Origin of the sequence: Sphingomonas hengshuiensis, assembly GCF_000935025.1 — a bacterium.
GTDB lineage: Bacteria > Pseudomonadota > Alphaproteobacteria > Sphingomonadales > Sphingomonadaceae > Sphingomonas > Sphingomonas hengshuiensis.
Window position 1 is genome coordinate 1311319 of the sequence record NZ_CP010836.1, and the last position, 114366, is coordinate 1425684.

107 protein-coding genes, 1 tRNA gene and 1 pseudogene (2 of these 109 cut by a window edge) are annotated in these 114366 nt (G+C 66.9%); 61 read left to right on the forward strand and 48 right to left on the reverse strand.

The features are described 5' to 3' along the window. The 7 genes in view from TS85_RS05740 to TS85_RS05770 are tightly spaced (at most 25 nt apart) and all read left to right on the forward strand, a layout consistent with a single transcriptional unit that may run on beyond the window. Positions 1-820, forward strand: the end of a protein-coding gene (locus TS85_RS05740; RefSeq protein ID WP_044330955.1) for a TonB-dependent siderophore receptor. 1679 nt of this gene lie to the left of the window's left edge; 820 of the gene's 2499 nt are visible here — the last part of the coding sequence; the start codon falls outside the window, past its left edge; the stop codon is at positions 818-820. Positions 821-845: 25 nt separating this feature from the next. Further along, a complete protein-coding gene (locus TS85_RS05745; protein WP_044330956.1) occupies positions 846-2414 on the forward strand; it encodes a PepSY-associated TM helix domain-containing protein in 1569 nt (522 codons plus the stop codon). Beyond that, the gene (locus tag TS85_RS05750; protein ID WP_044330958.1) at positions 2411-2701 is read left to right on the forward strand and encodes a DUF3325 domain-containing protein; all 291 of its coding nucleotides are present in this window, start codon (positions 2411-2413) and stop codon (positions 2699-2701) included. Before TS85_RS05745 ends, TS85_RS05750 begins: the two co-directional genes overlap by 4 nt. Then, positions 2623-3381, forward strand: coding sequence for a DUF4198 domain-containing protein (locus TS85_RS05755; RefSeq protein WP_227698691.1), 759 nt, complete (start codon positions 2623-2625; stop codon positions 3379-3381). The genes TS85_RS05750 and TS85_RS05755 overlap by 79 nt, the downstream gene beginning before the upstream one ends. Then, a complete protein-coding gene (locus TS85_RS05760) occupies positions 3381-3698 on the forward strand; it encodes a hypothetical protein (RefSeq protein WP_227698692.1) in 318 nt (105 codons plus the stop codon). The genes TS85_RS05755 and TS85_RS05760 overlap by 1 nt, the downstream gene beginning before the upstream one ends. Next, positions 3695-4507: an energy transducer TonB family protein gene (locus tag TS85_RS05765; protein ID WP_227698693.1), complete on the forward strand. Its 813-nt coding sequence runs from the start codon at positions 3695-3697 to the stop codon at positions 4505-4507. Before TS85_RS05760 ends, TS85_RS05765 begins: the two co-directional genes overlap by 4 nt. Continuing rightward, positions 4504-6564 (forward strand): TonB-dependent receptor domain-containing protein, encoded by a 2061-nt coding sequence (locus tag TS85_RS05770; RefSeq protein WP_044330959.1) that lies wholly within the window; start codon positions 4504-4506, stop codon positions 6562-6564. The genes TS85_RS05765 and TS85_RS05770 overlap by 4 nt, the downstream gene beginning before the upstream one ends. A gap of 178 nt (positions 6565-6742) precedes the next feature. On the opposite strand, the gene TS85_RS05775 is transcribed toward TS85_RS05770, so the two are convergent. The 5 genes from TS85_RS05775 to TS85_RS05795 all read right to left on the reverse strand — a co-directional run bounded on the left by TS85_RS05775 (position 6743) and on the right by TS85_RS05795 (position 14248). Then, entirely contained in the window at positions 6743-8353 is a 1611-nt protein-coding gene (locus TS85_RS05775; protein ID WP_044330961.1) for an alkaline phosphatase D family protein, read from the reverse strand. A 94-nt stretch (positions 8354-8447) separates the two neighbouring features. Continuing rightward, a complete protein-coding gene (locus TS85_RS05780) occupies positions 8448-11444 on the reverse strand; it encodes a TonB-dependent receptor (protein WP_227698694.1) in 2997 nt (998 codons plus the stop codon). 92 nt (positions 11445-11536) lie between these two features. Then, positions 11537-12508 (reverse strand): FecR family protein, encoded by a 972-nt coding sequence (locus TS85_RS05785; RefSeq protein ID WP_044330962.1) that lies wholly within the window; start codon positions 12506-12508, stop codon positions 11537-11539. Then, the gene (locus TS85_RS05790) at positions 12492-13076 is read right to left on the reverse strand and encodes an RNA polymerase sigma factor (RefSeq protein ID WP_052507776.1); all 585 of its coding nucleotides are present in this window, start codon (positions 13074-13076) and stop codon (positions 12492-12494) included. The genes TS85_RS05785 and TS85_RS05790 overlap by 17 nt, the downstream gene beginning before the upstream one ends. Before the next feature lie 209 nt (positions 13077-13285). Beyond that, positions 13286-14248, reverse strand: coding sequence for a hypothetical protein (locus tag TS85_RS05795; RefSeq protein WP_052507777.1), 963 nt, complete (start codon positions 14246-14248; stop codon positions 13286-13288). Positions 14249-14559: 311 nt separating this feature from the next. On the opposite strand from TS85_RS05795, the gene TS85_RS05800 reads away from it, so the two are divergent. From TS85_RS05800 to TS85_RS24010, 8 genes are all read left to right on the forward strand, one after another. Then, complete coding sequence (locus tag TS85_RS05800) at positions 14560-15633, forward strand: ferritin-like domain-containing protein (RefSeq protein ID WP_044330963.1); 1074 nt, start codon at positions 14560-14562, stop codon at positions 15631-15633. Continuing rightward, positions 15630-17498 (forward strand): hypothetical protein, encoded by a 1869-nt coding sequence (locus TS85_RS05805; protein ID WP_044330964.1) that lies wholly within the window; start codon positions 15630-15632, stop codon positions 17496-17498. The genes TS85_RS05800 and TS85_RS05805 overlap by 4 nt, the downstream gene beginning before the upstream one ends. Before the next feature lie 3 nt (positions 17499-17501). Next, positions 17502-19352: a TonB-dependent receptor plug domain-containing protein gene (locus tag TS85_RS05810; protein WP_044330965.1), complete on the forward strand. Its 1851-nt coding sequence runs from the start codon at positions 17502-17504 to the stop codon at positions 19350-19352. A gap of 51 nt (positions 19353-19403) precedes the next feature. Beyond that, the gene (locus TS85_RS05815) at positions 19404-20054 is read left to right on the forward strand and encodes a VTT domain-containing protein (RefSeq protein WP_044335954.1); all 651 of its coding nucleotides are present in this window, start codon (positions 19404-19406) and stop codon (positions 20052-20054) included. 426 nt (positions 20055-20480) lie between these two features. Further along, positions 20481-21065 (forward strand): RNA polymerase sigma factor, encoded by a 585-nt coding sequence (locus tag TS85_RS05820; RefSeq protein WP_044330966.1) that lies wholly within the window; start codon positions 20481-20483, stop codon positions 21063-21065. Continuing rightward, a complete protein-coding gene (locus tag TS85_RS05825; protein WP_162184703.1) occupies positions 21043-22074 on the forward strand; it encodes a FecR family protein in 1032 nt (343 codons plus the stop codon). The genes TS85_RS05820 and TS85_RS05825 overlap by 23 nt, the downstream gene beginning before the upstream one ends. Before the next feature lie 189 nt (positions 22075-22263). Beyond that, positions 22264-25182 carry a TonB-dependent receptor gene (locus tag TS85_RS05830; RefSeq protein WP_052507779.1) on the forward strand — a complete coding sequence of 973 codons (2919 nt, stop codon included), beginning with the start codon at positions 22264-22266 and terminating at the stop codon, positions 25180-25182. 28 nt (positions 25183-25210) lie between these two features. Next, on the forward strand, positions 25211-26497 hold the full coding sequence (locus TS85_RS24010) for an FG-GAP repeat domain-containing protein (RefSeq protein ID WP_052507780.1): 1287 nt from the start codon (positions 25211-25213) through the stop codon (positions 26495-26497). Between the two features lie 418 nt (positions 26498-26915). Here the strand turns inward: TS85_RS24010 and TS85_RS05840 are convergent. The 6 genes from TS85_RS05840 to TS85_RS05865 all read right to left on the reverse strand — a co-directional run bounded on the left by TS85_RS05840 (position 26916) and on the right by TS85_RS05865 (position 32704). Beyond that, positions 26916-26991 (reverse strand) — tRNA-Lys (locus TS85_RS05840). Positions 26992-27092: 101 nt separating this feature from the next. After that, positions 27093-28211: a rod shape-determining protein RodA gene (gene rodA / locus TS85_RS05845; protein ID WP_044330969.1), complete on the reverse strand. Its 1119-nt coding sequence runs from the start codon at positions 28209-28211 to the stop codon at positions 27093-27095. Next, the gene (gene mrdA, locus TS85_RS05850) at positions 28211-30244 is read right to left on the reverse strand and encodes a penicillin-binding protein 2 (RefSeq protein ID WP_044330971.1); all 2034 of its coding nucleotides are present in this window, start codon (positions 30242-30244) and stop codon (positions 28211-28213) included. The genes rodA and mrdA overlap by 1 nt, the downstream gene beginning before the upstream one ends. Then, a complete protein-coding gene (gene mreD, locus TS85_RS05855) occupies positions 30244-30753 on the reverse strand; it encodes a rod shape-determining protein MreD (RefSeq protein WP_044330973.1) in 510 nt (169 codons plus the stop codon). Before mreD ends, mrdA begins: the two co-directional genes overlap by 1 nt. Beyond that, positions 30753-31643 (reverse strand): rod shape-determining protein MreC, encoded by an 891-nt coding sequence (gene mreC, locus TS85_RS05860; RefSeq protein ID WP_044330975.1) that lies wholly within the window; start codon positions 31641-31643, stop codon positions 30753-30755. The genes mreD and mreC overlap by 1 nt, the downstream gene beginning before the upstream one ends. Before the next feature lie 20 nt (positions 31644-31663). Further along, the gene (locus tag TS85_RS05865) at positions 31664-32704 is read right to left on the reverse strand and encodes a rod shape-determining protein (RefSeq protein WP_044330978.1); all 1041 of its coding nucleotides are present in this window, start codon (positions 32702-32704) and stop codon (positions 31664-31666) included. A 149-nt stretch (positions 32705-32853) separates the two neighbouring features. Between TS85_RS05865 and mutL the strand changes: the two genes are divergently transcribed. Next, a complete protein-coding gene (gene mutL / locus TS85_RS05870; RefSeq protein ID WP_044330980.1) occupies positions 32854-34644 on the forward strand; it encodes a DNA mismatch repair endonuclease MutL in 1791 nt (596 codons plus the stop codon). A 234-nt stretch (positions 34645-34878) separates the two neighbouring features. Beyond that, entirely contained in the window at positions 34879-35415 is a 537-nt protein-coding gene (locus tag TS85_RS24015; protein ID WP_052507781.1) for a hypothetical protein, read from the forward strand. A 451-nt stretch (positions 35416-35866) separates the two neighbouring features. Here the strand turns inward: TS85_RS24015 and map are convergent, their stop codons facing one another. The 7 genes from map to TS85_RS05910 all read right to left on the reverse strand — a co-directional run bounded on the left by map (position 35867) and on the right by TS85_RS05910 (position 40511). Continuing rightward, positions 35867-36694: a type I methionyl aminopeptidase gene (gene map / locus TS85_RS05880; protein ID WP_044330983.1), complete on the reverse strand. Its 828-nt coding sequence runs from the start codon at positions 36692-36694 to the stop codon at positions 35867-35869. A gap of 53 nt (positions 36695-36747) precedes the next feature. After that, positions 36748-37398 (reverse strand): CAP domain-containing protein, encoded by a 651-nt coding sequence (locus TS85_RS05885; RefSeq protein WP_044330985.1) that lies wholly within the window; start codon positions 37396-37398, stop codon positions 36748-36750. A 293-nt stretch (positions 37399-37691) separates the two neighbouring features. Then, positions 37692-38291: a 50S ribosomal protein L9 gene (gene rplI / locus TS85_RS05890; RefSeq protein ID WP_044330987.1), complete on the reverse strand. Its 600-nt coding sequence runs from the start codon at positions 38289-38291 to the stop codon at positions 37692-37694. A 12-nt stretch (positions 38292-38303) separates the two neighbouring features. Beyond that, a complete protein-coding gene (gene rpsR / locus TS85_RS05895; protein WP_010543816.1) occupies positions 38304-38528 on the reverse strand; it encodes a 30S ribosomal protein S18 in 225 nt (74 codons plus the stop codon). A gap of 14 nt (positions 38529-38542) precedes the next feature. Then, positions 38543-38923, reverse strand: a complete 381-nt coding sequence (gene rpsF, locus TS85_RS05900; protein ID WP_044330993.1) for a 30S ribosomal protein S6 — start codon at positions 38921-38923, stop codon at positions 38543-38545. Between the two features lie 151 nt (positions 38924-39074). Continuing rightward, positions 39075-40013: a hypothetical protein gene (locus TS85_RS24020; protein WP_052507782.1), complete on the reverse strand. Its 939-nt coding sequence runs from the start codon at positions 40011-40013 to the stop codon at positions 39075-39077. A 129-nt stretch (positions 40014-40142) separates the two neighbouring features. Further along, entirely contained in the window at positions 40143-40511 is a 369-nt protein-coding gene (locus TS85_RS05910; RefSeq protein ID WP_044330994.1) for an RcnB family protein, read from the reverse strand. A gap of 192 nt (positions 40512-40703) precedes the next feature. Here TS85_RS05910 and fabD point away from each other — a divergent pair, with 192 nt between their 5' ends. The 7 genes from fabD to TS85_RS05945 all read left to right on the forward strand — a co-directional run bounded on the left by fabD (position 40704) and on the right by TS85_RS05945 (position 46088). After that, complete coding sequence (gene fabD / locus TS85_RS05915) at positions 40704-41639, forward strand: ACP S-malonyltransferase (protein WP_044330997.1); 936 nt, start codon at positions 40704-40706, stop codon at positions 41637-41639. Between the two features lie 53 nt (positions 41640-41692). After that, positions 41693-42430 carry a 3-oxoacyl-[acyl-carrier-protein] reductase gene (gene fabG, locus TS85_RS05920; RefSeq protein WP_044330999.1) on the forward strand — a complete coding sequence of 246 codons (738 nt, stop codon included), beginning with the start codon at positions 41693-41695 and terminating at the stop codon, positions 42428-42430. Positions 42431-42459: 29 nt separating this feature from the next. Beyond that, a complete protein-coding gene (locus TS85_RS05925; RefSeq protein WP_044331001.1) occupies positions 42460-42993 on the forward strand; it encodes a hypothetical protein in 534 nt (177 codons plus the stop codon). Positions 42994-43095: 102 nt separating this feature from the next. Further along, entirely contained in the window at positions 43096-43332 is a 237-nt protein-coding gene (locus TS85_RS05930) for an acyl carrier protein (protein ID WP_044331003.1), read from the forward strand. A 120-nt stretch (positions 43333-43452) separates the two neighbouring features. Then, the gene (gene fabF / locus TS85_RS05935) at positions 43453-44712 is read left to right on the forward strand and encodes a beta-ketoacyl-ACP synthase II (protein ID WP_044331005.1); all 1260 of its coding nucleotides are present in this window, start codon (positions 43453-43455) and stop codon (positions 44710-44712) included. A 64-nt stretch (positions 44713-44776) separates the two neighbouring features. Continuing rightward, positions 44777-45706 (forward strand): endolytic transglycosylase MltG, encoded by a 930-nt coding sequence (mltG, locus tag TS85_RS05940; RefSeq protein ID WP_407082113.1) that lies wholly within the window; start codon positions 44777-44779, stop codon positions 45704-45706. 94 nt (positions 45707-45800) lie between these two features. Then, the gene (locus TS85_RS05945) at positions 45801-46088 is read left to right on the forward strand and encodes a GIY-YIG nuclease family protein (RefSeq protein WP_044331007.1); all 288 of its coding nucleotides are present in this window, start codon (positions 45801-45803) and stop codon (positions 46086-46088) included. Between the two features lie 88 nt (positions 46089-46176). Here TS85_RS05945 and eda read toward each other — a convergent pair whose 3' ends face one another. The 8 genes from eda to TS85_RS24525 form a co-directional block, all read right to left on the reverse strand. Beyond that, positions 46177-46782 carry a bifunctional 4-hydroxy-2-oxoglutarate aldolase/2-dehydro-3-deoxy-phosphogluconate aldolase gene (eda, locus tag TS85_RS05950; RefSeq protein ID WP_155006320.1) on the reverse strand — a complete coding sequence of 202 codons (606 nt, stop codon included), beginning with the start codon at positions 46780-46782 and terminating at the stop codon, positions 46177-46179. Further along, positions 46783-47757 (reverse strand): glucokinase, encoded by a 975-nt coding sequence (gene glk, locus TS85_RS05955; RefSeq protein ID WP_044331008.1) that lies wholly within the window; start codon positions 47755-47757, stop codon positions 46783-46785. Positions 47758-47918: 161 nt separating this feature from the next. After that, positions 47919-49739, reverse strand: a complete 1821-nt coding sequence (gene edd / locus TS85_RS05960; protein WP_044331009.1) for a phosphogluconate dehydratase — start codon at positions 49737-49739, stop codon at positions 47919-47921. Between the two features lie 69 nt (positions 49740-49808). Then, positions 49809-50516: a 6-phosphogluconolactonase gene (pgl, locus tag TS85_RS05965; protein WP_044331010.1), complete on the reverse strand. Its 708-nt coding sequence runs from the start codon at positions 50514-50516 to the stop codon at positions 49809-49811. A gap of 54 nt (positions 50517-50570) precedes the next feature. Further along, positions 50571-52028, reverse strand: coding sequence for a glucose-6-phosphate dehydrogenase (zwf, locus tag TS85_RS05970; protein WP_044331011.1), 1458 nt, complete (start codon positions 52026-52028; stop codon positions 50571-50573). Between the two features lie 78 nt (positions 52029-52106). Beyond that, positions 52107-53048 carry an N-acetyl-gamma-glutamyl-phosphate reductase gene (gene argC / locus TS85_RS05975; RefSeq protein WP_044331012.1) on the reverse strand — a complete coding sequence of 314 codons (942 nt, stop codon included), beginning with the start codon at positions 53046-53048 and terminating at the stop codon, positions 52107-52109. Further along, the gene (locus tag TS85_RS05980; protein WP_320407147.1) at positions 53045-53326 is read right to left on the reverse strand and encodes an SH3 domain-containing protein; all 282 of its coding nucleotides are present in this window, start codon (positions 53324-53326) and stop codon (positions 53045-53047) included. The genes argC and TS85_RS05980 overlap by 4 nt, the downstream gene beginning before the upstream one ends. Before the next feature lie 28 nt (positions 53327-53354). Then, entirely contained in the window at positions 53355-53732 is a 378-nt protein-coding gene (locus tag TS85_RS24525; protein WP_077228493.1) for a MarR family transcriptional regulator, read from the reverse strand. 184 nt (positions 53733-53916) lie between these two features. Here TS85_RS24525 and secG point away from each other — a divergent pair, with 184 nt between their 5' ends. Together secG and TS85_RS05990 are read left to right on the forward strand one after the other, a co-directional pair. After that, entirely contained in the window at positions 53917-54309 is a 393-nt protein-coding gene (gene secG / locus TS85_RS05985; protein ID WP_044331016.1) for a preprotein translocase subunit SecG, read from the forward strand. A gap of 103 nt (positions 54310-54412) precedes the next feature. Further along, a complete protein-coding gene (locus TS85_RS05990) occupies positions 54413-56044 on the forward strand; it encodes a CTP synthase (RefSeq protein WP_044331018.1) in 1632 nt (543 codons plus the stop codon). Positions 56045-56254: 210 nt separating this feature from the next. Here TS85_RS05990 and TS85_RS05995 read toward each other — a convergent pair whose 3' ends face one another. Next, entirely contained in the window at positions 56255-56719 is a 465-nt protein-coding gene (locus TS85_RS05995) for an Hsp20 family protein (protein ID WP_044331021.1), read from the reverse strand. A gap of 248 nt (positions 56720-56967) precedes the next feature. Here TS85_RS05995 and TS85_RS06000 point away from each other — a divergent pair, with 248 nt between their 5' ends. From TS85_RS06000 to TS85_RS06015, 4 genes are all read left to right on the forward strand, one after another. After that, on the forward strand, positions 56968-59409 hold the full coding sequence (locus TS85_RS06000; RefSeq protein ID WP_044331023.1) for a TonB-dependent receptor: 2442 nt from the start codon (positions 56968-56970) through the stop codon (positions 59407-59409). Positions 59410-59902: 493 nt separating this feature from the next. Continuing rightward, on the forward strand, positions 59903-61153 hold the full coding sequence (locus tag TS85_RS06005; RefSeq protein WP_044331025.1) for a lipoprotein-releasing ABC transporter permease subunit: 1251 nt from the start codon (positions 59903-59905) through the stop codon (positions 61151-61153). Continuing rightward, positions 61146-61829, forward strand: a complete 684-nt coding sequence (locus TS85_RS06010) for an ABC transporter ATP-binding protein (RefSeq protein WP_044331027.1) — start codon at positions 61146-61148, stop codon at positions 61827-61829. Before TS85_RS06005 ends, TS85_RS06010 begins: the two co-directional genes overlap by 8 nt. Then, positions 61826-62305 (forward strand): glutathione peroxidase, encoded by a 480-nt coding sequence (locus TS85_RS06015; protein WP_044331029.1) that lies wholly within the window; start codon positions 61826-61828, stop codon positions 62303-62305. The genes TS85_RS06010 and TS85_RS06015 overlap by 4 nt, the downstream gene beginning before the upstream one ends. Before the next feature lie 190 nt (positions 62306-62495). Here the strand turns inward: TS85_RS06015 and TS85_RS06020 are convergent, their stop codons facing one another. Together TS85_RS06020 and TS85_RS06025 are read right to left on the reverse strand one after the other, a co-directional pair. Continuing rightward, the gene (locus TS85_RS06020; protein ID WP_044331031.1) at positions 62496-62927 is read right to left on the reverse strand and encodes a hypothetical protein; all 432 of its coding nucleotides are present in this window, start codon (positions 62925-62927) and stop codon (positions 62496-62498) included. Position 62928: 1 nt separating this feature from the next. Beyond that, positions 62929-63405, reverse strand: coding sequence for a division/cell wall cluster transcriptional repressor MraZ (locus TS85_RS06025; RefSeq protein ID WP_044331033.1), 477 nt, complete (start codon positions 63403-63405; stop codon positions 62929-62931). A 328-nt stretch (positions 63406-63733) separates the two neighbouring features. Between TS85_RS06025 and dnaE the strand changes: the two genes are divergently transcribed. The 3 genes from dnaE (at position 63734) to TS85_RS06040 (ending at position 70430) form a co-directional block, all read left to right on the forward strand. Further along, complete coding sequence (dnaE, locus tag TS85_RS06030; RefSeq protein WP_044331035.1) at positions 63734-67213, forward strand: DNA polymerase III subunit alpha; 3480 nt, start codon at positions 63734-63736, stop codon at positions 67211-67213. Between the two features lie 113 nt (positions 67214-67326). Beyond that, a complete protein-coding gene (locus TS85_RS06035; protein ID WP_044335964.1) occupies positions 67327-68919 on the forward strand; it encodes a long-chain fatty acid--CoA ligase in 1593 nt (530 codons plus the stop codon). A 107-nt stretch (positions 68920-69026) separates the two neighbouring features. Then, a complete protein-coding gene (locus TS85_RS06040) occupies positions 69027-70430 on the forward strand; it encodes a M1 aminopeptidase family protein (RefSeq protein WP_052507783.1) in 1404 nt (467 codons plus the stop codon). Between the two features lie 40 nt (positions 70431-70470). Here the strand turns inward: TS85_RS06040 and TS85_RS06045 are convergent, their stop codons facing one another. Together TS85_RS06045 and TS85_RS24025 are read right to left on the reverse strand one after the other, a co-directional pair. Continuing rightward, on the reverse strand, positions 70471-73095 hold the full coding sequence (locus TS85_RS06045; protein WP_044331038.1) for a M1 family metallopeptidase: 2625 nt from the start codon (positions 73093-73095) through the stop codon (positions 70471-70473). A 95-nt stretch (positions 73096-73190) separates the two neighbouring features. Further along, complete coding sequence (locus TS85_RS24025) at positions 73191-74390, reverse strand: GGDEF domain-containing protein (RefSeq protein WP_052507784.1); 1200 nt, start codon at positions 74388-74390, stop codon at positions 73191-73193. A 125-nt stretch (positions 74391-74515) separates the two neighbouring features. Between TS85_RS24025 and rutB the strand changes: the two genes are divergently transcribed. From rutB to TS85_RS06075, 5 genes are read left to right on the forward strand one after another with little or no spacing between them, the layout of a single operon-like run. Continuing rightward, entirely contained in the window at positions 74516-75244 is a 729-nt protein-coding gene (gene rutB, locus TS85_RS06055; RefSeq protein ID WP_044331040.1) for a pyrimidine utilization protein B, read from the forward strand. Between the two features lie 2 nt (positions 75245-75246). Further along, positions 75247-75630: a pyrimidine utilization protein C gene (rutC, locus tag TS85_RS06060; protein ID WP_044335968.1), complete on the forward strand. Its 384-nt coding sequence runs from the start codon at positions 75247-75249 to the stop codon at positions 75628-75630. Next, positions 75630-76412 carry a pyrimidine utilization protein D gene (gene rutD / locus TS85_RS06065; RefSeq protein WP_044331041.1) on the forward strand — a complete coding sequence of 261 codons (783 nt, stop codon included), beginning with the start codon at positions 75630-75632 and terminating at the stop codon, positions 76410-76412. The genes rutC and rutD overlap by 1 nt, the downstream gene beginning before the upstream one ends. Before the next feature lie 12 nt (positions 76413-76424). Beyond that, positions 76425-77489, forward strand: a complete 1065-nt coding sequence (gene rutA, locus TS85_RS06070; protein ID WP_044331043.1) for a pyrimidine utilization protein A — start codon at positions 76425-76427, stop codon at positions 77487-77489. Positions 77490-77545: 56 nt separating this feature from the next. Beyond that, on the forward strand, positions 77546-78784 hold the full coding sequence (locus tag TS85_RS06075; RefSeq protein WP_320407148.1) for an SGNH/GDSL hydrolase family protein: 1239 nt from the start codon (positions 77546-77548) through the stop codon (positions 78782-78784). A 63-nt stretch (positions 78785-78847) separates the two neighbouring features. Here the strand turns inward: TS85_RS06075 and TS85_RS06080 are convergent, their stop codons facing one another. After that, positions 78848-79918 (reverse strand): PA0069 family radical SAM protein, encoded by a 1071-nt coding sequence (locus TS85_RS06080; RefSeq protein ID WP_044331045.1) that lies wholly within the window; start codon positions 79916-79918, stop codon positions 78848-78850. A gap of 52 nt (positions 79919-79970) precedes the next feature. Here TS85_RS06080 and TS85_RS06085 point away from each other — a divergent pair, with 52 nt between their 5' ends. Continuing rightward, positions 79971-80312, forward strand: coding sequence for a VOC family protein (locus TS85_RS06085; protein WP_044335972.1), 342 nt, complete (start codon positions 79971-79973; stop codon positions 80310-80312). Between the two features lie 69 nt (positions 80313-80381). Then, positions 80382-80900 carry a YbjN domain-containing protein gene (locus tag TS85_RS06090; RefSeq protein WP_044331047.1) on the forward strand — a complete coding sequence of 173 codons (519 nt, stop codon included), beginning with the start codon at positions 80382-80384 and terminating at the stop codon, positions 80898-80900. Positions 80901-80906: 6 nt separating this feature from the next. Here the strand turns inward: TS85_RS06090 and moaB are convergent, their stop codons facing one another. Genes moaB through TS85_RS06105 form a run of 3 tightly spaced genes read right to left on the reverse strand, consistent with a single transcriptional unit; the run spans position 80907 to position 83948 of the window. Continuing rightward, entirely contained in the window at positions 80907-81434 is a 528-nt protein-coding gene (gene moaB / locus TS85_RS06095) for a molybdenum cofactor biosynthesis protein B (protein ID WP_044331049.1), read from the reverse strand. Beyond that, the gene (locus TS85_RS06100; RefSeq protein WP_044331051.1) at positions 81424-83220 is read right to left on the reverse strand and encodes a lytic transglycosylase domain-containing protein; all 1797 of its coding nucleotides are present in this window, start codon (positions 83218-83220) and stop codon (positions 81424-81426) included. The genes moaB and TS85_RS06100 overlap by 11 nt, the downstream gene beginning before the upstream one ends. 2 nt (positions 83221-83222) lie before the next feature. Next, positions 83223-83948: a uracil-DNA glycosylase family protein gene (locus tag TS85_RS06105; protein WP_044331052.1), complete on the reverse strand. Its 726-nt coding sequence runs from the start codon at positions 83946-83948 to the stop codon at positions 83223-83225. A gap of 128 nt (positions 83949-84076) precedes the next feature. Between TS85_RS06105 and TS85_RS06110 the strand changes: the two genes are divergently transcribed. The 9 genes from TS85_RS06110 (at position 84077) to TS85_RS06150 (ending at position 94695) form a co-directional block, all read left to right on the forward strand. After that, entirely contained in the window at positions 84077-85732 is a 1656-nt protein-coding gene (locus TS85_RS06110) for an electron transfer flavoprotein-ubiquinone oxidoreductase (RefSeq protein ID WP_044331053.1), read from the forward strand. A gap of 1 nt (position 85733) precedes the next feature. Further along, positions 85734-87320, forward strand: coding sequence for a tetratricopeptide repeat protein (locus TS85_RS06115; protein WP_227698695.1), 1587 nt, complete (start codon positions 85734-85736; stop codon positions 87318-87320). Beyond that, complete coding sequence (locus TS85_RS06120) at positions 87320-88141, forward strand: 4-(cytidine 5'-diphospho)-2-C-methyl-D-erythritol kinase (protein WP_044331054.1); 822 nt, start codon at positions 87320-87322, stop codon at positions 88139-88141. Before TS85_RS06115 ends, TS85_RS06120 begins: the two co-directional genes overlap by 1 nt. Positions 88142-88297: 156 nt before the next feature. After that, positions 88298-89023, forward strand: coding sequence for an enoyl-CoA hydratase/isomerase family protein (locus TS85_RS06125; RefSeq protein ID WP_044331055.1), 726 nt, complete (start codon positions 88298-88300; stop codon positions 89021-89023). Further along, positions 89020-89727 carry an N-formylglutamate amidohydrolase gene (locus tag TS85_RS06130; protein ID WP_044331056.1) on the forward strand — a complete coding sequence of 236 codons (708 nt, stop codon included), beginning with the start codon at positions 89020-89022 and terminating at the stop codon, positions 89725-89727. Before TS85_RS06125 ends, TS85_RS06130 begins: the two co-directional genes overlap by 4 nt. Positions 89728-89759: 32 nt before the next feature. Continuing rightward, positions 89760-91481 (forward strand): dihydroxy-acid dehydratase, encoded by a 1722-nt coding sequence (gene ilvD, locus TS85_RS06135; protein WP_044335974.1) that lies wholly within the window; start codon positions 89760-89762, stop codon positions 91479-91481. Between the two features lie 219 nt (positions 91482-91700). Beyond that, positions 91701-92108, forward strand: a complete 408-nt coding sequence (locus TS85_RS26325) for a hypothetical protein (RefSeq protein ID WP_077228494.1) — start codon at positions 91701-91703, stop codon at positions 92106-92108. Beyond that, a complete protein-coding gene (locus TS85_RS06145; RefSeq protein ID WP_044331058.1) occupies positions 92105-93508 on the forward strand; it encodes a bifunctional ADP-dependent NAD(P)H-hydrate dehydratase/NAD(P)H-hydrate epimerase in 1404 nt (467 codons plus the stop codon). Before TS85_RS26325 ends, TS85_RS06145 begins: the two co-directional genes overlap by 4 nt. Beyond that, complete coding sequence (locus TS85_RS06150; RefSeq protein ID WP_044331059.1) at positions 93499-94695, forward strand: class I SAM-dependent RNA methyltransferase; 1197 nt, start codon at positions 93499-93501, stop codon at positions 94693-94695. Before TS85_RS06145 ends, TS85_RS06150 begins: the two co-directional genes overlap by 10 nt. A gap of 67 nt (positions 94696-94762) precedes the next feature. Here TS85_RS06150 and TS85_RS06155 read toward each other — a convergent pair whose 3' ends face one another. From TS85_RS06155 to fmt, 4 genes are all read right to left on the reverse strand, one after another. After that, a complete protein-coding gene (locus TS85_RS06155; protein WP_044331060.1) occupies positions 94763-95098 on the reverse strand; it encodes an ArsR/SmtB family transcription factor in 336 nt (111 codons plus the stop codon). Between the two features lie 6 nt (positions 95099-95104). Beyond that, a complete protein-coding gene (locus TS85_RS06160) occupies positions 95105-95575 on the reverse strand; it encodes an SRPBCC domain-containing protein (protein ID WP_044335976.1) in 471 nt (156 codons plus the stop codon). A gap of 100 nt (positions 95576-95675) precedes the next feature. Beyond that, positions 95676-96416 (reverse strand): tRNA pseudouridine(38-40) synthase TruA, encoded by a 741-nt coding sequence (truA, locus tag TS85_RS06165; protein ID WP_044331061.1) that lies wholly within the window; start codon positions 96414-96416, stop codon positions 95676-95678. Then, the gene (gene fmt / locus TS85_RS06170; protein ID WP_044331063.1) at positions 96413-97369 is read right to left on the reverse strand and encodes a methionyl-tRNA formyltransferase; all 957 of its coding nucleotides are present in this window, start codon (positions 97367-97369) and stop codon (positions 96413-96415) included. Before fmt ends, truA begins: the two co-directional genes overlap by 4 nt. A gap of 53 nt (positions 97370-97422) precedes the next feature. Between fmt and recR the strand changes: the two genes are divergently transcribed. From recR to TS85_RS06185, 3 genes and pseudogenes are all read left to right on the forward strand, one after another. Further along, entirely contained in the window at positions 97423-98019 is a 597-nt protein-coding gene (gene recR, locus TS85_RS06175) for a recombination mediator RecR (protein ID WP_044331065.1), read from the forward strand. Positions 98020-98050: 31 nt separating this feature from the next. After that, the gene (gene def, locus TS85_RS06180) at positions 98051-98578 is read left to right on the forward strand and encodes a peptide deformylase (RefSeq protein ID WP_044331066.1); all 528 of its coding nucleotides are present in this window, start codon (positions 98051-98053) and stop codon (positions 98576-98578) included. A 79-nt stretch (positions 98579-98657) separates the two neighbouring features. Continuing rightward, a pseudogene (locus tag TS85_RS06185) lies at positions 98658-100051 on the forward strand (DNA recombination protein RmuC). 15 nt (positions 100052-100066) lie between these two features. Here the strand turns inward: TS85_RS06185 and TS85_RS06190 are convergent. From TS85_RS06190 to TS85_RS06225, 8 genes are all read right to left on the reverse strand, one after another. Then, positions 100067-100567, reverse strand: a complete 501-nt coding sequence (locus TS85_RS06190; RefSeq protein WP_044331069.1) for a ferritin-like domain-containing protein — start codon at positions 100565-100567, stop codon at positions 100067-100069. A gap of 28 nt (positions 100568-100595) precedes the next feature. Then, positions 100596-101522 (reverse strand): 2Fe-2S iron-sulfur cluster-binding protein, encoded by a 927-nt coding sequence (locus tag TS85_RS26330; RefSeq protein ID WP_320407149.1) that lies wholly within the window; start codon positions 101520-101522, stop codon positions 100596-100598. 383 nt (positions 101523-101905) lie between these two features. Continuing rightward, a complete protein-coding gene (locus TS85_RS06200) occupies positions 101906-102706 on the reverse strand; it encodes a TrmH family RNA methyltransferase (protein ID WP_044331072.1) in 801 nt (266 codons plus the stop codon). 43 nt (positions 102707-102749) lie between these two features. After that, a complete protein-coding gene (locus tag TS85_RS06205; protein WP_044331075.1) occupies positions 102750-103022 on the reverse strand; it encodes an HPr family phosphocarrier protein in 273 nt (90 codons plus the stop codon). Beyond that, entirely contained in the window at positions 103019-103426 is a 408-nt protein-coding gene (locus TS85_RS06210; RefSeq protein WP_044331077.1) for a PTS sugar transporter subunit IIA, read from the reverse strand. The genes TS85_RS06205 and TS85_RS06210 overlap by 4 nt, the downstream gene beginning before the upstream one ends. Position 103427: 1 nt before the next feature. Beyond that, positions 103428-104366 carry an RNase adapter RapZ gene (gene rapZ / locus TS85_RS06215; RefSeq protein WP_044331080.1) on the reverse strand — a complete coding sequence of 313 codons (939 nt, stop codon included), beginning with the start codon at positions 104364-104366 and terminating at the stop codon, positions 103428-103430. After that, complete coding sequence (locus tag TS85_RS06220) at positions 104363-105940, reverse strand: sensor histidine kinase (RefSeq protein ID WP_044331083.1); 1578 nt, start codon at positions 105938-105940, stop codon at positions 104363-104365. Before TS85_RS06220 ends, rapZ begins: the two co-directional genes overlap by 4 nt. Beyond that, positions 105909-106616, reverse strand: a complete 708-nt coding sequence (locus tag TS85_RS06225; RefSeq protein WP_044331086.1) for a response regulator transcription factor — start codon at positions 106614-106616, stop codon at positions 105909-105911. Before TS85_RS06225 ends, TS85_RS06220 begins: the two co-directional genes overlap by 32 nt. 157 nt (positions 106617-106773) lie before the next feature. Here TS85_RS06225 and TS85_RS06230 point away from each other — a divergent pair, with 157 nt between their 5' ends. Genes TS85_RS06230 through TS85_RS06245 form a run of 5 tightly spaced genes read left to right on the forward strand, consistent with a single transcriptional unit; the run spans position 106774 to position 109760 of the window. Further along, the gene (locus TS85_RS06230; protein WP_044331089.1) at positions 106774-108399 is read left to right on the forward strand and encodes a phosphoenolpyruvate carboxykinase; all 1626 of its coding nucleotides are present in this window, start codon (positions 106774-106776) and stop codon (positions 108397-108399) included. 42 nt (positions 108400-108441) lie between these two features. After that, on the forward strand, positions 108442-108945 hold the full coding sequence (locus tag TS85_RS06235) for a hypothetical protein (protein WP_044331092.1): 504 nt from the start codon (positions 108442-108444) through the stop codon (positions 108943-108945). Between the two features lie 54 nt (positions 108946-108999). Further along, a complete protein-coding gene (locus TS85_RS25835) occupies positions 109000-109173 on the forward strand; it encodes a hypothetical protein (protein WP_173426217.1) in 174 nt (57 codons plus the stop codon). A 3-nt stretch (positions 109174-109176) separates the two neighbouring features. After that, the gene (gene infA / locus TS85_RS06240; RefSeq protein ID WP_044331094.1) at positions 109177-109440 is read left to right on the forward strand and encodes a translation initiation factor IF-1; all 264 of its coding nucleotides are present in this window, start codon (positions 109177-109179) and stop codon (positions 109438-109440) included. After that, positions 109437-109760, forward strand: coding sequence for an antitoxin Xre/MbcA/ParS toxin-binding domain-containing protein (locus tag TS85_RS06245; RefSeq protein WP_227698697.1), 324 nt, complete (start codon positions 109437-109439; stop codon positions 109758-109760). The genes infA and TS85_RS06245 overlap by 4 nt, the downstream gene beginning before the upstream one ends. A 147-nt stretch (positions 109761-109907) precedes the next feature. On the opposite strand, the gene TS85_RS06250 is transcribed toward TS85_RS06245, so the two are convergent. Continuing rightward, complete coding sequence (locus TS85_RS06250; protein ID WP_044331096.1) at positions 109908-111095, reverse strand: acetyl-CoA C-acyltransferase; 1188 nt, start codon at positions 111093-111095, stop codon at positions 109908-109910. 152 nt (positions 111096-111247) lie between these two features. On the opposite strand from TS85_RS06250, the gene TS85_RS06255 reads away from it, so the two are divergent. The 4 genes from TS85_RS06255 to TS85_RS06270 all read left to right on the forward strand — a co-directional run. After that, a complete protein-coding gene (locus TS85_RS06255; protein ID WP_044331097.1) occupies positions 111248-112024 on the forward strand; it encodes a prepilin peptidase in 777 nt (258 codons plus the stop codon). Between the two features lie 30 nt (positions 112025-112054). Beyond that, complete coding sequence (locus TS85_RS06260; RefSeq protein WP_044331098.1) at positions 112055-113464, forward strand: coniferyl aldehyde dehydrogenase; 1410 nt, start codon at positions 112055-112057, stop codon at positions 113462-113464. 191 nt (positions 113465-113655) lie between these two features. Beyond that, positions 113656-114111: a MarR family winged helix-turn-helix transcriptional regulator gene (locus tag TS85_RS06265; protein ID WP_044331099.1), complete on the forward strand. Its 456-nt coding sequence runs from the start codon at positions 113656-113658 to the stop codon at positions 114109-114111. A gap of 71 nt (positions 114112-114182) precedes the next feature. Further along, positions 114183-114366, forward strand: partial view of a malate synthase G gene (locus TS85_RS06270; RefSeq protein WP_044331100.1) — the beginning only. The gene runs 1922 nt beyond the window's last position; 184 of the gene's 2106 nt are visible here — the first part of the coding sequence; the start codon lies at positions 114183-114185; its stop codon lies off the right edge, out of view.

Below are 114366 nucleotides of genomic sequence, written 5' to 3' on the forward strand. Positions count from 1 at the left end.
CATCGCGGGCGGGCGCCTGACCGACTGGCGCCGCGAATATTGGAACCAGCCGACGGGCGAAGATCGCACCGTCAGCCCGACATCGGTGAAGGGCGAGTTCACGCCCTATGCGGGCGTGATCCTGGACGTGACGTCCAATGTGTCGCTCTACGCCAGCTATACCAGCATCTTCTCGCCCCAATCCTATCGGGACGCCAATGGCGAGTATCTCGATCCGCTGACCGGCAAGAATTACGAGATCGGCGCCAAGGCGGAATTGATGGACGGGCGGCTCGCCCTGTCGGGGGCGTGGTTCAATATCCGGCAATCGAACTTCCCGGTCTATGTGCCCGATGCCGTGGGGCCGACGGGAGATTATGTCTATGAGGCTGTGGACGGCACCCGATCGGAAGGCTTTGAACTGGAGGCGACGGGCGAGCCGCTGCCGGGCTGGAAGATCAGTGGCGGGTTCAACCATGTGAAGGTCGAGGATCGCGACGGCGCGGCGCTCAATACGCAAGTGCCGCGCGACAGCCTGCGCTTCCTGACCAGCTATGACCTGACGGGCGCGGGCGTGCGCGGGCTCACGGTGGGCGGCAATGTGCTGTGGAACAGCCGGACCTATTCCGACATCAGCTATGTGGCCGATGGCCTGACCATCGCGGAGCAGAAGGCCTATGCGGTGGTGGACGCCTTCGCCCGCTACGCGCTGACGCCCAACCTGTCGCTGTCGGTCAATGCCAGCAACCTCTTGGACAAGCGCTATTATTCCAGCGTCGCCTATTTCGCGACGTTCGGGGAGGCGCGCCGCATCGTCGGCACCTTGCGCGCGAAGTTCTGAAGGTGGGTGTGACCGGAGCCGCGCTGTGAAGGAAACGCTTCGCCAGTCGATGGCATGGCTGCACACTTGGGCGGGGCTGCTGCCCGGGTGGCTGCTGTTCGTGATCTTTCTGTTCGGCACCACGGCCTTTTTCCAGATCGAGATCGACGGCTGGATGCATCCCGAATTGAAGCGGGCGCCGGTCACCGGACAGGCGCTCGACCGGGCGGATGCCCTGTTCCGCGCGCGTGCATCGGGTGCGGAAAGCTGGAGCGTGTCGCTGCCGAGCGGGCGGAGCAACGAGGCCCTGGTGCTGTCCTGGACGCCCAGCGGCGGCGGGTGGGAAGATCGCGCGGAAGTGAAGCTCGATCCCGCGACGGGCCGCGAGGTAGCCGTGCGCGAAAGCGCTGGCGGCTTCTTCCTCTACCGAATGCATTTCGACCTGCACTATTTGCCGGTGATATGGGCGCGCTACCTCGTCTGCATCGCCGCGCTCGCGATGCTGGTCGCGATCCTTTCGGGTATCGTGACGCACAAGAAGATCTTCGCGGACTTCTTCATGCTGCGCTTCGGCAAGGGGCAGCGAAGCTGGCTCGATGCGCACAATGTGACGGCGGTGCTCGCGCTGCCGTTCCATCTGATGATCACCTATACCGGGCTGGTCGCCTTGTTGTTCACGCTTATGCCCTGGGGCGCCAACGCCAGCTTCGGCAGCATGGAGGCCTTTTACGAGAAGGCCTTTCCGCCAGCGCCGACGATAGCGTCGACGCGCGCATCACCTCCCTCCGCGCCGCGGCAACTTCCACTCCGCGAGATCATCGCGCGCGCCGAGGCAAACTGGGCCGGGCAGAGGGCCAGTTACATCAGCATCGAACAGCCCGGCACGCCCGACATGGTTGCCGGCATCTGGCCGGGGCAGGAGATGCTGGGCGGTGGTCGCCAGCCTGTCTATCTGAATGCTGCCACCGGCGACATGCTCGGCACGGGCGATAAGCCCGGCGCTGCGCGCGCGACGCAGCGGGTCATGATCGACCTCCATGCGGGCCGCTTTTCCGGCGCGATGCTGCGCTGGCTCTATTTCCTGTCGGGCGCGGCCGGCACGATCATGGTGGCCAGCGGCCTCGTCCTGTGGACGGTCAAGCGCCGCGCCAAGCTGCCCGATCCATCCCGCCCGCATGTCGGTTTCCGGCTCGTGGAGCGCCTCAACATTGGCGTGATCGCCGGGTCGTTCGCGGGGATCGCGGTGTATTTCCTCGCGAACCGGTTGCTGCCCGTCGGGCTGCCGCATCGCGCCGACTGGGAAATCCACAGCCTGTTCATCGCCTGGGGCGCGATTTTCACCTGGAGCATCGCGCGCCCGGTCAAGCGGGCCTGGGTCGAGGCGCTGGCGGCCTGCGCAGTACTTTATGCTCTGGTGCCGATGGTGAACGCGCTCACCACGCAGCGCGGCCTGGTTCCCAGCCTGATCGCTGGCGACTGGATTTTCGCCGGCTTTGACCTCGCCATGCTGGCCACGGCTGCTGCCTGCGGCTTCACGGCGTGGAAGGTCGCCACGCGAAAGCCAAAGACTGCGCCCCGCCGCAAGACGCGCGAGCTGGAGGCGATGGCGGCATGATCCACGCGGCAATCTTCCTCCTGTCGCTGGCAGGCTTCGCCCTGCTGCTGCTCGCGATGGGCCGTCACCAGCAGGACTGGCTGCGCCGCAAGCTGCCAGCGGGCGGGAGCAGAGCCCTGCACCTGTCCGGCCTCCTGATGCTGGCACTCGCCTTCGTCATTGCCGGTGCCGGTCTTGGCTGGGGTTACGGCGCGGTTGCGTGGTTCGGTTGGATGACCGCCGCAGCAGCCCTGATCGTCGCCGCCAACCTCAATCGGGACCGCATCCTGCGCAGGGTGCGGCCCTGATGCCCGCCATTTCCACGCTGATGTTTTCGGAGATTGCCATGTTCAAGACGCTTATTGCCGCCGCACTCCTCGCTGGCACTGCCGCCAGTGCATCCGCGCATGAAATCTGGATCGAACGGGATGGCGCGACGGCACGGGTCCATGTCGGGGACGCGGCAGGCGAGCGCGACAAGGGCGAGGATATCGCCAAGCTGGTCGCAACCTCCCGCCTGTTTGAAACGCGGCCGGATCGGGCCTTCGCCATGACTGCGCAGCCCGATCATCTGGTGGCTGATGTCGGCGGCGCCGGGGATCTGCGTTATTATAACGATCAGGTCTGGGAGCCGTGGAAGACGGAGGAAGGCAGCTATCAGGCAGCCGCCTTCCAGGCGAAGGCAGGCCGCGACAGCACGCGGGCGGTCCATGCGTTCGAACTGGTGCCGGTCGCGCCGGGCAGCGACAGCTTCATCCTGACCTTCAAGGGGCAGCCGCTTGCCGACACCGGCATCACTGTCATCAATCCCGATCTTTGGGAAAAGACCTTCAAGACGGATGGGGAAGGGCGCTTCACCGTGCCGGTCGCCGCGAAAGGCCGCTATATCCTCGTCGCCCGCCACACCGCCCCCGCCGATGTCGAGATTGCCGGGCAGAGGGTTGCAAGCCTTCAGCACATCGCGTCGCTGAGCTTCGTCGCACACTGATGGCGAGCGCGATCGCCATGAGCAAGCGGGCGCGCAATCGCTGGTCGGTGGTTGCGCGCAGCCTTGCCGGAACGCTGGGCGCTTACGGCGTGACGTCGCTCTTCACGGCGGCACTTTCGCTGGTGCTGGCACGGATCGGCGTTGACCGGGTCGAGGCGGTGACGGCAGCCACCTTGCTGAGCTTCGCGGTCTTCGCCCCGATCGCCATGGCGGTGTTCCATGCCCGCAGCGCGGCGCGCGCATGGACATGGCTGATCATCGTGTCGGTTCCCCTGGGATTTGCCGTTCTCGCCTTGCTGCCCGGTGCGGAAGGATGATCGCCACCATGTTGGATGTAATGCAGGGCGAAGAGCCTATGGCGCAGGGAGGCGGGGAGGCCTTGGGGCACGCGATCGGGCCGGCAATGCCCTCCGGGACGATGGGCCGTTGGGAGCCGTCGACGCGCTACTCGGATCAACCGGTGAGCCTCACGACGCGCCTGTTCGGCATGGCCGGTACCGTGGGGGTCGCATTGCTGGTCGCCGGGGCCACCCTGTTCACCTGGACCACCTATCAGGCCGCTCAGAAGCCCGCGACGTTGAGCGTGTTCGATGTGGCACCTCCTGCCGCTCCGCCGGAGCCTGCGCGGGAAATCCCTCCCGGGCCGGAAGCGGTGGAGAAGGAAAAGGATCTGCCTGACGTCGTTCCTCCAGAGATCGAGGCGCCGGAAATCCGGATACCGAGCATCAATCCCTTGCCGCTTCCCGTCGCGAAGCCGGTCCCCGATCCGGGACCGCCGGCAAAGGAGACGACGGCGCCCGAGACACCGCCGGCGCCGCCTGCGCCGCAGGCGTCCAGCGGCAAGCCGACATGGGAGGGGCTCGTGCTGGGCGCGCTCAACAAGGTGAAGCGCTATCCCCGCGAAGCCTCTTTCCGCCGCCAGCAGGGCGTGCCCTATATCCGTTTCGTGATGAACCGGAATGGCGAGGTGCTCTCCGTTCGTCTTGAGCGGTCGTCCGGTGTCCGGGCGCTCGACAATGAAGCACTCGCTTTGCCCAAGCGCGCGGCCCCGCTGCCCACGCCACCCAAGGCGATGGCAGGCGATACCATTGAACTGGTCGTACCGGTCGAGTTCTTCATGCGATGAGCTCGCTTGCAACGCTGCTTGCCAGCCTCGCCGCCATGGCGGGGACGATGGAAGATTGCCCGGAGCAGTCCTCTCCCAAATGTGAAGAACCGCCCCGATCTGTGACGTCTGCCGGGTCCGACCCAGCCTATCCGGCGGAATTCTATACCCCGTTCCAGCCCCAGACCGCCTTGGAGATGCTGGAGCGCACGCCCGGTTTCCCCATTTCCGATGGGAGCGGTGTCCGCGGCTTTGGCGGGGCGGCGGGCAATGTGCTGATCGATGGCCAGCGTCCCACGGTCAAGGCTGGCGGCATCAGCGAAGTGCTGCGGCGCATTCCCTCCGCGCGGGTGGCGCGCATCGTGCTGCTGCGTGGATCGGATGCGGCCGAAGCGCAGGGGCAGACGCTGGTCGCCAATGTCATCCTCAAAACCGATGCACGCGGCGCAGGGACAGCGACGTTGACGCTGGCGCGTGCGGCCGATGGCGGGCTCTCACCCACTGCCAAGGCCAGCTATGCCAAGGCAATCGGCGCGTGGCAGACCAGTGTGGAACTGATGGCGGGCGAGGCACGCTACCCTTCCAACGCGCAATTCCACAATCTCGATGCGGCAGGCGCGTTGACGTTGGGGCGGCTTCAGGAATCGCTGGGCAAGGCGCCGGAATATGGGGTGGCAGCGTCTGCCTCCCGACCGCTGGGCGGCGGAACACTGACGGTGAACCTGCGGCTCAACCACGACATATACAGTTCCGCGACCGATATAGGCCTCTATGCCGGAGAGATAGCGGGTGCACCTTATGCCAACCGCTTTATCGCGTATCGCGAGGAGAGCAGCAGCGGCGAGCTCGGCCTCGACTGGACGCGCGGGCTGGGCACAGGCTGGACGCTCAAACTCGTCGGGCTGGGCCAGATGGCGACGAGCCGCGTCGGCGAGGAGTATCAGGAGCCGGCGTATCGCGGCGTTTCCGACCAGCGGCAAAAGCCGCTCGAACTGATCGGGCGCGTCACGCTCGCGCGCCAGGGCGATCATGCCATTCGCCCGGAACTGGGGGTGGAAATGGTCTATAACCGTCTGATCAGCCATCTGGATTATGCCGAGGACACCGGACAGGGCATGATGCCGGTCGCGTTGAGCAACGCGAATACGCGCGTCTCCGAACAGCGCGGCGAAGCCTTCGCGAATGTCGCGGTAAGGCTGGCACGCCGCCTCGAACTGGAAGCAGGCGGCGCGTTCGAACTCTCCCGCCTCACGGTGAAAGGCGACAGCGATCACGCGCAGAGCCTGTCCTATTTCAAGCCGTCCGCCGCGCTGGTCTGGTCGCCACGGGACAGTACGCAGCTTCGCCTAGCGATGCGACGCACGGTCGATCAGCTCGATTTCGGGGATTTCGCGGCCTCGGTCGATCAGGCCGACGGCCGGCCCATGGGCGGGAATTCCGGGCTGCGTCCGGCAAGGGTCACGCGCGTTTTCCTGCGCCTCGACCATCGCTGGGGCAAGGGCGCGGCGCTGGCGCTCGAGACCTACCACCAATGGCACAAGGGATTGCTCGGTTATCTCGTGCTCGACACGGGCGACGAGGCGCTCGGTACGATCGGCGATGCGCGGCAATGGGGCCTCACCGGCAATGCGACCCTTCCGTTGCACAGCCTGCTCAAGGGCGCACGGATCACCGTGTCAGGCACGCTTCGCGATTCGCGCTTCCGCGATCCCCTGACGGGCGAGTTCCGGGCGATGGACGATCTGCCCTCGACCAGTTTCGAGGCCGAGTTTCGCCATGACCTGCCGCGCCTGCGGTCGTCATGGGGCTTCAGCTATACGTCCGCGCAAGAGGCCGAGATCTTCTATACGGGCGAGCGCCTGTTCTGGCGCGAGAGACCAGTGTGGAATGCGTTTGTCGAGACGACGGCTGTGCCGGGGTTCAAGACGACCCTGCGCGCCAGCGCGATCACCGGGGAAGACAGCGATCGCTTGCGGCGCTTCTTCAGTCCGAACCGGGCCGGCGACTATTCAGGAAAGGAAACCCGCAAGCAGACCCAAGGCGCAACAATCTCGCTTACCTTGTCGCGGGCCTTGTAAGCGAGGAACTCGCGAATACAGAATCGGAGCCCGACGTTCAGGACCGCTAAAAAAATGTGCGGTCACCACGGTGCGGCACCTGATCGAATCGCGGTGCCGTACGCATCGCCAGCAAACGCTCGGCCTCGCGGCGCGTGCGATATCGCTTGCGAGCGATGCGTACGGTTCTGCCTGAGGCTCAGACAGGCTTCAGGCCCGGTTCGCCATGTTCGGCGACATAGCTGGCAAAGATCGTGGCGGGCAGATTGGGCTGCGTCACCTTGTCGATGATCTTCAGGTCGCCGCGCCACAAATCGCGCGTCACGTCGCACAGCAGATAGCCGCGCTTGTTGCACATCGTCTTGAGGTGCGGGTTCTGCGAGCGCAGCGCGTCGAGCGTCGGCGCATCGGGCAGTTCGCCGTCGCCGCCCGAGGTGATCGAGGTGGCGACGAATTCCGAGCTGATGATCTTGCCGTCGCCATTGTCCTGGATCAGATCGCCCGCGAAGTGGCGGTGGATATCGCCGCTGATCGTGATGACGTTGCCGGGCCGGTGCTTCTCGATATGCGACAAAAGCCGCCGGCGGCTGCCCATATAGCCCGACCACACGTCCATCCCCGCCATCGGCGCGGCCTCGGGCGTGTCGCGACGCAGCAGGTTGAGCAGCATCACCTGCTGCGCGATCAGGTTCCACCGCGTCGGCGATTGCTTGAGCCCGTCGAACAGCCACGCCTCCTGCTCGAAGCCGGTGATCGTGCGGTTGGGCGCGAACACTTCGGGCGTCTGGGGCGAGCGCAGGTCGAAATTGGCCTGGTTCGAGCGATATTGCCGCGTGTCGAGGACGAAGGTGTTGAGCAGGTCGCCATGCCGCGCGCTGCGGTACATCTGCATCGTGCCGTTCTTCGGGAAGGCGCTCAGCCGCAGCGGCATATTCTCGTAATAGGCCTGGAGCGCACCGGCGCGGCGCAGCGCGAAGATCTCCGGCGGCATCTCGTTCTCGTCGGTATAGCTCGCCCAGTTATTGTCGATCTCGTGATCGTCGAAGCTCATGAAGAACGGATGCGCGGCGTGCGCCGCCTGCAAGTCGGGGTCGCTCTTGTAGAGCGCGTAGCGGGCGCGATAATCGTCGATCGAATAGATTTCGGGGCCGTTGTGGAAGCGGAACCGCGTGCTCGGCACCGGCTTGCCGGGGTTCTGGATGCGCCAGTCGGGGCCCTCGTAGATATAGTCGCCATAATGGAAGACGAAGTCGATCTGCTCCTCGGCGATCCGGCGCCAGGCAGTGAAATGGCCTTCCTCATAATATTGGCAGCCGGCGGCGACGAAGCGCACCCGGTCGAGCGCAGTAGCAGCCAGCGGCAGTGTGCGGGAGCGGCCGACCATGCTCTGATGGCCGGCGATCTGGAAGCGGTACCAGTAATGGCGATCGGGCTGCAGCCCCTCCAGTTCGACGTGCACCGCATGGGCCAGTTCGGGCACCGCCATCTTCTGCCCCTTGCGCACCACGCGCTGGAAGCGTTCGTCCTCGGCGACTTCCCAGTTCACGCGCATCTGCTTGCGGATCACCCCGCCATGCGGATCGAGCGGCTGCGGCGCGAGCCGGGTCCAGATCACGAAGCCGTCGGGCGCCGGATCGCCCGATGCGACGCCCAGCGCGAACGGCGTGGTCGCGAATTTGGGATTCTCCTCGATATTGTACGGCGGCGGCACGTCCCAGGCGAAGGCGCTGGAGAGCAATGCGCCCGCGCCGAGGCAGGCGGTGGAGGAACCGAGCAGGAGCAGCAACTGGCGGCGATCGAAACCGGTCATAGGAAAAGCCCTTCGCAAAGAAATGGCCGTGCGGCAGGCGCACGAAGGAAGGCGCGGGGCACGGCGCGCGCGGCGCCGTGCCCCGGCCGATGCGTCAGAAGGAGAGATTCATCCCCAGGAACACCGTGGTCCCGCTGCGGGTGACGTTGTGCAGCCGATCATAGATGCTGTTGATCTGCACTTCGGGCTGGTTGGTGATGTTGATCGCGTCCAGCGTCAGCCGCAGCCCTTTGGCGACGTTCACGAACGCTGCGGCATCGACATAGATCGAGTCCTTGAACCCGTCCTCGCTGATCGCGCTCACGCCGTTGTAGCGCTGGCGCAGATAGCCCGAGCGATAGTTGGCCGAGCCGCGAATGCCCCACAGCTTGTTCTCATAATAAAGCGTGCCGTTGGCGTTGATGTCCGACAGGCCGGTGATCGGCCCGTCGAGGCCGTTCTCGCGGCTGTTCGAATCGATCAGCGTGACGTTGCCCAGCACGCCGAGTCCGTTGAAGGGCGCCGGCAGGAACGCGAAGTCGGTCTGCGCCGCCATTTCCACCCCCGTCAGACGTGCCTTGGCGAGGTTCACCGACTGGGTGAACTGCGCGATATTGGTGTCGGGCGTCAGCCCGGGCGCCAGGCTGGTGGGCAGGCCGGTGGCCGAAAACGGTATGTCGCGCAGCGTGACGGTGGTGATCAGGTCGTTGATATTCTTGTGGAACACCCCCACCGACACCATGCCGATCCGCCCGAAATACCATTCCGCGGCGATGTCCAGATCGGTGCTCTTGTACGGCTTCAGGTCCGGGTTGCCGTTGCTGATCGTGTAGACGCCGTTGTTCACCGTCACGCTGCCGGTGAGCTTCATCGATGCGAGCGCCGGGCGATTGATGTTCTGCGCCGCTGCCAGCCGGATCTGGAGCGAAGGCGTCAGTTCCAGCGTGGCGTTGAGCGCGGGGAGTACGCCCGAATAATCGGTCTTCACCGTGGTCGGCACGCGCGCGCCGGCCGCGTTGGCGACCAGCCCGTTGTTCACGACATTGGTGCGATAGGCGCGTCCGCCGACATTGCCGCGAAAGCCCATGCCGCCCAGTTCGCCGTTCCAGTTGAGCTGGAGAAAGCCGGCGTGCGTCGCTTCCGAGATATCGAAGCTGTTGAGCGTCCGGCTGGTCGGCCCGGTCAGCGTGTGGCTCTTGCCATAGGTGGCGAACATCTTGTCCCAGTCGCCGACGACGAACGACTGGTCCTTGTGCCCGTCATAGACGACGGCATAGGGCGTTACGGCATCATAGCCGGGCTTGCTGCGGAACTCGGCGGCGTACAGCCCGTCGTTGAACCAGTCCCATGCCTCGGTCGCGTATTTGCGATAGGCATAGCCGGTGTTCAGGCGAAACACCGGGCTCAACTGGTAGCGCGCGTTGAGAACGCCTTCGCGCAGGCTGGTCTCCTGGCCGTTCTCGCGGAAATACAGCTCGCGGATCGAATATTTGCTGGGGTCGGTGGTGTCCCACTTATAGCTGTTGTGCGCCGACCCGCCATCGGCCGCATAGCTGGTGACCATGCCGCCCTGCGCCTGCAGGTACAGCTTGTCGTCGATCGGCGTCTCATAGCTCGACTTCTCATAGCCGACATGCCCGTCGAGGGTCAGCGCGTCGCTGGGCTTCCACTCGCCGGTCAGCGCGATCTGGCGGAAGCGATTCTTGTTGATCTGGCGGCGATGCTCGCTGCCATAGGTGGAATTGTCGACATCGGCATAGTTCACGAAGTTGCTCGAATCCCAGCGGATCGCATTGATCTTCGATGCCGCGATCGGCTTGCCGAAATCGGTATAGGCGCCGTTGAAGATGATCTCCGATCCGGTCGGGCGGCTCGCGAGATGATATTCGTTACGATCGGTGCGGAATTCGCCGTAGAGGCCGTCGAGCGTCAGCTTGAGCGTGTCGCTGGGCTGCCACTGGGTCGCCAGCGTCGCGCCCAGCCGCTCCTGCTTGGCGTCCCACACCGACAGGCGGTTTCCCGACGCGAACACCAGATCGCCGGAGAGGAACTTCGCCTGGGTCGCCGTGTCGAGCGCGGAGATATCGACGCCGTTCTTCACATAGGTCTGCATCTGCGCGGCAGTGGGCTGGACGGGGTTGTAGGTGTCGTACCCCTGTTCCTGCGTCTTGCGCTTCGACCAGGCGACCGAGACGAGCACGCCCAGCCGGTTGTCATGGTTGTAGCCGAGCATCGCCGCCAGCCGCGGCTGGAAATCCTCGGAATAGGTGTTGGTGCCCGCCTTCGCCGACAGCGCGCCGCTCAGCCCCTGCTTGCGCTCCAGCGGCTTGGCGGTGAACAGGCCGATCGTGCCGGCCATGCCGCCTTCGTTCTGCGTCGCCTGAAAGCTTTTCTCGACTTCGACGCGCGAAAACAGCTCGGAGGCGAAGATGTTGAAATCGAACGCGCGGTCGCGCGAGCGCTGGCCACGACTGTCCATCGCCGAATCGACGTTGCCCAGCACTTCCATGCCGTTCAGCTGAACGCGGGTGAAATCGGGGCCGAGCCCGCGCAGCGTCACGCGCCGCCCTTCGCCCGCCTCGCGGTTGATCGCGACGCCCGGGATGCGCTGGAGCGATTCGGCGAGGTTCAGCTCGGGAAATTTGGCCATATCCTCCGCGACAATCACGTCGCGGATCGTGTCGGACTTTCGCTTCAGCGTGCGCGCGGCGCTGACGCTGCGCGCAAAGCCGGTTACGACGATCGTGTCACGATCCTCGGCGACGACGGTGTCGCCGCTCTGGTCCTGTGCCGAGGCATCGAGGCCGCGGCCGAGCGTGACGACATTGCCTTCCCAGCTCACGATGCGCAGCCCGGTGCCCCGCAGCAATTGATCGAGCGCCGCACGCGGTGCGAGCGTGCCCGTCACGCTGCTGGTCCGCACGCCACGCAGTGCTTCCGCCGAAACCAGGATCTGCAGATTGGTGCGGCGCGCGAAGAGCGGTATCGCGCTGCTCGCGGGCTGGGCAGGAATGGAAAAGACCTGCATCTGCATCGCAGCCGCAGCGGAAGGCGCGCAAAGACCAGCACCCAGGCCGATCATCGACCCGGTGAACAGCAATTTCCGAAACATTGGTACGACCCCCATTAGGTTTTCGACCTAAGGATGCGCCAGCTTCGAAAATCCCTCACGACACTTTAAATAAAGTTCCGTTTCAGTCGGAATTACTTTCCGATGAAGATTTCATTTCTATTTCGTGACACATGCGCGCCGGTGATCCGCGCCACCGCGTCGGCAAACTGCGCCGGCTTCGCCACTTCGAAATAGCCCGTGATTCGATAGCGGGCGATCGCCGGATCGGCGACGTGCAGCGTCACCTGGTTGTAGCGGTTCAGTTCGGCAGCGGCGTCCTCCACAGAGGTTTCGTTGAACGCTACGCCCCCTTCACGCCACGCCGGCGCCTCGCCCGCGGCGACCTGCTCGATTCGCGGCGGCGCGTTCGTGGCGGTGGCGGGCAGCGGCTGGCCGGGCGTTGCAACCGGCAGCGATGCCATGGTTCCCGCTCGAAGCGTCACACGGCGTCCGGCGCGATCACCGCGCCACACCTCCACGCTACCCTCGGTCACGGCGACCACCACCGCCCCCTCGCGCTCGCGAACCGAGAACGCGGTGCCGGTGGCGCGGACCAGCACGCCGTCCGCCTCGACGATGAACGGGCGGGCGGCGTTGTGCGCGACCTTGAACCACGCCTCGCCGCGTCCCAGCGCGATTCGGCGCGTGGCGATGCCGTAGTCGACCTCGACGCGGCTGTCGGTGTTGAGCACCGCGATCGATCCGTCGCTGAGCGCGACTTCGCGAATCTGCCCCTTCACGGTTTGATAGGCGGAGGGCGTCGTTAGCAGCCATGGCAGCGCGAGCACCGCCGCGCACGCCGCGGCGACCCCGGCCAGCACAGGTGCGCGCCGCCGCTGCGGGGCCGCCGAAACCTTGGCAGTCGCGGATGGGATCGCGTCCTGCGCCGTATCGTCGCCATTCTCCAGCAGGGTCAGCGCGGCGCGGGCGCGAAACAGCGCGCCGCGGTGCCGGGGATCGCGCGCGAGCCATGCATCCATCGCGCTGCGTTCGGCACCATCCAAGCTATTCGCATCGACCCGCAGCGCCCAATGCACTGCCACATCATCAATATCGGACGACATGGCACTCCTCACGCACCGGCTCCTCTTCCCGCGGGCTGTAATAATCACTGCCTTGCGCGATACTATGGAGCACAGCCTTTAGACCGCGGGCAAGGCTGTTCTCGACGACTTTTTCCGATACGCCCATTCGGGCCGCAGTTTCTTTTTGCGACAGGCCCTCCAGCCGGCGCAACTCGATCGCTTCACGATAGCGCGGTGGGAGATTGGCGATGGCATGGTTGACCATCCTGAGATCCCATCGGTCGCTGGCGATACGCTCGGGCGTGGGCCCTTCGTCCGCCAGCATATCGAGGTGATCGGACGCCGCCTGGATCTGAACCACCTTTTCGCGCCGGACATGCTGGAGCACGAACGAACGCGCCGTGGTGAAGAAATAGGCGCGCGGATCGCGGATATGCGCGACCGAGCCGAGTTCGCTCAGCTTGCAATAGGTTTGCTGGATGACGTCGTCCACGTCGCTGGGCTGCAACCCCGCGCGTGCCAGCCAACGGCGGAGCGCCGGCTCGTGCGGCAGAATCCGCGTGGCCACCCAACGGAGCGGCTCGCGATTGCCGACCTTCTGCACCACGTAAATTACCCCCGACGTCAGCGCGACTAGCCAGCCTTGATGACGCAAGCGTTACAGGATGGCGGGCGCGGGGAGAGGGGGCTCGTATATCTGCACGGGCTCGCGGCCCGGAGAAGGGGATCGCCGTCGGATGGTCATGCCGCTGCGAGAAGCGGCTGGCTGGGGCATATCTGGCCTTCAGTCCGACAGCCAAAGCGCGCTCGCCGCGTTCAACGCTTCCAGCGGCCGATATCGCCCCAGGTTGGCGCCTTCGTGCTCTCGCCCTCGGTAAGGAGGCCGCTTGCAGGCTTTGGCGGATCGAACAGCTGGCAGGCGGGAAGCGTGTCAGGATCGAGCCCCGCGACTTCCGCCCAAAGCTCTGGACTGGGCTGGGTCGCGCTGAACTTGCGGTAATTCTGGCTGACATAGGGCGCGTCGGCCGGGGGCAGCGGATAGCCCGAGAAATAGAAGGATTGCGGCATCATCTCACCCGCCGCATTGGCCTGGAAACCATAGCCGAACATGATGCCGCCATCCTTGGTCCGGTCGGGCGTCACGCCGACCTGCATCACCTTACCATCGTCGGCGCTCACCCAGAAGGAATAGCCCTGGCCGCCCGGTCCGATCCGAGCGCTGTCCTGCGCGCTATAGGGCAGGTGCTTGATGAAGTCGGGGCGGGGCGGATGATTGAGCGGCGAGAACAGGCAGATTGGCGGCATCCATTTGGGCCTCCCCTTGCCGGCGACGAAATAGGCGATGTTGCCAAGCGAGATGAACTTGCACGAATAGTTGTTGCGGAGCGGAAAGATGGGGAGGCAGAAACTGTCGTATCGCTCCATCATCGCCCCTTCGCCCGATTTCCCGCGCCAGGTCGAGTCGTAGAAGGTCGCGCCGGAAGAGGTCTGATAGGTCGCGCCCTTGGGGGGCTTGCCGGCATAGGGCGGCGGATATTTCGCATAATCGGGGCCGTAGACCCGGTACATCGTCCAGGTCGATTGCCACCAGTCCGGCCATTTCGGGTTGGGCGGCTCGCCTTCCTTGCGTGGATAGACGCAGTCCTGGGTCTGGCACGGGCTGGCGCCGGGCGGATTGTGTGCGCCATAGGTCTGATAGACCTGTGCCGCGGCAGGAGCGGCGAAGAGGCCGCCCGTTCCTGCGAGAATGGAAATCCATGCGGCCGGCGATCTTGTCACGGGTCCCTCCTAAGGCAGCCTTGCGGGCGCAATCAATTATATCCCGGATGATTGTCGCGCGGGCTAAGCGCGAATCGCGTATACTATGGTCGATGATCAAGGCAACGGCTATACTTGATTCTGTAAGATTGCGTCGTTATCATTGCTCAATGTGATTGAAGGCTTGGTTGAAAGAATAGTGAGGAATCACTGTTTCTTGCAGGCGAAGTATTGCGTCCAGATTGGACTTAATTCGGGATTAACTGAAAATAAGGGCTTATTGTTCGGAAGCAGATGCTCGGAGCATCCGCGCTGCGACAAGGGGGGGAAGAATGGAGACGCCCGAGGGACCCGATATCGGCGAGGTGAGGCTGGCCTGGATCGAACCGGCCAGCGTCCTCGGCGTGCGCAAGCTGGTGCAGGGCGCGATCGACATCGAGTTCGCGACTCTGCCGCCCTATCTCTACGCGTCGATGACGATCCTGCCCGAGACGAACGCAGCGGCGAAGGCGCGGCTGCAATCGATCATTATGCAGGAGATGATCCACATGTGCCTCGCCTGCAACATCATGAATGCGATCGGCGGGACGGTGCGGGTCAACGCGCCCAGCTATCCGGGGCATCTCCCCGGCGATGTCGGCGGCAAGCTCGTCATCCACCTCTATCCCTTCTCGCCGGAGGCGATGGCGCAGGGCATGGCGATCGAAAAGCCGCTCGATCCGGTGCAGCCAAAGCTGCTCAGGTCAGGCGCGAAGTCGCCGGTCACGATCGGCGAATATTATGAGCGGCTGAAGGCCGCGTTGTGCAAGCTGCCCGCCTCGGCATGGAAGCCCAACCGCAACCAGGTGAATGACGGCCAGTTCTTCCAGGGGCAGGTATTCGCGGTCCATAATTGCGATGATGCCTGCCGCGCGATCGACCAGATCGTCTCGGAAGGGGAGGGCACGCCGGTGACGCCCGAGAACAAGGGCAGCCCGCTCGATTTCCAGAACGAGCTGGCCCATTTCTACCGCTTCTGGGAGGTCTATCGCAACCAGGTGATCGAGAAGGATGTGGCGGCGGGCCCGGATGATTCGGGCTATAAATGGGGCGGCACGCTCGGCGTCGATTATGCCCAATCCTATCCGGCGATCGTCGATCCCGAGGAGCATAAATTCAAGGGCGAATCCGCGGCAGTGCGCGCTGCGCAGGACAAGTGCAACGCGGCCTATGCGGCGATGATCGCCGCGCTCGCCGCCGCGTTTTCGGGCAAGAACGGCCAACTCGGCGTCGGGGTGCGGGCGATGTTCGATCTGCGCATGGCCGCGATCCAGGCGCTCAACACCCCGATGAAGAATGGCAAGGTCGCCGGACCCGCCTTTCTTCCGCCCAAGCGTAGCGGCGCCAGCAAGGGAGCGGCGGCATGAGCATCCTCGAATTCCCGCGGGTCTATTTCGGCGGCCAGGTCAGCTGGGACCCGATCACGACCAACAACAACACCATGCCGACCTGGGTGGCGGCCTATGACGAGGCCAATGCCGATCCGAAACTGGGCCGCGACCCGGTCACCACAAAGCTGGTCGGCGACTATCGCAAGGCGGCGGTCGCGCAGATTCCGCAGCAGAATTGGGACCCGGACGGCACCCACCGCTCGATCTTCTATAACTGCTGCGTTTCGGGGGTGGACCTGGGGAAGGGCCTCGACACCAAGGACCCGTTCGTCAAGGCGCCCGTCAATCTCGCGGGCATGCTCGTCGATGCCGAACCTTATGGGCCCTATACGTCGCAGCTCTTCTTCGACGCGCTCGGCCTAGGCATCAATGGCGGTTGTCGCATCCTTGGCGTGCCGGTGCGGCGGTCGAGCGACCGTTACATCAATTTCTTCGCCAACCAATCGAACAACATGATCGCCGGCGTCGCCTCGGTGCTGTGGCAGAGCTGCTACCAATGGGAGGGCGAACTGGACGCCGCCCATCCGACGCTGCGCATCGATCCCTATGATTCACCTGTCCTGCAGGCGCTCAGGCGCCAGATGGGTCAGCCTGGGGTGAAGGGTCTGATGGTCCGCTTCGTCACCTACGACACGGTCTATTACAACGACCCCGCGCTATCGAATTCCTCGCCCGACGTCGCCAAACACGCTGCGGACCTTTTGGCCAAGTTCGCGGCCGGAGGCTTCCAGCCCAACCCTGCGCGCAGCCCGATGGTGGGGACGGTGGGCATCTGGCGCGATGGCGATCCGATGCACGAGCCGGGCGACCGCGCGCTGCTGACGAGCCAGACCCCCGTGCCGGTGGGCGGCGGCGCACCGCCCGTCCCGTTCGGGAGCGGCTGGGCGAGAATCGATGTGGAGAATAACCGTATCGCGCTCGATCTCAGCAACTGCGTCCCCTGGATCAACCGCACGCCGGACAAGGCGGATGTCGGCGAGATCTCGCTCGAGGCCGGGGGGAAGACGATCGCCGCGCTGTCTCCCGCGGACTATGCGCAGGCCAGCTATGAGGCGACATCGGGGATCGTCGATATCCCGATCCCGCCCGCGTCGCTGCCGCTGCTCGACGGCGATCTCTCGCTGGTCGCCAAGGTCGACGGGAATCCGGTGACCTTGTTGGCAGAAAAGGCCCTGCGCGCGATCCCGCTCGAGCCCAATCTCTATGTCGACCAGGATGATCCCGCCACGGCCGAGGTGCAGGTCTATGATCGCGGCAAGCCGGCCGGGAAGGGCATCACCGTGACCATGTCCGAGGTCGGCTCGCTTGAGAATGATCCGCTGGTCGCAATGACCGACGACCATGGCATCGCGCGCTTCCCGCTCAAGACCAGCGTGCCGACCGTGACCCAATTGGTGTTCCAGCCCGGGCCCGATCCGATGCTGCCGGTCACATCGAACAGCTTCGATCCGCAGGTTTTCACCTATATGTATCTGCGCGTGCTGCCGGCGGACGACGATGTCGCCGCGCTGCCGCCGACCTGGGCGAACGTCCATGACAAAGTGCTCTCCTATTGGGAGGCGCTGGCGCCGTGCATGGATAATTGGCTCCCGCTCGGCGACGAGAAGCAGGTGCGCGCCTATGCCGCCGTGCTGCGCAAGCTGACCGCGACGGACTATTTCGAGCGCTTCCGCTATATGCCGGTGACGCGCGACCTGACCCGGGGACAGCGGACCCTGCTCTACAACTTCCTCGACAGTCCGGCCACCGCGCCGCCGTCCGACGGGGCCAAGCTGAAGGCGGGCGCGCCCGAAGCCGGGGACACAAGCGACTTCGGCAAGCTCGCGCGCGCGATGCGCTGACCGTTGCGGGCAAGCCTGTCCCTGGCGGCGCTCGCCGGCGCCGTGGCCGCTGCGCCCTGTGCGCAGGCCCAGGAGGCGGGCGATGGCAGCATTGTGGTCACGGCGTCGCGCACCGGCGCGGACGCGCAGGTCGCCGTGGCCGACCGCGCGGCGATCGCGCGCCGCCAGCCCGCTTCGCTGCTGGAGGTGCTCGACGCGCTGCCCGGCGTCCGCGCCTTCCCGACCGGCGGCCCCGCGGGGGGCAGCTTCCTCTCGATCCGCGGCGGCGAACCCAATTTTACGGCGGTGATGCTCGACGGGGTTCGGCTCAACGATCCCACCAACAGCGCGGGCGGCGCCTTCGACTTCGCGCTGCTCGATCCGCTGCTCGTCGAGCGGGTCGAAGTGTCGCGCGTCGCCGCCTCCCCCATCCACGGGTCGGACGCGCTGTCGGGCGTGGTCCATATCGTCACCCGCGATCCCGCCGGCCCCGGCGTCCGGGTCGGCGGGCAGGGCTGGCTCGACAGCCGCTATGGCGGCGCGGCCTCGGCCAGCGTTTCGGGCGGTTGGGAAGGCGGTGGGCTGACCGTCGCCGGCGCCGGGTATCGCAGCGGCGATGGCGATCCTGCGGGGGCGCTCGATCGCACCCAGGCCTTTGCCCGTGCGCGCCAGTCGATCGGCAGTTTCCGCCTGTCCGCGCTTGGACTGCACGCCGAGACGCGCGGCACCGGCTTTCCCGAGGACAGCGGCGGCCCGCTGCTCGCGTCGATCCGCACCCGCGAAGCCCGCAAGGGCTACCTCACGCTCGCGGCGCTCTCGCTGACGCGCGCGCCGGGCGCGGCAGTCCGGCCGAGCCTGTCGCTCGCCTGGTCGCGCCAGCGTGCCGAGAGCAGTGCGCCCGCGATTGCGCCGGGCGTACTCGATGGCGTCCCCGCAACCACCTCCGACACGCGGTTCACGCGGATCGAGGCGATCGGTTCGCTCGCCGCGGATCTCGGCCCGCTCACCCTCTCTGCGGGTGGGACGGTGCTGCGCGAGGACGGGCGGAGCCGGGGCACGCTCGATTTCGGCTTTCCCGTGCCCGTGGCGTTCGCGCTCAGGCGCGTGACCTATAGCGGGTTCGGTGAAGCAACGCTTCGCATCGCGGGCGGCGTCACGCTGACCGGCGCGGCGCGCTACGACACGCTCGACGCAGGCAGCGGCAACTGGACCGGCGGAGGCCATTTGCGGTGGGAGGTGGTTCCTGGCGGCCCGCGCCTGTTCGCGCATGTCGCCAGCGGGTATAAACGCCCCAGCCTCTACGCGCTCAGCCATCCGCTGATCGGTAACCCCGCGCTCGCGTCCGAGACCGGGCGCAGCGTGGATGTCGGCGTCGAGCTGCCGCTTCCCGGTGGGCAGGCGAGCGTCGCCCTGTTCGACAATCGCTTCCGCAACCTGATCGATTTCGATCCCGTCGAGTTTCGCCTCGTCAACCGCGATACTGTCGGCACGCGGGGAGGGGAGGGGGCGCTGCTCCTCGCGCTTGGCGGCGGCTGGTCGGGCGCGGGGACGATCACCTATCTGGCGCTCGATAGCGCGACGCCGCTGCGGGGGCGCCCCCGCTGGAACGGGAGTTTGCGCCTCACCTGGGAGAGCGGGCCATGGCGCGCCGAGGCGGCGCTGCGCGGCAATAGTGGTTTCGACGACAGCGCGATCCCGACCGGTGCGCGGATCACCCCGGGCCATGCCGAGGCCGATGCGGGCCTGCGCTACAGGCTCCGCGACCGCCTCGCGCTCCGGCTGATGCTGCGCAATCTGGGAGACAACCGCAGTTGGAACGCGGTGGGCACGCCGCGGCCCGGTCGCAGCCTGCGGCTGTCACTGGTGCTCGATTGACCGCCGTGCGGCACGTGGCTGCGCGCGCCGCCGATGCCAGAGGATGCGCCCGTGCAGGCTAGCCTCCAGTCCGCGCTTCGAATCGCCGCCGCCATCCTCCTTCTGGCGATGTTTGTCCTTGTGCCTTTCTTCCTGTTCGGCCCCACGCTCGAAGCGCGGATGGCGGGCAGCATCGGCGTGCCGGGGGTGGCGACCGCCATGGCGGGGGGGACGCTGCTCGCCCTGGACATCGTCCTGCCGGTGCCGTCGAGCCTGGTCGCCACCGCCATGGGCGCAGCGCTTGGCGGCTGGCCTGGCGCGTTGGTCAACACGCTCGGACTGACTGCCGGTTGCTTGTTGGGGCTGGTGATCGGCCGCTCGGGATCCCCGCTTGCCGGGCGTATCCTGGGGCCGGCCCTTTATGCACGATTCGTCCTGTGGATCGAGCGGAACGGCGTGGCTGCGGTGCTGCTGTGCAGGGCGGTGCCTGTGCTCGCCGAGGCGTCGATCGTCGCCGCCGGCACCGCGAAGGGCAGGACAGGTCCGCTCCTGGCGGCCGCAGGCTTCGCCGATCTTTGCCTTGGCGTCCTTTATGCCGTTGCCGGCGCCGCCCAGGGACCGGCCGCCGCGCCATCGGCACCGGCCTTCGCCGCGGCGGTGGGCATTCCGGTACTCGCCGCGATTGTGTCTCTATCGTGGATAAGGCGGCGGCCTCGCTCGTAATGGGCGGCGAGTCAATCGCAGACTCGCTCCCGCGTTTCACGCGTCCGATCGCATGCATCGCCCCGCCACATTTTCGCTGTCTCCGAGGGTCCTCAGCAACCTCGGAGTGCCCGTTGAATATTTGTGCGAGCGTGCGGGCATTGCGGCGACCAGTGCACGGCCAGCAGCGGCCGTACAATGAATATGTGCACCGCAGAGCGCAGCCGGCTTAAAGCCCGGCCAGTCGGTGCGGCCGAATGCAGCACCGCAGGAGGCCGGTACCTGATCTCGGGGCAAGCCCGGCCCTCGACCGCATCACCGCGTCGGCGTCGCCCATATCGAGTATCGTTTCATAATTCTGTCATCGGACGCGTCTCAACGCCTGGTGTCCATCGCGCCGGATGCGGGCGAGGACCCAACTCATGAGGACGACGGCTCGCTATCCGGATGCAACGCGATCACGACATTGTTGCCCGCTGGGTCGCGCGTGAAATTCTGCCCCACGAAGGCAGGGTCCGCGCATGGCTGGCCAGCCGATGGCGTGGTGCCGTCGATGTCGACGACATCATTCAGGAAGCCTATTGTCGACTGTCGGCGCTGACCTCGGTCGGGCATATCGAGAACCCGCTCGCCTATTTTCGCCGGACTGCCCATGCCTCGGCGGTCGACATCCTTCGCCAGACAACCGCAAAAAATATTCTTTCGATGACGGGAAACGACTGGTTCGACGTCCTTGATGAGAGCCCAGCCGTCGACAGGGCGATGGAAGCCACGGAGGAATTGAGTCGAGTGAACGACGCGCTGGCCAAATTGTCGGACACGTGCCGCCAGGTGATCGAGTTGCGGCGGATCGAGGGCTTGTCGCAGCGCGACACGGCCGAGCGGCTGGGCGTAAGCGAGAACGTCGTGGAGAACAGCATCGTTCGCGGCATCAGACGGGTGCTGGCCGTCATGGCCCACCAGGACGTCGAGACTGGTGGGGATGAGGACAAGCGAGAGGTGGAGCGGATTGGCAAGCACGGTTCTCAGTGACGACATGAACGAGCAGGCGGCTCACTGGGCTGCGCGCGCGCTGGATGGCGAGATCCCGGCCGCGATGGCGGGCGACTTCGGCGCGTGGATGGCGGCGGATCGCCGCCACCGCGGTGCTTATCTGCGCGCGCGCGCCGCGCTGTACGCGATCGAGGACACGGTCCTGGAACATCGCGATGCCGCGAGAGGGGATAGGCGCCCGGCGATTGTCGCAGTCGCCCGCAAGGAGGACGACGCGCCCGTTGATGCGTCCCGCCCGCTTGGCCGGGGCTGGAGCCAGCGGATCATGGTCGGTGGCACGCTGGCGGCGTCGCTGGCGCTGGCGGTGGGGCTGGGCGTGCCGGCGCTGTCGCCAACGCGCGTGCCGCCGCGCCCAGCCGTCGGGCGCGCGCTGACGCTGGCCGATGGCTCGGTCGCCACGCTGGGCGACGGCGCCCGGATCGACTTCGCGATGCGCGACGGCGTGCGGAAGGTGGTGCTGCTCCAGGGCGAAGCGACGTTCGATGTCGCCAAGGATCGCCAGCATCCGTTCGTGGTGCAGTCCGGCGACGTCTATGCGCAGGCGACTGGCACGCACTATTCGGTGCGGCGTGTCGGCGCTGCCGGCGGTGCGGTGCGCGTGAAGGAAGGCAGCGTATTGGTATGGGGCAGGGACGAGCGCGACCAGGCGGTGGTGCTCCGCGCGGGCGACGCGCTGACGCTGGAGCCCGGAACCGGCCACCCCGACAGGACGGAAGCGGCGCGACCGGCATCCCCGCCACCGCCACCGCCACCGCCGCCGGAACTGGCGCAGATCTCGCTCGACAACGTCACGATCGAGGCGGCTGCGCGACGCTTCAACCGGATCAACCGCGCCCAGATCGTCATCGCCGATCCCGCCGTTGGCCAGGTCCGCATCGTCGGGCTGTTCCGTGCGAACGACCCAGAGCGGTTCGCCGAAGCGGCTGCGGCAGTTGCGGGCGCCATCGTCGAAGTCAGAGGCGACAGAATTGAAGTAAAAATGAAATAATAATGACGCGTTAAATTAATATTTCCGGCGGTGACGGAAATATATCTGCGGCCCTGTCTTTAGTCGTGAAAACACCAAAGTGGGGACGCATTCATGATTTCGAAACATCTTCGGGCGAGCGCGGCGATTGTCGTGGTCGCAAGTGCAATTTGCGCGCCTGTCGCAGCCCAGGCTCAGGCCCGGGTCCAAGTGTTCGAGGTGGCCGCCCAGCCGGCTTCGACAGGGGTCAAGGCACTCGCCCGGCAGGCGGGCATCCAGGTCATCGTTGCCGGGGCCGATGTCGACGGGCGCACCACGAATCGTGTGACGGGCAAGCTGGACACGCGCGAGGCGCTGGAGGCGCTGATCGCCAATACCGGCCTGATCATCCGCTCCTTCGACGGGCGGACCGCCGTGCTGGGCCTGGAGACCGCCGACGCCGCCTCCGAGCTGGTCGTCACCGGATCGCGCGTCGTCCGTAATGGCTATCAGGCGCCGACGCCGCTGACCGTGCTGAGCGGCGACGAGATCGCCCGCTCCGCGCAGGTCAACATCGCCGAGCAGATCAATCGCCTGCCTGCGCTGGCCGGCAGCAACAATCCGCGCAACACCGCGAGCAACATCAGCGGCGGCTTCATGGGCATCAGCACGCTGAACCTGCGCAATCTGGGCGCGACGCGCACGCTGGTGTTGCTCGACAGCCAGCGGTTGCCCGCCGCTTCGCTCAACGGCCTGGTCGACGCCAATTCGATCCCAAGCGCGCTGGTGAAGCGCGTCGACATCGTCACCGGCGGCGCGTCGGCCGCCTGGGGCTCCGATGCCGTAGCCGGCGTCGTCAACTTCGTCCTCGATCGCGACTTCACCGGGGTGAAAGGCAGCGTCCAGGGCGGCGTCACCACCTATGGCGACGACAAGAATTACCGGGTGTCGCTCAGCGCCGGCACCGGCTTCGCCGACGGCCGCGGCCATTTCCTGATCAGCGCCGAGAACTGGTATAGCGAGGGCATCGAAGGCATGCCGCGCGACTGGTATCGTGGGCGCAAGACGCTGTTCAACCCCAATTACACCGCCACCAACGGCCAGCCCGAATATCTGGTGCGCGACGGAGTCGGCTATACGACGGTGGCGCCGGGCGGAATCGTGACGACCGGCCCGTTGCGGGGCTTGTACTTCGGGCCGGGCGGCACGCCGGGACAGCTCAACTTCGGTTCGATCGTCAACAACCCGTTCATGGTCGGCGGCGACTGGCGCTACACCGATTTCGGCAACGGCCCGCAGAATCTGGATCCCGAAGTCTCGCACAAGAGCGTCTTCTCGCGCCTGAGCTACGGCATTACCGACAGCGTCGAGCTGTTCGGCGAATTCTCGTACGTCCAGGCGAAGACCAAAACCACCGGCACGCCGATGTTCAACTTTGGCGGCCTGATCATCCAGCGCGACAATGCGTTCCTGCCCGATGCGGTGCGCCAGCGGATGGTCGATCTGGGCGAGAGCACGCTGAATGTCGGGAGCTGGAACGCGGCGATCGGCGGCATCGTCACCGAAACCCGCCACGACCTGTATCGCTATGTTCTGGGCGCCGAGGGCCGTTTCAACGGCTTCGGCACGGACTGGCGCTGGAACATCCGCGCCAACCGCAACGTCAGCAAGTTCTTCAACGGCACCACCCTGCCGATCACGGCGAATTACAGAGCGGCGATCGACGCGGTGCGCGCGCCCAGCGGCGCGATCGTGTGCCGCTCCACCCTGACCGACCCCGGCAATGGCTGCGTGCCCCTGAACATCCTCGGCACCGGCGTGGCCTCGTCGGCCGGGCTCGATTATGTGATGGGTCATTCCTATCTCAACGCCACGATCACCCAGGACATCGTCTCGGCGACGGTGCGCGGCGAGCCGATGTCCACCTGGGCCGGGCCGGTCTCGATGGCCTTCGGCGTCGAGCATCGCCGCGAGGAGGAATCGGGCCAGAGCGATCCGCTATCGCTGAAGAACAGCTATTGGGCTGGCAACTACAAGCCGATCCATGGCGCCTACACGGTCAGGGAAGCGTTCCTCGAAGTCGTCGTGCCGCTGGCGGCGAATACCAGCTGGGCGCGGTCGCTCGACCTTAACGCGGCGATCCGCGCGACCGACTACAGCACTTCGGGCTATGTCACGACCTGGAAGGCGGGCCTCACCTATGCGCCGGTGCCCGACATCCGGTTTCGCGTAACCCGTTCGCGCGATATCCGCGCCGGCAACCTGTCCGAGCTCTTCCAGGCGGGCCAGACCAACACCACGACCCTGGTCGATCCGTTCAAGGACAACCAGTCCTATACCGTCTTCCAGACGACCGTCGGCAACCCGGTGGTGCGCCCGGAAAAGGCCGACACGCTCAATCTTGGCGCGGTGTTCCAGCCCGGCTTCCTTCCCGGCCTCTCGGCTTCGGTCGATTATTTCGATATCCAGGTGAAAGACGCGATCGCCACGCTGGGATCGAGCACGATCATCAACCAGTGCTTCCAGGGCAATGCGTCGCTTTGCTCGCTGATCGAGCGCGACTCGGCGGGGTTCATGACCGAGATATTCCTGCGGCCGATCAACCTCGCCCGCCAGACGGTGCGCGGGCTGGATTTCGAGCTGGGCTATCGCATGCCGGTACTGGGGGACGGCGTGCTGTCGTTCCGTGGCCTCGGCACGCGCTATCTCGAAAGCAGTTCGGACAACGGCATCAATCCGCCAACCTCCAACCTTGGCGAGAACACCGGGGTGCCGACCTGGCGCTATCTGGCCGAGATCGCGCTCGACAAGGGGCCGGCGTCGCTTTCGGTCACCGGTCGCGGCTTCAGCGACGGCGTGATCTCGAACAGCTTCATCGAATGCACGACCAACTGCCCGACCTCGACCAGCCTTAATCGCACGATCGACAACAACCATGTCGACGGCGCCTTCTATATCGACCTGTCGGCCAGCTATGCGATCAACGATGGCGTGAAATTCTACATCGCGGTGGACAATGTCGCGAACAAGGCGCCAGCGCCTTACGCCCCATCGGGCACCGGCATCGGCAGCGCGCAGATCGGCATCTCGCAGACCTATTACGATGTGATCGGCCGGTCCTTCCGCGGCGGCGTGCGGTTCCAGTTCTGATAGCCCTCCGGACGGGAAAGCAACGCCAATGACCATCGCGACCACCATGGCCATCCTCCTCGCCGGGCTGGCGCACCTATCCGGACCCGCCCTGCGCGAGAAAGGGGACCGGTGGTCGCAATGGAATGTCGCCGGCGCCGCGCAGGATGCCGTCGTCCTGCCGGTGTGCACCGGTCCCTATCAAGTCTCGTCGGGCGACCTGAATGGCGACGGCCTGCCCGACTTGATCGTCCCCTGTCGCGGGGAGCTTCTATCCCCCAAGCTGGCGCGGCCCGCGAACGACCAACTGACCGTCTATCTCAACCCGGGAAAGAAGGGCGCGTGGAGGCGCCGAGACTTCACCGTCGGCTTCGGCCCCTATCACTCGGCCACCGGCGATCTGGACGGCGACGGGCTTCCCGACATCGTCGTCCCCAACTACCAGTCCAATGACGACCGCGACCTGGTGATCCTCTATGGCGCGAAGGATCGGGAAAGGCTTTTTGAGCCAACCACGTACCTGGGTTTCGACACGCGCGACCTGGTCAACGAATATGGCCTCGATGCCGAAGGCCAGCCGCGCTATTCCACGCCGGGCCTGACCTCGGCGATCATCGCCGATGTGAATAGCGATGGCCGGCCGGACATCGTCGCGGCCTCGTATCAGTCCAACGTCTTCTACGTCCTGCTGAACGAGGGCGGGCGGCGCTTCCGCACCATCCGCTATCCACAACAGGCCGCGCCCTATGATCAGATGCTCGGTGGCCCGCGCGACATCGCGCCTGCCGATTTCGACGGCGATGGCGTGCTCGACCTGGCCTTCTCAATGTATGAATCGAACCTGGTCGAAGTGTGGCGGGGTGACGGGAAGGGCGGCTTTGCGCCGTGGCGGCGCGCGCCCTCGTTCGGGCGGATTCCCTATCACCTCAAGGCCGGCGATCTCGACGGCGACGGCCGCGCCGACATCGTCGTGGGCAACCGCAGCACTAGCGACAATGTGGTGGTATTGCGCAATCGGAGCGATCGCTTCGTCTATGACGGGTCGTTCGGCCCACAGACTGCCCGGCGCGGCGAAACCACTGCGGACGAGATACGCGACGTGGTGCTCGCCGACCTCGATGGAGACGGCATCCTCGACCTGATCGCCGCCGCTCGCGAATCCGGCAAGCTCGTCTTCTGGCGCGGCACCGGCAGGACAGGGTTCAACCAGGCATTCGCCGACCGCCGCGTAGCCGAATTTCCCGGCAAGGGGCCTCGGGGCATCGCAGTGCTTCCCGGCGCGGTCGCCGTGATCTTCTATAACAGCAGCGAGATCGCGATTCTGAAAGGGCCATAGCTTCGCGCCGTATTGACCGGACGACAGGAAGTTCTGACATTTTTCAGCCGACGCGCGCCTTAGCCAGGTATCGCGTTGGCAGCGTCGCGTTCGAAACCCTACCCACGTTTGCGGTCGATTTGCGTCATCCCGGACGAGGGAGAGGAGTCCGCAAATCGCGTCCCACAAGTTCCAATCCCTCCGCCGCAAAGCCCAGGTCAGGCCGGAAATCCGAAGCGATGGTGCGCCGCTACGCGCACATGTCGGTGACGCATTTGCAGCCTTACGCAGACCAGCTGATTTTGAGGGCAAATCGAGTCACACTGCCCCGAGAGAGAAAAGCCCGGTCAGGGTCACAAAAATGGTCACAGTGAGAGAGCATTTCGGCTCAAGCTCGTGGCTGATACTGGCCTAAGTAACTGATATATAATGAAAGAAATGGTGGACGCACTTGGGCTCGAACCAAGGACCCGCTGATTAAGAGTCAGCTGCTCTACCAACTGAGCTATGCGTCCGTACCGGCGTTTCCGGTGCCTTTGGAGGGGGCACCGCCGCGTTTGGAGGTGCGCCTTTAGCGTCCGGTTTCGCGTATTGTAAACCCCAAAAGCCAGATTTTTTACCAGCGGGAGACCTGGCGGCTCTCGCGGTCGATCGAGAGGAGGATGCCGAAGCAGATCATGATCGTCATCACCGCCGTCCCGCCAAAGCTGATCAGCGGCAGTGGCACGCCCACTACGGGCGCCAGGCCCATCACCATCGCCATGTTGATCGACGCATAGAGGAAGATCGTGCCCGACAGGCCCGCGGCGGTCAGCCGCCCAAAACGGCTCTTGGCGCGCAGGCTGACGCTGATTCCCCAGCCGATCAGCAGGCTGAAGGCGATAATCAGGAACAGCCCGCCCATCAGCCCCCATTCCTCCATCATCGTCGCCAGCGCGAAGTCGGTGTGCCCCTCGGGCAGATAGTCGAGATGGCTCTGGGTGCCGTTGAGGAAGCCCTTGCCGAAAATGCCGCCCGATCCGATCGCGATCTTGGACTGGCTGATGTGATAGCCGGTGCCGAGCGGATCGCTCTCGGGATCGAGGAAGGTCAGCACGCGGTTGCGCTGATACTCGTGGAGCAGGAAATTGACGGCGAGGGGAATCGATACCGCCAGCGCCAGCGCACCGCCGATGAACAGCCGCAGCGGCACGCCGGCCAGGAACACCACCATCACGCCGCACCCGGTGATCATCAGCGCGGTGCCGAGATCGGGCTGGAGCATCACGAGCCCCGCAGGAACGCCGATCAGCACCGCCGCCGGCCAGATCGCGCCGAACTTCCGGATCTCCCCCACCGGGAGCAACTCATAGAATCGCGCCGCCGCGAGCACGATCACCGGCTTCATCAGTTCCGAAGGCTGGAGCCGGATGATCCCCAGATCGAGCCATCGCTGCGACCCGCCGGCGACCGCGCCCAGCAATTCGACTCCCACCAGCATCAGCACGATGACGAGGTACATCGGGAAGGCGCCGAGCGCCCAGAAACTCTCGGGCACCCGCGACAGCAGGATCGCCATTGCGAGGAAGGCGAACAGCTTGATGCCTTGCAGCGAGGCCCAGGGCTGGAGGTTTCCGCCGGCGGCCGAATAGAGCACGACCAGCCCGAACATCCCGATCGCGATGACCAGAAGGATGACCTTCCACGGCAGCTGCGCCAGCGGCCGGGGAATGATGCCGGGACCGAGCGTGCTCATCAATCGCCTTCCACGCTGCCGCGCGCGGCAGCCTCGCTGTCTATCGTGTTGCTGGTCGTGGCGTTCGCCGCCGCGGAGGCGACATGGCTCGCCGCTTCCTCGGCATCCTCGGGCGCGGGCGGCGGCGGAGCGGCCTGGGCGGCCTTGAACGCCTTGGCCTGGGCCTCGGCGCGCTGATTATAGTCGCCGCCCCAGGTCGGCTCGACTTCGCGCAGCGACTTGATCGCGCGATCGCGGTCGAACAGGAAGGTCATGATGTCGCGCCCGATCATCGGCGTGTCGAGGTTGCGGACGGTGTGGCCGTTATGCTCGAGCACGATTCCCGCCGCATATTTGGGGTTGTCGGCGGGCGCGAAGCACACGAACAGCGCGTGATCGCGCAGCTTGAACGGCAGCGACGCGTTGCCGAGAACGCCCGAGCGCCGCTCGGCCATCGTGATTCGCCGGACCTGCGCGGTGCCGGTCTTGGCGGCAAGCGTGACGCCCGGCACCTGGATCCGGCTCGCGCCGCCGGTGCCGCCGCTGTTGACCACCCCGAACATCGCGTCGCGGATGATCGCAAGCTGTTCGGGCGTCGACCCGAGCGCCGCCGCCTCCTGACGCGGTGCATCGGCCAGCAGGCGCGGGATCAGCGCGCGCCCCGATGCCAGCCGGCTCGCCATCACCGCCAGCTGGAGCGGGTTCGTCAGCACATAGCCCTGGCCGATCGACGCGTTGAGCGAATCCGCGACCGTCCATTTCTCCTTGTAGCGTTTGAGCTTCCATTCGCTGTCGGGGACGGTGCCGTAGCGCTGGGTGGAGAAGGGCAGGTCGAACTTCTGGCCGAGCCCCAGATTGCGCGCCACGGGTGCGATCGCGTCATAGCCGACGCGGCGGACCATCTCGTAGAAATAGATGTCGCAGCTCTGCATGATCGCGTTTTTCAGGTCGAGCGGCCCATGCCCGCGCCGCCGGTGGCAATGGAACACGCCATTGCCGACGCGCAGCGCGCCCGAGCAGTTGATCCGCATATTGGGGTCCACCCCAGCCTGCATCAATGCGAGCCCGTTCATCGGCTTCACCGTCGATCCCGGCGGATACAGGCCCTGGAGCACCTTGTTCATCAGGGGGACGTGATCGTCCTCCGACAGCATCTTCCACTCGCTCTGGCTGATGCCGTCGGAAAAGCTGTTGGGGTCATAGGCGGGCATCGACACCATAGCGAGGATGTCGCCGGTGGTGCAGTCGATCACCGTCGCCGATCCCGAATTGGTGCCGAGCCGCCGCGCGACATATTCCTGGAGCAGCGCGTCGATCGTCAGCTTGACGTTCTTGCCGGGCTCGTCGGGGCGGGTTGCGAGTTCGCGGACCAGCCGACCGTGCGCGGTCACCTCGACGCGCTTTGCCCCCGGGGTGCCGCGCAAGTCATCTTCCAGCATCTTCTCGATGCCGTCCTTGCCCAGCTTGAAGCCGGGGGTGACGAGCAGCGGGTCCTTGTCCTTCTTGAACTGTTCGGCGGACGCGGTGCCGACATAGCCGACGAGATGGCCGACGCCTGCGCCCAGCGGATAGTTGCGCGCGAACCCCCGCGTCGGGGCGACGCCCGGGAGCTCGGGCAGCCGCACGCTGACCGCCGCAAACCGGTCCCAGTCGAGATTCTCGATCACCTGCACCGGCTGGAAGCCCGCCGCGCGCTTCAGGTCGACCTGGATGCGCGCCATGTCCTCTGGCGTCAGCCGCAGGATCTGCTGGAGCGTTGCCAGCACCTGCTCGCGATTCTCCAGTCGATCGGGGATGATGTCGACGCGGAAATCGGTGCGGTTGTTCGCAATGGGGATATTGTTGCGGTCTACGATCCAGCCGCGGCGCGGCGGCGTGAGCGTCAGGTTGACGCGGTTGCTCTCCGCCATCAGCCGGTAGCGCTCGTTCTCGAACACCGACAGCCACGCCATCCGGCCCGCGAGGACCAGCGCGACGCCGCCCTGCATCGCGCCGAGCACGATCGCGCGCCTGGAAAAGCTGTATGCCTGCGAAGCTTCGGTAATCCGGACCATCAACTCTTCTTAACGTCGCTGTCGAGCCACGAACAGAAGCGCGAGATCACGGGGAAAAGCGACACCGAAATGACGATCTGGAGCAATAAGGCGGTGTCGACATGCGCGCTGAAGGGCAGGGCGATCAGCCGTCCCGCGATGAGCGCGAACGCCATGCCCCCCGCGGCGATCAGCCAGTCCTGCCAGAAGTCGCGCCACACCAGCCGCGTGTCGAGCACATCGATCACCAGGATGCACATTGGCCATAGCAGCATCGCCGATCCCAGCGGCTGGCCGCTGAGTATGTCGTCGAAGAAACCAAGCGGCACCGACGCCCATACCGGCATCGAATCGCCCCGCGTCAGCCGCCAGCCGAGCAACAGCATCAGCCCGAAGGGCGGCAGGAACGGCACCACCGACACGATCGGCAGCAGCGTCATCATCGATCCCAGCACGATCGAAAGCGGTGCGAGCCACCGCGCGCGGGGGGGCCGTTCGGCCCTGCCCAGCGGGATGAAGTCGCTCGTCATCAGGGGGCCGTCGAAGCGCTGGGCGAGGGTGTGGGGGAGGGCGCAGGCGGCGGCAGGAAGGTCTGCTGCACCAGCGCAAAGTCGAGCGCGTCGGGGTTGGCGGTCGGCTGGCCGATCGCGACGTCGCGCTGGGTGCGGATCACGCGCGCCACTGGAATATTGGGCGCAAACACCCCGCCGGTGCCCGACGTGACAAAGGTGTCGCCGGGCCGGAAGGTCAGCGTCGCCACGCTCGCCGATCGGATGTCGAGCAGCCCGTCGCCGCGTCCCGATGCGATTGCCGGCATCCCGTCGCTGGTGCGGCGGACGGGCACGATGCTTTCCGCGTCGACGATCAGCAGCACGCGCGCGGTATTGGGGCTGGTCTCGATCACCTGGCCGATCAGCCCCGCGGCCTGACGCACCGGCTGGCCATGCCGCACGCCCTGCCACGCGCCGGCGTTGAGCGTCGCGTAGCGCCGCGTGCTGGAGATCGACGAATTGACCAGCCTGGCGGCAACGACGGACTCCGGGGTCGCATCGCGCAGCTTGAGCAATTCGCGCAGGCTGCGATTCTCCTGGTTGAGCGTCCGCGCGCGCGACACGAGGATGTCGTTGTCGGCAAGCTGCTTTTTCAGCCGCGCATTCTCATTCCGTACGTTGAAATAGCTGCCGACTCCCTCGGGCACCCCGGCGATCCCCGATCGCACCCAGGCGAAGCCCGAGGAGATCGGCGTAGTCACCTCCGCAAACGCGCCGCGCACCGCGGCGAAGGCGGGGGGATTGAAGGTCGATAGCAGCAGCAATGCCGTCGCGATCAGCGCACCGCCGACCAGGCCGACATAACCGAGGAAAAGCCCGTACTGCGCCCGCCGCGAAAACCCCGGGCGCCGATTTCGTGGCGGCGCCATGTCCCCCTAGCCCCCTTGCTTCAGACCTGGATCAAAACGCCGCGGAACACCGGATCCTCCAGCGCCCGCCCGGTGCCGAGCGCGACGCAGGTCAGCGGGTTCTCCGCCACCGTGACCGGGAGCCCGGTCTCGTCGCGCAGCACTTCGTCGATCCCCTGGAGCAGCGCGCCGCCGCCGGTGAGCACGATGCCCTGGTCGACGATGTCCGCCGCCAGTTCGGGCGCGGTGTTCTCCAGTGCGATGCGCACCCCCTCGACGATCGTGCCGACGGGTTCGCTCAGTGCCTCGGCGATCTGGCCCTGGTTGATCTGGATTTCCTTCGGCACGCCGTTGACCAGATCGCGGCCCTTGATGTGGATTGTCTGGCCGATGCCGTCCGCAGGCGGCTTGGCGACGCCGACTTCCTGCTTGATCCGCTCGGCAGTCGCTTCGCCGATCAGCAGGTTATGGTTGCGGCGGACATAGGAGACGATCGATTCGTCCATCTTGTCGCCACCGACGCGGACCGAGGTCGAGTAGGCAAGGCCGCGCAGCGAGAGCACCGCGACTTCGGTGGTGCCGCCGCCAATGTCGACGACCATCGAACCGATCGGCTCGGTCACGGGCATGTCGGCACCGATCGCGGCAGCCATCGGCTCCTCGATCAGCCACACCTGGCTGGCACCCGCATTCGACGCCGCGTCACGGATCGCGCGGCGCTCGACCGAAGTCGAGCCCGAGGGGACGCAGATCACGATCTGGGGCCAGCGCATGAAGCGCCGCTGGCCGTGCACCTTGCGGATGAAGTGCTTGATCATCTCCTCCGCCACGTCGATGTCGGCGATCACGCCGTCGCGCAACGGCCGGATCGCCTCGATGCTGCCGGGGGTCTTGCCCATCATCAGCTTGGCGTCGTCGCCGACCGCCTTGACCCGCTTGACGCCGTTCAGCGTCTCTACCGCCACGACCGACGGTTCGTTGAGGACGACGCCGCGACCGCGGAGGTAGACCACGGTGTTCGCCGTGCCCAGATCGATCGCCATGTCGTGGGACATAAATTTGAAGAAGCGGGAAAATGCCATCGAGAGGTTCCGTCCTACCGGTCGGGCGCCCGCCGCCGGCTGTTCGCACAAAATTCTTACCCTGACCCTTCCGGGACGGACGATAAATCCGGCCTGGTGCCATCGTATGCGGGTCGCGGGATGCCGTCGCTTGGGCTACAGCGATTGCCATGTCAATACGCCGCCTCCCCGAGCATCTTGTCAATCGCATTGCCGCCGGTGAAGTGGTCGAACGCCCCGCCAGCGCGTTGAAGGAACTGGTTGAAAACGCCATCGACGCCGGGGCGACCCGCGTCTCGGTGCGGCTTGCCGCGGGTGGCACCGAACTGGTCGAGGTGATCGACGACGGATGCGGCATGGCGCCCGCCGAAATGGCGCTGGCGCTGGAGCGGCATGCGACGTCGAAGCTGCCCGACGACGCGATCGATCAGGTCACTACGTTGGGTTTTCGGGGCGAAGCGTTGCCCTCGATCGCCAGCGTCGCGCGGCTCACGCTCGAGAGTCGCGCCAGGGGCGGGGCGGACGGCTGGGCGCTGACGATCGACAATGGCGACCGCGTCGCCGAGGGACCCGCCGCGCTCCCCCCGGGCACGCGCGTCCGGGTCGAGCAGTTGTTCGCCCGCGTCCCCGCCCGCCGCAAATTCCTGCGCTCGCCGCGCGCCGAATATGCCGCGTGCCTCGACGTGGTGAAGCGGCTGGCGATGGCGCGTCCCGATATCGGATTCTCGGTCGAGCATGACGGGCGGCGCGTGCTGTCGGTCCAGCCGGGAGAGACGCGGCCCGAGCGGGTGGCGGGGCTCACCGATCGCGACCTGCGCGAGAACAGCGTCGCCATCGATTTCGAGCGCGAGGGGCTGGTGCTGGGCGGAGTCGCCGGGCTGCCGACCTTCAATCGCGGCGTGGCGGACCATCAATATCTGTTCGTGAACGGGCGCCCCGTGAAGGACCGGCTGCTCGCGGGCGCAGTGCGCGGCGCCTATGCCGAGATGCTGGCGCGCGACCGGCACCCGGTGGTGGCGCTGTTCCTCGACGTGCCCGCCGACGCCGTCGACGTGAACGTCCATCCGGCCAAGACCGAAGTGCGCTTCCGCGACCCCGCGCTCGCCCGCGGCCTGATCGTCAGCGGGCTGCGGCGCGCGCTCGACGAAGCCGGGCACCGCAGCGTCCAGCGCCCGAGCGAAGCGGCGCTGGGGATGTGGCAGCAGGAGGGGGCAGGGCCGCCCCCGACCCCGCAGCTATGGGACGCGAGCCCGCGCGCACCCGGCGTGCTTCCCGAAATGACACGCCATTATGGCGGCGTCAGCGATCGCCGCGCCACCTTCCTCGCCCCGCCCCAGGCACGCGCCGAACCGGCCTATGCGGCGGTGCCCGAGACCACCAGCTTCCCGATGGGCGTGGCGCGGGGGCAGGTCGCCAAGACCTATATCGTCGCCGAGGCCGAGGACGGCCTGGTGCTGGTCGACCAGCATGCCGCGCACGAACGGCTGGTGCTCGAGCGGATGCGGCGCGGGGTACTGGGCAATGGCGTGGCGAGCCAGGCGCTGTTGCTGCCCGAAGTGGTCGAGCTGGACGAACCCGCCTGTGACCGGCTGGAGGCGCGGATTCCCGAATTGGCGCAGTTCGGGCTGGAGCTGGAGCGGTTCGGCCCCCAGGCGATGCTGGTCCGCGCGATGCCCGCCGCGTTGGGGCAGGGCGACGTCCACGGCCTCGTCACCGATCTGGCCGACGAACTGGCGAGCTTCGACGAGGCGCTGAGCCTCAAGGAGCGGCTCGACGCAGTGATGGGGACGATGGCGTGCCACGGATCGGTGCGCGCTGGGCGTATCCTGTCGGTCGCGGAGATGAACGCGCTGCTCCGCGAAATGGAGGCGACGCCGCATTCCGGGCAATGCAACCATGGTCGCCCGACCTGGGTGAAGCTGGCGCATGGCGATATCGAGAAGCTGTTCGGGCGGAAGTGAGTGGCTCTACGACAGGGCGCAGGGGGGGCGCCGTGGCTTGAGCGCCGGTGATTGGACGAAGGGCTGCTAGCGCACAAACGCGGTCTTTCCAATCCTCCCCCGCCATGGCAGGGCTATCGCATATGGAGCGGGGGGCTTCTCCCACTTTCCGTCATGCTGAACTTGTTTCAGCATCCAACCCTCCGCCAGCATTGCCGTCGCTTGTTGCGCCATGGATGCTGAAACAAGTTCAGCATGACAGCGGTGATAAAGGGCGTCCGCATCCAAAATGCGATCGCGCCAAGGTCAGTCGTTCATTGTGCGGCGTCGCTTGCCCAGAACCGGGCTTTCGTTCAGCCTCGCGACGACAAATCAGCGGGAGACAGTGTGGCGAAAATAATGATCCGTGATTTGGACAATGGCATCCTCGCATTTGATCTGCGTCACTTACTTCGTGTGCTCGCGCCGCACTCGCTCGCAGCCGTTTGGACGATCTCATCTCCCGACGAATCCCGCTTTGAGGCGACAGGCGCCGGAGGCATCCGCCTTGAGGAGCTTGCTGAGTCATCGTCTGCGATTGGCGGTGACGAGCTTCTCGTCCTTGCCGATGACACCGTGCAGGTGATCTGGGGTAACTTCGTGGGCAAGCTGCCCCAAAATCCACACGAGGAATGGCTCACCATCCGGGCGTTCGATAGTTCGTTTTATGAGGTCGAGTCGTCAGATGAGGCTTCGATTGCCCACGTCGTTTCGCACTTCTGCGACGTCCGGTTTGTAGAGGGCACGCGCTGAAAGCTGCCCGACCGCTCCCCACCAATTCCGGGCACTCGCGGCGAGCTTCGCCCGTACCGTCCGACGCAGCAGCCCCCCTTGCAATCGCGGCGATGTTCGCCATATGTACCAAACTTGTCGCCTTCCGGCGACCGCTCTTTGATTCCGTAAGATACCCCCTCACGCGCACGAAGCGGCGCGCTTCGCGGGCTCGACCCATGTTCCGGCTGGCGGTTCCCGCCAACCCTCCACGAGCCTAAACTTCCTAAACTTCGCATCCCCTCGCCAGCCCGTGGCGAGGCCTGCCGAGAAACGCGCATACGCCTAAACTTCCTAAACTTCGCTCGGTGGCCACCACCCCGGCGCGGTGGTTCTCCACCAACTTCCGCCATCCCTCGCTTCGCGTTTTTTACAGGCTCACCTTGGCCAAACCGGCACCTCTCGCCATCGCGAAGCGGTTCGGGCGGAAGGCTCAACGATAGGGCGGGCGGTCCAGCCCCTTGGGGCTCAGCGTGAAAATCTCGTGCCCCTGTTCGGTAATCCCGATCGAATGCTCGAACTGTGCCGAGAGCGAGCGATCGCGCGTCACTGCGGTCCAGTCGTCGTCGAGGATCTTCACCTCGGGCTTGCCGATGTTGATCATCGGTTCGATCGTGAAGATCATGCCGGGCCGCAATTCGGGGCCGGTGCCGGGGCGGCCATAATGGAGCACGTCGGGCTGGTCGTGATAGACGAGCCCCACGCCGTGCCCGACGAAATCGCGGACCACGGCATAGCGGTGCTTCTCGGCATGGCGCTGGATCGCATGGCCGATATCGCCGAGATGGTTGCCGGGCACCGCCTGCTCGATCCCGCGCATCATGCATTCATAGGTGACATCGACCAGCCGCCGCGCCTTGAGCGGGACGTCGCCGACCAGGAACATGCGGCTGGTATCACCATGCCATCCGTCGACGACCGCGGTCAGATCGATGTTGAGGATATCGCCTTCGCTCAGCGTCTTGGCGCCGGGGATGCCGTGGCAGACGACATGATTGACCGAGATGCAGGTCGCATGGGCATAGCCCTTATAGCCGATGTTGATCGGAATCGCGCCGGCGGCAACGATCGCGTCGCGCACAAAGTCGTCGAGCGCGGCGGTGCTCACTCCCGGCACGACCAGCGGCACGAGCGCGTCGAGCGTCTCCGCGGCGATCCGGCCCGCGCGGCGCATCCCTTCAAATGCGTCCGGCCCGTATAATTTGATCGCGTTGGTGCGCGAGCGCGGCGTGTCCGCAGTGACTTCGGTGTAGAGGGTCATGCCCCCACCTAGATAGATCGCGCCGGTTTTCCAATGCTCTAGGCAAACACGGGCTATCGAGGAGCAGCGGGGAGCACCGGCTGTCCGTTCACCGTCGCGCTGAAATCGACCACGCACATATAGCGATAGCCGCGGTGCGGCCCGCAGCCGACTCCGGCGAAGCGATAGCCGGGCTGGAACACCAGCGCGCGGTGCCCCCGCCCGCGCACGCCGTCGTCGATAATGAGCTGTCGCACCACCATGTCGGGATCGGCAAAGCCATAGGCGATGCCCTCGCCGACATAGATGCCGCCGCCGCGCCGCCGCATCCGCTCGCCGGGCGTGCTGCCTGCTGCCGAGGCGTGGCCCACGGCGCCGGTTTCGCCCTGCGCATCGGCATGGTCGCGCGCCGCCAGCGTCAGCAGATCGGCCCGTGTCAGCGGCGGCAGCGGCGGCTGGCGCTCGAGAAAGGCGATCGCCTCGTCCACCGCACTGCGTCCCTCGATCGTCGCGACGTCATGCTCCTCGCCGGGCAGGCGGACGATGCGCCCGTCGAACCAGCGCGCATAGTCGCGCAGTTGCTCGGCATAGGCCCGCGGCTGGGTGCGCGCGAAGTTGATCCGGTCGAGAACGGCCCGCTCGATATCGGCGCGATCGGCGGTGGCGGCGGCGAGCAGCGGCGTGCAGCCCAGCAAGGCTGCGATGGCGATCCGGCATATGTGCATGGCAAGAGCTCCCCGCCGCTTCGCTATAGCGCGCACCTGAACCGCCGCCGAACCGCAGCGTCGCGCCCGCGCAACCTAAGCCCGATTGCCTCGTTTAACCGACGAACCCCACGCACAAGGCCGCTCCCCCATGACCAAGTTCTTCCCCGTCGTGATGGCGTTGATCCCGCTTGCCGCAATGATCGGCGCCTGCGTGACCTGCCCCTGAAGGCCGTCCGCCCGGCAACCCCAAACGAAAAGCGCCGCCGCAGTCTCCTGCGGCGGCGCTTTCGCATTCGGGTCGGCGAAGGGGTTTAGCCCTGCGCTTCGTCCTCGGCGGGAGCGGACTGGACCTCGGCGGTCGCGCCCGGCTCGGCGTTCGGATCGTAATCCTCGATGAAGCCGGCTTCGTCCTTCTCGAACATCGCGGACATCACGTCGACGCCCTGCGACTGCATCTCGGCCTCTTCCGGCGAGCGAGCGACGTTGACCTTGACGGTCACCGACACTTCGGGGTGCAGCGCGACGCGGACTTCGTACACGCCGATCGCCTTGATCGGACGGTCGAGCACGACCTGCGCCTTGGTCACCTTGTGGCCGTCGGCGACGAGCGCATCGACCAGGTCGCGCGCGGCGACCGAGCCATAGAGCTGGCCGGTGTTCGACGCCTGGCGGATCAGCGTGACCGCTGCGTCCTTGAAGCTGTCGGCATCCTTTTCGGCGACCGAACGACGCGCCGCATTGTCCGATTCGATCCGCGCGCGGTTCGCTTCGAAGACCTTGCGGTTGGCTGCGTTCGAACGCAGCGCCTTCTTGTTGGGAAGGAGGAAGTTGCGGGCGAACCCGTCCTTCACCTTCACGACATCGCCAATGGCGCCGAGCTTCTCGACGCGCTCAAGCAGAATGACTTCCATGTCCCGCGCTCCTTACTTGACGATGTAGGGCAGCAGGCCCAGGTGACGGGCGCGCTTGATGGCCTGGGCCAGTTCGCGCTGCTTCTTCGCGCTCACCGAAGTGATACGCGACGGGACGATCTTGCCGCGCTCCGAGACGAAGCCCTGGAGCAGCCGGACGTCCTTATAGTCGATCCGGGGAGCATCCTTCGCGGAGAAGGGGCAGCTCTTGCGACGGCGGAAAAAGGGGCGTGCCATGTCTCGATAACTCCTTATTCGCCGCCGAAGCCGGCATCGTCGCGATCACGACGGCCGCGACGCTCGCGGTCGGCGCCCTTGCGCATCATCACGGTCGGACCTTCTTCCAGCGTATCGACCTTGACGGTCATGTAGCGGATGACGTCTTCGTTGATCTGCGTCTGGCGCTCCAACTCGGCGACCACGCCTGCGGGCGCGTCGATTTCGAGCATCACGTAATGCGCCTTGCGGTTCTTCGCGATGCGATAGGCGAGGCTGCGAAGACCCCAGGTCTCGGTCTTTACGACCTTGCCGTTATTGTCTTCGACGATCTTGGTGGCGGTTTCCGCCAGTGCGTCCACTTGCGCCTGTGCCAGGTCCTGGCGCGCAAGGAACACGTGCTCGTACAGAGCCATGCGTTTCTTCTCACTGTTGGCCGATCGCTGACGCCGCACCCTGCGGACGCCCCTCCGGCTGTCGTCTTCCAATGCAACACGAGCGGAAAGCCAAAGCCTCCGCTCGCGAAGTGAGGGCCTATAGCGAAACCCCGGGCGATTGGCAAGCCGGTCAGGGTGCCTTTGCCGGCTCGGCGGCGCGCAGGTCGGTGATGACGCGCCCGTCCGCAGTGAACCAGCCCTCGGGATCGTCCTCGCTCGCGATGTCGAACGGCAGCGGCTCGCGAATCGGGCCGCAGCTACGGCGCGGCGTCGCGACGCACTCCACATCGCGCCCCCGGAAGCGCACCATTACCCAGCCAGTGCCCCCGCCCGCCAGCGGATATTCGCTGCGCAGGTCGTACTGCCGGTTCTTCTTGAACTTGCGCGGCCATTCGGGCGGGCCGAAGCGATCGCCGGGGATGCCTGCGGGGGTCCAGGAAAAGGATTCCAGCTCGGCCGCGGCGAAGAACTTCTCTTCCGGGGTGCCCGAGCGCAGCTTCGAGTCGAGCGTGCGCAGCCGTTGGTCGCGGCGGCTGGCTTCCCAACGCTGCTGCCGAATCCAGCCCAGGTCGCGCATATGCATCGCGAGCGTGTTGAAATGGACGTCGAACGCATTGGGAATGCCCGCATCGGTCGAGATATCGCCGACAAACTCCTTCGAGCCGCAGATCCCGGTCCAGCGGCTGCCGTCGGCCTGGAACAGCTCGCAACTGCCGTCGCCTTTGCGCCGTCCGGTCAGCGAACCGATCTTCAACCCCTCCGGACCGCGAAACCCGTCCACGGCGTAGAAAAAGCCGATCACGCGCTCGCCATGAAATTCGAGCACGATCTTCACGCCGCCGCCCACCGTCGCCTTGCGGCAGCGATTGTCGCGATAGGGGCAGGGGATGTCGCGCGCGCCGGCAGGTTGCGACGCGAGCACCGAAGAAATGCCGGTGTAATTGCCGAAATAGGCGACCTTGCCTTCAAAATCCGGCGCCAGTGCGCTTGGCTCGGGGTCGGGCGCGGCATGGCTGGCCGACGGCGCAAGTGCCAGTGCGAGCGCGGCTAACAGGATCGCGCGGATCATCAGTCGGTTCCTCCGGGTCGGTCGCGTTAACTATAATCCTTAACGCATGCGAAACGAAGAATCGAATCCGCAAACGCAAACGGCGGAGCCTAAGCCCCGCCGCGCGTCGTTTCGTTGTATTGAAGCGTGTTACCGGATCATGTTCGCGAACACTGCGGAGATGATCCCGCTCGTGACGCCGACCAGCACCGCGTCATTGCCCGACTGGACATAGCGATAGCCGCGCGGCGGCGCCTTCAGGCCGCGATACTTGCGATAATCGATCTGGCGATAGTTGCGCGCCTGGCGGCTGTCGAAACGCTCGCCGCGCTTCCAGTTGCGATACTGGTTCTGCTGCGGTCCGCGCTGCACCGTGCGCTGCTTGACGACGGTGGTGCCGTTGGGGCGCTGCTTGACCACGGTCCGCTGGGTTTCCTGCCGCTGCTGCTGCGGCGCGGCGGCGAGCGCGGGGGTGGCGACCAGCGTTGCGGCGACAATGCCCAGGATGAACTTCTTCATGACGATACTCCTCGTTTCGTAAAACCGAACGCCGTCTCTGGCGTTGAACCCTAATTAGGGGCCCGATGTCGCAGCCATATGCCGTACGCGACCCTGAATGGTCGCAAAGTGTCGCACGCGGGTCGGGCTTGCATCCGGTGGTGCGATGGTCCTAACGCGCGGCCCCACATTAGGGTGCGTCGAGGAGAGCATATGCGCGCGTTCATCTTTCCCGGTCAGGGAAGCCAGGCCGTCGGCATGGGCAGCGCGCTGGCCGCGGCGAGCCCGCATGCCCGCGAAGTCTTTCAGGAAGTCGACGAGGCGCTGGGGCAGAGCCTGTCCAAGCTCATGGCGGAAGGGCCGGAGGACCAGCTGATGCTGACCGCCAATGCCCAGCCGGCGATCATGGCGAATGCGATTGCGGTGCTGCGCGTGCTGGAGCGCGAGGGCGGCATCCGGCTGGCCGAGGTCGCCGATTTCGTCGCCGGGCACAGCCTGGGCGAATATACCGCGCTATGCGCAGCGGGCAGCCTCGACCTGAGCACCACGGCGCGGCTGTTGCGGATTCGCGGCGAGGCGATGCAGGCGGCGGTGCCGGTGGGGATCGGCGCGATGGCCGCGCTGCTCGGCGCCGACCTGACCAAGGCGCAGGCCATTGCGGATGCGGCGGCCGAGGGGCAGGTGTGCACCGTCGCCAACGACAATGATCCGACGCAGGTCGTGATTTCGGGCCACCGCGAGGCGATCGAGCGCGCCATCGCCATCGCCAAGGATCATGGCGCCAAGCGCGGGATTTTGCTGCCGGTCTCGGCGCCGTTCCACTGCCCACTGATGCAGCCTGCCGCCGAGGCGATGGCGGAAGCGCTGGCCGCCGTCGCGATCCAAGCGCCGTTGGTCCCGCTCTACGCCAACGTCACCGCCGCGCCCGTCGCCGACCCGGACACGATCCGCACGCTGCTGGTCGAGCAGGTGACGGGCATGGTCCGCTGGCGCGAATCGGTGCTGGCGATGCATGCCGCCGGCGTGGAGAGCTTCGTCGAGCTGGGCGGCAAGGTGCTCGGCGGCATGGTCAAGCGCATCGCCCCGGACGCGGCACCGGTCAGCGTGGTCTCGATGGATGATATCGAGGGGCTGCTGAAGGGGCTTTGATTTTTTCACGCGAAGGCGCGAACCCCTAACTTCTTTTTCTACTGGAGATTTCCATGTTCGACCTCACAGGCATGACCGCCCTCGTCACCGGCGCTTCGGGCGGGATCGGTTCGGCGATTGCGAAGGCGCTCGCGGCGCAGGGGGCGCGGCTGGCGGTTTCGGGGTCCAATGCTGAGAAGCTGGAGGCGTTTCGCGCCGAGTTGGGTGGCGAGACGGTCGCGCTGCCGTGCAATCTCTCGGACGGCGCCGCAGTCGATTCGCTGGTGCCTCAGGCCGTCGCCGCGCTCGGCAAGCTGGATATCCTCGTCAACAATGCCGGTGTCACCCGCGACAACCTCGCGATGCGGATGAAGGATGAGGAGTGGGACGCGGTGATCCGCGTCAACCTCGAGGCCGCCTTCCGGCTGATGCGCGCTGCTGCCAAGCCGATGATGAAGGCGCGGTTCGGGCGGATGATCTCGATCACCTCGGTCGTCGGTGCGACCGGCAATCCGGGCCAGGCCAATTATGCCGCGTCGAAGGCGGGGCTGGTCGGCATGTCCAAGGCGATGGCGCAGGAGCTCGCCAGCCGCAACATCACGGTGAACTGCGTCGCCCCGGGCTTCATCCGCTCGGCGATGACCGACGTGCTGCCCGAGGCGCAGAAGACCGCGCTGCTGACGCGAATCCCCGCGGGCGACCTGGGCAGCGGCGACGATATCGGTGCGGCGGTAGTGTATCTCGCCAGCCGCGAAGCCGGCTATGTCACCGGCCAGACCTTGCATGTGAACGGCGGGATGGCGATGCTGTGATCTGGCCCTGGGGGCAGGAGTCTCAGCATATGCATATCCTTCCGATCGCCGCACTCGCCCTTGCGGCGACAGCGCTCCCGGCGCACGCCGCCGACCTCGCGACGCTCGATTGCGTCGTGAGCAAGCTCGATGCGGCGGCACGTTCCCAAATCGAAGCCGATGTCGTGCGCAACATGGCCGAAACCGGCAAGCGCCCGACCTATGCGCCCGCCGTCAAGACCGCGCTCAAGGAAGCCGCCACGGCCTGCGCGACCGAGCATCAATGGAGCAACCCTGCTGCCGGGGCTGCCGCCATCTATGCCCTCGCCAAGGTTGGCCTGCCGATCGCGCAGCGGGTGGTGGGCGAGCGTGGCTTCGACGCCGCCGCGCTGGAGGACCAGTTCCAGGCGCTGCCCGAGGAAACGCGCAACCGCGTGCTGACCGCGGAGGAGAACCAGGCGCTGGTGCGCGGCGCAGTCACCGAGGAAGCCCAGCAGACGCGCGAGAACGCCGAACTGCTCAACGAATATTTTGCGTTCCTGAGCACCGTCCAATATGCTGCGCAGGAATTTTCGCAGGGGTGATGCCCCGAGCGCGGCGTGCGTCGCGCCCTCTTGCAACGGCACCCCCGGCATTCTAGGTGCGTTGATCAAATCGAGCCCCAGTCACAAAGGAAAACAGGGACCATGTCAGAGATTGAGAGCAAGGTCGTGTCGCTGGTCGTCGACCACCTCGGCGTCGACCAGAAGGACGTCACGCTGGAGGCGAGCTTCATCGACGACCTCGGCGCGGACAGCCTCGACATCGTCGAGCTGGTCATGGCGTTCGAGGAAGAATTCGGCGTCGAGATCCCCGACGAAGCCGCGGAAAAGATCGGGACGGTCCGCGACGCCGTCGACTATATCACGGCCAACAAGGCCTGACGGCAGCCGGCGGAACCCGCCTGGACGGGACCGGTACGGTAATCAACGGCTTCCCGTCCCCGGGTATATCAGGAGGGACGGGGAGCCGTTCTGTTTTTTGAGAATGACGGAGAGAACGCCATGCGCCGTGTAGTGGTCACCGGCCTTGGGCTCGTCACCCCCCTGGGTGCCGATGTCGAGACTGCCTGGAGGAACATCCTCGCCGCCAAGTCCGGCGCGGGGGTTATCCAGCGATTCGATGCGACCGAATTTCACACCAACTATGCGTGTGAAGTGAAGCCGGCGGGGCATGAATATGGCTTCGACCCGAATCTGCGCGTCGACCACAAGGTCCAGCGCCAGGTCGATCCCTTCATCATCTTCGGCATCGATGCGGCCGGACAGGCGATCGAGGACGCCGGCTTGCTCGACATGACCGACGAGCAGCGCTTTCGCGCAGGCTGTTCGATCGGCGCGGGCATTGGCGGTCTGCCGGGAATCGAGAGCGAATCGCTCGTCCTCGCCGCCAAGGGGCCGAAGCGGGTTTCGCCGCATTTCGTCCATGGCCGGCTGATCAACCTGATCTCGGGCCAGGTTTCGATCAAATACGGGCTGATGGGGCCGAATCACGCCGTCGTCACGGCGTGCTCGACCGGCGCGCATTCGATCGGCGACGCCGCGCGGATGATCGCGATGGACGATGCCGACGTCATGCTGGCGGGCGGCGCCGAGGGCGCGATCTGCCCGATCGGCATCGCCGGCTTCGGCCAGGCGCGCGCGCTGTCGACCAATTTCCGCGATGAGCCGTGGCGGGGCAGCCGCCCCTGGGACCAGGACCGCGATGGCTTCGTCATGGGCGAGGGCGCGGGCGTTGTGGTGCTCGAGGAATATGAGCACGCCAAGGCGCGCGGCGCGAAAATTTACGCCGAAGTCATCGGTTATGGCCTGTCGGGCGACGCCTATCACGTGACGGCGCCGCACCCCGAGGGTTCGGGCGCGTTCCGTTCGATGCAGATGGCGATGCGCAAGTCGGGCCTCGCGCTGTCGGACATCGATTATATCAACGCGCATGGCACTTCGACGCCGATGGGCGACGAACTGGAACTGGGCGCGGTCCGCCGGCTGTTCGGAAGCGACCTGGACGGCGTGTCGATGAGCTCGACCAAGTCGGCGATCGGGCATCTGCTGGGCGGCGCGGGCGCAGTCGAGAGCATCTTCTGCATCCTCGCGCTGCGCGACCAGATCGTGCCGCCGACGCTCAACCTCGACAATCCGAGCGAGAATTGCGCGGGCGTCGACCTGGTCCCGCACAAGGCCAAGGAGCGCAAGGTCAAGGCCGTGCTCAACAATTCGTTCGGCTTTGGCGGCACCAATGCCAGCCTGGTGATGCGCGCTGTCTGAAGACCCGCCCCGGCGCGGTCCGCGCCGGCGGGCCGGTGGCTGCGCGATCCTGATCGCTGTTCTGGTGGTGATCGCGCTCGGGCTGGGGGTGCTCCAATATTGGGGCGGCCCCGGCCCGGCGCGCAGCAATGTTTCGGTGGAAGTGCCCGACGGCGCGACGCTGACCCGCGCCGCGGCCGAGCTGGAAAAGGCCGGCGCGATCCGCTCCGCGCGCCCATTCGTGCTGCTGGCGCGCGTGCTGGGCGGCGGCGAGGCGATCAAGGCGGGCGAATATCGCATCCCCGCGCGGCTGAGCGAGGCCGACATCCTCAAGCTGCTCCAGGGCGGGCGCACGCTCCAGCGTTTCGTGACGATCCCGGAGGGTACGCCCTCCATCCTGGTCTATGAGACGCTGATGAAGGCGCCGCAGCTCAGCGGGACGATCGCGGTGCCCGAGGAGGGCAGCGTGCTGCCCGACAGCTATGCCTATAATCGCGGCGACACGCGGCAGGCGATGCTGGAGCGGATGCAGAAGGCGATGACCGACTATCTCGCCAAGGCATGGGAAGCGCGCAAGCCCGGCATCGCCGTGAAGACCCCGCAGGAAGCGCTGATCCTCGCCTCGATCGTCGAGAAGGAGACCGGCAAGCCGGAGGAGCGCCGGACGGTCGCCGCGGTCTATTCGAACCGGCTGCGGCAGAATATGATGCTCCAGGCCGACCCGACGATCATCTATCCGATCACCAAGGGCAAGCCGCTGGGCCGCCGCATCCTCCAGTCCGAAGTGCGCGCGGTGAATGCCTATAACACCTATGCGATGACCGGCCTGCCCGCCGGGCCGATCGCCAATCCGGGGCGGGCGAGCATCGACGCAGTGCTCGACCCGGCGCAATCGACCGCGCTCTATTTCGTCGCGGACGGCAGCGGCGGGCACGTGTTCGCCGACACGCTGGAACAGCATAATGCGAACGTGCAGAAATGGTACGCGCTGCGGCGGGCTAGGGGTGAGATGTAGGCTTAATCGCCTGAGGTCCCGGCTTTCGCCGGGATGACGGGCGGGGGGCGTCATCCCGGCGAAAGCCGGGACCTCAGGAGAGGAAGGACCGCACTTGCCCGGCTGGACCTACATCATGACCAACAAGCCGCGCGGGGTGCTCTACATCGGCGTCACCGCGGCGCTCAACCAGCGCGTGCAGCAGCATCGCGAGGGCAAGGGCTCCAGCTTCTGCGCCCGGTACAATCTCACCCGGCTCGTACTCGCCGAGCCGCATGACTCGATCGACGACGCGATTGTTCGTGAGAAGCGGCTCAAGGAGTGGCGGCGCGCGTGGAAGATCGCGCTGATCGAGGAGACCAATCCGGAGTGGCGGGATTTGTTTGGGGAGGTTTGGGAGTAGAGTCGCCTGAGGTCCCGGCTTTCGCCGGGATGACGCATCCACAAACCGTCATCCCGGCGAAAGCCGGGACCTCAGGCAAGGAAGGACTTTACGCCCCCAGCCCAGCCGCAGCCCGAGCCTTCGCCTCCACCTCGTCCATCGACCCCGTAGCGATCCAGCTTCCGCCAACGCACAGCACCGGCCCGAAGCTCAGCCACTCCGGCGCGCTCGCCAGCGTGATGCCGCCGGTGGGGCAGAATTTCGCCTGGTAGAAGGGCGCGGCGAGGGCCTTGAGCGCCTTCAACCCGCCCGAGGTCTCGGCGGGGAAGAATTTGAAATATTCGAGGCCCAGGTCGAGCCCGCGCATGATGTCGCCCGCGGTCGCGGTGCCGGGGAGGAACGGGACGCCGCTGGCGATGATCGGGTCGGCCAGCCGCTCGGTCAGCCCCGGCGAGACGATGAACTCGGCGCCGGCGTCCATCACCTGCTTGAACTGCGCGCCGTTGACGACGGTGCCCGCGCCGACGATCGCGCCGGGGACCTTCTGCATCTCGGCCATCGCCTCCAGCGCGGCGCCGGTGCGCATCGTGACTTCGAGCACACGCAGGCCGCCCTTGACCAGCGCCTCGGCCAGCGGGCGCGCGGTGGCGGCGTCCTCGATCACCAGCACGGGGATCACCGGGCTGGTGCGCATGATCGTCTCGATGGTCGTCACTTAGGCCTCCTGGGCATGTTCCTGCGCGAACGCGGCGGCGGCGCCATAGAGCCCCGGCTGCGGATGCGTGATGAGCTTGACGGGAATCGATGCCATCAGGTTCCGGAACCGGCCCTTGGCAACGAAACGCTCGCCAAATCCCGATTGCAGCAGATGGTCCTTCAAGCGCAACCCCAGACCGCCGGCAATCACCACGCCGGTGGGCCCATGGGTCAGCGCCAGGTCGCCCGCGATCGCGCCGAGGCTGAGGCAGAACCGGTCCATCGCCGCGACGGCGAGGCTGTCGGTGCCCTCCAGCGCGAGCTGCCACACCTGCTTGTCGTCCAGCCGCGGGATGGCGCGCTTCTCAAGCTCGGCCAGCGTCTCATAGATCGCGACGATCGCCGGACCCGCGGCGATCCGCTCGGTCGAGACGCGGTTGAACGTCTTGCGCAGCCGCCGGACGAATGCGTCCTCGATCGGATCAAGCGGCGCGAAATCGACATGCCCGCCCTCGGTCGCGATGATGTCATAGCCGTGGCGGTGGCGGAAAACCTGCGCGACGCCCAGCCCGGTGCCGGGGCCGCAGACGGTGATCGACCCGCGATCCGGCAGCGGCGTGTCGGGCCCGCACAGATGGACGAAGGAATCTTCCTCAAGCTGGGCGACGGCATGGCCGATCGCCGCGAAATCATTGACGAGCGTCCAGGTATCGGCGCCCAGCCGCTGCGGGATCAGTGGCGGGCGGATGATCCAGGGGTTGTTGGTCAGCTTGATCAGCTCGCCGTTGATCGGCGACGCCAGCGCGATCGCCGCCGCGCGCGGCAGCGGCCGGTCGAGCGACGCGCCGAACGCCTGCCAGGCGAGCTGGAGGCTCGGATGGTCGGCGACCTTCTGGGTCATGGGCTCGGCCATCGAAACGACGCGGCCCTTGGCCACTTCCGCAATTGCGAAGCGAGCGTGGGTTCCGCCGATGTCGACTGCGACAACTTCCATGCGTTCTACGTGTCCTCTCCCGCCGGGCTGGCTGTCAACGCTGACAGTCCGGCCCCGCTCTTCTTCCCGCCCAACGCGGCGTTGTAAAGGACCCACTGCCGGTCCTGCGGCGAAACCTGCCGCAAACGCTTTGCAATCCGTCCCGCCGCGACCGGCGGCGGTTACAGCCCCGCTTCGGCCAGCATCGCCGATCCGCCGAGTTCGGCTTCGCTGGCATGGTTGCGCAGCATCGCGAACAGCTCGCGCCCGGTGCCGATCGCCGCGGGTGGCGCCACGGCGAGGTCGCGTGCGGCCCATTCGGCGGGGTCGACCAGTGCCTCCAGCACCCCGGCCTCGGCATCGAGCCGGACGATATCGCCGTCGCGCAGCTTGCCGATCGGGCCGCCGCCCAGCGCCTCGGGCGAGAGATGGATCGCCGCGGGCACCTTGCCGCTGGCCCCCGACATCCGCCCATCGGTGACGAGCGCGACGCGGAAGCCCTTGTTCTGGAGCACGCCCAGCGGCGGGGTCAGCTTGTGCAATTCGGGCATGCCGTTGGCGCGCGGCCCCTGGAACCGCACGACGACCACGACGTCGCGGTCGAGCTCACCCGCCTTGAATGCGTCCTGCACCGCCTGCTGGTCCGAAAACACGCGCGCGGGCGCTTCGATCACCCAGCGATCGGGGTCGACCGCGGACACCTTGATGCACGCGCGGCCCATATTGCCATGGACCATGCGGAAGCCGCCTTCGGGCGAGAAGGGGTTGGCGACGGTGCGGACGATGCTGTCGTCGCCGCTCTGTTCGGGATGGTCGTGCCACACCAGCGCGTCGCCCTCGATCGCCGGCTTGCGGCCATAGGCGGCCATACCTTCCTTGGCGAAGGTCAGCGTGTCGCCGTGCATCAGCCCGGCGCCGAGCAATTCGCGGATCACGAAGCCGGGGCCGCCGGCATCCTCGAACCCGTTCACGTCCGCCGATCCGTTCGGATAGACGCGGGTGAGCAGCGGCACGGCGCGCGACAGCCGGTCGAAATCCTCCCAGTCGATGATGATCCCAGCCGACCGCGCGATCGCGGGCAAGTGGATCAAATGGTTGGTCGATCCGCCCGTCGACAGCAACGCGATCGCGGCATTCACCACCGCGCGCTCGTCGACGATATGCCCGATCGGGCGGTAATCGTCGCCGTTCCAGCCGATCTCGGTCAGCCGGTGGACCGCGGTGCGCGTCAGCTCCTGGCGCAGCTTGGTCCCCGGATTGGCGAAGGCGGCACCGGGGACGTGGAGGCCCATCGCCTCCATCATCATCTGGTTCGAATTGGCGGTGCCGTAGAAGGTGCAGGTGCCCTTGCCGTGATAGGCGGCGATCTCGGCCTCGAGCAGTTCCTCGCGGCTCGCCTTGCCCTCGGCATAGCGTTCGCGAACCGCGGCTTTTTCCTTGTTGGGCAGGCCGGAGCGCATCGGCCCGCCGGGCACCAGCACCATCGGCAGATGGCCGAAACGCAGCGCGCCCATCAGCAGCCCCGGCACGATCTTGTCGCAAATGCCGAGCAGCGCCGCGCCTTCGAACACGCGGTGGCTGAGCGAGACGGCGGTGGACAGCGCGATCGTGTCGCGGCTGAACAGCGACAGCTCCATCCCCTGGTATCCCTGTGTCACGCCGTCGCACATCGCGGGGACGCCGCCCGCCACCTGTGCCGTCGCGCCGACTTCGAGCGCCCAGACCTTCATCTGCTCGGGGTAGCGATAATAGGTCGCGTGCGCCGACAGCATGTCGTTGTACGCGGTGACGATGCCGATGTTCATCGCGCGCCCGTCCTTCATCCGGTCACGCTGCTCGTCGGTGCCGGCATAGGCATGCGCCAGATTGGCGCAGCCCAGCTTGGGCCGGTCGTTGCCCGATTCCAGCTCGCGACGGATCAGGTCGAGATAGGCGGCGCGGCGCGCCTTCGACCGTTCGAGGATGCGATCGGTGACGGCGGCGATTTCGGGATGCAGGGCCATGTCTTTAACTCTTGTAGCGGTGGCGACCCTCACCTTTCCGACGCGATGGGAAGGATGAGGGTGACGGGCTCATGCCGCCCAGTGAATGTCGATCGGCAGCTCGACATCGGCAAGGATGCGGCCGACGGGGTAGGGGGAGGAAGCGCCCTGTTCGATGGCGGCCTCAAGCACGTCGCGCTTGGCCTGGCCGGTGACGGCGATCATCAGCGCGCGGGCGCTGACGATTGCGGCGCGGCTCAGCGTCACGCGCGCGACCGGCGCCTCGGGCGGGAGCGGATCGGGCATCACGCCCAGCGCGCGGCGCTCCTTGGGGCCGTTGAGCGCCTCGTCATAATCGGGGCCGGGGAAGATCGACGCGGCATGGCCGTCGCCGCCTACGCCCAGCAGGCAAAGGTCGAGCGGCCAGTGCATGTCCTGGAGCAGCGCGTCGGCGGAGCGGCCCGCCGCCTTGTAATCGGCGATCGTCGCGCTGACCAACGGGATCACCCGCGCGCCCTTGGGGATGAAGATCTTGCCGATCGCGGTCACGTTCGACAGCGGATCGCCCAGCGGGACCATGCGATCGTCGCCGGGGACGATCGTCACCCTCTTCCAGTCGAGCTTCGCCTTGGCGAGCTTCTCGTAGATCGGCAGCGGGGTCTTGCCCCCCGCCAGCGCGACGACTGCCGCGCCGCGCGCATCGAGTGCGCTTTCGATGATGAACTGAACGTCACCTGCGACGGCCGCTGCCATCTCGTCGGCATCGTCATAGTCCCACCATTCGATTTCGGTCGTCATTCTAGCTCCTTGGAAATTCGGCAGGGTATATGGGGGATATATGGGCGGGCGCCGCTATTCGTTCCACGTCACGCCGTCGCGTTCGGTCAGCGCGACCGATGCGGACGGCCCCCAGCTTCCCGAGGCATAGGGCTTGGGCTTGGTGTCCTGGGTTTCCCATCCCTTGCGGATGCCGTCGACCCATTCCCACTGCGCCTCGACTTCGTCGCGGCGGACGAACAGCGTGGGATCGCCTTCGATCAAATCGAGCAGCAGCCGCTCATAGGCGATGCGGCGGCGCGTCCCGGCGAACTCGTTCTCGAGGCTGAGGTTCAGCGGCACTTCGCGCAGCCGCACGCCTTCGCGATCGAGCCCGGGCTGCTTGGCCATCACCAGCAGCCGGACATATTCCTCGGGCTGGAGGCGGATCACCAGCGTATTGGGCTTCAGCGAACCGCCGCGCTCGGCGAAGATCGAATGCGGCACCGGCTTGAACTGGACCACGATCTCCGACCGCCGCTCGGCCAGCCTTTTGCCGGTGCGCAGGTAGAAGGGGACGCCGTGCCAGCGCCAATTGTCGACATGCGCCTTGATCGCGACGAACGTCTCGGTGTTCGACGGCTTTTCCAGGTCGGTGGCATAATCGCGCACGATCTGGCCCTTCACCGCGCCGCCGCCATATTGGCCGGTGACGGTGAGTTGCGCGGTGTCCGCCCCTTCGATCTTGCGCAGCGACCGCAGCACCTTGACCTTCTCGTCGCGAATCGCGGTGCCGTCGAAGCGGGCGGGGGGCTCCATCGCGATCAGCGCGACGAGCTGGAGCATATGGTTCTGCACCATGTCGCGCAGCGCGCCGGTATCGTTGTAGAATCCCGCGCGCCCCTCCAACCCGACCGTCTCGGAGACGGTGATCTGGACATGGTCGATCCCCTGCGCGTTCCATACCGGTTCGAACAGCGAATTGCCGAAACGCAGCGCCAGGATGTTCTGGACGGTTTCCTTGCCCAGATAATGGTCGATGCGGAAGGTGCGGTCCTCGGGAAAGGCCGCGGCGACGAGGTCGTTGATCTCGCGGCTGGAGTCGAGGTCGCGGCCCAGCGGCTTCTCCAGCCCGATGCGGACATTCTCGCCGGCCAGCCCCGCCGATTGCAGGCCCTGGATCGTCGGGCCGAACAGCCACGGCGCGGTCGACAGGAATATCGCCATCCCGTTCGAAATATCGCCGAGCTTCTGCTTCAGCGCGTCGAACCCTTCCAGCGTCGATGCGTCGAGCGGCTGATAGTCGAGCCGTTGCAGAAAGCTTTCGACAACGCTGTCGTCCTTCAGGTCGTCCGGAAGGAACTCTTCCAGCGAGTGCCGGGCAAAGGCGCGAAATCCGGAATCGTCATGGTCCGAACGCGCGGTGCCGGTGATCGTCAGTCCCTTGGGAAGCAGTCCGTCTGCATGGAGCGCGAACAGCGACGGCAACAGCATCCGCTGCGCGAGATCGCCGGTGGCTCCGAACAAAAGCAGTTTGCCGACGGGTTGGAGCATCGTTCGCCTTTCCTCTGGTGCGCGCACGCTCGACACCATCGGGCGACAAAGATCAAGCGCCCGCCGTCCTCGGCTGGGCTAAAGCACCAGCCCCGCGACGGGATCGAGCCCGGCCATGATGTTCAGATTCTGGACCGCCGCGCCCGCCGCGCCCTTGCCCAGATTATCGAGCGTCGCGACCAGCCGCGCCTGGCCACGCTCGGCATTGCCGAACACGCGCAGGCTCAGCCGGTCGGTGCCGGCATCTTCCTCGATCGACACCGCGGACACGTCGGCGGGCAGGACGCGCACCAGCGGGCTGTCCTTATACGCATCGCGCAGCGCGTTCTCGATCGCCTCGATCGACGGGCGGCGCGTGAAGCTGTGGAGGGGCAGGGGCACCTCGACGACCATCCCGCGATAAGTGCGGACGACCGCGGGCATGAAGATCGGCGGATGCTCGATCCGGGCATGCTTCTGCATCTCGGGCACATGCTTGTGGGCAAGGCCGAGGCCATAGCCGCGAAACGCCGTCTGGGTGAAATCGGCGGCGTCGCTGTCCTCGAACTCGGCGATCATCGACTTGCCGCCGCCCGAATAGCCCGAGACGGCGTTGACGCTGAACGGAAAGTCGTGCGGCACCAGCCCGGCACGGACGAGCGGGCGGACCAGCGCGAGGAAGCCGGTGGGGTAGCAGCCGGGGTTGCTGACGCGCGCAGCGTCGGCGATCGCCGCCGCCTGGCCGGGCTCCAGCTCGGCAAAGCCATAGACCCAGTCGGGCGCGACGCGGTGCGCGGTCGATGCGTCGATCACGCGGACATGGCTGTTGCGGATCATCGCCACGGCTTCGCGTGCCGCATCGTCGGGTAGGCACAGGATCACGAAATCGGAGGAATTGAGCGCATCCTCGCGCTTGCGCGGGTCCTTGCGGTCCGAATCGGCCAGAATGATCGGCTCGATCCCCGGCCGTCCTTCCAGCCGTTCGCGAATCTCAAGCCCGGTGGTGCCGACGGCACCGTCGATGAACACCCGTGCGGTCATGCCGACGTCCCCAACGCGCCGGCGTCGATATAGCCGACCAGGCCCGGGCCGGGCGCGACGCCCCAGGCATGGGTACCGGCGAGTTCGAGCACTTCGAATACATCGCCGATTACGAGGTCGGTCAGCCCGGCCGAATCGCGCTGCGGACCCGCGCGCAGCACGGTTTGTGCAGTCACCACGCGCGGCATCGGCGCGGCGTAATGCGGCGCGAACACGCGGTCGGCGAGGCGGACATCGGCGAGGTCGCGCCGCACCGCATCGCGCCGCGGGTCGATCACGGGCGAGCGGCCCGACAGGGCAAAGCGCTTACGCGCTGGCCCGTTGCCGATGGGGCTCGCCGATGGATTCGCCAGCGAGGAAATGCCCGAACTCTGCAAGAAACTCTGCCCCTTCTGCGGTGCGCGCGACGAAGATGTTACGCTTGTCCGTGTCATCGCGCTGCCGGCGCAGATAGCCGAGCGTGCCTAGCCTATTCAAGGCGCGGGTTACTACAGGTTTGGAAACGTTCAATGCGCGCGCCAATCCGCGCACCGTATGAGGGCCCGGTTCCAGATATACCAGCATCAAAAGCGCCATCTGGCGGTTCGTAAGATCGGGCTCTCCTGACCGTACATAATCAATAAGCGTTTGCTTCCAAGAGGATAGCGATGGGTCAGGTATCGCGTTCACGGCAAATTTACTCATCCGTTACGACCCCGGCACGGGCCGGTTGTAGATCAAAACGCAGCCGAGGGCCGCGGGTTTCAGTGCGTTGGCGAAATGTTTCAGTTTTGTTTGAAGGGCGCCGGGGCGTCCCGGGGCGGCTTGCCGGTTGATCCGGGGGCGCCGGTCGCCTATGTCGCCGCTTTCCCAAACAGGTCGGGTGTTGATGTTCACTTTTCTGCTCGTCGTCCACGCTATCATCGCAGGCCTTCTGGTCGTGGTGATTCTCATGCAGCGCTCGGAAGGCGGCGGCCTCACCACTGGCGGCAGCCCGTCGGGGCTGATGTCGGCGCGGGGGGCGGCGGATTTCCTCACTCGGCTGACCTCGATCCTCGCGGCGATGTTCATCGGGATGAGTATCCTGCTCGCGGTGATCGCGGCGACGCGCCACTCGACGACGATCGACACCTCGCTTCAGCGCGCGCCCGTGGCGCCGGTGACCTCGCCCACGTCCGCGCCCGCGGTGCCCTTCGCGGTCGGCAACAGCGCCGCACCCGCTGCACCGGCTGCCGCGGCTCCCGCCGAAACGGGTAACGGCGCGGTTCCGCTCGCGCAGTAATCGCGCGAAGCCCTCGCTTCCGCCCGGTCAACGGGCGTTTTACCATTAATTTGGATTCGCGCGCTTGTCGGCGCGCGCATTCTCACGCTAGGCGTTTTCTCCCATGGCGCGGTATATTTTCATCACCGGCGGCGTGGTCTCCTCGCTGGGCAAGGGTCTGATGGCGGCAAGCCTCGCGGCGTTGCTCCAGGCCCGAGGCTATCGAGTCCGCATCCGCAAGTTCGATCCCTATCTCAACGTCGACCCCGGCACGATGTCGCCGCACCAACATGGTGAGGTCTATGTCACAGATGACGGCGCCGAGACCGATCTCGACCTCGGCCATTATGAGCGGTTCACCGGAGTCGCGTCGCGCCAGTCGGACAACGTCACCTCGGGGCGGATCTACAAGACGATCATCGAGCGCGAGCGGCGCGGCGACTATCTGGGCGCCACCGTCCAGGTGATCCCGCACGTCACCGACGCGATCAAGGCGTTTGCCCAGGCCGAGACCGAAGACCTCGATTTCGTGCTGTGCGAGATCGGCGGGACGGTGGGCGACATCGAGTCGCTGCCCTTTATCGAGGCGATTCGCCAGCTCCGCAACGACCTGGGCCGCGGCCAGACGGTGAGCATCCACGTCACGCTGGTCCCTTACATCTCGGCCGCGGGCGAGCTGAAGACCAAGCCGACCCAGCATAGCGTGCGCGAACTGGCGGCGCTGGGCGTCCAGCCCGACGTGCTCGTCTGCCGCTCGGAACGCCCGCTGCCCGCCGGCGATCGCGCCAAGATCGCGCAATTCTGCAACGTGCCGCCCGCCGCGGTCATCCCCGCGCTGGATGCGAAGAGCATTTATGCCGTGCCGATGCAGTATCACCGCGAGGGACTGGATTCGGAAGTGCTGCGCGCCTTCGGTATCGATCCCGGCGAGCCGCCCGCGCTCGATCGCTGGGAGGACATCATGCGCCGCCTGGAAAATCCCGAGGGCGAAGTCACGATCGGGGTGGTCGGCAAATATATGGGCGTCCCCGATGCCTATAAGTCGCTGCACGAGGCGCTCGTCCATGGCGGCATCGCCAATCGGGTGAAGGTCAATATCCGCTGGATCGACGCCGAATTGTTCGAGCAGAGCGAGCAGGAAGTCGCCGCCAAGCTCGAGCCGATGCACGGCATCCTCGTCCCCGGCGGGTTCGGCGAGCGCGGCAGCGAGGGCAAGATCGCGGGGGTGCGATTTGCGCGCGAACGCGGCGTGCCGTTCTTCGGCATCTGCCTGGGGATGCAGATGGCCTGTATCGAGGGCGCCCGCGATCAGGGCGTCGCCGATGCCTCCACCACCGAATTCGGCCCGACCGAAGAGCCGGTGGTCGGCATGATCACCGAATGGATGACCACCGCGGGCCTCCAGAAGCGTGAAGAGGGCGGCGACCTGGGCGGCACGATGCGGCTGGGCGCCTATCCGGCGCGGCTGTCGGGTAACAGCGTCGTCTCGACGATCTATGGCGAGACCGACATCAGCGAACGGCATCGCCATCGCTATGAAGTGAACACCCATTACAAGGACGTGCTGGAGCGCGGCGGGCTGGTCTTCTCGGGCATGTCGCCCGACGGTTCGCTGCCCGAAATCGTCGAGCGGCCCGACCACCCCTGGTTCGTCGGCGTCCAGTTCCACCCCGAGCTCAAGTCCAAGCCCTTCAGCCCGCACCCGCTGTTCGCCAGCTTCATCGAAGCGGCGGTCAAGCAGAGCCGGCTGGTTTAAGGCACGGCCACGAACAACAAACCCGTTCGTGCTGAGCCTGTCGAAGCACGGTGAGTCTCACTGCCCTTCGACAAGCTCAGGGCGAACGGTGTCGGGTGGATCACCCCGCCGTCATCCCTCGCTAAAAAACCAAGAGGCGCCCGGGCCGAAACCCGAGCGCCCCTGCTGCGACGCCCAAAGGGAGGAAAGCGTCGCGAGCCGTATCAGGCGTTATGCCGCGTTGCGGTGATCGATCGCGATCGGCTGGCTGCCCGCGTTGACGGCGATCTTGCGCGGCTTCATCGCGTCGGGCACCTCGCGGACCAGCGCGATCACGAGCAGGCCGTCGGCAAGATCGGCACTTTCGACGCGGACGAAGTCGGCGAGTTCGAAACGGCGTTCGAAGCTGCGGTTGGCGATGCCGAGATGCAGGTACGCGCCCTGGTTATTCTCGTTCTCCTCGCGCTTCTTGCCGGTGACGAGCAGCAGGTTCTGCTGTGCCGTGACTTCGATCTCGTCGGGCTTGAACCCCGCCACCGCCAGCGTGATGCGATAGCGATCCTCGGCGATGCGCTCGAGGTTGAACGGGGGATAATTCTCGCTGCCCGCCTGACGGGCGCTGGCTTCGAGCAAGTCGAACAGCCGGTCGAACCCGATCGTCGAGCGGCGGAAGGGCGTGAAATCGAACTGACGCATGTCAAATCCTCCAATGAGCAAGTTGAACGTCCAAAATCGAGTGCCCGGAGCTGCCGCGGCACTCTGAGCGCGGCCCCGTCGGGGCGCCGCGCTGAGTCAGATTTGGGAACTCCATTGGCGCTTTCAAGGGCGCCCGGAATGGTTCCGCGCGCGACCGGCAATGCGCGCTAGGGACGCCTAAACATTCGCTTGCTGGCCAATGTCCCCCAAAACAGTGGAGATTAAACGCATCAACAAAGGGGAACCCCATGAGTCTTGCCTCGCTGTCGCTGCTGCTCCTCGCCGGCGCCTCGCCGTCCGCCATCGCCGCGCCCCGCCTCGACCCGCCCGTCATGGTCGCGACCGACGGCGCCAACGACGATCCCGACGCGCAACAGGCGCCGGCGGTGCAGGACCGCAACGACATCGTCGTGACTGCCCGCCGCCGCGAGGAGCGGGTGCAGGACGTGCCGATCGCGCTGTCGGTGCTGAGCGGCGAGACGCTGGCCGATAGCGGCGCGTTCAACGTCAACCGGCTCCAGCAGCTCCAGCCGTCGCTGCAATTCTATTCGAGCAATCCGCGCAACTCGGCGATCAACATCCGTGGGCTCGGCGCGCCGTTCGGGTTGACCAATGACGGGATCGAGCAGGGCGTCGGCTTCTATGTCGACGGCGTCTATATCGGCCGCATCGGCGCCTCGACCTTCGATTTCGTCGATGTCGAGCGCGTCGAGGTGCTGCGCGGGCCGCAGGGCACGCTGTACGGCAAGAATACCACTGCCGGCGCACTCAACATCACCACCCGCGCGCCCAGCTTCACGCCCGAGGCGAAGATCGAGCTGAGCGGGGGCAATTATAATTTCATCCAGGCCAAATCCTCGGTGTCCGGCCCACTGAGCGATCAGGTCGCGGTGCGCATCTCGACCTCGGGCACGACGCGCAAGGGCACGATCTATAACGAGACCAGCGGCGAGTATCTGCATCGCCAGCGCAACATCGGCGTGCGCGGCCAGGCATTGTGGAAGCCCAATGACGCGATCGACATCACGCTGTCGGGTGACGTCAATATCCAGAGCCCCGATTGCTGCGTCCAATATTACGCCCGAGTCGGCGCCACCCAGCGCGCGACCAACCGCCAATATGCCGCGCTCGCGACGGCGCTGAACTATACCCCGCCGAGCACCAACCCGTTCGACCGCGTCACCGATCTCGATGCCAGCATCAATTCGCGGCAGGAAGTCGGCGGTGCGTCGCTCGTCGCCAATTGGGATCTGGGGCCAGCGACGCTGACGTCGGTCAGCGCGTGGCGCTATTGGGACTGGCAGCCACAGAATGATCGCGATTTCACCGGGCTGCCGGTCACCACGGTCTCGCAGAACCCGTCGCAGCAGAAGCAATATTCGCAGGAGCTGCGGCTGGCGTCGAATGGCGCGAACACGCTCGACTATACAGTCGGCGCGTTCCTCTTCCACCAGACGATCCACACCCAGGGATCGCAGGTGCAAGGGTCGGCGGCGAGCCGCTGGCTGTTGTCGGGCAGCGATGCGCTGAACCCCAACGTGCTCAACGGCCTGACCTCGACCAACACGATCAGCTTCGACAACACCAGCTTCGCGGTGTTCGGCAAGCTCAATTGGGAAGTCGCGGGCGGGCTGCATCTCCAGCCCGGGCTGCGCGTGAATTACGACAAGAAGTCGGGCTTCTACGAATCGGTCGTCAGCATCCATAACAGCCAGTATGATTTCGTCGCGACGGCGGACAATGTCGCCGCGCTGCTCGCGGCGAAGCCCGTCGGCGCGGCGCGGACGACGTTCCAGAACCAGATCAACACGCTCGCGCCGCAGCGCTACAGCCCGGCGTTCAGCGACTGGAACGTGTCGGGCGACGTCACGCTGTCCTATGACTTCAGCCCCGACATCCACAGCTATGCGACCTATGCGCGCAGCTTCAAATCGGGCGGCATCAATCTGTCGGGCCTGCCGCTGAACTCGACCAGCACGGGTGTCGACCTGTCGACCCAGACGGTGAAGCCCGAAAAGGTCGACCATTTCGAGATCGGGCTGAAGACCCAGTTCCTCGACCGGCGGCTGACGGTCAATCTGGCGGGCTATTGGACCGAGATCACCGATTACCAGGCGACGGTGAACAACAACGCGATCAACGTGATTCGCGGCTATCTCGCCAATGCGGGCAAGGTGCGGTCGCGCGGGTTCGAGCTGGATTCGAGCTTCCGTCCCAGCCAGCGCGGCAATGTCTATTTCAACGCCGCCTATACCGACGCCACCTATCGCAAGTTCACCAACGCGCCATGCCCCCCCGAATTGTCGGGTGGCAGCGCGAGTCCGGCGTCGTGCGACATTTCGGGCCAGGTCCTGCCCGGCATCTCCAAATGGTCGCTGTCGTTCGGCGGCGAAGTCAACGCGCCCGTCGCCAATGGGGGCCAGGTCTATTTCGGCTATGACGGCAGTTATCGCTCGCGCTTCTCGTCCAACCCGTCGGCTTCGGCCTATACCTGGATCGAGGGCTATTCGCTGTCGAACTTCCGCGCGGGGTATCGCAAGGACGATTTCAACCTGTTCGCCTGGGTCCGCAACGCCTTCGACCAGCAATATTTCGAGCTGCTCTCCACCCAGTCGGGCAGCACCGGGCTCATCGTCGGCCAGCCCGGCGATCCCCGCACCTATGGTTTGACGGTCAGCAAATCGTTCTGATCGTCCCAGCGGCTAGCCTCTCGCCATGGCCGGGGGAGGTTGGCGGGCCGGGTGGGGGAGAACATGCCCCCGCCCGGTCCGAAACGGGAAGGGAGGCGGAGCCCGCACCGCCTCCCTTTCTTTTTCCTGTCAGAGTGTCCCCTCACGCGCGGGTCCGGAAACGCAAACGACCGGACTGTTGCCAGCCCGGTCGCCTGCGTGACGAATGCTCGTCAGCCCCCTTTGTCAGGCTTTGCCCACACACTCGTACTTGCCTACGAGCGGGACTGAAGCCCTCCCCGAACCACGGCCTTTGCCTGCGTTTCGACAAGGGTTTTGCTAGGGCGGGCGGGCGCGTTTGTCACCGGCTTTGGGAGGGTGCTGCGCAGATTGGTCGCACCCTGTGTTGAATCGGCAACATTCCAGCAGCGACGCGCAATCCCGCTCGCGCATTGCCAGCGCGGTGCCGCTTGGCCTAGAGCGGCGCGAGCACTCCATCAGGGCACCGGTTCGCATGTTTCTCTCGCGCTACGAGCGGATGATCGCCCGCCGCTATCTTCTTCCGGGCCGGAGCGAGGCGTTCATCGCCGTCGTCGCGGGGTTCAGCCTGGTCGCGGTCATGCTCGGCGTCGCCGCGCTGATCGTCGTGATGAGCGTGATGAACGGCTTCCGGGCGGAATTGTTCGACAAGATCACCGGGCTGAACGGCCATGCCGTGATCCAGGGCTATGGCGGCCAGCTCCGCGACTGGCGCCAGATCGTCGCGGAGGTGCGCGCGACGCCGGGGGTCACCAGCGCTACGCCGCTGATCGAACAGCCGCTGTTCGCCAGCTTCAACGGCCGCGTCGAATTCGCGCAGGTTCGGGGGATGCGCGTCGAGGACATCCGCACCAACCCGGCGATGAAGGGCAAGGAAGTGCTCGGGTCGCTCAACAGCCTGAAGCCCGGCGGCGAGGAAATCGCGATCGGATCGCGCCTCGCCGAATCGCTCGGCGCGACGATCGGCAGCAGCATCTCGATCATCAACCCGCAAGGGTCGGCGACGGTGTTCGGGACGATGCCCCGGATCGTCCAATATCGGGTGGCGACGATCTTCGAGCTCGGCATCTATGATTTCGACAAGATCTTCATCGTCATGCCGATCGAGGACGCGCAGACGCTTCTGCTCCTCGGCGACGCGGTGAGCATGATCGAGATCGACACCAATGATCCCGATCATGTCGAGCGGATCATCGCCCCGCTCAACGACAAGGTCGGCGATCGCGGCCAGATCACCGATTGGCGGATGATGAACCGCGAACTGTTCGAGGCGCTGGCGGTCGATCGGATCGTGTCGTTCACGGTGCTGTCGATCATCCTGATCGTCGCGGCGTTCAACATCGTCTCGTCGCTGATCATGCTCGTCCGCTCGAAGACGCGCGACATCGCGGTGCTACGCACGATGGGCGCCACGCGCGGCGGGCTGATGCGCATCTTCGTCACCGTCGGCGTGACGATCGGCGCATTGGGCGTCGCGGCGGGCGGGGTGCTCGGCTATCTGTTCATCACCTTCCGCGCCAATGTCGTCCAGTTCATCGGGCTGGTGACCGGGCAACAGGTATGGGACCCCTCGATGCGCTTCCTCACCGAGTTGCCCGCGCGCACCGATCCGGTCGAGACGATCGGCATCTGCCTGATGGCTTTGCTCTTTACCTTCCTCGCCACGCTGTACCCGGCGTGGAAAGCTGCGGGCACCGATCCCGTCCAGGTGTTGCGCTATGAATGATCCGGTTCTTGAAACGCGCGGGCTGAAGCGCAGCTTTACCCAGGGTGAGGCGACGATCCACGTCCTGCGCGGCGTCGACCTGACCATCCAGCCGGGCGAAATCGTCGGGCTGCTCGGCCCCTCGGGATCGGGCAAGTCGACCCTGCTCCAGGCGGTCGGCCTGCTCGAAGGCGGGTTCGAGGGATCGATCCGCATCGCGGGCAAGGAGGCGGCGCAGCTTCCCTCGGGCGGGCGTACCGAGGTGCGCCGCGATTGCCTGGGCTTCGTCTATCAGTTTCACCATCTCCTGCCCGATTTCAACGCGCTCGAGAATGTCGTCCTGCCCCAGATGATCCACGGCGCACTCCGCAAGGAGGCCGATTCGCGTGCCGCCCTGCTGCTGACCGCGCTGGGGCTGGGCGGGCGGCTGACGCATCGCCCCAGCCAGCTATCGGGCGGCGAGCAGCAGCGCGTCGCGGTCGCCCGCGCGCTCGCCAACCGCCCGGCGCTGGTGCTGGCCGACGAGCCCACCGGCAATCTCGACGAAGCGACCGCGGACAAGGTGCTCGAACAATTGCTCGAACTGGTGCGCGGCGAGGGATCGGCGGCGCTGATCGCGACGCATAATGAACGGCTGGCGGCGCGGATGGACCGTGTCGTCCGGCTGCATGACGGTTTGCTGGAGGAACGCGCATGACGGCGATCACTGACATTCCCGTCCGCACCGCCGATGGCGCGGAAACGACGCTCGCCGACTATGCGGGCAAGGTGCTGCTGATCGTCAACACCGCGTCGAAATGCGGCTTCACCCCGCAATATGCCGATCTCGAGGCGCTGCATCGCACCTATGGCGAGCGTGGCTTCGCAGTGCTCGGCTTCCCGTGCAACCAGTTTGGCGGGCAGGAGCCGGGCGATGCCGAGGAAATCGCCAATTTCTGCTCGCTGACCTATGATGTCAGCTTCCCGGTCTTCGCCAAGATCGACGTCAACGGCGAGGACGCTGCACCGCTGTTCGAGGAACTGAAGAAGCGGGCGCCCGGCGTGCTGGGCTCAAAGTCGATCAAGTGGAACTTCACCAAATTCCTGGTCGATCGCGCGGGCAACCCGGTCGAACGCTATGCCCCGACGACCTCGCCCAAGGACCTGACCGGCGATATCGAGAAGCTGCTGTAGCACGCCCCGCTGAGGCGGCGGGACGCAACAGGGCGCGGCGTCCCGCCACCGGCGCGGGAATGGCGGGCGCCGCTCGGCGCAAGGCGCCATTCCCCTGCCTGCTGCGCGGCGACGGGGGGGAGGAGGGGGAACCCTCCCGCCGCCGCGCACGGGACCGCGGGCGCGATGCGTCGCGCCGCTGCGGCCCCGATCAGTTGCCGCCTGCTCCGGGCAGGCAGATCACGCCTTGGTCGCCGGTTTCGACGACGCTGATGTCGGGCTGGTCTTCGCTCCCGATCAGCCGGGCGAGGCTGGCGAGCGTGCCGACCATCGTCGTTACGCCCTTTATAGGACGCCCGCGCGGATCGCGGCGGGGAAGGGGGCGCCCGCTCCGCGGATCGCGGCGGCGCACCGGCGGGGGGGCGATCGTCGCCATCCGCTCCGCCACCGACGCGGCGTCGCCCGCACGCCCGAATTCGCGCCACACCACGTGAAACCCGGCGGGGACCGCGACCCAGTCGCCGTCACCGATGCTGTGGATCAGGTCGCGCCCGCAATGGTGGCAGACGCTGAATTCCAGCCCCTGGTTCTGATGCCGCGTCGCGACGGGGACATGCCCCAGGACCGAACAGAGAATTCCCATCTCAATGCACTCCCTTGGAGGGGCCGGCGTCCAGCGTGAAGGCTGCCAGCGCGCGGACCTGATCATCGTCACTCTGCATCGCGAGGTCAGGGTTCCATATCTCGAAACGGTCGCCCGCGCCCAGGAAGAGTGCCAGCCCGCCGATCCGGCCCAGGTGGCGCATTTCCGCCGGGATGCGCAGCGTCGCATCGGCGCGCGGCATCCGCCCGACCAGTCCGAAGCTGCGTCGCATCCGCCGATAATGGCCGCGCGCATCCTCGCCGCGCGCTTCGTCGGCCAGCCGCCGGCGCTCGTTGCGCGCGGCGACCGTGTCGAGATGCGCCCGGTCATAGCCGACCAGGCAGGCGTCCGATTCATGCTTTCCGACCAGCAATTCGGGGCGGTCGGCATCCAGCGCTTCGTTAACGAAGCCGGGCATCGGGACATTGCCATCGGCATCGACTTCGCACAGCGCGCTTCCGTGAAATAGGCTACTCATGGGCTTCACTCGCTTGCTAGTTACTGGCTGAATAAGCAGCATAATCTTTTGCGGTTGGGCCGCTGTCCGGCCTCTGCCTTGTAATTGCCATAATAGCGCCCAATTCTGATCCCCCGATGAACCGTTCTAATTTATAGATGAAACGAGTTAACTATAGAGTGACCGTCCCCGGCCCGAGTCGCCATTCCGGATGCTTCCCATCCGCGACAGTGCGCTAAGGCGGCAACCGGGTCGGCGATCTACGGGTATGCGGTAAAAGGATTTTTTAACCTGTGGACGGTGCCGCTGGGCGGTTGGCGAATCGCCCTCGACCCGGCTAGGATCGGGAATGGCGCATTCGGGTTTCGTACCGCTTCGGGTTTTCTCTTCCTACACGATGCTGGAAGGCGCGATCGAGCCCAAGGCGATCGCCAAGCGTGCGCGCGAACTGGGCTTTCCGGCGGTCGCGGTCAGCGATCGCAACGGGCTCTACGCCGCGATGCCCTTTTCCGATGCGTGCAAAAAGGCGGGGGTCCAGCCGATCGTCGGCACGCTGCTCGCGGTCAAGCGCCCCGACCTGCCCGATGGCGTCGCGACTCAAGTCGACTGGCTCGCGCTCTATGCGCAGGACGAGGCGGGCTACACCAATTTGTGCAACCTCGTGTCGATGGCGCATCTCGATCGCCCGATCGAGGAAGACGCGCATGTCACGTTCGAGGCGCTGGCGGGGCGCACCGACGGGCTGATCGCGCTGACCGCCGGCGCCGATGGCGGGCTCGCGCGGCTCTATGCCGAGGGGCAGGACGCCGCGGCGGAGGCCTATGCCGCGCGGCTGGAGGCGCTGTTCCCCGACCGGCTCTATATCGAGATCGTCCGCCGCCTGAACGAAGTCGAGGGGCGCGCCGAGGCCAAGCTGCTCGACTATGCCTATGCCCGCGATCTCCCGCTGGTCGGCACCAATCCGTGCTGCTTCGCCGAGGAGACCTTCCACGAGGCGCATGACGCGATGCTGTGCATCGCCAATTCGTCGTACATCGCCAGCGACGATCGCCCGCGCAGCTCGCCCGACGCCTGGATGAAGCCCGCGACCGAGATGCGCGCGCTGTTCGCCGATCTGCCCGAGGCGATCGCGAACACGCTGGTCGTGGCGCAGCGCTGCGCAGTGTCGGCGCCCAAGCGCAAGCCGATCCTCCCCAGCCTCGCGGGTGACCGCGAGGGTGAGGCGCGGATGCTGCGCGAACAATCGCTGGCGGGGCTCGACATGCGGCTGGAAAAGGCCGGGATCACCGACGCCGAGCAGCGCAGGCTCTATGCCGAGCGGCTCGAATTCGAACTCGACGTCATCATTCAGATGGGGTTCCCCGGTTACTTCCTGATCGTCGCCGACTTCATCAAATGGGCGAAGGCGCACGATATTCCGGTGGGGCCGGGGCGTGGTTCGGGCGCGGGTTCGGTCGTCGCCTGGGTGCTGACGATCACCGATCTCGATCCGCTCAAGCTCGGGCTGCTGTTCGAACGCTTCCTCAACCCCGAACGCGTGTCGATGCCCGACTTCGACATCGATTTCTGCGAAACGCGGCGCGGCGAAGTCATCCGCTACGTCCAGCAGAAATACGGGTCGGACCATGTCGCGCAGATCATCACCTTCGGGACGATGAAGGCGCGCGCGGTGCTCAAGGATGTCGGGCGCGTGCTCCAGATGAGCTATGGCCAGGTCGATCGCCTCGCCAAGCAGATCCCGAACCTCCCCGCCGATCCCTGGACGCTGGAACGCACGCTCAACGGCGTCAGCGAGTTTCACAACGAGTATAAGACCGACACCGGCGTCCGCCACCTGATCGACCTGTCGATGCGGCTGGAGGGGCTGCCGCGCCACAGCTCGACCCACGCGGCGGGCGTCGTGATCGGCGATCGTCCGCTCGCGGAGCTGGTCCCGCTGTACCGCGATCCGCGCTCGGACATGCCCGTCACCCAGTTCGACATGAAATATGTCGAGGGCGCCGGCCTGGTGAAATTCGACTTTCTCGGCCTCAAGACGCTGTCGGTGCTCAAGAAGGCCGTCGAGCTGATCGGCGACCGCGGGATCGAAGTCGATCTCGACACGCTCGGATGGGACGATCACGAAGTCTATGACCTGCTCCAGCGCGGCGACACGGTCGGCGTGTTCCAGCTCGAATCGGAGGGCATGCGCCGCACGCTGACCGCGGTGCGCCCAACCAATTTCGGCGACATCATCGCGCTCGTCTCGCTCTATCGTCCGGGCCCGATGGACAACATCCCCAGCTTCGGCCACCGCAAGGCGGGGCGCGAGGAGATCATCTATCCGCACGACCTGCTCGAGCCGATCCTGAACGAAACCTACGGGATTTTCGTCTATCAGGAACAGGTGATGCAGGCCGCGCAGATCCTCGCGGGCTATTCGCTGGGCGGCGCCGACATGCTCCGCCGCGCGATGGGCAAGAAGATCAAGGCGGAGATGGACACCCAGCGCGCGATCTTCGTCGAAGGCTGCGCGCGGGTGAACGGGATCAAGCAGGCCAAGGCGAACGAACTGTTCGACTTGATCGACAAGTTCGCCGGCTACGGCTTCAACAAATCGCACGCCGCCGCCTATGCGCTGCTCGCCTATCAGACGGCGTGGCTGAAGGCGCATTACCCGCACGAATTCTTCGCCGCGTCGATGGCCTATGACATCCACCAGACCGACAAGCTGGCGATCTTCGCCGACGATATGCGCCGGCTGGGGATCGAATGCCTGCCGCCCGACATCAACTTCAGCCTCGCCGACTTCAACGTCGAGAAGCATGGCGAGGGCTATGCGGTCCGCTATGCGCTCGGCGCGCTGAAGGGCGTCGGCGAGCGCGCGATGGAATTGCTGGTCGAGGAACGCGACACCAATGGCCGTTTCCGCTCGGTCGACGATTTCGCCAAGCGCGTCGATCCGCGGCTGCTCAACAAGCGCCAGGTCGAGACGCTGACCGCGGCGGGGGCGTTCGACGCGATCGAGCCCAATCGTGCCGCGCTGTTCGCTGCGGCGGAGACCGTGCTGGCGGTGGCGCAGCGCACGCAGGAGAGCCGGACGAGCGGGCAGGGCGGGCTGTTCGGCGAGTCCGAACCCGGCGGCGGCGCGGTCCAGCTTTCGGCCAAGGCGCATTGGTCGATGGCCGATCGCACCTCGGCGGAAAAGGACGCGTTCGGCTATTATTTCTCGGCGCACCCGCTCGATCGCTACGCGCATCTCGCGCGCACGCACGGCGCCCGCGACATCGCGACGCTGGGCGAGGTTCCGGTGCCCGAGGGAGGCCGCGTCGGCGCGACGATCGCCGCGCTGATCGAGGATGCGCGCTGGCGCACCTCGGCGCGCGGCAATCGCTATCTGATGGCGACGATTTCCGACACCAGCGGGCAATGCCCGACCAGTTGCTTCGACGAGCCGGTCGCGAAGGAAATGGAGGAGGTCGCCCGCGCCGGCGGCTGCGCGATTCTCACCGTCGAGCTCGACAAGCGCCCGGGCGAGGATACGCCGCGCATCGCGATCAAGCGCGTCCAGCCGTTCGAGACGCTGGCGGGGACGGCCCGCCTGCTGCTCGACCTCCATGTCGACGATGCCGCCGCGATCCCGCGCATCGCCGAGGTGATCGGCGGGCTGCGCGGCGGGCGCAGCACCGTGCGGCTCTGGGTGCCCTATGGCGCATCGGGGCAGGCGGAGGTCGTGCTCGGCCGGAATTTCCTGATCGACGAAGAGCTTGTCGGCAAGATCGGGACGCTGCCCGGCATCCGCGCCGCCGAATTCGGCAGGCCCGAAGTGACGCTCGCCGCCGCCGCATGAGGCAATCCTAGGCCGGGTATGCTCGGCACATAGTTTGACACACAGGGCGCTCTCGACTTCCCACCCGTAAAAACGGTATTCTTCGCCAAACAAGAATGGCGTTGGAGAGCGATATGCTGGGTGGAATGCAGGATTTCGAGCTTCGGGTATCCACCTTGCTCGATCACGCGGCGCGCGAGCACGGATCGCGCGAGATCGTCACGCGCTGGGCCGATGGCAGCGAGACGCGCACCGACTGGGCAGGGATCGCCCGCGACGCGCGGCGGCTGGCGCAGGCGCTGGAGCGGCTGGGGGTGAAGCCCGGCGACCGGGTCGCGACGATGGCGATGAACCACAGCCGCCATCTCGTCGCCTGGTATGGCACGATCGGGATGGGCGCGCTGATCCACACGATCAATCCCCGGCTGTTCGACGACCAGCTCGCCTTCATCGCCAACCATGCCGAGGACCGGGTGCTGCTCTACGATAAGGCGTTCGCGCCGATCGTCGACCGGCTGCGCGGCCAATGGCCGACGATCGCGCACTATGTCTGCTTCGACGGCGACGACGCGCAAGGGTTCGAGGCGCTGATCGCGCGCGAGGACGGCGACTATGCCTGGGTCCAGGGCGACGAGCGCGAACCGTGCATGCTCTGCTACACCAGCGGGACGACGGGCAATCCCAAGGGCGTCGTCTACACCCACCGCTCCACCGTGATCCATGCGATCACCGAGTTACAGCCGGCGGAGTTTGACCTGTCGACGCAATCGGTGGCGATGCCGATCGTCCCGATGTTCCACGCGGTCGGCTGGGGGCTGCCCTTTGCCGGGGCGGCGGTCGGGGCAAAGTTCGTGTTCTCTGCGGTCAACGAGCCCAGAATCCTCTGCGACCTGATGAACCGCGAAAAGGTCACGCATTCCGCCGGGGTGCCCACGGTCTGGTTCGGCATGTTCCAGCATATGGATGCGACCGGCGATGCGCCGCAGCACCTGAAGATCGTGACGATCGGCGGATCGGCCGCACCGCGCGCGATGATCGAGCGGCTGATGCGGATGGGCGTCCGCGTCAACCATGCCTGGGGGATGACCGAGACGTCGCCGATCGGCACGATGGGCGCGCCCTCCGCCGATTGGGACGATCTCAGCTTCGAGCAACAGGTCGATCAGGTCGCGATGCAGGGCAAGGTGCCGTTCGGCGTCGAACTGCGCGTCGTCGATGACGAGGGCGCGGTGCTACCCCGCGACGGCAAGAGCTCGGGCCGGCTCCACGTCCGCGGCCCCTGGGTCATCCGCCAGTATTTCGGCGAGGAGGCGCCCGCGGTCGATGCCGATAACTGGTTCGATACCGGCGACGTCGCGGTGCTGCACCCCGACGGCACGATGCAGATCACCGATCGGGCGAAGGACGTCATCAAATCGGGCGGTGAGTGGATCAGCTCGGTCGAGCTGGAAAATGCCGCGGTCGGCTGTGCGGGCGTCGCGGAGGCGGCGGCGATCGGCGTGTATCACCCGCGCTGGGAGGAGCGCCCGATCCTGCTGGTGGTGCGCAAGCCCGGCAGCGAGGTGACCGCCGAGGCGATCCAGGCCTATCTGGCGCAGCACGTCGCGCGCTGGTGGCTGCCCGACGAAGTCCATTTCGTCGACGAGCTGCCCCACACCGCGACGGGCAAGCTGCTCAAGACCGCGATCCGCGCGCGCTACAAGGATTTCCGGCTGGCGGCGGCTTGACAGCCGGCGCCCGTTCCCGCGATTGTGTGTTATAGACATAACACGCAATCGCGGGGGCAGGCCTCTTGTCACGAAGCTTTCGGTGGGCAGCGCTGCTCGGCGCGGCGATGGTTGCGGCGTCTCCGGCAACGGCGATACACCGGGGAGCGCCCTCCACCGCCGCCGTCGCGAAGCGCGATTATCACGCGCGCCTCACCCGCCAGCGCGATGGAAGCTGGCTGCTCGACTATCGCTTTTCCCGCGCTGCGCCGGTCTGGTTCTTCGTCCGATCCGCGCCCACCCGCCAGGGGCAATCGTGGCGACTGGCCAGCTGGCGGGTCGAGACGCCCGGCGTGCGGCTCGAACGGCATGGGCGGTACGATTCGCTGGTCGGGGCTGGGCCGATCGATCGCGTGCGCATTCGCATCACCCCCTTCGCCCAGTCGCTCAGGGCCGATTATTCGCCGTTCCTGCTGTTTTCGGAGGGTGGGGCGGCGGTCTATGACGGCCATTACGAAATCTATCCGCTGCAATCGGCGGAAGCGGCCGCGGCGCTGCCCGATGACCTGAACGGCGTGCCGCTCGATGCCGGCGGCAGGATCGAGATTGCGGCACCCGGCGGGCGCGTGCTGTATCGGGGCGTTGCCCACCGCGGGCGTTTTCGCCGCGATCTGGGCGGCGAGAGCGGCTATGCCTATGTCGGGCGCACACCCGTTATCGAAACGCCCGCGCTTGCGGGCATCTTCGATCCCGGACTCCCGCCCTGGATTCGCGCGGAACTCGACACCTTCACGCCCCGGCTGTTCGCGCTGTATCGCGCGCGGCTCGGCCCCAGTATCGCGGCAAGGCCCATGGCGCTGGTCTCCTGGGGCGGCGCCAAGCGACCGGGGACGTCGCTTGGCGGCAGCGTGCTGGAAGCGATGGTGGTCCTCCAGATCGAAGGCGCGCAGACCGTTGCCGCAACCCCGGCGGTGCTCCAGCGGGTGCGCTGGTTCCTCGGCCATGAAAGCGCGCATTTCTGGATGGGTCAGACGGTCCGCTATGCCCGCCGGGCAGATGCCTGGATCGATGAGGGCAGCGCCGATGTGATGGCGGTCCGCGCCCTCGAACGGCTGGTGCCGGGCTATGACGCGCGGGACGCGTTTCAGCGCGAAGTGGACGATTGCATCAGGGAGAATGGGCCGGGCATGGCGCTGTCGGGCGCCTCCGCGCGCGGCAACACTCGCGCCAACTATGCCTGTGGCGCGGTGCTGCTCCTCGCTGCCGAGGGCGCGGTGCGCAAGCGCGAAGCCGGGGCGGATGCCTTCACCTGGCTGCGCGGGCTGATCGATGCCAACCGCGCCGATGGCAAGGTGACGCAGGCCGATTGGCTGGCGGCGTTCGATGCCGCCACTGGCGATCCGGCGCTGGGCGCGCGGGTTCGCAGCTATCTGGACAGCGGCGTCGCCGATCCGGCGGCGTTCGTCGCCGAACTGTTCGCCGCCACCGGCGTTGCCTTCAGCCGCGACTCGGGCAGGATCGTCCTGCGCTGACCGGGCACAGCGTGCATCGTGTGCGCCCGGCCTCGCAGGATCAGCGCGCAGCCGCCATTACCCCGGCGCTCACATCACCCGCCTTCGCCTCGCGGAACCGCGCGCAATTGCGGATCGCGTCGAGCGATCGGTCGAGGTTGAGCGCGCTGTCATTGCCCAGTTGCGGGCGCAGCTTGGCATCGACCGCGCTCGCCGCCTCCATCGTGCACAGCACGCCGAACATCTGCGCCGCGCGGCCCGAGAAAATCCCGCCGCCGCCGCCGGCCTTCACGAACGTGTCGAAATTGGTGAGCATGTAATCGCTCGCCAGCCCCTGCGTGGCGTAGTTCTTCAGGAAGCCCGCGGTGGTGAACAGCCGCTGGATCGCCGGCAGGCGCGGGTCCTTGAAGTCGTTGAGGAACCAGCGCGCGACCTCGGCATTGCCCGATGCCGACAGGCCCCGGAACGCCGCCTCCCGCAGCCCCCGCTTCGAGGACGCCAGCGCGGCCTCGACCAGCGTCTTGGCGAACGGGACACCCCGGTCCTCGACGGTCGTGCGGACCGCGAGCAGCCCATATTGCGGGTCCAGCGCCGCGGTATCGCCCGCCAGATAGGCATCGAGCGCCGCAGCCAGCTTCGCGCGCAGTGCCGGGTCATGCCCTGCGCCCGCGACCAGCCCGAGCAGGTCGGACCGCAGCGCGCGCGTGTCGGGGCTGTCGCCCGCGCTCTTGCCCAGCGCAGGATCGAAGCCCAGCTTCGCCAGCGCCGGGGCATAGATCGACGCGATCAGCTTCCGATAGGCCGGCAATGCCTCCGCCGAGATCAGCCCGCGCCGCTCCAGCCCCTCCAGTTCCTCGCCATTGTCGAGCTGCACCTTGGTCGAGGGATGCGCGGCCATCGCCCTGCTCAGCGCAATGGGGGCCAGGACGCCGCTGCGCCCGGCATAGAAGGACGCCCATACGCTGTCGTTCAGCGCCAGCCCCTCGCCATCGGGCAGCGTGGCCCCGGCTGCGATCAGCGCATTCCAGTCGGCGGGGTCGAGTTCGAAGCGGTAATAGCCCCAGCCGCCGGCATTGGGCATGATCGGCCCGGTGCCGTTGGCGGCGACGGGCTGGCTCGCCATGTCGACCAGCGTACAGCTCTGGGTCGGGCCGCGGCGCAGGCATAGCGGGATCAGCCATTTCTCGGCGGGCGCGTTGCTGCCGAAAGCGGCGTAGCGCATCTGGCTGGCGATCAGCGCATTGCCCTGGCGGTGCAGCGTGACGACGGGCAGGCCCTGCTGGTCGACAAAGCTGCGCAGCGACGCGAGCACGCGCGGGTCCTTCGCGGCCTCGGCGAGCGAGGCGAAGAATTCGTCCGTCGTCGCATTGCCATGCATGTGCCGCTGCATGTGCAGCCGCACGCCGTCGCGGAACTTGGTGTCGCCCATATAGGCGGCGATCATCCCGACGACCTGGCCGCCCTTGCCATAAGTGATCTGGTCGAACGCGGCGTTGATGTCGGCATCGGTCGGGATCGGCCCGTGGATCGGCCGCCCGGCGGCCAGCGCGTCGATGTCCATCGCCTCGAACGCCTCGCCGATCGCGTCGAGCCCGATCTTGAGGTCGGGGCGCCATTCATTGCCGATGCGGTATCCCATCCAGTTGGCGAAGCTCTCGTTCAGCCAGAGGTCGTCCCACCAGGCGGGGGTGACGAGGTCGCCAAACCATTGGTGCGACAATTCATGCGCCACGATCATCCCGAACGAACGCTTGTTCTCGCTCGGCGCGCTTTCGTCGAGGAACAGGATGCCGTCGCCGTAGATGTCGGCGCCGGCATTCTCCATCGCGCCCGGCATCACCGGCGACCCGATCTGGTCGAGCTTGGGATAGGGGAAGGGCTGGTCGAAATAGGCCTCCAGCAGCGTGACGATCTTGCCCGATTCGTCGAGCGCATATTGGAGCTGGTCGGCATTGGGCTTGGTGCCGACGATGCGCAGCGGCAGCGGCTCCTTGCGCTGCGGGCTGGGGGGTACCACCGTCTCGGCGACCGCGAACGGCCCGACGACGAACGCGATCAGATAGGTCGGCAGCGGCTTGGTGGGAATGAAGCGGTGGACGACCAGGTCGCCGACTTTTTCGGTACCCGATTCGGGCGCGTTGCTGATCGCGACATCGCCCGCCTTGGTGGTCAGCGACACCGTGAACGGGGTCTTGTACCCCGGCTCGTCGAACGAGGGGAATGCGGCGCGCGCATCGATCGATTCGAACTGCGTCCAGCTATACCATTCCTTCTCGATATTGAGATGGTAGAGCCCCGCGGGGCTGCCCGCGAACGCCGCGTCATAATCGAATTTGAGCGTCAGCTTGCCCGGCGCCACGGTCTTGCCGAAGTCGACCTGGGCAAGGCCGGTGGGGCTTTTCTGCGCGAAGGTGACGGGGATTTCCTGCCCGCCGATCACTGCCGTCGCCTTGGTCACATGCAGGTCGCGCCCGTGCATGTAGAAGGCGGCGGCGGGCTTGGTCAGCGTCACGTCGATCTCGGTATGCCCGCTGAACCGCGGCTGGCCGGGAAGGATCGTCAGGTCGAGCCGATAGGCGATCGGCGTCACCGTATCGGGCAGCTTGCCCGCAGGCGGGGCGTCCGACTGGGCAAGCGCGGCGGCGGGAAAGAGCATAGCGCAGAGCGCGAGGGCGAAGAAGCGCATCGAGATTCCTGGAACGAGGGTGACGTTGCTTACGGCGCCAGGTGCCCTATGGCAATGTTACACCACGCCGCGCGCGCAACCGGACAAGGCCGCGTTCAACTGGCCAAATGGGTCCGGTTGCGGCCTTCCTCCTTGGCGCGGTACAGCGCGGCGTCGGCACGGGCCATCAGCGTGTCGCGGTCCTCGCCGGGCATCAGTTGCGCAACGCCGATGCTGACTGTCATCGGCACTTCGTTGCCGTCGGGGAGCCGCGAGCGCAGCGCCGCGACGCGCTCCCGGATGCGTTCCGCCGCAATCGCCGCTGCGCGGTCGTCGGTATCGGGCATCACCACGCCGAATTCCTCGCCGCCCAGCCGCCCCGGCACGTCGGTCGCGCGCGTCGCCTCGTTCAGCGCCTCGGCGACGGTCCGCAGCACCGTGTCGCCCGCCTGGTGCCCGAGGCTGTCGTTGATCGCCTTGAAATGGTCGAGGTCGATGATCGCCAGCGACAGCGGCGCGCCGATCCGCGTGGCGCGCGCATGTTCCGCATCCAGCACCGCGAACAGTGCGCGGCGATTGGCGAGCTGGGTCAGTTCGTCGCTGGTCGCGGCAAGCCGCAGCCGGTCCTGCGCATCGAGCGTCGCCGCGCGCGCACGCGAAGATGCGATGCCCGTCCCGGCGCTGACTCCGAGGCACAGCAGCGCCAGCCCCGAGACCGCGCGCTGCGTCGATTCGATCCGGTCCAGCTTGTGCTGGCTGGCGGCCTCGCGCGCGTCCAGCCGCTGGCGTTCCTCCTCCTCGATTCGCGCGATCGCGCTGAGCAGCCCTTCGATATCATGTTCGCGCATATCGGCGCTGATCCGCGCCACCGCCTCTGCGCGTTTGCCCTGGTCGGTCAGATCGGCGGTCTCGCGCAGCACGCCCAGGAAGCCCGCGAGTCGCGCATCCATCAGCGCCAGATTGGCGCGCTGCGACGGATTGCCCTCCGTCAGCCTGCGCAGTTCCGCCGCCAGCCGCGGCGCCTGTTCGCGGCCCTGTGTATACGCGGCAAGGAACATCGACTCCCCCGTGAGCAGATACCCGCCTTCGCCGCGCAAGGCTTCGTGGACCGCCGAGCGCGTCTCGCTCGCCGCCAGCAATATTTTCAGCACGTGCAGGTCCGCAGCCTCGCCGGCGCGACGTTCCGCGGCGGCCTCCCGCTCGGTGAACATCAGCACCGCAAGTAATGCGGCCAGCATCGCAAGCGCCGTGAAGCCGATCCAATGGCGCAGCCTGCTCGATCGTCTCTCGTCGATGCCGGTTCGTCTGGGACGCATTCCTTATCCTTGTGCAACCACGTCCGCCCCCGTTCGCATTTTACAAGGCCTCAGGTAAACAAGCGCTTGCCTCTTGCGATGCGGTTCGTGCTGGTTCACCTTTCGCATCTGCGAAAGGAAGCGGCATGGAGCAATGCGTAGCGGTGGGAAGTGCGGCGGCAGGCGCCGCTGCCGTCACGCTGCCTGCGCGGCCCGAGCCGATCCGCGTCGTGCCGTCCGAAACCGCAGTCGTCGTGATCGACATGCAGAACGCCTATGCCTCGCCGGGGGGCTATGTCGATCTCGCCGGGTTCGACATAACCGGCGCCGCGGGGACGATATCGAAGATCGCGCAGGTGCTTGGCGTCGCGCGCGATGCGGGCATCCAGATCGTCTATCTCCAAAATGGCTGGGACCCCGATTATCGCGAGGCGGGCGGACCGGGATCGCCAAACTGGCACAAGTCCAACGCGCTCAAGACGATGCGCGCGCGTCCCGATCTGTCGGGCCAGCTGCTCGCGCGCGGCGGATGGGATTATGCGCTGGTCGACGGGCTCGCCCCGGTCGAGGGCGACATCGTCCTGGGCAAGACGCGCTATTCGGCCTTCTTCAATTCGCAGCTCGACAGCGTGCTGCGGTCGCGCGGGATCCGCATGATCGTGTTCGTCGGCATCGCCACCAATGTCTGCGTCGAATCGACGCTGCGCGACGGCTTTCACCTCGAATATTTCGGGGTAATGCTCGAGGATGCGACGCACCATCTCGGCCCGCCCGCGATGCAGGACGCCACCGTCTATAATGTCGAGAAATTCTTCGGCTGGGTGTCCACCACCGCCGATTTCTGCGGCAGCTTCGGCCAGATTCCAAAGGAGTGACGATGCCCTTCGAGCCGATCAACCCGCCCCAATTCCCCACCCCGATCGCGCCCTATTCGGCGGGGGCGAAGGCGGGCAACACCGTCTATGTCTCGGGCGTGCTCGCATTGGGGGAAGGGGGCGCGGTGCTCCATGTCGGCGATGCCGCGGCGCAGACCCGGCACGTCCTCGACGTGATCCGGATCACGCTGGAGGCGGCGGGGGCGACGCTCGCCGATGTCGCGATGAACCACATCTTCCTCAAGGACCTCGCCGATTACGCGGCGTTCAACGCGGTCTATGCCGAGTATTTCCCCGGCGCGAAGCCCGCCCGCTATTGCATCCGCGCCGATCTGGTGAAGCCCGATTGCCTGGTCGAGATCGCCTCTGTGGCGCATCTCGACTGATGCTGGCGGGGGGGCTCTATTGGGAGGAGCATGGGCCGCCCGGCGCGCCGGTGCTTCTGATGTCTGCGGGGCTCGGCGGATCGGCGGGTTATTGGGCGCCGAACCTCGCCGCGCTGGCCGCGCAGCACCGCGTCCTGCTCTACGATCATCGCGGCACCGGGCGATCCGAGCGCACGGTCGAGGGGATGCTGACCGTCGAGCGCATGGCCGACGACATGCGGATCGTGATGGCGGCAGCCGGTGCCGAGCGCGCGACGGTGATCGGCCATGCCGCGGGCGGGCTCGCCGGATTGGCGCTTGCGCTCGCTGCGCCCGAACGGGTGGAGCGGCTGGTGGTGATCAATGGCTGGGCGCGGCTCGATCCGCACACCGCGCGCTGCTTCGACACCCGGCTGGTGCTGCTGCGCAACGGCGCGCGCCCCTATCTCCACGCGCAGCCGCTGTTCCTGTATCCACCGCAATGGATTTCGGAAAATCACGACCGGCTCCAGGTCGAGGAAGAGGAACTGCTCGCGCATTTCCCCGATGCCGAGATGGTCCAGCGCCGCATCGCCGCGGTCCGCCATTTCAATATCCTGGCGCATATGGGCGAGATCCGCACTCCGACCTTGCTCATCGCCAGCGACGACGACATGCTCGTGCCCCCGTCCTGCTCCGAAGTGCTTGCGAAAGGCATCCCCGGCGCGCAGCTTGCCAGGCTGACCAGTGGGGGGCATGCGTGCAACGTCACCCGCGCCGACAATTTCAATCGCTGGCTGCTCGCCTGGCTGGACAACGCATAAGGGAATTCGCGCATGCAGGTCGGCGTCTTCGTCCCCATCAACAATAATGGCTGGCTGATCAGCGAGAACGCGCCGCAATATCTGCCCAGCTTCGATCTCAACAAGGAGATCGCGATTCGCGCCGAGAAATACGGGCTCGATTTCCTGCTCTCGATGATCAAGCTGCGCGGGTTCGGCGGGAAGACCGAATTCTGGGAATATGGGCTGGAAAGCTTCACGCTGATGGCGGGACTCGCCGCCGTGACCGAGCGGATCAAGATCTTCGCGACCTGCCCGACGCTGATCATCCCGCCCGCCTTCGCCGCGCGGATGTGCAACACGATCGATTCGATCAGCCATGGCCGGTTCGGGCTCAACCTCATCACCGGCTGGCAGCCGCCCGAATATACCCAGATGGGGCTATGGCCCGGCGACGAGCATTTTCGTAACCGATACAAGATGTTGGACGAATATGCGCATATCCTGCGCGAACTGTGGGAGACCGGGGTCAGCGACTTCAAGGGCGAGTATTACCAGATGGAGGATTGCCGCGTCCGCCCCCAGCCCGGCGGCGACATGAAGATCATCTGCGCGGGCTCGTCCGACGACGGCCTCGCCTTCTCGGCGAAATGGGCGGACTATGCATTCTGCCTCGGCAAGGGCGTGAACACCCCCACTGCCTTCGCCTTCAACAACCAACGGCTGGCGGCGGCGACCGCGAAGACCGGGCGCGACGTGTCGATCTTCGTCCTCGTGATGGTGATCGCCGCCGAGACCGACGAGGAGGCGATGGCCAAGTGGCGGTCGTACAACGCCGGCGTCGACATCGACGCGATCGCGTGGCTCGCCGAGCAGGGTGCGAAGGACACGGTCAACACCGACACCAATGTCCGCCAGCTCGCCGCGCCCGAAGGCGCAGTCAACATCAACATGGGCACGCTGGTCGGCAGCTATGAAAGCGTCGCGCGGATGCTCGACGCGATGGCCGAAGTGCCCAATACCGGCGGCGTTCTCCTCACCTTCGACGATTTCATCGAGGGGGTGGAGGCATTCGGCACCCGCATCCAGCCGCTGATGAAGAGCCGCCAGCCGGGCTGACTTGCCCGCGCGCCGATCGCGGCTATGATAGCGCTATCATAGAGACGGAGAGGGTGATGGCTGGATTGGCGCGCTGGGCGATGTTCGCCACCTTGTGGATGCTCGCGGCCACGGGCGTCGCGCTTCCCGCCTCGGCGCAGCAGACGCGCGAGCGCTGGGTCGCCGCCTGGGCGACGTCGCAACTCGTGCCGAACGAGGCGAACACTTTGCCCCCCGAAACCCTGACCGACGCGACGCTGCGCCAGGTCGTGCGCGTCCAGATTGCGGGCAAGCGGCTGCGCGTCCGTTTCTCCAATGCGTTCGGCACCGCGCCGCTGGCGATTGGCGCCGCGACGATCGCGCGGTCGGCGGACCTCGCCTCGCCCCGCATCGACCCCGCGACGCTGCGCGTGCTGCGCTTCGGCGGCAAGCCCTCCGCAATGATCCCCGCGGGCGCCGAGTATTGGAGCGACCCGGTCGATCTCGCCGTGCCCGCCGGCGCCGACCTGACGCTCTCGATCCATTTCCCCCAGGCCCCCGCGCAGCAGACCAGCCACCCGGGCTCTCGCGCCACGTCCTACACGGTGCATGGCGACCAGACCGCCGCCACCGACCTGCCCAACGCCGCAAAGGTCGATCGCTGGTACCAGATTGGGGGGATCGAGACGGTCGACGCCCGCGCCGCCGCTGTGGTGGTGCTGGGCGATTCGATCACCGACGGCTATGGCGTCCAGCCCAACACCAACGCCCGCTGGACCGACGCGCTGCAAACCCGGCTGCGCGCGGCGGGGATGAAGCTGGCGGTGCTCAATGCCGGGATCGGCGGCGGGCGGCTGCTCAACGACGGGCTGGGGCCCAACGCGCTCGCCCGCTTCGACCGCGACGTGCTGAGCCCGCCGGGGGTGACGCACCTGATCGTGCTGGAGGGCGTCAACGACCTGGGCGTCCTGACGCGCGAGGCGCCCGCCAGCCCCCAGGCACACGCCGCGCTGGTCGAGGGGATGATCGGCGCGTACCGCCAGATGGTGGCCCGCGCCCGCGCGCACGGGATCAAGGCGATCGGCGCGACGATCCTGCCCTATGGCCGCTCGGACTATTACCACCCCGATGCGCAGAACGAGGCCGATCGCGCCGCGGTGAACGCGTGGATCCGCGCGCCGGGCAATTTCGACGCGGTGATCGATCTGGACGCAGCGATGCGCGATCCGGCGCGACCGACGTTCCTCCGCGCGGAGTTCGACAATGACGGGCTGCACCCGTCGATCGCGGGCTATGCCGCGATGGCGGCCGCGGTTCCGCTGGCGATGTTGCGGTAGGGGCGGGGCGCCTCTCTCACGCGTCGCCCCGGGCTTGACCCGGGGTCCCGCTGGCGCAGCGGTTCAAAACAGCTCCCCCTGCGCCCCCGCGGGCCTGCGGAACAGGTCGGTCCGCAGCCTTATCCGCTCCCCGTCCAGCCCATAGCGCCGGCACGCGATCTGAAACCGCGTCCGCAGCAGCTCCGCCCACGGCCCTTGCCCGCGCATCCGGCTGAAGAACTCCGGATCATTGTCCTTGCCGCCGCGCAGCGACTGGACGATCGCCATCACCTTGCTCGCGCGATCGGGGAAATGCGTGTCGAGCCAGGCGCGGAACAGCGGGGCGACTTCGTGGGGCAGCCGCACCGGCAGGAAAAACGCCGCCCGCGCCCCCGCCGCCGCCGCGCGCTCGAGGATATGCTCCATCTCGTGATCGGTGATCGCGGGGATCACCGGGGAGAGCGACACGAACACCGGGACCCCCGCATCGGCCAGCGTGCGGATCGCCGCCAGCCGCTTCTCCGGATGCGCCGCGCGCGGTTCCAGCGTCATCGCGATCCTGGGGTCCAGCGTCGTGACCGACAGCATCACCGCCGCCAGCCCCTTCGCCGCCATCGGCGCGATCAGGTCGAGGTCGCGCGTCACCCGATCGGACTTGGTGGTGATCGTGATCGGATGGTTGCACTCGGCCAGTATCTCGATGCACCCCCGCGTGATCCGCCATTCGCGCTCGATCGGCTGGTACGGATCGGTATTGGTCCCGAACGCGATCGGGCGGCACGCATAGCCGGGCTTGGCCAGTTCGGCGCGGAGCAGCGCGGGCGCATCGGGCTTGGCGAACAGCCGCGTCTCGAAATCCAGCCCCGGCGAAAGGTCGAGATAGGCGTGGCTCGGCCGCGCAAAGCAATAGATGCAGCCATGCTCGCACCCGCGATACGGGTTGATCGAGCGATCGAATGCGATGTCGGGCGACTGGTTGCGCGTGATGATCGTGCGCGGCGTCTCGACCGTCACGGTGGTGCGCAGCGGGGCAGGGGCGCCGTCCACCGTTTCGCGCTCGTCGAGCCAGTCGCCATCGGCCTCGCGCGCGGGCAGGTTGAATCGCGCGCTTGCCCGGTTCAGCGTCGCGCCGCGGGTGGGGCGGGTTTTTGCCATTGCCAGGCTCTATCCCTGGCGATAGAACATAGCAAGAACAATGGAGGGTTTTATGGCACGGATCAGTTATGTCGAATTGCCGGCGGCGAATGTTGTCGCGACGCGGGACTTTTATGCGGCGGCGTTCGGGTTCGCCTTCACCGATTATGGTCCCGATTATGCGTCGATGACCACCGGCGACGTCGACATCGGCATCAACGGGACCGAGGACCAGGCGATCGCGCTGCCTTTGCCGATCGTCGAGGTCGCCGATCTGGAGGGCGCGCTGGAAAAGGTCGTCGCGGCAGGGGGCACGCTGACCGTGCCGATTTTCGCCTTTCCCGGCGGGCGGCGTTTCCACTTCCGCGATCCCGGCGGCAATCAGCTCGGGGTATTCGTGAACGAGCCCGAATAGCGCCCGAACAGGAGATGTTGCGGTCGGGAGCGGCTCGGCTAGGATGGTGGCAAGTCTTTGGGAGAGTTCATGCGCCTGACCCTGCTCGCCGCCATCGCCTTTGCGTTCCCGTTCTTCGCCGATGCGCCGGCAGCAGCCCAGGATCGCGAGCCCTGTCCCGCCGACCTGATCTGCGCCAGCGCCCCCGCCACGGTGATGGCGGCGCTCGAGAAAGCGGGGCTCAAGCCCGAATTGTCGACCGACAAGACCGGCGACCCGCTGATCGCCAGCGAAGAGGCGGCCTATCGCTTCGAAGTCAGCTTCTATGGCTGCGAGAAGAACGAGGATTGCGATTCGCTGCGGTTCGAAGTGCAGTTCCAGAAGGAGGATAACGGCACGATCGCGCTCGCGAACAAATGGAACGCCAATCATCGCTTCATCCAGGCGTCGGTGAAGGACGATGGCCGCTTCGTCATGGCCTATGACCTCGGCACGATCGGCGGCATCAACGCCCGCAATTTCCAGGACTCGGTCGATTGGTGGACGTCGATGCTGGCCGAGGCGGGCAAGTTCTTCGAGGCTGAAGTCGGCGCGAAACCGGCGGCTTAGCGGCGGCTACCGCTCCAGCAGTCGCGGCATCAACTCGACGAAGTTGCACGGCTTGTGGCGAATATCCAATTGCGTCGCGAGGATGCCGTCCCAGGCGTCGGTCACTGCCCCGGTCGACCCCGGCAGCGCGAAGATATAGGTTCCCCGCGCCACCCCCGCGGTCGCGCGCGACTGGATCGTCGAGGTGCCGATCGTCTGGTAGCTCAGCCAGCGGAACAGCTCGCCGAAGCCCGGTATTTCCTTGTCCCACACCCGCGCCAGCGCCTCGGGCGTGACGTCGCGTCCGGTCACCCCGGTGCCGCCGGTGGTCAGGATGCAGTCGACCTGGGGATCATCGATCCAGCCGTTCAGCGCCGCGACGATCGCCTCCGGATCGTCGCGCACGATCGCCCGCGCCGCGAGTTCGTGCCCCGCGCCGGTCAGCCGTTCGACCAGCCGGTCGCCCGATCGATCCTCCGCCAGCGTCCGCGTGTCCGAAACCGTAAGCACCGCGATCCGCACCGCGCGGAACGCGATGGTCGTATCAATGGCCACCGCCGGGCGACCCCGCGACTTGCGCCTGTGACAGCGCACGCCCGCCCATCCGCACCGACTTCGCGCCGGGCAGCCCCGGGAATTTGGGCCACATCCCCTGCGCCAGCGCCTCGCGGCTGTCGGACTTGCGACCGTCCTGGCCCTCATACATCCAGTAATTGCGCAGCACGGTCATCACATAGCCGCGCGTCTCCCAATAGGGGATGCTCTCGATATAGAGCAGCGGGTCGCCATTATCCTTGCTCAGCGCGTTCCACGCCTGCACCGGCGTCGGCCCGGCGTTGTACGCCGCAATCACCTTGGGCAGCAGCCCGCCGGTAAAGGGCTGGTCGCGCAATTGCTCGAGATAGGACTGACCGATCTCCATATTGACGGAGGGCTTGGTCAGGTCGGACGCGGCATAGGTCACGCCGCGGCGGCGGCCCACGTCGATCGCGGCGCCGCTCTTGACCTGCATCAGCCCCATCGCCCCTGCCGCGCTGCGGATTTCGGCGTTGAAGCGCGATTCCTGGAGCGTGTGCGCGAACACCAGCGCCTTGTCGACGCGCCATCCGCCCGCGGGGGTCCAGTTGGGCGAGGGGTAGCGCGCCTGCATCAGCGGGTGCGCGCCCGCCGGGCCATTGTGCGACAGCCACAGCTGCGTCGAGGCGAGATTGAACCGCCCCGCCAGCCGCGACAGCGCGCCATGCTCGCCGGGGTTGCAGAATTTGGCCTGGTGGCGGAGGACTTCGTCGGCAAGGCCCGTCTCGCCGATCTCGATCAGCGCTGCGGCGACGCGGACATTGGGGCGGCGTTCCAGCGCGGCCCAGTCGCCCGCGACGAAGCGCTCGCCCTTGCCGGGCTTGTCCTCGATCGCGAGCGCGGCGCGCGCGAGCAGCCCGTAAAAGGTCTCGTTATATTGCGACGCCGCCTTCAGCTTGGCCGCGATCCGGTCGGGGCGGCCGCATGCCATGTCGGCGCGCGATCCCCAATATAGCCCGGCGGAGCGGAGTTCGGTATCGGTGGCGCGTGTCGCGACGCGCTCGAATGCCGCGCCCGCTTCCCGGCAATCCTGCTGGCGCCATGCCGCGAGCCCCGCGACCCAATCGGCCTGCGGTGCCCAATCGCCCATTCCGGACTGCGCGCGGGCTGCCATCCGCCGCGCATTGGCGTCGTCGCCGGCCACGTAGTAAATCCACGCGACCTTTTGCTGCCACTCGGTCAGCGCCTCGGGCGTCAGGTCTGCGGAGAATTTGTCGACCACCGCCTCGGCCTGGACGCCGTCATCGGCCTTGACGAAGGGCTGGATCGCCAGCGCGATCTCGGTCGCGGCGGTATCGCTCTTGATCGATCGTGCGCGCTGGCGGACGGGGGCGCCGTCGAACCACATCAGCCGCTGCGCCTGGGGCAGCGCGGGCAGGTCCATCGCGCCGCGCGCCTTGGCCATGCGGGCAAGCTGTTCCGCCATCGGCAGTTCGGGCGCCTCGGCCAGCAGCGCGAGGATCGGCGCCAGCTCGACCTTGGGCGATCCCTTGGCCGTGTACAGCTCGGCGCGGGCAATCGCGTGGAGCGGTCCCGGCTTCATCGAATCGAGCTGGAGCTGGGCATCGGTCCATTTGCCCGCGCGGATCGCGGCAAAGACCGTGCGATATCCGGTACGCTGGTCGGCATCGAGCTGGTCGGGGATGCCGTCGCCGTCGCGCACCGGCGCGGGTGGGGCGAGGACCGTGTTGCCCGCCGCGTCGCGATCATCGGCATGCGCCGCCACCGGCATCGCGATCATCGTCGCGGCAATCAGAAATCGCATGGTCACGTGCTCGGTCCCCGATGCAATAGCTGCAGATGTTTCCAGACTTCGGCCTTGATGGCGGGTCGCTCCAGCATGAAACGGGGGTGATAGGTCGCCACCGTTGCGGTGTTTCCGCCAAATTCCTTAATGTCGTGTATACGGTTAGCGGCACCTGAACCAGCCGTTTCGCTCAGCACCCCCGCCGCGGACTGGCCGAGCAGCAGCAGCTTGCGCGGTGCCAGTAAACTCAGGTGATGCCGCAGGAGTTCGCCCAGCCGCGCCGCCTCGTCAGGCGGGATGCGCGCGGCGACGGGGCGCGCCGTCGCGATCGCGGCGAGATACACCGACTCGCGCGACAGACCGAGCGCGGCGAGCATCCGATCGAGCAGCCGCCCCTCGGGGCCTGTCATCAGCCGGTCGCTATCCTCGCTTTCGGGAATATCGGTGATCACCACCCATTCGGCGTCGATGGGTCCCGACGGGCCGACCCGCGGCGCCATCCACGCGGTCTCGGGCGCGGCGTCGCTCAGCCGCCACGCGACGAAGGCCTCCAGCGTATCGGGCAGCACTTCGGGTGCCGGTGCCGCTACGGCAGCCGGTGCCGTCTCGGACCCGATCCGGGGCGCGACGACGGCCAGCCAGTCGCGCGGATCGTCGTCGACCAGCGTGTCGACGCCGGCGTCGCGCCACCATTCCAGTGCGCTCGCGATGCTGTTCTGCCAGTCCTGAACCGGTTGCGCCCCCATGCGTTCGCTTTGAATCCCTGTTGACGGCGCGGTCAATCTACCTTCATCGGCGGGGGGACAGGACGTGGCGGATGCGCGACGACGAGCGCGGCGCGGCGTCCCGAATGGAGAAACGGCAGGGGATTGCTATGAGCGAGCGCGAGTCGATGCCTTATGACGTCGTCATCGTCGGCGCCGGGCCGGCGGGACTATCGGCGGCGATCCGTCTGAAACAGCTGGCGAACGATGCCGGTGCCGAGCTGTCGGTCTGCATCCTCGAAAAGGGGTCGGAGGTCGGGGCGCATATCCTGTCGGGCGCCGTCGTCGATCCGCGCGCGCTCGACGAATTGCTGCCCGACTGGCGCGACGGCGATTGCCCGCTGGCGCGCACCCCGGTGACTGAGAACCATCATTGGGTGCTGACCGAAAAGGGCAAGTCGTCCTTCCCCGAATTCATCACGCCGCCCTTCCTGCACAACAAGGGCACCTATACCGGCAGCCTGGGCAATCTGTGCCGCTGGCTGGCGGGCAAGGCCGAGGAACTGGGCGTCGAGATCTTCCCCGGCTTCGCGGCGGCGGAGATCCTGTACAACGAGGATGGCTCGGTAAAGGGCGTCGCCACCGGCGACATGGGCGTCGCGCGCGACGGCAGCCACAAGCCCGATTACGCCCCCGGCCTCGAACTACACGCCAAATACACGTTCTTCGGCGAGGGCGTGCGCGGGCATTTGTCGAAACAGCTCCAGCGCCAGTTCGATCTGTGCCGCGATGCCGATCCGCAGGTCTATGGGCTGGGGGTCAAGGAATTGTGGGACATCGATCCGGCGAAGCATGTGCCGGGCAGGGTGATCCACACCCAGGGCTGGCCGCTCAAGGATGGCGAGGCCAATGGCGGCGGGTTCCTCTATCACCAGGCCGATGGCCAGGTCGCGCTCGGCTTCGTGACATGGCTCAACTACAAGAACCCCTATCTCTCGCCCTTCCAGGAAATGCAGCGCTGGAAGACGCACCCCGCGATCGCCGAGATATTGGAGGGCGCCAAGCGCGTCTCCTACGGCGCGCGCGCGATCAGCGACGGCGGGTGGCAGTCGGTGCCCAAGCTGGTGATGCCCGGCGCGGCGCTGCTAGGCGATACCGCGGGCTTCCTCAACGTGCCGCGGATCAAGGGCACGCATACCGCGATGAAATCGGGGATGATGGCCGCCGAGGCCGCGTTCGCGGCGGTACAGGCGGGGCGCGGCGGCGACGAGCTGACGGCCTATCCGGAGGCCTATGAGGCGAGCTGGGTGTATAAGGAGCTGCGCGGCGTCCGCAACGTCGTGCCCTTGGTCAAGAAGTTCGGCGATACCTGGGGCACCGTGTTTTCGGGCATCGCGATGTGGATGGAGCTGATCGGGCTGCGCTGGCCCTTCACGATGAAGCACCATCCCGATCACGAAAGCCTGTGGCACGCCAGCGCCGCGCAGAAGATCGACTATCCCAAGCCCGACGGCGTGCTCACCTTCGACCGGCTCTCCTCGGTGTTCGTGTCGAACACCAATCATGAGGAGGACCAGCCGGTCCATCTGACGCTCAAGGACCCCGACATCCCGATCGGCTATAACCTGCCGGTCTATGCCGAGCCTGCGCAGCGTTACTGCCCCGCCGGGGTGTATGAGGTGGTGGGCGAGGGCGAGGATCTGCGCTTCCAGATCAACGCCCAGAATTGCGTCCACTGCAAGACCTGCGACATCAAGGACCCGACCCAGAACATCAACTGGGTGGTTCCGGAAGGCGGGGGCGGTCCCAATTATCCGAACATGTAGCTTGCTCGCGGCGATCGCGCTGGCGCTGCCCGTCGCGGCGCAGGAGCGCCCGCCGGTTGCGGGCGATCCTGCCGCCTATGTCCGCGCCCGCGCCGCCGATGCCGATGGCGCGCCGGAACGGGCCGGGATCGGCTATGCCCGCGCGCTCGCGGCGGCGCCTGACGACGCGAAGATCGCGCAGCGCGCCTATCGCCAGGCGCTCGCGGTCGGCGACTATAGCCTCGCCAGCCGCGCTGCGGCGATATTGGTCAAGGCGGGGGTCGCGCCCCCCGATACCGATCTGCTCGCGCTCGCGATGGCGCTTCGTCAGGGCGACGCCGCCTCGGCGCAGATCGCGGTCAACCGCCTCGGACGCGGCCCGCTCGATTTCCTCGCGCCTGCGCTCGGCGCATGGCTGGCGCACGATCGGGGGGCGAGCGGCGTCGCCTATCTGGACGCGCAGTCCGGCAATGCGCTCGCGCGGCGCTATAATGCCCGCCACCGCGCGCTGCTGCTGATCGCGGAGCGCCGCCTGGGCGAGGCGATGACCGATCTCGCGCTGTTGCTTGGGACCGGCGATGCCGAGCCCGATCTGCGGATCGACGCCGCGCTGCTTTTCGACCGCGTCGGTGAGGGCCGCGCGGCAAAGCGGCTGCTCGCGCAGGCGGGCACCGACCCGCGCGTCCTCGCGAAACGCCGGGGCAAGGTCGATGCGGCATTCGGCACGGCGCGGCTGTTCCTCGGCCTCGCCGCCGATCTTTCGACCGATGAGATGGGGCCGCTGGTGGTGCTGCTTACCCGCGCGGCGCTGCTGCTCGATCCGGGCGACGATCGCGCGCGGCTGTATCTGGCGGAGGCGCTGTCGGTCGAGGGCGCGACTCAGCCCGCGCTCGACGTGCTCGATGCCGTGGGCACGCGCGGCGGGTTCGCGCATGGCGCCGGCGTCGGGCGCGTCCAGGTGCTGCGCCGCGCGGGGCGCGATGCCGACGCGCTGGCGCTGGCGGCGAGGCTTTCGGACGAACGCACCGCGAGCAGCAGCGACGCCGAAACCTATGGCGACCTGCTCGCCGAGGAGTCGCGGTTCGCCGACGCCGCCAATGCCTATCGCACCGCGCTCGACCGCGACGGCGCTCCGGGCGAGTGGCGGCTATATTATCTGCTCGGCACTGCGCTCGATCGCGCCGGTCGTTGGGACGAAGCGCTGCCCGCGCTCCGACAGGCCACGGCGCTCGCCCCCGACGAGGCCGAGCCGCTCCACTATCTCGGCGACGCGCAGGTCCGTCGCGGCGAGAATGTCGCGGGCGCGCAGGCGCTGCTCGAACGCGCCGCCACCCTGAAGCCCGAGGATCCGGCAATCGCCGATTCGCTCGGCTGGTCCTATGTCCAGCGCGGCGACCTCGCGCGCGGGCTCCCGCTGATCGAAAAGGCCGCGCGGGGCGATCCCGCGGGAAGCCGCGTCAACGAGCATCTCGGCGATGCCTATTGGCGGCTCGGGCGGCGCTATGAGGCGCGCTATGCGTGGCGCGCGGCGGCGCTGTTCGCCGAGGCCGACGACGCCAGCCGGATCGCCGCCAAGCTGACCGATGGCCTCGCGCCGCAGTCCAACTGATGCCCACCGAAATTGCCCATGCCAAGCTCAACCTGGCGCTCCACGTCCGCGCGCGCCGCGCCGATGGCTATCACGAGCTGGAGACGCTGTTCGCCTTTGTCGAGGCGGGCGACGTCGTCACCGTCGATCCTGCCGCGACCGCCAGCTTCACGATCCACGGGCCGTTCGCCGCGCTGCTCGGGGGCGAGGGCGACAACCTCGTCACCCGCGCCGCCGCCGCCTTTGCCGCGCAGTTCGGCGGCGGCGCGCATGCGATCACGCTGGAGAAGAACCTGCCGGTCGCATCGGGCATCGGCGGGGGATCGGCGGATGCGGCGGCGACGTTGCGCGCGTTGGCGGGGCTCCACAATGTCGCGCTGGACGATCCGGCGCTGTTCGCAATCGCCGACGCGCTGGGATCGGACGTCCCCGCCTGCCTGCTCGGCATCACCGCGCTGGGGCGGGGCAGGGGGGAGCAGCTTGCGGCGATTCCCGGCCTGCCCGGCATGGCGGCGGTGCTGGTCAATCCCGGAGTAGGGGTCTCCACCGCGCAGGTGTTTCGCGGCTGGGACGGCGTCGATCGCGGCCCGATCGGCACCGGCGCGCTGCTCGACATCGCCCGCGCGGGCCGCAACGACCTCGAGCCCCCCGCACGCGCCGTCGCGCCGGTAATAGCGGAGGTCGTCGCGGCGCTCGCGGCACAGCCCGGCGTGGCGCTGGCGCGCATGTCGGGCTCGGGCGCGACCTGCTTCGCGCTGTTCGAGGACGATGCGGCGGCGCAGGCCGCGGCGGCGGCGCTCTCGCGGCCCGGCTGGTGGAGCATCGCGACGCGGCTGATCTGAGCTTAACCAGCTTTCGCAACGCTTCGTTGGCGCTCTCACACTACATCGAACGACAGCGGATCAGACGTCGGCCGCGAATCGTCCGCCGGTGGCCCGGGCTTCGGCCCGCGCCATCTGGCCGGTGACAGCGGCGCCCGGCTGGGGCAGAGCAGCGTCATGATCACAGTCACGCGCGAAGGCCCCATCGCCACCATCGCCCTGGCGCGCCCCGACGCCAGAAACGCCCTGCCCATCGCCGCCTGGGACGCGCTTGCCGATGCCGCCCGGCAGGCGGAGGGCGCCCGCGTCGTCATCCTGCGCTCGGACGTCCCCGGCATCTTCTCCGCAGGCGCCGATGTCCGCGAGTTCGAGCAACTCCGCACCGATCCCGCACTCCGCCCGCGCTTCCGCCTCGCGATGCGCGGCGCGATCGATGCCCTCGCCGCACTGCCGATGCCGGTGATCGCCGCAGTCGATGGTGGCTGTTTCGGCGCCGCCGTCGCGCTGGTGCTCGCCGCCGATATCCGCATCGCGGGCGACCGCGCAGTCTTCGCGACCACCCCCGCGCGGCTCGGGCTCGGCTATCCGCAGGAGGATGTCGCGCGGCTCGCGGCGCAGGTCGGCACCGGCATCGCCTCGCTGATGCTCTTCACCGGCGATCATCTCGTCCCGGACGAAGCCAAGCGCGTCGGGCTGGTCGAGCTCCGCGCCAAGGACGCCGGCAAGACCGCGCAGGGCCTCGCCGCCAACATCGCCGAGAATGCGCCGGGCGCCGTCGCGCTGCTCAAGGCGACGCTCAACGGGCAGGGCAGCGACGCGGCGTTCGACGACGCGTTCGGCGGCGCCGAGTTCGCCGAAGGCCTCGCCGCCTTCGCCGCGCGCCGCAAGGCAGTCTATCGATGAGCGCCGAGTGGATCGAGGGCAGCGCCCGCGACCTGTTGCTGCTGTGCGACCATGCCTCGAACGCCGTGCCCGCCGATATCGATCTCGGCATCGCCCCGGCGCTGCTCGACCTGCACATCGGAGTCGATATCGGCGCGGCCCCCGTCACCCGCAGCCTCGCCGCCGCGCTAGACGCCCCCGCGATCCTCGCCACCGTGTCGCGGCTGGTGATCGATCTCCACCGCGAGCCCGATCATCCCGGCCTCATCCCGCGCCATAGCGACGGCCACGCCATCCCCGGCAACGAGACCGCCGATCGCGCCGCGCGCATCGCCCGCTTCCACGCGCCCTATCACCGCCTGCTCCGCCACCAGATCCGCGCCCGGCGCCCGCGGCTGATCCTGTCGATCCACAGCTTCACCCCGCGGCTGGAACAGGGCGGGGAGGACCGCCCCTGGGAAGTCGGCGTCCTCTACAACCGCGACACCCGCGCCGCACGCCCGGCGGTCGCCTTTCTGCGCGACTCGGGGTTGGTCACCGGCGACAACGCGCCCTATTCGGGGCGCCTGCTCAACGCGACGCTCAATCGCCATGCCGAGGCGAACGGCATCCCCTCGGTCGCGATCGAAATCCGCAACGATCTGATCCGCGAGCCCGCGGGCGTCGCGCGCTGGACCCGGATCCTCGCCGACCTCGCAAAAAATCTGCGCAATAGTCTTGCGTAAATCGTCCGATTTGCGCAATGGCCTGTCGCATCATGACCAACCGCTTCGATAAGGCGCGGCTCCCCAGCCGCCATGTCTCCGTCGGCCCCGAACGGGCTCCGCACCGCAGCTATTATTATGCGATGGGCATATCCGAAGAGGATATCGCCAAGCCCTTCGTCGCCGTCGCCAGCGCCGGCAATGACAGCGCGCCGTGCAACACCACGCTGGATTTCCAGGCCGACGCCGCGCGCGAGGGCGTGATCGCCAACGGCGGCATGCCCCGCCGCTTCAACACGATCACCGTCACCGACGGCATCGCGATGGGGCATCAGGGGATGAAATCCTCGCTCGTCAGCCGCGAAGTCATCGCCGATTCGGTCGAACTGTCGGTGCGCGGCCATTGCTACGACGCGCTGGTCGGCTTTGCCGGGTGCGACAAGTCGCTTCCGGGCATGATGATGGCGATGCTGCGGCTCAACGTGCCGTCGATCTTCGTCTATGGCGGCTCGATCCTGCCGGGCCGCTACCATGACCGCGACGTCACCGTCGTCGACGTGTTCGAAGCGGTCGGCAAATACGCCGCCGGCAATTGCCCGCTCCACGACCTGACCGCGCTCGAAAAGGTCGCGTGTCCCGGCCACGGCGCCTGCGGTGGCCAGTTCACCGCGAACACCATGGCGTGCGTCGGCGAGGCGATCGGGCTGTCGCTGCCTAATTCGAACATGGTCCCCGCGCCCTACCAGTCGCGCGAGCAGATCGCAGTCGCGGCGGGGCATCAGGTGATGGAATTGCTTGCGCGCAACATCCGCCCGCGCGACATCTGCACGCGCGAGGCGTTCATCAACGCGGCGCGCGTCGTTGCCGCGACCGGCGGCTCGACCAACGCCGCGCTGCATCTGCCCGCGATGGCGAGCGAAGCGGGGATCGAATTCGACCTGCACGACGTGGCGGACGCTTTCAAATCAACGCCGTACATCGCGGACCTGAAACCCGGCGGCAGGTACGTCGCCAAGGACATGCACGAAGCCGGCGGTGTCTATATGCTGATGAAGACGATGCTCGCGGGCGGCTTCCTCGACGGCAATTGCCTGACCGTGACCGGCAGGACGCTGGGCGAGAATATCGACCAGGTGACGTGGAACCCCGACCAGAAGGTCATCTACGACGTCCAGACTCCGCTGTCGCCCACCGGCGGCGTCGTCGGCCTGCGCGGCACCCTCGCTCCCGAAGGCGCGATCGTGAAGGTCGCGGGGATGCACCGGCTCCAGTTCACCGGCCCCGCCCGCGTGTTCGATTGCGAGGAGGAATGTTTCGAGGCGGTCGAGCATCGCCAGATCAACGAAGGCGAAGTCATCGTCATCCGCTATGAAGGCCCCAAGGGCGGTCCGGGCATGCGCGAGATGCTGTCGACCACCGCCGCGCTTTATGGCCTCGGCATGGGCGAGAAAGTTGCGCTGATCACCGATGGCCGCTTCTCGGGCGCGACGCGCGGCTTCTGCATCGGCCATGTCGGCCCCGAGGCGGCAGAGGGTGGCCCGATCGCGCTGGTCGAGGATGGCGACAGCATCACGATCGACGCCGAAGCGGGCACGATCGACCTGCACGTCTCCGAGGACGTGCTCGCCGAACGCCGCGCGAAATGGCAGCCGCGCGTGAACGACTACCAGAGCGGCGCGCTGTGGCGCTATTCGCGCACCGTCGGCCCGGCCTATAAGGGCGCGGTAACGCACCCTGGAGCCAGCGCCGAACGCCATGTCTACGCGGATATCTGACCGATTTCCTCCCCTCGCTGCATGCAGCGAGGGGAGTGCATATGGCAGCGGGCAACCCCAACCATCGTCATCCCAGCGAAGGCTGGGATCCATTCATCCCCTCCGCTGGGCTGAAGAACGCAGACGGAGCACCGAATGGATCCTGACTTTCGTCAGGATGACACTGTCTTCTGCAAAGGGCGGTAGCCCCGCTGGACACAGGGAGGGGAGCGCATTCCGGTGACGGCATCGCGGCACGCCCCGGTCCTCGCCACCCTGCTCCTCGCCACCGCCTGCAACGTCGAAGTCCGCGACAAGGCCGCCGAGGCGCGCGAAAAGGCGCATAAACAGGCAATCGAAAAGGCCGAGGGCCGCATCGAATGCGTGCCACCCGGCGCGCCGCAATATGCGTTCGTCTGCGCGATCGATCGCGTCCAGTCGCAGGACGGGCTGTTCCTGACGCTGCGCCATCCTGATGGCGGGTTCCGGCGGCTGCTCGTCACGCGCGATGGCCGCGGCGTGGTCGCCGCCGATGGCGCCGAACAGGCGATCATCACTCCGATCGCTGCCGACCGCATCGAAGTCGTGCTCGGCGACGCACGCTATCGCTTGCCTGCGACGGTGCGCCAGCCCAAACCGGCGCCATGATCCCCGCCGGAGCCCCGATCGTCACCGCCGCGCAGATGCGCGCAGCCGAGGACGCCGTGTTCCGCACCGGCGTCTCGCAGGCGGCGCTGATGGAGCGGGCGGGCGAGGCTGTCGCGCGCGAGGCGGCGCGCTTCGCGATGGGGCGTCCGATCCTCGTCCTCGCCGGGCCGGGTAACAATGGCGGCGACGCCTATGTCGCCGCGCGGCTGCTCCATGCCAATGGGCACGACGTCGCGCTGGTCGCCACCGGCGCGCCAAAGCCCGGCGCGGCGGCGGAGATGCACGCGCGCTGGCGTGGGCCGACCTCGTCGCTCTACGCCGCGCGCCCGCGCCCGGTGCTGATCGACGGGCTGTTCGGCACGGGTATGGCACGCCCGCTCGAGCGCGGACTGGCGGCGGTGTTCGCCGATCTCGCGTCGCACGCCGATTTCACGCTGGCGATCGACCTGCCCTCGGGGATCGACACCGATAGCGGCGACGATCTCGGCGCCCCGCGCGGGATCGACGCGACGGTGGCGCTGGGCGCGCTCAAGCCCGCGCACCTGATCGGCGCCGGGCTGGAACGCAGCGGGCATGTGATCCTCGCCGATATCGGCATCCCGGTGGAGACTCGCTCGCGCACCGTCGCGCGGCCCTCGCTGGCGACCCCCGGCATCCACAGCCACAAATATACCCGCGGCCTCGTCGCGGTGATCGAAGGCGCGATGCCCGGCGCCGCGCGGCTGTCGGCGCGCGCGGCGATGGCGGGCGGGGCGGGCTATGTCGTGCTGGCAGGCGGCGAGCCCTGGGGCGCCGGCCCCGACGCGCTGGTCCGCCGCGAAGTCGGCACCAGCGAGGACCTTGCCGAGTTCCTGGGCTGGGACCGGATCGACGCGATCGTGCTCGGCCCCGGCCTGGGCCGCGATCGCCGGGCCGAGGCGTTCCTGCGCACTGCCTTTGCCGCGCCCAAGCCGCTGGTGCTCGACGGCGACGCGCTCAGCCTGCTCGGCACCGGCGCCGCCCGCTGGCTTCAGAGCCGCACCGCGCCGACCTGGCTCACCCCGCATGCGGGCGAGTTCGACCGGATGTTTGCAGGGCAGGGGAGCAAGATCGATCGCACCCTCGCCGCCGCTGCGGAGACCGGCGCGACGATCCTGCACAAGGGGCCGGACACCGTGATCGCCTCGCCAAAGGGCGATGTCCGCATCCTCTCGGGCGCCTCGCCCTGGCTCTCCACGGCGGGGACGGGCGACGTGCTGGCCGGGATTCTCGGCGCGCAGGTGGCGCAGGGCGGCAAGGGCGTCGCCCCTGCCGAGGCCGCGGTGTGGCTCCATGCCCGCGCGGCGGGGCTTGCCGGGGCGGCCTTCATCGCCGACAGGCTGATCGATCCACTTGCGGAAGCCATAACCGAATGTCTGTAGCCGAAGATGAAATCGTCCGCGTCGCCGCGCGGGGCGAAGGGGTGACCGCCGACGGGCGCCACATCGCCTTTGCCGCGCCGGGCGACCGCGTCAGCGGCCACGCCGTCCTGGTGCGCGGCCCGCATCACCGCGAGCCGCCGTGCCGCCACTTCCCCGAATGCGGCGGTTGCCAGCTCCAGCATCTCGACGATGTCGCGTGGAGCGGGTTCATCGTCGATCGCATCACGAGCGCGCTGGCCGCGCATGCGCTGGCGACCGAGATTCGCACGCCGATCCTCTCGCCCCCCAACACCCGCCGCCGCGCGACGCTCCATGCCGAGCGGCGCGGGCGCCAGGTGCGGATGGGCTTTACCGAGCAGAACAGCCACAATCTGATCGACCTCGACGAATGCCATGTCCTAGATCCCGCGCTGTTCGCGCTGGTCGCGCCGCTTCGCGGGCTGCTCGCGGCAATGCTGCCGGGCAAGCGGCGCGTGAACGTCCACCTCGCGCTCGCCGATCGCGGGCCCGACGTGCTGATCGACGGGATGGAGGCCGAAGGGCTGGCCGCGGCAGAGGCGATCACGGCATTCTCGCACCGCCACGGCCTCGCCCGCTTCGCGATGGACGAAGGGCTGGGCGCCACTTCGCGCTGGGAGCCCGAGCCGGTGACCGTGACGCTCAGCGGCGTGCCGGTGCCGTTCCCGCCCGCGAGCTTCCTTCAGGCGACGCCGGAGGGCGAGGCGGCGTTGGTCGCGGCGGTGCGCGAGATTGCGGGGCCGTCGCGCGCAGTCGCCGATCTGTTCGCCGGGCTCGGCACCTTCACCTTCGCGCTGCCGGGGGCGAAGGTCTATGCGGCGGAGGCGGCGCGCGATCCGATCCTCGCGCTCCGGGCCGCGGGCATCCAGGCCCAGCGCCAGATCTTCGCCGACCACCGCGACCTGTTCCGCAGGCCGGTGACTGCGAAGGATCTAAGCAATTTCGACTGCATCGTGCTCGATCCGCCACGCGCGGGCGCACGCGAGCAGGTGGCGGAGATCGCCGCGTGCAAGGCGCCGGCCCTCGCCTATGTCTCCTGCAATCCCAGCACCTTCGCCCGCGATGCGCAGGTTTTGTGCGAAGGTGGCTACCGGCTCGACTGGGTGCAGCCGGTGGGGCAGTTCCGCTGGTCCACCCATGTCGAACTGGCGGCGCGGTTCAGCCGGTAGCCTCCGCAAAAGATCTTGGGAGGGCACGGGCGAGCGACGAACGCGATCGGGTGCCAGGGCTGCGCGGTCAGCGGTCCTTACTGTCGAGCAGGTCGGCGAGGCGGTCGATTCGACGGTGCCACTCCGGTCGCTGCGCGTCGACCCAGCGGGCAAGCGCGTCCAGCCCGGCGGTTCTCAGCTGGCACGTTCGAACGCGGCCCACCTTTTCCGTCGTGACCAGGCCGCAATCCTCCAGCACCCGCAGGTGCTGGACGATCGCCGTCAGGGACATGTCAAAGGGTTTGGCTAGCGCGGAGACCGACAACGGGCCGCGCCCAAGCGCCTCCACGATCTGCCGTCTCGTGGCATCCCCCAGAGCCTGAAGGATCGGTCCGGCATCCACCGCGGACTCGGAAGCGGTCATACGATGCTACGCAATCGTATCTGCCAAGCGGTCGAGCAGCGCCTGCCAGCCCATTTCCCGAATCTGCGGGCCGTCGGCACCTTCGAAAAAGGCGCCTTGAAAGGTGAGCACCAGTTCCGTGCCGCCGGGCGCCTCGAGAAGTTCAGCCGTGATCAACGCGGCCGAAATATCTGCGTTTCCGAACGCCATCTTGGATGCCCACACGATGCGCTCGTCGCGCACGAGATTGAGCACCGTGTCGGTGTTGGCGATGGTCGTGCCCGCAAAAGGCGTGTCGTCGCGGAAGCGGTATTGCAGCCGCTCGGTCGCGCCCTCGCGCAGGTCGCTCGCAAACTCCTCCACGTCATGGTGCGGACTCTCGGCAAACCACCGGCGCTTGATGTCGGGATCGGCGAACGCCTCGAATACGCGCGCGGGCGCGGTGTTCAGGAAGCGGGTGATCGAGAAACTGGCGTGAGCAATAGCACTATCGGGCACAGGAACCTCCATTAGTGAAGCAGCTACTTCACTAAGCCTAGGCAGGGTAATAGTCAAGTCGCTACTTCACTATTGCGCAACGCTCAGCCTGACGCCTCGGTCATGGATAATCCGCCCGCACGAAATACAGCCCATCCGAAGGCGCATTCAGCCCCAACGCCGCCCGGTCCCGCGCCCCCAGCGCAGCACGCAGGTCCGCAGCCGACCATTTCCCTTGCCCCACCAGCGCGAGGCACCCGACCATCGAGCGCACCTGATGGTGAAGGAACGACCGCGCCGACGCCAGCACCACCACGCGATCCCCGCTGCGCGCCACGTCCAGCCGGTCGAGCGTCCGCAAGGGGCTGTCCGCCTGGCAATGCGCCGAGCGGAACGTCGTGAAGTCGTGCCGCCCCACCAGTATCTGCGCCGCCGCATGCATCGCCTCTGCGTCCAGATCGGCGGCGATCCGCCATGCCAGCCCGCGCTCCCAGGTCAGCGGCGCGCGGCGCTGGACGATTCGGTACTCGTAATGCCGCGCCACGCACGAAAAGCGCGCATGCCAGTCGTCCGCCACCGCAACGCAGTCCAGGATCGCGACCGGATGCGGCCGCACCCGCGCGTTCAATGCCTCCATCAGCCGGAATGGCGCGATGTCCTTCGCAATGTCGAGATGCGCGCGCATCCCCAGCCCATGCACCCCGGCATCGGTACGCCCGGCTGCATGGACCGCGACGCGCTCGCCGGTCACGGCAAACGCCGCATCCTCGATCGCCTGTTGCACGCTCGGGCCATGGTCCTGCCGCTGCCACCCCATGAAGGGCCGCCCGTCATATTCCACGGTGAGCGCGAACCGCGTCAAAGCTGCGTCCCCGCCGGGATCGCAAAGCCGCGCAGCAACTCGTCGGCGGTCATCACCCCACGCCCCGCGCGCTGGACGAGCAGCGGCCGGATCGCCCCGCTGCCACAAGCGATCGCAAAGCCCTCTCCCCTCAGGGGAGAGGGTTGGGAGAGGGGCAGTGCCGACAGGTCGATCACAAGACCCCTCTCCCCGACCCTCTCCCCGGGGGGGAGAGGAAGAATTTCGGCGGAATGCACCCGCACCCGTTCGCCCCCGACCTCGAAAAACGCCCCCGGCGCCGGGTTGAACGCGCGCACCTGTCGTTCCACGTCCACGGCATCGCGGCCAAAATCCAGCCGCGCCTCAGCCTTGTCGATCTTGGTCGCATAGGTCACGCCGTCCTCCGTCTGCGCCACCGCCGGATACGCCGCCACATCCCCCAGCACCGCCACCATCAGCCGCGCGCCCATCGCGCTCAGTTCGGCGGTAAGCTCCCCCGCGGTCTTGCCGTCGATCGGCGTCCGCCCCTCCAGCCGCACCGGCCCGGTGTCGAGCCCGGCCTCCATCTGCATGATCCCGACCCCCGTCTCGGCATCGCCCGCCAGGATCGCGCGCTGGATCGGCGCCGCCCCCCGCCAGCGCGGCAACAGCGAGCCATGGACGTTGAGGCACCCCAGCCGCGGCGCCTCCAGCGCCGCGCGCGGCAGGATCAGCCCATAGGCGGCGACCACCGCGACATCCGCCGCCAGCGCCGCGAATTCCGCCTGCGCCGCTGCATCAAGCAGGCTCACCGGGGTCCGCACTGCGATCCCCAGCGCCTCGGCCCGCACCTGCACCGGCGACGGCGCCACCTTGCCCCGGTTCCCCCGACGCGGCGGCTGGCTGTACGCGGCCACGACCTGATGACCGGCCTTGACCAGCGCATCGAGCACCGGCACGGCGAATTCGGGGGTTCCCATGAAGACAATACGCATGACCCTCCTCAACCGCTTGGCAGGCGCATGTGCAAGCCCCTATGTCTGTCGCCATGGCCTCCCCCGAAATCGAAGCGCTCACCCAGGCCCTGTCGCGGCTCCCCGGCCTGGGGCCGCGCTCGGCCCGGCGCGCGGTGCTCCATCTGCTGAAGAAGCGTGAGACCGCGCTCGATCCGCTGCTCGCCGCGCTCGGCGCGGTCAGCGCGCGGCTCACCACCTGCACGATCTGCGGCAATGTCGACACGCACGATCCGTGCGCGATCTGCGCCGATCCCCGCCGCGACCAGCGTTCGCTGTGCGTGGTCGAGGAAGTCGCCGACCTTTGGGCGCTCGATCGCGCGCGGCTCTTCCCCGGCAAATTCCATGTGCTGGGCGGGCGGCTCTCGGCGCTGGAGGGGGTGCGGCCCGAGGATCTGCGCGTCGACAGCCTCGTCCGCCGCGTCGCGGAGGGCGGGATCGACGAAGTCGTGCTCGCGATGAACGCCACGTTGGAGGGCCAGACCACCGCGCATTACATCGCCGAGCGGATCGAGGCCTATCCGGTCCGCGTCACCCAGCTTGCGCACGGACTCCCCGTCGGCGGCGAACTCGACTATCTCGACGAGGGCACGCTGGCACAGGCGCTGCGCGCACGGCGCCCCGTCGCTTGACCTTCGGGGGCGCGATTCCTAAATCAGCCTCATGGCCGTCCTCCCGATTATCGAAGTACCTGATCCGCGTCTGCGTACCGTCTCCACCCCCGTCGCGGAGGTCGACGACGCCACGCGCACGCTGATCGGCGATATGTTCGACACGATGTACGATGCCCCCGGCATCGGCCTCGCCGCGATCCAGGTCGGCGTGCCCAAGCGCATCGTCGTGATGGACCTGCAGGAGGAAGAGGACGAGGACGGCAAGCCGATCCGCGCACCGCGCGTCTTCATCAACCCCGAAATCCTCGATCCCGCCGAGGATCTGTCGGTCTATACCGAGGGTTGCCTGTCGGTCCCCGATCAATATGCCGATGTCGAGCGCCCCGCGCGCTGCCGCGTCACCTGGCTCGACGAGCAGGGTGGGGCGCATGACGAGATTTTCGAGGGGCTGCTCGCCACCTGCATCCAGCATGAGATGGATCATCTCGAGGGCGTGGTGTTCCTCGACCATCTCTCGCGGCTCAAGCGCGACATGATCCTCAAGAAACTGGCCAAGGCGCGCAAGGCCGCCGCCTGATCGCTCGCCCCGGCGCATTGCGCTTGCCGGGGAATGGGGACCCCGATAGGTTCGCCCTCTGTTCTTTGGAGGGTGTGTCTTGGAAGCCTTGGTTCTCGCGGCGATCATCGTGGCGCTCGTCGTCGGGCTGTTGCTCGGCTGGCTGGCCGGGGGCCGTCCGGCTGCCCGCTACCGCGCCGAACGCGACGCGCGCGAGGCCGATTTCAAGGCGGCGATCACCGATCTCGCCGGCGCCGAACAGCGCGCCAGCGAAATCCCGCCGCTGCGCGAAGCCGTCGCGATCCTGCGCGACGAGCGCGACCGCGCCCGCATCGAACTGGCCGAGCTGAAGGCCAAGGCGGGGATGTTCGAGGAGCGGCTCGCCGAATTCGTGATGGCGCGCGAGATGATGGCCGGGCAGTTCCGCGAAGTCGCGACGACGATGCTCGGCGAGACGCAAAAGGCGTTCCTCGAACGTGCCGAGGCCCGGTTCAACCAGGCGGGCGAGAAGAATGAGGAGAAGCTCAAGGCGCTGCTCCAGCCGATCGATTCGACGCTCAAACGCTATGAGGAAGGGCTCCAGCGCGTCGAGAAGGACCGCAACGACAGCTATGGCGCGCTCAAGGAGGCGATCACTGCGGTCCAGGCCGGGCTGGGCGAGACCCGCACCGAAACCGCCAAGCTGGTCAACGCGCTGCGCGCCGCGCCCAAGACGCGCGGCCGCTGGGGCGAGCAGCAATTCCGCAACCTGATCGAGATTGCGGGCCTGTCGGGCCATGTCGATTTCGCCGCCGAAGTTTCGGTCGCGACCGAGGATGGCGCGCTGCGTCCCGATTTCATCATCCGCCTGCCGGGCGACCAGCAGCTTATCGTCGACGTCAAATGCGTGCTCGATGGCTATCTCCAGGCGGCGGAGGCGACGTCGCCCGAGGAGCGCCAGGCGGCGTTGGTCTCGCATGCCCGCGCGGTCCGCACCCATGCCGATGCGCTCTCGCGAAAGGCCTATTGGGCGCAGTTCGAAAAGGCGCCCGATTTCGTCATCATGTACATTCCGGGCGACAATTTCCTGTCGAGCGCGCTCGAAGTCGACATGGAGCTGTGGGAGCGCGCCGCGCGCAATCGCGTGATCATCGTCGGCCCTCGGGCTTCCTGCCGCTCGCGCGGACGGTCGCATCGATGTGGCGCCAGCAGAAGCTGACCGAGGATGCACAGGAAGTCGGCAAGCTCGGCAAGGAAATGTTCGAACGCCTCGCCACCGCCGCGACGCATCTCAAGCGGGTAGGGGGCGGCCTCAACAGCGCAGTCGAGAATTACAACAAGTTCGTCGCGAGCTTCGAGGGCCGCGTGATGGTCTCCGCCCGCCGGTTCCAGGCGCTCAACATCGATACCGGCAACGCGACGCTCGACAGCATCGAGAGCGTCGACGTGGTGGCGCGCGCGACCAGCGCGGAACTGCTCCCGGCGCCTGAGGCGGCGGAGGAAAACGCCGGCTAGGCGCGTCCGGCTCGCTTATCCGGGCGGCGTTTGAAAGCTTGCTCCGATCGGCTCCGAACGCCCCGCCTGCCGTGCGGCGATCCAGCGTTTGAGTTCGACGACGTGGCCGTTCTCCTCGTCGACGAACTCGCGCGCGAACGCCCGGATTTCCGGGTCGGTCGTCGTCTCGAGTATCCCCGAATAATAAGCGAGCCCCGCCATCTCGGCGGCAAGCGCGGTGTCCAGCGCCTCCTCGGGCCCGATCAGCGGGTCCGCGGCCCAGATCGCCGCCGATTCGGGGCTCTCATTGTCCGGCCACTCGAATTCATGCGGCGCCAGGTCGGGAATCTTGCGATACCCCGACCGTTCGCGCGCATCCGCGAGATGGAGCCGCGAATAATCCGCCAGCTGGCGGAACAGCTTCGCCACGCCCAGATTGCCGCTCGTCTTCATCGCATCGGCCAGCTGGTCGAATCGATCGGCCGCCTCGCGCTCGAGCCGGATCGCATGCGCCAGGAATTCTTCTACCGTTTCCATCGCGTTCCCCTTGGCGGTTGGCTCGGGATCAGCTCGCGGATGCGGGCTCGGGCTCCGGATGGTTGGCCGCCCATTCCTCGCGCGTGATCCACGCCTCCAGGACCTTCACATGCTCGGCCTCTTCGCGGACGAACAGCTTGGCCATCGCGATGATGTCCTCGTCCTGGCTCTTGGCCGCGACCGAGAGATAGAATTCATAGCCGCGCCGCTCGCCCTGGAGCGCGGCCCGCAAGCCGTCGAGCCGGGTGAGCGCCGGGTCGCCCGCGAGCAGCGAGGTGCGCTCGGGCGTGGCGTGATCGGGCCAGACATAATCGGGCGGCACCACGACATCATGGTCGAGCGTGCCCGCGCGCGCCTGCGCCTCGGCGAGGTGGAGCCGCGAGAAGCCCGCGAGCTGGCGGAACAGCGCGGCTACCTCGCTGTTGCCGCATGCTGCCATCTGGTCGGCGAGCCCGTCGAAATGGAGCGCGGCGTCTTCCTCGACCTTAACTGCATAGCCCAGGAATTCGGACAGCGAGCCGATCTCGATTCCGCCGGTGAAGCGCTTGGCGGCATGGCTGATATGCGGGGTCTGCACGGGCAGCGTCTCGTCGCCTTCGAACGTCACCAATATGTCCTCGTTGCGCACGAAGCATTGGCAGGCGAGCCGGTGGCGGGGCGGCATGTCGTTGACCTCGGCGTTGACGATCTCCTCCTTGGTGATCTTGCCGAGCTGTTTGAGCATTTCCTTTTCCTTTTCGGTCAAGGCGATGCCATATTTGCCATAGGTGGTGGTCGGGTTGAGGTGGGTGACTTCGACCAGGCACGACCCGCATTCGCCGTCCTGGCAATCGAACGGGATCGGGATCTTGTGCTGCTTGGCCACCGCGAGAACGGTGCCGCGGTCGCCCGCGATGGCATAGACGGTCACGTCCTTGCCCATGCGCGGCGACGAAAAGGTTACGTTGGCCATCATGTTCTCCCGGTCTTTCGCCCGACGCTGGTCGGCTCGCGCACCGGTTAAGCAAATTTCGTGCCATGCGCTGATGTGGGGGCGGGGCCCATGCGGCGCCCCCGATATCGCGGTAAAAGTGTCGGCTTTCCGCCACGCAGGAACGGTTTGCGACACGGCGCCGCGACATTCGCAGCCGCCTGTCCAAAAGGGGCTGGCAATGTAGGATTTCGCGTGCAACGCTCATCGCCGCTCTTTGAAATCGCCGGATTCGCCCACCCCCGCGTCGCCCCGCCCCGGCGATGCGGAGCACGCTTCAGAAGCCTAAACTTCGCCCCGGTGAAACGGCCCAGCGTTGCCGTGCCGGTCACCCTCCAGAACCCTAAACTTCGTAAACTTAGCCGGGGTCAGCCGCCGTGCTGCCCCAGCACCTGATAGGCCATCACCGCCGTCGCGACGGCGGCGTTCAGGCTGTCGGCCTTGCCCAGCATCGGGATTTTGACCAGCAGGTCGCACTCGGCGGCCATGAAATCGGGCATGCCCTGTGCCTCGTTGCCCGTCAGCAGGAAGGTCGGCGCGGCATAGGCCGGCGCGCGATAGTCATGCTCGGTATCGAGGCTCAGCCCGACAAGCTGCCCCGGCCCGGCGCGCAGCCAAATGCGGAACGCGTCCCAGCTCGCCTGCGCCACCGGCACGGTGAACAGCGCCCCCATGCTGGCGCGGACGGCTTCGACCGAGAAGGGGTCGACATGCTCGTCGAGCAGGATCAGCCCGCCGGCGCCCACGGCATCGCCGGTGCGCAGGATCGTGCCGAGGTTGCCGGGATCGCGCAGCCGCTCGGCGACCAGCCAGATCGATGCGCTGCTGCGGTCGAGATCGCTCAGCGCGACGCCGAACTCGGGATAGACGCCGACGACCGCGCCGGGATTGTCCTTTCCGGAGAGCTTGGAGAGGATGTCGGCATTGGTCTCGACGGCCTCGCCGCCCGCCGCCTCGGTCGCCTCGACCAGCGCCTGGACCAGCGGGTGATTGCCGCTGTCGCCCGCGAAGAACAGATACTGGGGCAACCGCCCGGCCTCGCGCGCCTCGGTCAGGATGCGCAGCCCTTCGGCAAGGAACAGCCCTTCGTCCTTGCGGTGGCGCTTGTCGCGGAGCAGGCGGACGCGCTTGATCAGCGGGTTGGAAAAGGCGGTTATCTGGCGGGGCATCGCCCGCTGATAGCCAGATCGGGCCGGCGGCGAAAGTGCCGCGCTATTCTTCGCCGAACCGTGCCTCGACCAGCTCGGCCAGCGCCTGCACCGCGCCGTCGGCGCCGTCGCCCTCGGCGCTGATCGTGATGCTGTCGCCCTTGGCGGCGCCGAGCATCATCAGGTCGAGGATCGACGTGCCCGATGCGCTCGACCCGTCCTTCTCGACGGTCAACTCGCAATTCTGGCTGCTGGCGAGCGTGACGAACGCCATGCTGGCACGGGCATGGAGGCCGCGACGGTTGAGGATGGTGACGGTACGCACACTCTTGGTCATGCCGCTGCCTCGCCCAGCACCTCGGATGCGATGGTGATGTATTTGCGGCCGGCGTCGCGGGCGGCGGCGACGGCTTCGGTGACCTTCATCGTCTTGCGCGCGCTGCCCAGCCGGATCAGCATCGGCAGGTTGATGCCCGCGATCACTTCGATCCGCCCGGCCTCCATCAGCGAAATGGCGAGGTTGGACGGCGTGCCGCCGAACAGGTCGCTCAGCACGATCACGCCCACGCCGTCATCGACTCGGGCGATCGCGGCGGCGATGTCGGCGCGGCGGCTCTCCATGTCGTCGTCGGGGCCGATGCAGATCGGCTCGATCCGCTCCTGCTTCCCCACGACATGCTCCATCGCGACCACGAATTCCTCGGCAAGCCGACCGTGCGTCACGAGTACCAAACCGATCATTTCAAACTCCGCCCCTTCTTGTGGTCACCGGCGTCCCCTCCAGCGAGTCCTGCGGCGCGGTCTTCAAATCGCGGTGCAGCACCGTGGGCGAAAATCCCTCTTCGCGCAACCTGCGGGACATACGCTCCGCAACATGCACCGACCGGTGCCGCCCCCCGGTGCATCCAAAGGCGACCGTGACATAGGCTTTGCCCTCCGCCTGATAGCGCGGCAGCAGGAGGAGCAGCAGTGCCTCGATCTGCGCCATCGCCGCCGGATAGGCCGAGTCCGCCGCGACATAGGCGGCGACGTCGGGGTCCTGGCCGGTCCCGGGGCGCAGCGACTCGTCCCAATGCGGGTTGCGGAGGAACCGCATGTCGAACACGAGGTCGGCGTCGCGCGGCAGCCCGCGGGAATAGCCGAAGGACAGGATCGTCAGCACCGCGGCGCGCGGCGTCTCGCCGGCAAAGGTCGCGCGGATCTGCTGCTGGAGGTCGTTGGCGGAGAGCGTGGTGGTGTCGATCAGCCGGTTCGACCAGCGCCGCAGCGGGTTGAGCAATTCACGCTCGCGGGCAATGCCGTCCGCCGCCGGGCGGTCCTGTTCGAGCGGGTGCCGCCGCCGCGTCTCGGCATAGCGCCGCTGCAACTCGGCGCCCGAGCATTCGAGGAACAGCGTGCCGATATCGTGGCGATAATCCTCGCGCAGCTTCTTGATCCGCCGGACGATGCTCTCGGCGTCGAAGCCGCGGGTCTGGGTGCCGATGCCCAGCGCCAGCGGGCGGTCGCTGTCGCTGTCGTCGCCTTCGCCGGGATCGGTATCGAGCAGGCGGTTGAGCAGGATCAGCGGCAGATTGTCGACGACTTCCCAGCCCAGATCTTCCAGCGTGCGGAGCACGGTCGATTTGCCCGCCCCGGACATGCCGGTGACGAGCAGGATGTTCTTGGGCTTGCGACCGCTCATCGATCGCGTCCCGGCACCGGCAATTGCACCACGAACCGCGCTCCGCTCAACCGATCCTCCCGCGATTCCACTGAAATCATGCCCTGATGGCCTTCGACGATGGTGCGGGCGATGGCAAGGCCCAGCCCCGAATGCTGGCCGAACGCCTCGCTTTGCGGGCGCACCGAGTGGAAGCGGCGGAAGATCGCCTCGCGCGCTTCCTCGGGTACGCCGGGGCCTTCGTCCTCGACCCGGACGGTCAGCGTCTCGCCGTCGCTGGTCGCCGACAGACTGATCAACCCGCCCTCCGGCGAGAAGGAGGTCGCGTTCTCGATGAGATTTTCGAACACGCGCTCGAGCCGCGCGCCTTCGCCGAGCACGGTCAGGTCGGCGCCGGGCGCGCGATCGAACACCAGCCGGATGCCATTGGGCAGCCCGCGCTCGCCGCGCTGGTCGAGCAGCGCCTGAAGCATCGCGCCGATGTCGACGCGCTCGAACGTCGCCCGGCTGAGCTGGGCATCCAGCCGCGAGGCGTCGGAAATGTCGCTGATCAGCCGGTCGAGCCGCAGCACGTCGTCGCGAACGATCGCCAGCAGCCGCTCCTGCAATTCGGGGTCCTTGACCCGCGACAGCCCCTCGACGGCGGAGCGGAGCGAGGCGAGGGGGTTTTTGAGCTCGTGCGTCAGGTCTGCGGCAAAGGTTTCGGTCGCGTCGATCCGCGCCCGCAGCGCCTGGCTCATGTCGGACAGTGCGCGGGCGAGCAGCCCGATCTCGTCGTTGCGCTCGGGCAGCCGCGGCACCACGACTTCGCGGGCCCGCCCCAGCCGGACCCGCACCGCCGCCCGCGCCAGCCGCCGCAACGGCCGCACGATGGTCCGCGCGAGGAACAGCGACAACAGCACCGACACGAGCGAAACGACCGCCAGCACCAGTCCTAGCCGGTACCGTTCGATGCGCACCGTCTGGGTGATGTCGCGGGCATTGACCGTGGTCATCACGACGCCAAGCTGGGTGATCGGTGCGGCGGCGGTGATGACGGGGGTGCGGTCCGGCGCGCGCCATACCGTTGCCGGCGTGCCGTGGCTGGTCCGCGCGGCGAGCACGTCGGGCCATTCGAGGCCGCGATCGCCGGGGTGCTCGCGATACAGCGGGGTGCGGTCGGCGCCGGCGACGGTGTCGATCACGCCGTCCAGGAACCGTGCGATTTCCTGGCCTATCGGGTCCTTGTCCGGGTCCCGCAGGATCATGTTCCGCAGCCCCAGGTCACGGCTGTCGGCAATCAGCCTGCCGTCCTCGTCGTACAGCCGGATGCGCGTGCCGGTGTCGCGTGCCAGGCTGAGCAACAGCAGATCGCGGCGCTCGGCAGTGGCCGATGCCAGCGCCTGCGCGACCAGCCGCACCTCGCGCGCCGATTGCGCCACGCGGCTGTCGACGATCCGGCTGCGGTATGAATCGAGATACGAGAAGCCGCCACCCAACAGCGCCAGCGCGAAGATGTTGACCGCCAATATCCGTGGCGTCAGGCTGACGCGGTTGGACCATTTGAGCGCGAGGTCGCGCTCGCTATTCGTCCGAGAAACGATATCCGGCGCCATACAGCGTTTCGATAGCATCGAAGTCCGGATCGACCTGACGGAATTTGCGCCGCACCCGCTTGATATGGCTGTCGATCGTGCGGTCGTCGACGTAGATGTCGTCCTGGTACGCGGCGTCCATCAGCTGGTTTCGCGTCTTCACGATGCCCGGTCGCTGCGCCAGCGTCTCGAGGATCAGGAATTCGGTGACCGTGAGCGTGACGTTCGTCCCGCCCCAGGTGACGCGGTGGCGCGCCGGGTCCATCGTAAGCCGGCCGCGTTCCAGTATCTCGGCGGGCTCCTGCGCGCCTTCCTCGGTGCTCGGCTGTGCGGTTTCGGTTCGGCGCAGGATGGCGCGGATGCGAGCGATCAGCAGCCGCTGACTGAACGGCTTGGCGATATAATCGTCAGCGCCCATCGCCAGCCCGAGCGCCTCGTCGAGCTCGTCGTCCTTGCTCGTCAGGAAGATCACGGGGATCGCGCTTTTCTCGCGCAGTCGACGGAGCAGCTCGAGGCCGTCCATCTTGGGCATCTTGATGTCGAGCACCGCGAGGTCGGGTGGATTGTCGACCAGCGCCTTGAGCGCGCTCTCGCCGTCCGAATAGACACGCGTGAGGAAGCCTTCGGTCTGAAGCGCGATCGAAACCGACGTCAGGATGTTGCGATCGTCATCGACCAGTGCGATCGTGGCGGTCATCCGGCGGATTGAACGTGGCGGAGAAGCATCACCGGGGCGCTTTAGAACAAAGTCGGGACGGGCTCAATCGTTGACAACGTTTACCCAGATTGACGGAATCGGGTAGCGCCTCCAAGGCGGAAAGATCGATAAAAAACGGTCTTCCAAAGGGGGCCATATGGAGGGATGTGCATTGGACACGCGAATACCGCGCAACGGGCTTGAGGCGCAAGGGATCGGCACCGACGCCGCGATTCACTGGAATCTGGGCACCGCGCCGCTGGTGGAACATGCCGTGCGCCGCGGCGAGGGTCGTCTCGCCAAGGATGGCCCCCTCGTCGTCACCACCGGCAAGCACACGGGGCGTTCGGCGCAGGACAAGTTCATCGTCCGCGATGCCGAGACCGAAGGCAGCGTATGGTGGGGCAAGACCAACAGGGGGATGAGCCCGGCGCATTTCGCCGCGCTCAAGGCGGACTTCCTTGCCGCGCTGGGCGAGCGCGACACGCTGTTCGTACAGGACCTTTTCGGCGGGTCGCAGCCTGAACACCGCGTCCGGGTGCGCGTGATCAACGAGCTTGCCTGGCATAGCCTGTTCATCCGCACGCTGCTGGTGCGGCCCGAGGAATCCGCGCTGGCGGATTTCGATCCCGAATATACGATCATCGACCTGCCCAGCTTCCGCGCCGATCCGGCGCGCCATGGCTGCCGCACCGAAACGGTGATTGCGGTGAACTTCACCGAGAAGCTGATCCTGATCGGCGGAACCGCCTATGCCGGCGAGATGAAGAAGAGCGTCTTCGGGCTGCTCAACTATCTGCTGCCGCTCGACGGCATCATGCCGATGCATTGTTCGGCCAATATCGGCCCGGATGGCGATACCGCGGTGTTCTTCGGCCTGTCGGGCACCGGCAAGACGACGCTCAGCGCCGATGCCAGCCGCACGCTGATCGGCGACGACGAGCATGGCTGGTCGGACACCGCCGTGTTCAATTTCGAAGGCGGTTGCTACGCCAAGATGATCAACCTCTCGGCCGATGCCGAGCCGGAGATATTCGCGACGACCAGGCGTTTCGGCACCGTGCTCGAAAACGTGGTGATGGACCCGGAGACGCGCGAACTCGATCTCGACGACAACAGCCTCGCGGAGAATAGCCGCGGGTCGTACCCGATCGATTTCATACCGAACGCCAGCGCGCACAATCTCGGGCCGGTGCCGCGCAACGTCGTGATGCTGACTGCGGACGCTTACGGCGTGCTCCCGCCGATCGCCAAGCTGACCCCGGAACAGGCGATGTACCACTTCCTCTCGGGCTATACCGCGCGCGTCGCGGGCACCGAGATCGGCGTGACCGAGCCGACCGCGACTTTCTCGACCTGTTTCGGCGCGCCGTTCATGCCGCGGCACCCGTCGGTCTACGGCAATCTGCTCAAGGAGCGGATCGCCAGGGGCGGTGTCGATTGCTGGCTCGTCAACACCGGCTGGACCGGCGGCAAATACGGGGTCGGCAAGCGGATGCCGATCAAGGCGACTCGCGCACTGCTCAACGCCGCGCTCGACGGCAGCCTCAACGCCGCCGAGTTCCGCACCGATCCCTATTTCGGGTTCGAAGTGCCGGTGGCGGTGCCCGGCGTCGACAGCGCGATCCTCGACCCGCGCGAGACCTGGGCGGACAAGGCCGATTATGACGCCACTGCTGCGCGCCTCGTCGACCAGTTCGTCGAGAATTTCGCCGAGTTCGCGGATCATGTCGACGAAGGCGTCCGCCAGGCGGCGCCCAACGCCTCCGCCGTCGCAGCCTGAACCAACCCGGTCATCGGTCGGGTAGACACTGGAGCCCGATCGATGACCGACCCATCGCCCCGCCTGTTCGCCGCCGACGCCGAGATCGTCCATCTCGGCGAAGGACTGCTTGGCTGTGCGCTTGCCCGCGAGGAGTGGACGCACGAGGCGCATCTCGCGGCGTGCCTCTATCTCCTTGCGGAGCGCCCGGACATCGATCTGGATGCGGAGATTGCGGGGCTGATCGCGCGCTTCAACGAAAGCGTCGGCGGGGTGAACGACGACAGCGGCGGATATCACGACACGATCACCCGCGCCTTTTTGGCGGGGGTCCGCGACTTCCTGGCCGTGACGCAGGAGACGGTGCTTGTGGCGCGTGTGAATGCGCTGCTGCTATCGCCCGCCGGCCGGCGCGACTGGCCGCTTCGATTCTATAGCCGCGAGCTGCTGTTTTCGGTCGCGGCGCGGCGCGGGTTCGTGCCGCCGGACCTCGCACCGTTGCCCGTGGGTGGCAATTCTGCATCTCCTGTATTATATGAGCATCACCGCGCTGCAAATCCTACGTAGGCGCCCGCGGCTGAGAGACCTTCGCGCTCCCGCTTACAGTGACGGGACGCTCCCATGGATATCAACTACTTGTTCCACCGCCATCAGGTGTCGCTCATGCGCGCCACATCGGCGACCGGGTCGGAAGCACGAACCGCGCATCGCGGGCTGGTGGCCGGCTATGCTGCGCAGATCCGCCGTTTCCAGGCCAATGCCGGCGCCACCGCCGCCCCGTTGCGAGCAGCCTGACGCATGGCAAAGGAAGATCTGCTGACGCTCGACGGCCTCGTCGAGGAAGTGCTGCCGGATGGTCGTTTCCGCGTGAAGCTGGAAAACGAACATCGCGTGATCGTGTACACTGCGGGCAAGATGCGCAAGTTCCGCATCCGGACGCTGGTGGGCGATCGGGTCCAGGTCGAGATGTCGGCCTATGACATGGAAAAGGGCCGCCTCGTCTATCGCGAGCGCGTCGCGAGCACCGGGCCGAGCCAGCGCCGCGCGGGGTTCCGCCGGTGAGCGAGGATGTGCCCGCAAGCGAGGACCTGCCCGTAGAGGCCGTAGCCGCACCCGTTGCCGAAACCAACGAGAAGCCGCAGTTCAAGCGCTTTCGCAAGCGCTTCGACACGGTGCGCCTCACCCCCGATGCCGCGCAGCGCCAGGGCAAGGCTGCGACGCTGGCGTGGGAAGCCTTTCGCGACCGCGACAAGGTCGTGGCGTTTCTCAACACGCATGACGATACGCTCGGCGGTCGTCCCATCGATCTCGTCGTCGAGAGCGCCGAGGGCTTCGACCGCGTCGTCCAGGCGCTGGACGCGCACAGCGCTGCGGCGCGCTGAGATCACGTCGCTTCTGCCCGTCGCCGCGCTTCTTGTCGCGGCGCTTACCGGGATCGGTACGACCTGGGGCATCGTCTCGCTTCGTGCCCACCAGGACCGCGGAACCCGCCGCATAGGGCGTTGCCGCGGTCCGTGGCGGTGGCGGGGTTAGTCGAGCAGTTCGACTGCCATCGCGGTAGCCTCGCCTCCGCCAATGCACAGCGAGGCGACCCCGCGCCGTCCGCCGCTGGTTTCCAATGCCGACAGCAGCGTCGCCAGGATTCGGGCACCGCTCGCCCCGATCGGATGGCCGAGCGCGCAGGCGCCGCCATGGATATTCAGCACATCGTGCGCGATGCCCATTTCCTTCATTGCGATCATCGCGACGCAGGCAAAGGCTTCGTTGACTTCGAACAGGTCGACGTCGCCGACGCTCCACCCCGCCTTGTCCAGTGCCTTGCGCATCGCAAACACCGGCGCGGTGGTAAAGCGGGACGGGGCATGGGCATGGGCTGCGTGGGCCACGACCCGCGCGACCGGAGTCAGACCGAGCTTTTCGGCCACGCTTAGCCGGGTCATCACCAGCGCGGCTGCACCGTCCGAAATCGAGGAGGCATTGGCGGCGGTGATCGTGCCATCCTTCGAAAAGGCGGGCTTCAGCGTCGGAATTTTGGCGATATCGCCGCGTGCGGGCTGTTCGTCGACTGCGACATGGGTCACGCCCTTGCGTCCGGGCACGTCCACGGGGACGATCTCACGGTCGAACGCGCCGCTCGCCTGCGCCTTTTGCGCGCGTTCGAGCGAGGTGATGGCGAAATCATCCTGTGCCGCCCGGGTGAACTGATATTCGTTCGCCACTTCCTCGGCGAAATTACCCATCAACTTGCCGGGTTCATACGCATCCTCGAGCCCGTCGAGATACATGTGATCCTTGAGTACATCATGCCCGATCCGCGCCCCGGCACGGTGGCGCAGCGAGAGATAGGGGGCGTTGGTCATGCTCTCCATGCCCCCTGCAATCAGCAGGTCGACCGACCCGGCGGCAAGCGCGTCGGCAGCGAGGATCGCGGCCTGCATCCCCGATCCGCACATCTTGTTGATTGTCGTCGCCTCGATATGGTCGGGCAGCCCGGCATGGAGCGCTGCCTGTCGCGCCGGCGCCTGGCCCAGACCGGCGGGAAGCACGCAGCCCATATAGATGCGTTCGATCGCATGGCCCTTCAGCCCCGCGCGCTCGACGGCAGCGCCGACCGCAGCGGCGCCGAGCTGAGTCGCGGTCGAACCGGCCAGCGCTCCTTGAAAGCTGCCCATCGGGGTGCGGGCATAGGATGCGATGACGACGGCATCGGCGGACATAGTGGCTCCTCTCGTTGGTTGGGCGCGATCTAGTCGCTTGGGGCCGGGTTTGCAAAAGCCCGACCGCACCGCCAAGGAAGGCGCATGCATGCCAATCATCAACAGGGGCGGCGTTCGACGCCATCGTATCCGCAAGCGCCCACCGGACGCTGATGCGGGATGCCGCGATCTGGGCCGGGTTGCTGGGCGGGCTCGGGCTCGTCTTCGGAAGCTTTATCGCGACGCTCGCGATACGCTGGCCAGCGGGGCGATCGATCGCCACCGGGCGTTCGGCGTGCGACGGTTGCGGCACGCCGCTGCGTGCGCATCAACTGGTGCCCGTCCTCAGCTTCCTGCTCCAGCGTGGTCGATGCGCAGCGTGTGGGGCGACGATCGCGCGGTCGCACCTTAAAGTCGAGTTGATCGCGGGCGGCGCGGGAGCGCTGGCCGGGTTTGTCGCGCCGGGACTTGAGGGCGCGTTCGGCGCGGTTTTCGGGTGGCTGTTGCTGACTCTCGCGGCGCTCGACCTCGCAGCTTTTTGGCTCCCAAACCGCGTCACCGCGACGCTTGCGGTGGTCGGGCTTGCGGAGGGCGCGCTTGGCGACTGGGGCCCGACGCTGGACGACCGGCTGATCGGTGGCGCCGTCGGCTATGGGGTACTGTGGCTGGTCGCCGCGCTGTACCGCCGGGTGCGCGGGCGGCAGGGGCTGGGCGGCGGCGATGCGAAGATGCTGGGCGCGATCGGGCTATGGCTGGGCTGGCACGCGTTGCCTCTGGCGGTGCTGGTCGCCTGCGCGATCGGGCTGGTCGCGGTGGCGGCGATGACGCTGGCCGGACGCGGGCCGGATGCGCGGACCCGCCTGCCGTTCGGCGCGATGCTCGCGGTCGCGGCCTGGGGCTGCTGGCTGGCCGCAGCATCGCCGCTTTACTTGCTGGCGGGTCTGGGGTGACACTCTCGAAAAATCCGGAGAGGACTCTCGATGCACGATATTCTTGAGCGTCAGCGCGCGGCCTTCATGGCCGAGTTGCCCGTGCCGATCGCGATGCGCAAGGATCGCCTGAGGCGCGCGATTGCGATGATCGGGGACAATGCCGATCGCTTCTGCGACGCGCTGAGCGAGGATTTCGGGCATCGCAGCCGCGACCAGTCGATGCTCACCGACATCGCCGCATCGATCGCGCCGCTGCGCCATGCGATCGCCAAGGTTGATCGCTGGGCACGCAGCGAGCGACGGCCCGTGCTGTTCCCGCTCAACCTGCTCGGCGCGCGCGGGCGGATTGACTATCAGCCCAAGGGCGTGGTGGGCGTGATCGCGCCGTGGAATTTCCCTGTGAACCTGGTGATGGGGCCGCTGGCGGGCATATTCGCCGCGGGCAATCGCGCGATGGTCAAGACCAGCGAGTTTACCCCATGCGTCGCGGCGCTGTTCGAAGAGGTTGCGCAGGGCTGTTTCGCAGCGGACGAACTGGCGTTCGTGAGTGGCGGCGCGGACGTCGGAAAGGCGTTCGCGGCGCTGCCCTTCGATCACCTGCTGTTCACCGGCGCGACCGGGATCGGCCGCCATATCCTGCACGCGGCCGCCGACAACCTGACGCCCGTGACGCTGGAACTGGGCGGCAAGTCGCCGGTCGTGGTCGGGCGTTCGGCGGACATGGCGCGCGTCGCGGAGCGCGTGGCGATGGGCAAGATGCTCAACGCCGGGCAGATCTGCCTCGCGCCGGACTATATGCTGGTCCCCGCAGAACGCGAGGCGCAGATGGTCGCGGCGCTCGTCGGGGCGGCTTCGGCGATGTACCCGACGCTGCTCGCCAATCCGGATTATACATCGGTGATCAACGACCGCCATTACCAGCGACTGACGACCTGGATCGACGATGCGCGTGCCCGCGGGGCCGAGGTGATCGTGGTCAACCCGGCGAACGAGGATTTCGCCAAGTCGAATGCGCGCAAGATGCCGCTCCATATCATCCGCAACCCGACCGACGACATGACGGTGATGCAGGAGGAGATTTTCGGGCCGATCCTGCCGGTGCGCAGCTATGACCGGATCGAGTCGGCGATCGCCGAGGTCAACCGACGCGACCGCCCGCTTGCGCTCTATTATTTCGGCAGCGACGCGAGTGAGCGGCAACAGGTGCTGGACCGAACGATCTCGGGCGGGGTCACGCTCGACGACGTGGTGTTTCACGTTAGCCAGGAAGAGCTCCCGTTCGGCGGCATCGGGCCATCGGGCATGGGCGCCTATCATGGCGAGGCGGGCTTCCGCACTTTCAGCCATGCCCGGTCGGTGTTTCAGCAATCGCGCCTCGATGTCGCAAAGCTCGCGGGAATGAAGCCGCCCTATGGCAAGGCGACTCAGGCCACGATCAAGCGGCAAATCAAAGGATGACTCGCAAAAAAAAGGGGCCGCCCGGAGGCGGCCCTTTGAAAGGTTTAGGAGAGGATGCCTGAAAGGCCCGACCTTTGTGGATCACTCGCGGTTTTGCTGCAAGTGCGAAATGATAGCGGTAGCATTGCAAAATTTGCAATCGGCCAGCGTTGTCAGTTGCAGCTCACGGTAGGTCCCGCCACGGAGAACCCATGCCCAGTGTCCTGAAACTCGACGAATTCCTGCCATACCGTCTCTCGATCGCCAGCAACGCGGTCTCCGACGCGGTCGCCACTGCCTATCGCACGTTGTTCGGGTTGCGAATTCCCGAATGGCGATTGGTCGCGGTTCTCGCGGAGGGCGGCGCGATGAGCCAGCAGGCGCTGTGCGGGCGCACGCGCATGGACAAGGTGACCGTCAGCCGCGCAGCGATCGCCCTCGTCGATCGCGGCCTGGTCGGGCGCGCCGCCAATCCGGGCGACCAACGTTCGCATCTGTTGACGCTGTCGGGGGAGGGCAAGGCGCTCTACGCCGAGGTCGCACCCAAGGCGATCGAGCTGGAGCGACGGATTTTCGCGGCGTTCAGTGATGCCGAGCGCCGTCAGCTTGGCGAGATGCTGGCGCGTTTGGAGCAGGCGGCCAAGTCTCTGGAGGATGGGGTTGCCTAGCGCGGCCACTATCGCTTAAGCCGCGCACGTCCTCCCCAGGCAATCGCACGACCCGTTGCAGGAGGAGTATCATGTCCGCTTTTGTCGATCGCGCCGGGCTGAAAATTGCCGGACCACTCGCCCGCTTCGTCGAGGAGCGCGTGCTGCCCGGACTGGACATCGCAGCCGAAGGGTTTTGGCGCGGGACTGCCGAGATATTCGCCCGCTTCACGCCCGAGAACCGCGCGCTGCTGGCCCGCCGTGATGCGCTACAGG

Bases quoted from the DNA above. Each gene is read 5' to 3' on its own strand.
- mutL (WP_044330980.1), top strand. From the start codon at position 32,854: ATGTCAATACGCCGCCTCCCCGAGCATCTTGTCAATCGCATTGCCGCC.
- TS85_RS05930 (WP_044331003.1), top strand. From the start codon at position 43,096: ATGTCAGAGATTGAGAGCAAGGTCGTGTCGCTGGTCGTCGACCACCTC.
- rpsF (WP_044330993.1), bottom strand. From the start codon at position 38,923: ATGGCTCTGTACGAGCACGTGTTCCTTGCGCGCCAGGACCTGGCACAG.
- secG (WP_044331016.1), top strand. From the start codon at position 53,917: ATGTTCACTTTTCTGCTCGTCGTCCACGCTATCATCGCAGGCCTTCTG.
- rapZ (WP_044331080.1), bottom strand. From the start codon at position 104,366: ATGAGCGGTCGCAAGCCCAAGAACATCCTGCTCGTCACCGGCATGTCC.
- TS85_RS06205 (WP_044331075.1), bottom strand. From the start codon at position 103,022: ATGACCAAGAGTGTGCGTACCGTCACCATCCTCAACCGTCGCGGCCTC.
- rpsR (WP_010543816.1), bottom strand. From the start codon at position 38,528: ATGGCACGCCCCTTTTTCCGCCGTCGCAAGAGCTGCCCCTTCTCCGCG.
- TS85_RS05780 (WP_227698694.1), bottom strand. From the start codon at position 11,444: ATGTTTCGGAAATTGCTGTTCACCGGGTCGATGATCGGCCTGGGTGCT.
- pgl (WP_044331010.1), bottom strand. From the start codon at position 50,516: ATGACGACCGAAATCGAATGGTGGGACTATGACGATGCCGACGAGATG.
- def (WP_044331066.1), top strand. From the start codon at position 98,051: ATGGCCGTCCTCCCGATTATCGAAGTACCTGATCCGCGTCTGCGTACC.
- TS85_RS05820 (WP_044330966.1), top strand. From the start codon at position 20,481: ATGCAACGCGATCACGACATTGTTGCCCGCTGGGTCGCGCGTGAAATT.
- glk (WP_044331008.1), bottom strand. From the start codon at position 47,757: ATGGAAGTTGTCGCAGTCGACATCGGCGGAACCCACGCTCGCTTCGCA.
- TS85_RS24010 (WP_052507780.1), top strand. From the start codon at position 25,211: ATGACCATCGCGACCACCATGGCCATCCTCCTCGCCGGGCTGGCGCAC.
- TS85_RS06085 (WP_044335972.1), top strand. From the start codon at position 79,971: ATGGCACGGATCAGTTATGTCGAATTGCCGGCGGCGAATGTTGTCGCG.
- recR (WP_044331065.1), top strand. From the start codon at position 97,423: ATGGCCTCCCCCGAAATCGAAGCGCTCACCCAGGCCCTGTCGCGGCTC.
- rutD (WP_044331041.1), top strand. From the start codon at position 75,630: ATGCTGGCGGGGGGGCTCTATTGGGAGGAGCATGGGCCGCCCGGCGCG.
- rutC (WP_044335968.1), top strand. From the start codon at position 75,247: ATGCCCTTCGAGCCGATCAACCCGCCCCAATTCCCCACCCCGATCGCG.
- infA (WP_044331094.1), top strand. From the start codon at position 109,177: ATGGCAAAGGAAGATCTGCTGACGCTCGACGGCCTCGTCGAGGAAGTG.
- TS85_RS05750 (WP_044330958.1), top strand. From the start codon at position 2,411: ATGATCCACGCGGCAATCTTCCTCCTGTCGCTGGCAGGCTTCGCCCTG.
- TS85_RS06025 (WP_044331033.1), bottom strand. From the start codon at position 63,405: ATGAGTAGCCTATTTCACGGAAGCGCGCTGTGCGAAGTCGATGCCGAT.
- TS85_RS05785 (WP_044330962.1), bottom strand. From the start codon at position 12,508: ATGTCGTCCGATATTGATGATGTGGCAGTGCATTGGGCGCTGCGGGTC.
- TS85_RS06035 (WP_044335964.1), top strand. From the start codon at position 67,327: ATGCTGGGTGGAATGCAGGATTTCGAGCTTCGGGTATCCACCTTGCTC.
- TS85_RS05770 (WP_044330959.1), top strand. From the start codon at position 4,504: ATGAGCTCGCTTGCAACGCTGCTTGCCAGCCTCGCCGCCATGGCGGGG.
- TS85_RS05775 (WP_044330961.1), bottom strand. From the start codon at position 8,353: ATGACCGGTTTCGATCGCCGCCAGTTGCTGCTCCTGCTCGGTTCCTCC.
- TS85_RS06255 (WP_044331097.1), top strand. From the start codon at position 111,248: ATGCGGGATGCCGCGATCTGGGCCGGGTTGCTGGGCGGGCTCGGGCTC.
- TS85_RS06145 (WP_044331058.1), top strand. From the start codon at position 92,105: ATGATCCCCGCCGGAGCCCCGATCGTCACCGCCGCGCAGATGCGCGCA.
- TS85_RS05760 (WP_227698692.1), top strand. From the start codon at position 3,381: ATGGCGAGCGCGATCGCCATGAGCAAGCGGGCGCGCAATCGCTGGTCG.
- TS85_RS06155 (WP_044331060.1), bottom strand. From the start codon at position 95,098: ATGACCGCTTCCGAGTCCGCGGTGGATGCCGGACCGATCCTTCAGGCT.
- TS85_RS26330 (WP_320407149.1), bottom strand. From the start codon at position 101,522: ATGATGGCCAACGTAACCTTTTCGTCGCCGCGCATGGGCAAGGACGTG.
- TS85_RS06000 (WP_044331023.1), top strand. From the start codon at position 56,968: ATGAGTCTTGCCTCGCTGTCGCTGCTGCTCCTCGCCGGCGCCTCGCCG.
- TS85_RS05885 (WP_044330985.1), bottom strand. From the start codon at position 37,398: ATGCACATATGCCGGATCGCCATCGCAGCCTTGCTGGGCTGCACGCCG.
- TS85_RS06235 (WP_044331092.1), top strand. From the start codon at position 108,442: ATGACCGACCCATCGCCCCGCCTGTTCGCCGCCGACGCCGAGATCGTC.
- TS85_RS06260 (WP_044331098.1), top strand. From the start codon at position 112,055: ATGCACGATATTCTTGAGCGTCAGCGCGCGGCCTTCATGGCCGAGTTG.
- argC (WP_044331012.1), bottom strand. From the start codon at position 53,048: ATGACCGCACGGGTGTTCATCGACGGTGCCGTCGGCACCACCGGGCTT.
- TS85_RS05990 (WP_044331018.1), top strand. From the start codon at position 54,413: ATGGCGCGGTATATTTTCATCACCGGCGGCGTGGTCTCCTCGCTGGGC.
- TS85_RS06220 (WP_044331083.1), bottom strand. From the start codon at position 105,940: ATGGCGCCGGATATCGTTTCTCGGACGAATAGCGAGCGCGACCTCGCG.
- TS85_RS06200 (WP_044331072.1), bottom strand. From the start codon at position 102,706: ATGCCCCGCCAGATAACCGCCTTTTCCAACCCGCTGATCAAGCGCGTC.
- TS85_RS05805 (WP_044330964.1), top strand. From the start codon at position 15,630: ATGAGCATCCTCGAATTCCCGCGGGTCTATTTCGGCGGCCAGGTCAGC.
- fabG (WP_044330999.1), top strand. From the start codon at position 41,693: ATGTTCGACCTCACAGGCATGACCGCCCTCGTCACCGGCGCTTCGGGC.
- mreC (WP_044330975.1), bottom strand. From the start codon at position 31,643: ATGGCGCCGCCACGAAATCGGCGCCCGGGGTTTTCGCGGCGGGCGCAG.
- rutA (WP_044331043.1), top strand. From the start codon at position 76,425: ATGCAGGTCGGCGTCTTCGTCCCCATCAACAATAATGGCTGGCTGATC.
- TS85_RS06005 (WP_044331025.1), top strand. From the start codon at position 59,903: ATGTTTCTCTCGCGCTACGAGCGGATGATCGCCCGCCGCTATCTTCTT.
- dnaE (WP_044331035.1), top strand. From the start codon at position 63,734: ATGGCGCATTCGGGTTTCGTACCGCTTCGGGTTTTCTCTTCCTACACG.
- TS85_RS06015 (WP_044331029.1), top strand. From the start codon at position 61,826: ATGACGGCGATCACTGACATTCCCGTCCGCACCGCCGATGGCGCGGAA.
- TS85_RS06210 (WP_044331077.1), bottom strand. From the start codon at position 103,426: ATGATCGGTTTGGTACTCGTGACGCACGGTCGGCTTGCCGAGGAATTC.
- edd (WP_044331009.1), bottom strand. From the start codon at position 49,739: ATGGCCCTGCATCCCGAAATCGCCGCCGTCACCGATCGCATCCTCGAA.
- ilvD (WP_044335974.1), top strand. From the start codon at position 89,760: ATGACCAACCGCTTCGATAAGGCGCGGCTCCCCAGCCGCCATGTCTCC.
- TS85_RS06150 (WP_044331059.1), top strand. From the start codon at position 93,499: ATGTCTGTAGCCGAAGATGAAATCGTCCGCGTCGCCGCGCGGGGCGAA.
- TS85_RS06020 (WP_044331031.1), bottom strand. From the start codon at position 62,927: ATGGGAATTCTCTGTTCGGTCCTGGGGCATGTCCCCGTCGCGACGCGG.
- rutB (WP_044331040.1), top strand. From the start codon at position 74,516: ATGGAGCAATGCGTAGCGGTGGGAAGTGCGGCGGCAGGCGCCGCTGCC.
- TS85_RS06040 (WP_052507783.1), top strand. From the start codon at position 69,027: ATGGTTGCGGCGTCTCCGGCAACGGCGATACACCGGGGAGCGCCCTCC.
- TS85_RS05800 (WP_044330963.1), top strand. From the start codon at position 14,560: ATGGAGACGCCCGAGGGACCCGATATCGGCGAGGTGAGGCTGGCCTGG.
- mrdA (WP_044330971.1), bottom strand. From the start codon at position 30,244: ATGGTCCGGATTACCGAAGCTTCGCAGGCATACAGCTTTTCCAGGCGC.
- map (WP_044330983.1), bottom strand. From the start codon at position 36,694: ATGACCCTCTACACCGAAGTCACTGCGGACACGCCGCGCTCGCGCACC.
- TS85_RS05865 (WP_044330978.1), bottom strand. From the start codon at position 32,704: ATGGCATTTTCCCGCTTCTTCAAATTTATGTCCCACGACATGGCGATC.
- TS85_RS06100 (WP_044331051.1), bottom strand. From the start codon at position 83,220: ATGCGATTTCTGATTGCCGCGACGATGATCGCGATGCCGGTGGCGGCG.
- TS85_RS06190 (WP_044331069.1), bottom strand. From the start codon at position 100,567: ATGGAAACGGTAGAAGAATTCCTGGCGCATGCGATCCGGCTCGAGCGC.
- TS85_RS06080 (WP_044331045.1), bottom strand. From the start codon at position 79,918: ATGGCAAAAACCCGCCCCACCCGCGGCGCGACGCTGAACCGGGCAAGC.
- TS85_RS24525 (WP_077228493.1), bottom strand. From the start codon at position 53,732: ATGAGTAAATTTGCCGTGAACGCGATACCTGACCCATCGCTATCCTCT.
- TS85_RS06125 (WP_044331055.1), top strand. From the start codon at position 88,298: ATGATCACAGTCACGCGCGAAGGCCCCATCGCCACCATCGCCCTGGCG.
- TS85_RS06120 (WP_044331054.1), top strand. From the start codon at position 87,320: ATGCCCACCGAAATTGCCCATGCCAAGCTCAACCTGGCGCTCCACGTC.
- TS85_RS24025 (WP_052507784.1), bottom strand. From the start codon at position 74,390: ATGCGTCCCAGACGAACCGGCATCGACGAGAGACGATCGAGCAGGCTG.
- TS85_RS06045 (WP_044331038.1), bottom strand. From the start codon at position 73,095: ATGCGCTTCTTCGCCCTCGCGCTCTGCGCTATGCTCTTTCCCGCCGCC.
- TS85_RS24015 (WP_052507781.1), top strand. From the start codon at position 34,879: ATGACAGCGGTGATAAAGGGCGTCCGCATCCAAAATGCGATCGCGCCA.
- TS85_RS06110 (WP_044331053.1), top strand. From the start codon at position 84,077: ATGAGCGAGCGCGAGTCGATGCCTTATGACGTCGTCATCGTCGGCGCC.
- TS85_RS06010 (WP_044331027.1), top strand. From the start codon at position 61,146: ATGAATGATCCGGTTCTTGAAACGCGCGGGCTGAAGCGCAGCTTTACC.
- TS85_RS06075 (WP_320407148.1), top strand. From the start codon at position 77,546: ATGGCTGGATTGGCGCGCTGGGCGATGTTCGCCACCTTGTGGATGCTC.
- rodA (WP_044330969.1), bottom strand. From the start codon at position 28,211: ATGAGCACGCTCGGTCCCGGCATCATTCCCCGGCCGCTGGCGCAGCTG.
- TS85_RS25835 (WP_173426217.1), top strand. From the start codon at position 109,000: ATGGATATCAACTACTTGTTCCACCGCCATCAGGTGTCGCTCATGCGC.
- zwf (WP_044331011.1), bottom strand. From the start codon at position 52,028: ATGCTCCAACCCGTCGGCAAACTGCTTTTGTTCGGAGCCACCGGCGAT.
- TS85_RS06250 (WP_044331096.1), bottom strand. From the start codon at position 111,095: ATGTCCGCCGATGCCGTCGTCATCGCATCCTATGCCCGCACCCCGATG.
- TS85_RS06130 (WP_044331056.1), top strand. From the start codon at position 89,020: ATGAGCGCCGAGTGGATCGAGGGCAGCGCCCGCGACCTGTTGCTGCTG.
- TS85_RS05765 (WP_227698693.1), top strand. From the start codon at position 3,695: ATGATCGCCACCATGTTGGATGTAATGCAGGGCGAAGAGCCTATGGCG.
- TS85_RS05995 (WP_044331021.1), bottom strand. From the start codon at position 56,719: ATGCGTCAGTTCGATTTCACGCCCTTCCGCCGCTCGACGATCGGGTTC.
- TS85_RS06105 (WP_044331052.1), bottom strand. From the start codon at position 83,948: ATGGGGGCGCAACCGGTTCAGGACTGGCAGAACAGCATCGCGAGCGCA.
- fabF (WP_044331005.1), top strand. From the start codon at position 43,453: ATGCGCCGTGTAGTGGTCACCGGCCTTGGGCTCGTCACCCCCCTGGGT.
- fabD (WP_044330997.1), top strand. From the start codon at position 40,704: ATGCGCGCGTTCATCTTTCCCGGTCAGGGAAGCCAGGCCGTCGGCATG.
- TS85_RS06090 (WP_044331047.1), top strand. From the start codon at position 80,382: ATGCGCCTGACCCTGCTCGCCGCCATCGCCTTTGCGTTCCCGTTCTTC.
- mreD (WP_044330973.1), bottom strand. From the start codon at position 30,753: ATGACGAGCGACTTCATCCCGCTGGGCAGGGCCGAACGGCCCCCCCGC.
- TS85_RS06230 (WP_044331089.1), top strand. From the start codon at position 106,774: ATGGAGGGATGTGCATTGGACACGCGAATACCGCGCAACGGGCTTGAG.
- fmt (WP_044331063.1), bottom strand. From the start codon at position 97,369: ATGCGTATTGTCTTCATGGGAACCCCCGAATTCGCCGTGCCGGTGCTC.
- TS85_RS05910 (WP_044330994.1), bottom strand. From the start codon at position 40,511: ATGAAGAAGTTCATCCTGGGCATTGTCGCCGCAACGCTGGTCGCCACC.
- TS85_RS05925 (WP_044331001.1), top strand. From the start codon at position 42,460: ATGCATATCCTTCCGATCGCCGCACTCGCCCTTGCGGCGACAGCGCTC.
- TS85_RS06265 (WP_044331099.1), top strand. From the start codon at position 113,656: ATGCCCAGTGTCCTGAAACTCGACGAATTCCTGCCATACCGTCTCTCG.
- rplI (WP_044330987.1), bottom strand. From the start codon at position 38,291: ATGGAAGTCATTCTGCTTGAGCGCGTCGAGAAGCTCGGCGCCATTGGC.
- TS85_RS24020 (WP_052507782.1), bottom strand. From the start codon at position 40,013: ATGATCCGCGCGATCCTGTTAGCCGCGCTCGCACTGGCACTTGCGCCG.
- TS85_RS06225 (WP_044331086.1), bottom strand. From the start codon at position 106,616: ATGACCGCCACGATCGCACTGGTCGATGACGATCGCAACATCCTGACG.